A 112731-nucleotide genomic window follows, 5' to 3' on the forward strand; every position below is an offset into this window, starting at 1 on the left:
CAACTCGGCATCAACTTCGGCACTGTCGGCCAGAAAAATGTTGCCGTTGGGGTCTGTGATCCGCACCTGACCCTCGATCAGAAGTGTACCGGCGGTCTGGTCATATATGATCCTGTCCGCGTTCAGGCGTGTGTCTTCGTACAGCGCTTCAACGTTGCCCTCGGCAATCAGGCGGTTGCCGTCTTCCACAAAAACCCGATCCGCCAGAAGCAAGGCGGGCGGTGCGGGCTCTTCGATGCTGGATGTATTGGTTGTTTGCGCGAAAACTGGCGACATCAGGCCAAGCAAAACAACAACTGGTAACCAGGCCCGCATCAGCCATCCTCTCGGTGTAGGATGATCCCCAATGCAAGAAACGACGATGCAATGGGGGGTATCCATGCCGCCAGGATCATGTTGATCTGGCCGTTCTCACCTAGGATTTGGGCGAAGTTCCGAATGTAGTAAAGACCAAATCCGACCAAAACCGCAGTCAGAACGGAAATGCCTGTGTTCCCCAACCGCGTGTGCCGCATTGTGAACGCCGCACCCACAAGAACGAGGGACAGAAGAAAGACCGGACGGGACAATTCCATATTCAGCCAGACAGCATAGCGGATGGCCGAAAAACCAGCAGTTTCAAGCCCCGCGATAAAGCTGGGCATGTTCCAGATCGACACCGAAGACGGTTTGCCGAACCGGTCACGAATGCCTTCGGCGGTCAGCGTCGATGGCAATTCATAAGAGATGTAGTTGGTGGCATTGGCCTCGGGGTTGCCGCCCAAACCCAGATCCCAGATTTTCACGCCAAACATTTGCCAGACACCGTCCTGCAGTTTCGCGGATCGCGCGGTGATGCGGCGGAAGGGACCGTTTTCGTTGTCATAAGCAAGGAAGCTGACATCAAACAGGGTCGTGGCCAACGGGCTACTGCGGGCGGCGTGAATAACGGTTTGTCCGTCATCGTCCCCTTGGCGCAGCCAAAGGCCCTCGGCGCCAATCGACAGAACATTGCGTCCGCCATTTTCCAGCTTCTCGGAAAGTTCGCTGTATTGCTTGCTTGTCGCGGCAACGATCGGGTTGAAGGCGGCGACGGACACAACGCCGATCAACAGCGCCACCACAGCAGGGCCTGCGATGCAGAGCAAGCCGGAACGCCCGGCAGCCCGCGCCACAACCAGTTCCGAACTGCGCGCCAATGTCAGGAACACGCCGATAGAGGAAAGGATCACGATCAGCGGCATCATTTCATATAGCGATGACGGGATGTTCAGCAGCGTCAGTTGCAGAACCGATCCAAAAGCTGCATCGCCTTCAAATCGCCGCAACTGTTCGATCAGGTCTAACAGGGCGAGGAAAAGAAAAAAGACTGTCAGAATGCCCAAGAAGACGAAAAGAAACCGTTTCGCAAAATAGAGATGCAGGGTCATGCAGGCACCTCGTCATGGTCCTTGCGGCGACGGACAGGCCGGAAGGGCTTGCTCGCACTATGAAGAAGGGCTGCAACCATACCAAAGCCCACCAGACTGGGCAGGTAGATTAGGGGCCAAAGCGTCTCATCACTGCGTATTGGTGTGACGATCGAACCTTCGACCAGTTTCACGACCACCAAAAGGAAAATGGCAAAAACGATCTGCTTGCCAACGCCGAACCGCGAATAGCCGCCGATCATCAGGGATGAAAACCCGATCATCGCCGCGACCAGACCCAACAGGGGTTGCTGGAACCGCATATGCAATTCTTCGCCAACTTCCCCCAAACTCGACTTGGTTTCCTCAGCGACGGCATCCTTGTCGAACAGCAAGCGCCACGTCGATGTCGAATAAAGACGCTCCACACGCCCGACACGGCCCGAGACCATCGCGGTGATGTCATATGTCACGTCGTCAAACTGCGTCGTAGACAGACGGTTTGTTTCCTTGTTCAGCGTTTGCGCCAGACCATTCACCATGACCAGTCGTACGCTTTCTTCGACCCGTAGCAGGTAGGCGGACTGCGCGGTGTAGGTAACTGTCCGGTCGTCGGTCCGGCGGTCGTCTAGCAAAACGTCCCTTAGTTCGCCATCGTCGGTGATTTCGCGAATGAAGAATGTCACGCCAGAGGCGGGATGCAAAAACACGCCTTCACGCACGAGTTTTGCGCTGATGGAACGCGACAGCTCAACCTCACGCTGGCGCAATTGTCCAAGGCTTTGCGGCACCAGAAAATGCGTCAGAACGGACATGATCACTGCAACAAGAAGCCCGAAATACAAAGCAGGGCGTGCCAAACGCCACGGTGAAAACCCTGTCGCCTGAACGACGGTCAATTCCGATTCCGCGCTTAGGCGGTTGGTCACGTAAACCGTGCCCGCGAACGCAGCAATTGGCAGGACGAGTTTCACCACGTTCGGCAGGCTAAGGGCGGTAAATTCCAGAACCACCGCCGCCGAATGACCGTCTGCAATCAGGCGGTCAAACAGGATCACGGCACGGTTCAGCCAGTACACTGAGACAAGCACCAGCGCGAAAAAGCTGAACAGCATTATAAAGCGCGACAGCACGTATCTGTCGAATCTTGCCAAGTGACCCCCCAAGACCACGGTGTTTTGTTGCGCGACCCTAGCTGATTGCGTGACAAGGTAAAAGGTCGGTCTGGTCATCGGCGGTGAAGCGCCTTACCTCTGTTGGAAACAATTCGAACCGGGAGAGTTCCATGACCGAACTGCGCGATATTTCTTTTGCCGAAGTTGATCTTGATCTGTTGGCTGAAACCGAAGGCTCTGTATCCGTCTTCATTCCAGCAGATGGCAAAATGAGCCCCGGCGCGCGGCGTCTGAACCGGCTGACAAAGGGGGCGATTGCGCGTGTGGTCGGGTCTGATCGTTTTGAAAAACTGTCGGTGGGCGATGCCATTTCTCTGGGCTTTCCGACGGGGATGGCCGCTGAAACCCTTATGGTGATCAAATTGCCGCGCCGGCCCGCGCAGGAAGAAGCCCGCAAGGCAGGCGCGACTATCGCGAAATTGGCAGCCGGCAGCCCTGTTACTGTCTTGGCCGAATCTACAGCGCGGATCGAAGACGTCGCTTTGGGTGTTGCTCTGAAAGGTTACAAGTTCACCGATCACAAATCTGAAAAGGCCGATCCTCTGGCGGCGGCCGTCATTTACTGTTCGAAACCCGATGAGGTCGCGCCGAAAGCCGAAACAGCCTTGGCGATTGCGCAAGGCGTTACCTTTACACGTGATTTGGTCAATGAACCGGCCAACGTTTTGACCACCACCGAATTTGCCAATCGTCTGGTGGCGCTCAAGTCTTTGGGCGTCAAGGTAACCGTGTTGGAAGAGGCCGACATGGAAAAGCTGGGCATGGGATCCTTCCTGTCGGTCAGCATCGGGTCCGAAAGCCCTGCCAAACTGGTCGTCATGGAATGGAACGGTGGCGGTGACGAAGCGCCTTTGGCCTTGGTCGGTAAAGGTGTTGTCTTTGATACCGGCGGTATTTCGATCAAGCCCTCGGCCGGTATGGAAACCATGACCATGGACATGGGCGGCGCGGGCGTTGTGGCTGGCGTGATGAAAACGCTGGCTTTGCGCAAAGCCAAGGCCAATGTCGTCGGTCTGGTCGGCATCGTTGAAAATATGCCGGACGGTAAGGCGACGCGCCCGGGCGATATCGTGAAGTCCATGAAGGGCGACACGATCGAGATCGTGAACACGGATGCCGAGGGCCGTTTGGTTCTGGCCGATGTGCTCTGGTACGCTCAGGAAACCTTCAAACCTGCAGGCATGATTGACCTGGCGACACTGACAGGCGCTTGCATCATCGCGCTTGGGCACGACAACGCGGCTTATTTCGCCAATGATGAAGAGTTCGCCAAATCCTACGAAAAATCTGCTGCTGCAGAGGGCGAGGGCACATGGCGTCTGCCTTTGGGCAACGGCTATGCCGAACTGATCAAGACACCCTTGGCGGATGTAAAGAACTCGGGCGGTCGTCCGGCGGGCACGATCACGGCGGCGGAATTCCTGAAACGGTTCGTCAAAGACGAAACTCCGTGGATCCACATCGACATCGCTGGCGTGGCCCACGTACCATCTGAGCGTTTGCTTTCTGGTAAGGGCGCCACAGGTTGGGGCGTTATGGCGCTGAACCGTCTGGTCGCGGACCATTACGAGCAGGACTGATGGGCGCGGCCTATTTCTATCATCTCACGCGCAATCCGTTGGAACACACCTTGCCCATTCTTTTGGGCAAGGCATTGGGCGCAGGGTGGCGTGTGACCGTGCGCGGGGCATCTCTGGATGGCATCGCGCGGCTGGACGACAGCCTGTGGAAACATCCCGAGGAGGGGTTTCTTCCTCATGGTTTGGACACATCGGAAAACGCAGCCGATCAGCCTGTTTTGCTGACCTGCGGGATGAACAACCTGAATAACTCGGCCTGTTTGATGACGGTCCACGGCGCGGACATCACCGCGGATGAGGTAAACGCACTAGAGCGCGTCTGCGTCCTGTTTGATGGGGCTGATGGTGCCGCGGTTCAGCATGCGCGCGTTCAATGGAAGGCGCTGACCGATGCAGGCTGTTCGGCGCAATATTGGTCTGAGGAATCCGGTGTCTGGGAAAAGAAGGCCGAACGCTGATCAGCGTTCAAGCACCATGCGCCCGTTGCTGATTTCAAGGCGGTCAAACCGGTTGAGATAGCTCATTCCTAGCAAGGAATCCCGCATTTCAGAATCGTTCACATATGCGTTGACGCCTTGGTCGGAAAACGGCCCGAAGTCGACATTGGCCAGAACGACAGGCGCGGTTCGCACCGTTCCATTTGCCGTGATGGCTGTAGAAAAGAACGCCATGTCGTCGGGACTGATGCCGACACGGGTCGCATCATCACGGCTAAGCACGGTTCCGGTCGCACCCGTGTCGATCATAAAGCGCACGGGTTGTCCGTTGATGTTCAAGGTCGCGTAGTAATGTCCGTCGCTGGATAGCGGGATTTCAATGCGCCCTTGTTCGGCAAAAACAGTCTGACGTGGTGCAACTGTCTGGCGGATATCATCCCACAACCCGACAACAGCAATCGCGCCAAGAAAGATCAGCGCCCAGATCGCGGCGTGTTGTAGCACTTTGCCCAGTGACCGCCGGTTCTGAACCAGAAACCAGAAGATCAGCACGCTGCCCAATAGCGATAGATATAACAGGTTGGCCGTGTCGTCCGCGCTCATGTTCAGTCCTTATTCCTTGTTATCCAAATAGGAACGCAGGGGCTGAAATGTAAGGCTACCCCGTGCCCAGCCCGAAGGCGCGCAGGCCATCCAGAACGAACTGAACCGACAAAGCGGCCAGAAGCATCCCCAGAAGTCGCGTCACAACAGTGATCCCGACGCGGCCCAAAGCCTTTTCAATAAAGCCCGAGATCAGAAAAAAGGCCAGAACCATGAAAATCACAAGCAGCATCACGCCGAGCACCGCAAAGGTATTCAGCAGCGAATCCGACTGACCTGTCAGCAGGATCATCGACGCAATTGCGCCGGGTCCGGCAATCAGCGGAATGGCGATGGGGAACACAGACGGATCAGGCATGTCTTCGGGATGATCGGCCTTGTCCTCGCGCCGTTTGGTGCGCCGTTCGAACAGCATGTCCAAAGCGGTCAGGAACAGCAGAATTCCACCGGCGATCCGGAAGGCAGGCATTGAAATCCCGATAAAGCCCAGCACCTGCTCACCCAGAAACGTAAACAGGCAGAGGATGCCAAAAGCGATCACACAGGCGCGGATCGCAATTGCGCGGCGCTGTTTGGCGCTGCTGCCTTGGGTCAGGGCAATAAAGATCGGCGTCAGGCCAATAGGGTCAATGACCACAAAAAGCGTGGCAAAGGCGCTGATCAGAAAGGCGGTGTCCATGATGCCTCGTTCTTGGTTTTCGCGGTCAGGTTAACCCTGTTCCAACGCTTCCAGTTTTTCAATCGAAGTCATCCAGAGCGTTTCTGCGCGGTCCAGACCTTCCATGATCTCGGCGTATTTTTTGTTCCAGACTTCCAACTCGCCGGCTTTGGCGCTGTCGTAAAGGTCAGGATCAGCCAGCTTGGCGGCCAGCTTTTCACGCATTTCCTCGATCTTCTTGACGCGCTCTTCGCATTTGCGGGCTTCCGAACGGGCAGCAAGAATGGCGTCGCGGCTGGGTTTTACCGTTTTGGCCGTTTTCGGTTTTTCGGACTTGTCCGATTTGTCCTGCGACAACAGCATCCGGCGGTAAGCTTCAAGATCATCCTCGTACGGTTTGACTGTGCCGTCTTTGACCAACCAAAGGCGGTCGGCCACAAGGCTAAGCAAATGCATATCGTGGCTGACCAGAATGACCGCGCCGGAATAGGCGGTCAGCGCCTCGACCAACGCTTCGCGGCTTTCGATATCAAGGTGGTTGGTCGGTTCGTCGAGGATCAGCATATGCGGCGCATCAAGCGTGGCCAGAAGCAGTGACAGACGGGCCTTTTGCCCGCCCGACAGGCGCGCGACCTCGGTATCGGCCTGATCCGCGCCAAGACCGAAACCGGCCAGTTGCGCACGTAGTTTCGACTGATGCACTTCGGGGCGTTCGCGTTGCAGGTGCTGCAGCGGTGTTTCGTCGATAAACAACTCATCAACCTGATGCTGGGCGAAATAGCCGATGCGCAGCTTCGATGATGCCGTCTTGCGACCAGCCATGAGCGGCAGGCGGTCCGACAGCAGTTTGGACAGCGTGGATTTCCCTTCGCCGTTCTTACCCAGCAACGCAATGCGGTCGTCCTGGTCGATCCGCAGGTTCAGGTTTTTCAGAACAACGGTATCGCCATAACCTGTCACGCCGTTTTCCAGATGAATGATCGGCGGCGAAAGCTCATCCGGCTGTGGGAATGTGAAGACACGCTTTTCGGCTTCTTCCGGCAGAGCGATTGTGTCCATCTTCTCGATCATCTTCAAACGTGCTTGCGCCTGTTTGGCCTTGGATGCCTTGGCGCGGAAGCGGTCCACAAAGCTTTGCAGGTGGTCCTTACGCGCCTGTTGTTTGCGCGCCTGAGCGGCCAGAACGGCATGACGTTCAGCACGCTGGCGGGCGAACTGGTCGTACGGGCCTTGCCAGAACGTCAGCTTTTTCTCGGACAGATGCAGAATACCGCCAACAGCTCGGTTCAGGAGCCCACGGTCGTGGGAAATGATCAGGACGGTGTGCGGATATTTCGCCAGATAGGCCTCAAGCCAGAGCGCACCTTCAAGGTCCAGATAGTTGGTCGGTTCGTCGAGCAGCAGCAGATCGGGCTGCGCAAGCAGAACACCCGCCAACGCGACGCGCATACGCCATCCACCGGAAAAGGCCGAACATGGCATGCGCTGTTGTTCGTCGTCAAAACCCAGACCTTTCAGGATCGCACTGGCGCGAGCTTCAGCCGACCATGCATCAATATCGCTGAGCCGTGTCTGGATCTCTGCGATCCGGTCAGGATCACTAGCGGTTTCTGCCTCGGCCATAAGCGACGCGCGTTCGGTATCGGCTGATAGAACGGTATCGATCAACGACGTCTCGGACGATGGCACCTCTTGCGCGACGCCGCCCACTTTGGAGCGTTCGGGCAGTTCAATGGTTCCGCCATCCAGCGTCAATTCCCCCCTGATCAGGCGGAAAAGCGTTGTTTTACCGGTGCCATTGGCTCCGACGACGCCGACCTTATGACCGGCAGGAATGGTGGCAGAAGCTTCGACCAGCAAAGGGCGGCCTTCGACCGAATATGAGATGTCTTTGATCCGTAGCATGACCCGCGCTTAGCAGAGCCTTTCGGCCACCGAAAGACGGATCATCCGCCAGATCACGGCAGTTGTGACGACTTTCGCGCAAAATCTGTGTTTTCAAGACGCGTGGGCCATGGTACGGGGGCCGCAATTGTCCGGTAGGGCCGGACGTGTCCCTAACTATTGAGGTTTCCAATGGCGCTTGAACGCACATTCTCGATCATCAAACCCGACGCAACCAAGCGTAACCTGACTGGCAAAATCAACGCCAAGTTCGAAGAAGCTGGTCTGCGCATCGTTGCACAGAAACGCATCCACCTGACAAAAGCACAGGCTGGCAAGTTCTACGAAGTACACGCCGAGCGTCCCTTCTACGACGAACTGTGCGAATTCATGGCATCCGCACCTGTTGTTGTTCAGGTTCTGGAAGGTGAAGGCGCAATCGCGAAAAACCGCGAAGTTATGGGCGCAACAAACCCTGCCGACGCGGCACCGGGCACCATCCGCGCTGAGTTCGCGGAATCCGTAGGCGAGAACTCGGTTCACGGTTCGGACGCGCCGGAAACAGCGGCTGTTGAAATCGCGTACTTCTTCTCGGGTCTGGAACTGGTCGGCTAAGCCACCGTTTCAATCCGGAACGAATTGGGGCTGTCCAAATGGGCAGCCCTTTTACGTTCAGGCAGGGTTTGCAGGCAGGACGCCGATTTCGTTCAATACCTTTTCAAACTCTGATTTATGGCTGGCCTTGCTGCCTTTGAATTCGGCGCAGATGGCATCAAAGGTGATCCTCAGATCGTCCTTTTCTTTACCTTTGCAATCATTCCATGGCCGCCCCTGCAACGCCATGTGCATCACGTAATACCCGATGAAATGCGGCTTGGTGCCAGATTGCAAAAGTCTGCGATAGGCCTCATCCGCCCCAAGATCGCGCAATTCCTCGGCGCTGTTGATGCCCGCGCGGGCGCAGGCTTGTTCAACGGCAGGCCCAAGATTTTTGATCGAAGATACCGGGCTGCTCATGTCAGAAGCTTGTCGACTTCGCTGCCGGAAATCACATTGCCCAGAGCAGAGAAATCGTCGTCTTGGAACATGGCAGTGGCCGCATCAAAAATGACCTTGTGCGTTGCCCTTGCGACAGCCGATCCAAGTGACAGCCGTGCGATGCCTGCATTGGCGAACTCATCGCGTTTATGCTTGGTCATCTGGCCGACGACCAACGCGTTCACGGGAACCGAGACCGAGGAGCAGATGGTTTTCAAATCTTCAAACGAAGGCGGGCAGGGGATGTAGACGCAATCCGCGCCTGCGGCTTCAAAACCTTGAATGCGCCGGATGCCTTCCGCCAGATCATAGACGCCATTCATCACGCCGTCTGCGCGGGCACAGAGGATAAAGTCATTCGGCAACGCACGCGCCGCACTGGCGGCCGCACGGATGCGGTCGACGGCAAGATCGTAATCGTAGACGCCAGTGTCTGGCAAAGCGGTGTCTTCGATCGAGATGCCAGCCAAGCCGACCTCGGCTGACAGGCGCACCGTTTCGGCGCATTCCTCGGGCGCTTCGCCAAAGCCGTTTTCAAAATCGCCCGACACCGGAAGGGTCACCGCGGAAATAAGCTCTTGTGCATGTGCTAACGCCTCGTCCCGTGTGACATTGCCCATATCCGGACGGCCAAGCGTAAATGCGTGCGCGGCAGATGATGTTCCGATCGCGTCGGCACCCAATGCGGCCAGCATTTTGGCTGATCCCGCATCCCATGCGTTTGCTAGGATAAAGGGGTTTCCTTTCTGGTGGAGCGCACGAAATATCGCGCCGACATCTTTCGTCATTTCAAAGGCTTTCTGCAAATTCTCGTAGGGTCGAGATTGCCTGTTCAAACGTCTGATCGTCAACCGTCATCGCCACGCGAATATGACCGGCAGCGGCCTGACCAAAGCTTTCGCCCGGCATGACGGCGATGTCGCGTTCATCCAGCAAACGATGGGCAAACTCTTCGCCGCTCAAGCCCGTCGAGCGAATATCCAGCATCATGTACATCGCGCCCATCGGAGGGATCACTTGGATCACTTTTGATCCGCTCAGCAAACGCATCGCGATATTCTTGCGGCGTTCGAACGGTTTGGCGTGTTTATCCTCAAGTCCTTTGCCTTGGGCCAATGCAAAGACTGCTGCGTCCTGAATGTAGCCTGGCACACCGTAGGTCGTGACAATGGCCAGATCGGCCAAGTGGGCAATGGCCTCTTCTGGGCCGATTAGCCAGCCTACGCGACTGCCTGTCATGGCATGGCTTTTCGACATGGACCCGATCTGCAGCGTTCGGTTCGCCATGTCGGGCAGTGCCCGGGGGCTTATGTGCGCGCCTTCCCAGACCTGCGTGCTGTAAACTTCGTCGGAAATCAGCCACATGTCCCGATCGCGCACAAAACCGCAGATCGCTTCTAATGTGTTCGCGTCATAGACCGTGCCGGTGGGGTTGTTCGGTGTGTTGATCAGAAGCGAGGACGCTTCGGGCGTTTCAGACAACTGGATGGCCGTTGGACAGAACCCGTTTTCAGGCGCTGTCACGATGGCATGGGGCACGGCACCCGCCCCACGGATCGACCCGGGGTAGGTTACGTAATAGGGATCAATATAAAGCGCGGTATCGCCCGCATCACATGCACAGAGATGCGCTGCAAACAGCGCGGCCTGAGCGCCGGGGGTGATCAAAACGTTATCCGAAGTCGTCGGTACGCCGCTTTGTGCGGCAACGCGTTTCGCCACGGCCTCGCGCAATTCCGGCGTCCCGGGAACAGCGGCATATCCCGTGTGGCCGCCTATGGCCGATTGGTGCATTGCCTCAAGGATTTCTGGGTCAGTTTTGTCGTCCGGTTCGCCAATCGTCAGTTCGGTGATTTTTTCACCTGCAGCCACGCGACGGCGCGCTTTGTAAAACACGTCCCAGCCGTCGGTCCCACCGTTGTTGAGTGTTGTAATGCGATTGGACAATTCCGGCATACATGGCCCCCTGAAATTCACCGCGCTTTTCTGCGCCAGAATTCGAACAGCGTCCATGTCGAAGTTTCTTGTCGGATGATCACCTCGGTGTTACCGTCCGCCTATGAGCACACTGGCAATCATTCGCTGCTGTATTATTCCCTGCTAAGTTATCTTGCGGGCCGCTCTCCTATTTCCTCTTTGATCCGAAGTTGCTAAGCCCGCCGCGACCAGAAGGCCGTAAGGACCCGAGACTATGACGATCAGGCTGACCAACTCGAAGACCCGCGAAAAAGAGGTCTTTGCCCCAATCGATCCGGAAAACGTGCGGATGTATGTCTGTGGGCCGACGGTGTATGACCGCGCGCATCTTGGAAATGCGCGTCCGGTGTTGGTGTTTGATGTGCTCTACCGTCTGCTGCGCGAAACCTACGGCGCGGATCACGTGACCTATGTGCGCAACTTTACCGATGTGGATGATCGCATCAACGAAACCGCCCGCAAACGCAAAGAGGCAGGCGCAGAAGGTACACTTGAACAGCTGATCGCGGAACGGTCGGAAGAAACCATCGCGTGGTACCATGAAGACATGGATGCACTGGGGGCCATGCGCCCTGACCATGAACCGCGCGCAACGGCCTATATCGGTGAAATGATCGCGATGATCGAAAAGCTGATTGAACAGGGCCATGCTTATGCTGCCGAGGGCCATGCGCTGTTTTCTGTCGATAGCTTCAACGAATACGGCGCGCTGTCGGGCCGGTCTGTCGATGACATGATCGCCGGTGCGCGGGTCGAAGTTGCGCCTTACAAAAAGAACCCGATGGATTTTGTCCTTTGGAAACCGTCCAGCGATGATCTGCCCGGTTGGGACAGCCCATGGGGCCGTGGCCGTCCGGGTTGGCATATTGAATGCTCGGCAATGTCCGAGGCGCTTTTGGGTGTTGAGTTCGACATTCACGGAGGCGGCAACGATCTGATGTTCCCGCACCATGAAAACGAAATCGCGCAAAGCTGCTGCGTGAATCCGGGAACAGATTTTGCGAAAACCTGGCTGCATAACGAAATGCTTCAGGTCGAGGGCAAGAAGATGTCCAAGTCCTTGGGCAACTTCTTTACCGTGCATGATCTGCTGGAACAGGGCGTTCCGGGCGAAGTGATCCGCTTTGTCATGCTGTCCACGCATTACCGCAAACCCATGGACTGGACCGAAAAGAAACGGGCCGAGGCCGAGGCTACATTGCGTAAATGGCGCGCGATGACGGCGGATGTGGCTGCGGGCGCGATTCCTGAGGATGTGATCGCAGCAGTCTCCGACGATCTGAACACCGCTGGCGCGCTCACTGTCCTTCACCGTCTTGCCTCACACGGCGATGCGGCTGGCCTGAAAGCAGGCGCGCAGTTCATCGGGCTTTTGACCGACGAATTGGGCGGCTGGATTGCCCCGGCGGCGGATCTGTCTGCGTGGGAAAACAAGCTGGCGACGGCGCGCGAAACAGCGATGCAGACCAAGGATTTCTCGCAAGTCGATGCATTGAAAACCATGCTGCTCGATGCAGGGGTCGAGGTGCGCATGTCCAAGGCTGGTGTCGAGCTAATCGCAGGCGCGGGCTTTGATGCGGCCAAACTGGTGGATGTGGACTAATGAGCAAAGAACGCCTGTACCTCTACGACACCACGCTGCGCGACGGCCAGCAAACGCAAGGCGTACAGTTTTCGACATCTGATAAGCTTCGGATCACGGCGGAACTGGATGCTTTGGGGGTCGACTACATCGAGGGCGGTTGGCCTGGCGCAAACCCGACGGACAGCGCGTTCTTTGATCAGGTTGACCACACCAAGGCGCGTATGACGGCCTTTGGTATGACCAAACGGGCAGGGCGTTCGGCTGAAAATGACGACGTGCTGGCAGCGGTTCTGAATGCTGGTACGCCTTGCGTGTGTCTGGTGGGCAAAAGCCACGACTTTCACGTGCGTGAAGCGCTTGGCATCTCGCTGGACGAAAACGTTGAAAACATCCGAGCGTCGATTGCCCACTGTATCGCGCAAGGCCGCGAGGCGTTGTTTGACGCTGAACACTTCTTTGATGGCTACAAAGCCAATCCTGACTATGCGCTCGAATGTCTGCGCGCCGCGCAGGATGCAGGGGCCCGTTGGATCGTTTTGTGCGACACCAACGGAGGCACGTTGCCCAGCGAAGTGCATCAGATTGTGACCGAGGTTATCGCCGCGGGCATTCCGGGCGATCATCTGGGCATTCACACCCATAATGACACAGAAACCGCCGTGGCCTGTTCCTTGGCCGCCGTCGATGCAGGTGTCCGCCAAATTCAGGGCACGCTGAACGGGCTTGGCGAGCGCTGTGGCAACGCGAACCTGTTGTCGATCATTCCGACGCTTGTTCTGAAAGAACCGTACCGCAGTCAGCTGGAAACAGGCATCAGCGATGAAGCGCTGGAAGGCGTAACGCGCATCAGCCGTATGCTGGACGAAATCCTGAACCGCGTGCCGCAGAAACAGTTGGCCTACGTGGGGTCTTCGGCGTTCGCCCACAAGGCGGGCCTGCATGCCAGTGCAATCCTGAAAAACCCGTCGACCTACGAACACATCGAACCGGCGCTGGTCGGCAACCGCCGTGTGATCCCGATGTCCAATCAGGCGGGTCAGTCCAATTTGCGTAAACGCCTGTCCGAGGCGGGAATTCAGATCGAAGCAGGCGATCCCGCTTTGGCCCGCATCCTCGAGGTGGTCAAAAACCGCGAGGCCGAGGGCTATTCCTACGACACGGCTCAGGCGTCGTTCGAATTGCTGGCGCGTGAAGAAATCGGTCAACTGCCGCATTTCTTTGAGGTCAAACGCTACCGTGTGACGGTCGAGCGCCGGAAAAACAAACACAACAAGATGGTGTCGTTGTCCGAGGCCGTTGTCGTTCTGAAAGTCGATGGAGAAAAGAAGCTGTCGGTCAGCGAAAGCATGGATGAAACCGGATCGGACCGTGGCCCTGTGAACGCGTTGTCCAAAGCCTTGGCCAAAGACCTTGGGCAGTATCAGGAATTGATTGAAGACATGCGTCTGGTCGACTTCAAGGTTCGCATCACCCAAGGCGGGACCGAGGCCGTCACGCGCGTCATCATCGACAGCGAAGACGGGCAAGGGCGCCGTTGGTCCACCGTTGGCGTGAGCGCGAACATAGTAGATGCAAGTTTCGAGGCGCTGCTGGATGCAGTGCGCTGGAAATTGGTGCGCGACACCGCCTGAACGCGACCGCAGGACCCGCTAGCATGAGCAAGCCCGAATTCTCAGACGATCTGAACGCCTGCGCCGCCTTGGTGCAAAAGGGCGATCCGCATCGGTTCCGTTATGCCATGGCGGCACCGGTGTCTGCACGCGCGGTTCTGTTTCCGATCTATGCGTTCAACGTCGAAGTGGCCCGCGCGCCGTGGCTTACGAAAGAACCGATGATCGCGGAAATGCGTCTTCAGTGGTGGCGCGATGCTTTGGGCGAAATCGCGGATCGCGGCATTGTGCGGCGGCACGAGGTGGTGACACCCTTGGCGCAAGTGCTGACGCCCGAGTTGGCGAAAGATCTGGAGCGTCTGGTCGCCGCCCGTCGTTGGGACATCTATCGCGACCCGTTCGAGGATGCGGCGCACTTCACCCAGTATCTGGAAGAAACCGCTGGGCATCTGACCTATGCAGCAGCTTGCGCGTTGGGCGGCGCTCCGCGCGATGTGGCAATTGATGCGGGTTATGCCATGGGATTGGCCAGCTATTTCGCTGCTATTCCAGAGCTTGAAAATCAAGGGCGCAAACCCTTGGTCGATGGACGGCCCGACGCGATTGGGGCTTTGGCAGCGGACGGTCTGGCACGGTTGAAACGTGCACGTGCGCAAAACTCGGCTGTTTCAGCCAAGGCACGTGCTGCGTTTCTGGGCGCGCGTAAAGCCGAGAAGGTGCTGAAACAGGTGGTCAAAACGCCGTCGTTGGTGGCTGAGGGCGCACTTGGTCTGTCCGGTCTTTCCGAGACGGCAATGCTTAGTTGGTCGTCGCTCAGCGGGCGTTGGTAAGGCTTACGCCTTAGCCACCGCACGCTGGTTCAGCACCAGCCAGATCAACGCACCGCCAGCCATAGTCAGGAACGGCACCATCGCAAGGTTAACCGCAGTCCACCCCTCAACCGCCGACCCGCCGGAACAGTTCATCAATCCGCCGGACGCCAGGGACGCAAAGGTCACGCCGCCAAACACGATCAGGTCGTTCATACCCTGCATCCGGCCACGTTCATGCGGTTCATGCGCACTGGCCAGAAGGGTTGTCGATCCGATGAAGCCAAAGTTCCAGCCAAGGCCCAGAAGAACCAAAGCAACGTAGAAGTTTTCAAGCTCAACACCGGCAAGACCGACCACACCGGCGGCGGCCAGGATAGCCAGACCCAGACCCATGATCTTTTCAACGCCAAAGCGCGCGATCAGGTGGCCGGTAAAGAACGACGGCACAAACATCGCCAGAACGTGCAGCGTGACGACATCTGCCGCATCGGCCTTGTCAAAGCCGCAGCCAACCACAGCCAAAGGCGTGGATGTCATCACAAGGTTCATCAAAGCGTATGACACCATCGCACAGATGACAGCGACAGCGATGGTTGGCGTTTTCAAAAGCTCCATCCGCGACCGGCCCTTAGGGGCGTCCTCGGACGGCACCGGCGGTTTCGGGATGTCGAGGAAGAAGAACAGCAGCGAACCTATCAGGTTGACCGCAATCACCGCGACATAGGTGCCGAGGAAAGGGACCACATAGGCATCGGCGGTGAACTTGACCAACTGCGGGCCAAGGATGGCAGACACCAGACCGCCCGCCATAACGTAGGAAATCGCTTTGGGGCGGAACGCGTCTGATGCTGTGTCCGCCGCAGCAAATCGGTAGAAGCCCTGTGCCGACATGTAGACGCCGGTCAGAAGGCTTCCCAGCAGGAAGACGGGGAAAGAGTTCAGATAAAGGCCATAGGCCCCGACCACACCGCCCAAGGCACCGCCAAGCGCGCCCACGACAAAGCCTGCGCGGCGGCCGTATTTCTGCATAAAGCTGGAAATCGGCGTGGCGGTCAGCATGGACCCCAGAACGATCATCGAAATGGGCAGCGTCGCAAAGCACACGTTGGACGCGAGGCTTTGCCCCGCCAACCCGCCAATGGTGAAAATCATGGGCATCTGAGCGCCCAGAATTGCCTGCGCTGCGACCAGTACGGCTACGTTGCGCTTGGCGGTGCTATGCGATGAATCTGTCATGCGTAATCGGTAGGACCGTTCCTGCAAAGTTACAAGCGTCGCGAATTCAATCTGGCGCGACGGGACATGGTCGGGATATGTCAGGTGCATGAGCAATCCGAGCGGCGCAAATGTGGTGATCCAAGGCGGCACAGCCGAAGCCAAACGATTGGCTGATATGCTGCCCCACGCGCAGTTTATCCGCGCCATCGACACACGCGGTGGCCCGGAAAATGCCGGTGCTTTAACGGCCGATGCACTGCGGCAGAAAGGCGCCTCTCTTTTGGTGGATGCATGTCATCCATTTGATATCGCGTCACATTATCGGGCAGTGCGGGCGGCTGGTTCTATCGGAGTGTCCTACGTGCGTTTGCTGCGTCCGGCTTGGTCCCAATCACCCCGCGATCATTGGGTGCAAATCGATCGGGGCTGTTCGTTGCGTCGTGTTGTTCCGAACGGAGCGCGGCTGTTTGCAGCCACTGGCCGCGAAGAACTGAATGCGTTCAAGCCTCTGCATGCACATGTTTTCTGGCGCAGTGTGGGCGATGAAAGGGTAAGCCTGCCGTTGCGAAATTCGCATGTCTTACCGGCAGAAGGCCCGTTCACCGTCGAAGGCGAAATGGCGCTTTTCCGCAAGCTTCGGATTGACTGGCTGGTGGTGCGCAATGCAGGCGGGCAGGGTGCTTGGCCCAAGATCGAAGCGGCACGGCGGTTGGGTATTCAGGTCGCCATGATCGATCGCCCCAAGCCGCTTAAAGGGCCGGTGCTTGGATCGGTGGATGAGGTGATGGAATGGATCGAAAAGACGCTGTGATCGGCCGGATCATCGAAACGGACAACTGCGTCGCTGAAGGCGCGTCTTATCTGTGTGGGATCGAACCGCGTTTTGCGACCGCTTTGAAAGAAACAGGTCCGCCGCCTCTCCGTCGTAGTCCGGACGGTTTCGACGAATTGCTACGGGCGATCATCAGCCAGCAGGTTAGCGTCGCGTCGGCCCGTGCCATTCGCCAGCGTCTGACAGACGCAGGTATGACCACACCAGATGCGATCCTGTCGGTGGATGACGATCATCTCAGATCGCTGGGTCTTAGCCGCCAAAAGGCCCGCTATGCGCGTTCCTTGGCAGAGGCGCAGATTGATTATGATGCCCTACGCAACGCCGAGACCAGCCAAGTCATCAAAACCCTGACGCAAGTCACCGGTATCGGTGTCTGGACGGCGGAAATCTATGCAATGTTCAGCCTTGGCCGCGCTGATGTCTTCGCGCCCGGCGATCTGGCGCTTCAGGAAGCTGCCCGTATTTTGTTCGAACTGCCCGAACGCCCCAAAGAAAAAGAGCTGCGACAACTGGCCGAGGCCTGGTCCCCATGGAGAGCGGTTGCAGCGCGGCTGTTGTGGGCCTACTACCATGTAGCCAAAGATCGGGAGGGTATCGCATGACACGTGTTTTGCAGGCAGGACGGAAAGAACCTTTGTCGGGGGAAACGCGCTCTGCGGTCATCTTCCTGCACGGCTATGGCGCGAATGGTGCCGATCTTCTGGGTCTGGCTGATCCTTTGGCCGAACACCTGCCTGATACGTTGTTCATTGCGCCCGACGCCCCCGAGGCCTGCGCCGGTTCGCCGATGGGGTTCCAGTGGTTTCCCATTCCGTGGATCGACGGCTCCAGCGAAGAAGAGGCCGAAGCTGGCCTGCGTGCCGCAGCCGAAGATCTGAACGCCTTTCTGGATGCGGTCATGGTGGATGAAGACCTGCTGCCCGAACAGGTCGTGCTGGTCGGCTTCAGCCAAGGTACGATGATGAGCCTGCACGTCGCACCCCGTCGTGAAGACCCCGTTGCGGGTATCGTCGCTTTCTCGGGCCGTCTGCTGCAGCCGGAACTGCTGGAAGACGAGGTCATTAGCCGCCCGCCGGTTATCCTGATCCATGGCGACATGGATGATGTCGTGCCGCCGCAATCTCTGCCTGATGCTGCGGATGCGTTGCAAAAGGCCGGCTGGAAAGAGGTCTACGCCCACGTCATGAAAGGCACCGCACACGGCATCGCACCAGATGGCCTTTCGGTTGCACTGGCCTTCATGCGGGACAAGTGCGGGCTGTAATCTGCCCGTCTGCCTGTTCATTAGGCTGTCACATTCGCCAGCTACGTCTGTTCGCATACATCATATAGTTGGGCTTGCCAGATGGTTTGCCCGATATATAGTGTTAAGTATGCTGGAGCGGGGCTCCCGCTCTGGTGCTTTGAAGTGAGCAGACAGGGCGAAGGACGATTCCCCGAATGGACGGTAATTTCAGAACGAACTTTGTACGCGAACCCAGCGCATTGCGTCAGCATCCGGCTTTGGTGCTGAACGCGGACTATCGACCGCTGTCATACTACCCACTTAGCCTCTGGCCATGGCAGGATGCTGTGAAGGCGGCGTTCCTTGATCGCGTGGATATCGTTGCGGAATACGACGAGGTGGTTCGCAGCCCGAACATGGTCATCCGAATACCCAGTGTTGTCGTCCTCAAAGATTTCGTCCAACCCCAAAAGCGCGTGGCCTTCACGCGCTTTAATTTATTTCTGAGGGATGAATTCCGGTGCCAGTATTGCGGATCTAAGGGGGATCTGACCTTTGATCACGTTGTGCCGCGTGCGTCTGGCGGGATCACCAGTTGGCAGAACGTGGTGGCAGCCTGTGCGCCCTGCAACCTGCGCAAAGGATCGAAAAGCCTGCGCCAGTGCGGCATGTCGCTGCGCAAACCGCCGCGTCCCCCCAGTGCGCAAGAACTTTTGAACATGGGCCGGAAATTCCCGCCAAACCATCTGCACGAAAGCTGGATGGACTTCCTGTATTGGGACGCCGAATTGCAGGCCTAACGCCCGAATAAAATGGGGTGTCCGTAGGTCGTGTTGGTCGGCGATGCGGGACAAAGCGGACAACTTAACGGCGACTTTGAATATCCACGGTTGAAAATTGTGGTATTCAGGGCTACAAAAGTGCCTTGTCTCAACCCCGAACCCCACGGAAGTCCGATGTAATCGCAGCGCACATACTTAAAACACCACCCCGGTTAATCCTGCCGGGTGTTTTAGTGCGACGAATTGATACATCGTGAGACAGTTATGATTATCCAGAAATACCCGCGCACGCGGCACATTGAAGGTTCGCGCCTTCAGGCTGGCGATTTGGCGGATGACAAACCAATAAAAGAGCTTTCAGGCCAGCCTCTGGTCGTTGAAGAAAAGCTCGACGGGGCCAATTCCGCGGTGTCCTTTGATGCGGATGGCAACCTGCTTCTGCAAAGCCGGGGGCATTTTCTGACCGGTGGTGGCCGCGAACGCCACTTTGCCTTGTTCAAGACATGGGCGGCGGCCCATGCACATGTCCTGCACCCAGTGCTGGGACACCGCTTCGTTATGTATGGCGAATGGATGTTTGCAAAGCATACGGTGTTCTACGACCGGCTGCCGCATTACTTCATGGAGTTCGACGTGCTGGACCGGGACACAGGTCTGTTCCTAAGCACGGCGGCACGTCGGGATTTGCTGACAGGATTGCCGATCATGCCGGTGCCGGTCGTGTATACGGGCGAAATCAAGTCCGTTGACCAACTGATCCGTCTGACCCGGCCATCGCCATACAAGTCGGACGATTGGCGTGACGCATTGTTGATAGCCGCAGAACGATCTGGCAGCCGTCCCGATATGGTGGACCAGCAGACAGAGGACAGTGATCTGGCCGAGGGGCTGTACCTGAAAAAGGAAAGTGCGGACAGCGTGGATGACCGGTTCAAGTTCGTCCGCGCGGATTTCTTGCAGGCGATTGAAGCGGCCGAGGGGCATTGGCACGACCGTCCAATCCTGCAGAATGGTCTGGCCGATGGCATCGATATCTTCGCACCGACGCTGGGCGTAGAGGGGGCCTATGATGCCTAAGCCCAATACCCACACCGTGACACATGACAACCTTTTGGACTTGGTTCCAACCGGTCCAGCCTGGACCGTGGACTGGGGCGAGATTTGGTCGCTATGGCCAGCGCTTGCCACACTCGACACGTGTCCACAGGACCCGATCCATCATGCGGAGGGTGATGTCGGGGCGCACACGCGATTGGTGGTCGAGGCTTTGGTCGCGGACCCCGACTGGCAAGGTCTTCCCGATGTGGAGCGGGCCAACCTGTTTTGGGCCGCCGTCTTGCATGATGTTGGCAAGCCCGCCGTGACAAAGCATGAAGATGACGGACGCATATCTTCCCGCGGTCATTCCCGTGTCGGTGCATCCATAGCACGGGAACTGTTGTGGAATGCAGGGTCTCCGTTTGCTTGGCGTGAAGCCTTGTGCGGAATCATTGCCCACCATCAATTGCCGTTTTGGCTGATCGAGCGACCTGATCCCGGACGCTTGGCCATTGAAACATCGTGGCGGTGCAGGCCGGATCATCTATGCCTACATGCCAAAGCTGATGCGTTGGGTCGGATATGTCAGGATCAGAAAGCTATCTTGGAAAGTGTAAGTCTTGCCGCGCTGACGTTCCAAGAGGGCGACTGTTGGGAGCATCCGTTCGCCTTCGCAAACGATGAAAGTCGCGTCGCCTTTTTCGAGTTGGAGGACCGTGATCCTCACTACGCGGCGCATGAGGCATTCCCCTGCACTGTAACAGTGATGTCTGGCCTGCCGGGAGCGGGGAAAGATACCTGGATCGCCAAGAACCGAACGGAACATCCCGTTGTCAGCCTTGATGCTATACGCGACGAACTGAGCGTTTCGCCAACCGACAATCAGGGTCAGGTCATCCAGGGGGCACATGAACGAGCAAGAGAACACCTGCGTGCCGGGCGCGATTTTGTGTGGAACGCAACCAATGTGACACGACAGAACCGGTCACGCGTTATACGGCTTTTGCGTGACTACGGTGCACGCGTTGAGATTGTCTATCTTGAACCAGGCCCAGACCAACTGCGCCGTCAGAACCGGGATCGACCAGATGCCGTGCCCGATGCTGTGATTACGCATCTGTCAAAAAAGCTGGAGCCGCCGCAGCTCTGGGAAGCGCATGAGGTCAGGCTGGCATAGCAACACCGCGCGAATGCGGGCATTCAAGCGTAACGCGGCATTCGGTAGGTACCGGCTCAAAGCAGACCAACACGTCTTGTGAACAACCCCAAACAAAAAAAGCCGCCTCAATAGGCGGCTTTTTCAAATCAGATTAGACCAAATTACTTGGCTGCATCTTTCGCTGCTGCGGCAGGTGCTTTCTTGGCGCCGCCTGTCAGCGGATCGTCCTGACGCTGCACGGAACCTTCAAAGTGGGCGCCGCTTTCGATCGCGATTGTCTTGTGGATGATGTCGCCTTCGACGCGGGCTGTCGCGGTCAGACGTACTTTCAGGCCACGGACGCGGCCGATGATACGACCATTGATGACGACGTCGTCCGCGGTCACTTCACCTTTGATTGTGGCGCTTTCACCGATGGTCAGCAGGTGGGCACGAATGTCGCCTTCGACGGTGCCTTCGACCTGAATGTCACCGGTTGTCTTCAGGTTACCTACAACATGCAGGTCAGAGGACAGAACCGATGCCGGCGGTTTTGCTTTGGGTGCAGACGGCTTGAATTCAGGCGCTGCAGGCGTGCGCGGCGCTTCAGGAGCAGACGTCTTTGTTTCGTCGGCCTTGGGTGCCGGATCGTTGATTTTGCTTTTAGAAAACATTGTTTGCAGCCTTGATAAACGTCATTGGGTTCACGGCTTCTCCTCCGACACGGACTTCGTAGTGAAGGTGTGTGCCAGTTGACCGTCCGGTGTTCCCCATATCACCGATGCGTTCCCCGCGCGAGACCCTTTGGCCAACGTTCACGCGGATTTTCGACAAATGCGCGTAGCGCGTTTCAATTCCGAACTCGTGCTGGATTTTGACCAGACGACCATAGCCCGACTGCCAGCCGGCGTGGACAACCACACCATCAGCAGTTGAATAGATCGGTGTGCCGTGCGGTGCGGCAAAGTCTGTACCTGCGTGTAGGCGGCCCCAACGACGACCAAAGCCAGATGTAAAGCGGAACGGATCCTTCAGCGGGGATGCAAAGGGCGCTTTCTGGGCGGCAATACGGTAGAGGTTCAGGCGATCCATCTGCGTCAGGATCGAATTGGCACGTTCTGCATCGGCGCTGGGTTCTTCACCACGGGTCGAGAACGACAGCGGCGTCAGCGGGCCACCTTGGCCGGAATAGCCGCGACGCACCTGATCAAGCAGGCGGTCCGGGCTCATGCCAGCGGCCTGGAACATTTTGTCGAGCGGTTTGACCGAAACGGTCATCGCTTCTTCAAGCTGGCGGAAGATCTGGTCGTTCTTTTCTTCCATCAGGCGGATTTCGGTGGCCATTTCGTCGGCGCGGATCAGCGCGTCTTGCGCGTTCGCAATGACCTGATCGCGTTCTTCGGCGGTTTTGGCCAGTGCATCGCTCAGGAAGGCGACGGTGGTGTCAGAGGCTGCGTCGCCCGCGACAACGGTTCCATCATTTTCCAGCTGGTTGCGCAGATCGGCGTACAGCTCTTTGGCCGCTTCGCGATCTTTCATGGTCTTGGCAAGCGTCGATTGAACGATGTCCAGACCGGTTTCCAATTCACGGCGACGGTTTTCAGATTCCAGCAGTTGCGACTGCATCAGCGAAACCTGTTCCAGAGCGACGTTGAAACGTTCCTGCGCGGCAATCGCTTCGGATGCGCGTTGATCCCGTTCATGGGACAGATCGTTCAGTCGTTGCTGGTATGTAATCTGGTCGCGACGCGCCTGTTCACGGAAGTTGCCCGATCCGATCGAGTCCATGAACAAAATAGCTGTTGCGATAATCGTCCACGCTACAACCGCAGAACCGCCCAAGAGGGCGATCAACTGGGTTTCCGACCGAAGGCGGATAAAGCGTGTATCGTTGTCTGATCGAAGAAATAGCCGACGTTCCGGCAGGTAGCGCTCTAACAGCGCATGTGTTTTGATCGCTAGTCGCGTTCTCACCCTGTCTTTCCCTTAATTACCCGTCCCAATGTGGTACTCGGTTCCCCATCCGGCACCTTGCCCAACGGGGTAGCCGCGTTTTTGCCGTTTCGCAACAATTTCAGGCGGGTGATTCGCGATTGCAGGCCAGATTGTGCTGAAATGGCAAAAAACCGCCGATTTTAAGGACTTTCCAGTCAGGTAGACTGCTCGACCAGGGGCCAATAGAAGTCAGGTGCCATGCCCGCATCGGCGCGCTTTTCTTCGTTGAATGGCGGCTTCAAGGGGCCATGGAAATATTTCCGGACCAATTCATGAAAGCGTGGCACGGGGTCCACATCATCGCGACCGCACAGGAAATGGAACCATTTCGATCCATAGGCGACATGGCTGACTTCTTCGGCGTAGATGGTTTCAAGCGCCTTAACCGCGCTGGTGGCTTTGGCGTTTTTGAAAAGCTGGATCATGTTGGGCGTCACATCCAGCCCACGGGCCTCAAGAACCATTGGGACGACAGCCAATCGGCCCATGATGTCATCGCGCGTATCTTCCGCTGCTTGCCACATGCCAGCGTGTGCCGGTAGGGCGCCATAGTGGCTGCCTTCTTCTTCAAGGCAGTCGCACATCAATTTGAAATGTTTGGATTCTTCGTCTGCGGCTTTCACCCAATCATCATAGAAGCCAACGGGCATTCTGGTGTCGGTAAAGCGCGGGATGATATCCCAATGCAGGTCAACTGCGTTCAGTTCGATATGCGCAACAGCGTGCAGAAGAGCGATGCGGCCCTGTGGGCTGCCGGGCTTGCGTTTGGGCACGTCGCGCGGATCCAAAAGTCCGGGCTGTTCCGGTCGCGATGGGCGCAAGGGGGGCTGGGCCTGACCGATGGGCAATGATCCACCGTCTTTGCGTGCCGCAAACCATTCTGCCGCATAGGCCCGCGACTTGCGGGTCTTTTCCCGCCCGTCCGCAGTTGTCAAAACGTCTACGGCCATTTCGGCAAGTGTCTGCGGCATCGTCTGTCCTTCGGTCGTCGTTGGTCGCGGCGGTTTTACCAATAAAATCCGCCGCTTCCAGTGGTGTTCCGGATTCAAAGGGCTTTCACGGCCTCAAGCACGGCAGCCGCGTGATCAGGCACTTTTACCTTGTTCCAGACCTGCGCAATGGTGCCGTCTTTGCCGATCAGGAACGTGCTACGTTCAATGCCCATGAACGTCTTGCCGTACATCTTCTTTTCCTTCCAGACGCCGTAGCGTTCGCAAACGTCACCCTCTGCATCGGACAGCAGGGGAATGGTCAGCGATTTCTTGGCCATGAATTTGTCGTGGCTTGCAATCGTGTCCTTGGAAATCCCGAAAACTTTACATCCCAATGCTTCGAACTGGTCCTTCAGCGCGGTGAAATCTTCGTTTTCGCGTGTGCACCCCGAGGTGTCGTCGCGGGGATAAAAGAACAAAACGACGCTGTGTCCTTTCATCTCGGACAGGGTAACAGGGTCACCGCCCGTGACGGGGAGTGTAAAATCCGGTGCGTTTTCGCCAATTTCCGGCATTGTTGCTTCCTTTATGTTCACGATCAGGTCAGATGGTTTTAGATGCAGGGCAATGTGATTTACCATCGCTCTCGCAAGAATAATCTTTTCCGTTAAGGCTTCCAGTGACCGAAGGCTCTGAACCGACCAAAACCCGAAGAAAAGGCAGGCCATTGGCTTGGGTGACGGGCATTCTGGTTTTGCTGGTCGTCGCCGTTGCAGGATTGGGGTGGCATTTCTCCGGAAAGACCATCGTCGCGCCCGACTGGTTGCGCGACAGGATTGCGGCTCAGGTGGCACGGGCCACGCCGGACATTCCGCTTAGCTTTGATGATGTGATCTTCCGCATTTCGCCAAAAGATGCCGCCCGTGTGACCCTAACCAATGTCGAAGTCGGTGAACCGGCCTCGGGCGCCTCTGTCATTCTAAGCGAAGTGTCAGTTGCAGTTGCGCCATTGCCCTTGCTCCGTCGTGAAATCGCGCTGGTCGACGCATCGGTCACCGGAGTGTTCCTGACGCTTGAGCGTGGCGCGGATGGCAAATTTGCGTTTGCGGGCAATTCCGGAGTGGTCAACAGCCCCGATTTGCCGACGCTGATCGGACAGATCGACACGTGGCTCTCCGATCCACGGTTCGCACAACTGGATCAGGTCGAAGCCAACGCTGTGACCCTGCGATATGAAGACCGTCGCGCGCGGCGCGGGTGGACAGCTGACGGGGGGCGGATTTCGATTTCTCGGCGCGACGGCACCCTCCGCCTGAACAGCGATCTGGCGCTTTTGACCGGCGGCACGGGCGTTGCGACTGTTGCGCTTAGTGCAGAAAGCGAGATCGGCCAGAGCGATCTGAGCTTTGGCGTCACGGTGACCGATCTTCCGTCCGAGGATATCGCATCGCAAAGTCCGGCCTTGGCATGGCTGAATACCATCCGCGCGCCGATTTCGGGCGCATTGCGAGGATATCTGGATGTCGAGGGTGCATTGGGCGGACTCGATGCCACGCTGAACATCTCTGAAGGTGTCTTGCAGCCCAGCGATAGCGCGACGCCGGTCGCGTTTAAAACGGCCCGGACTTATTTTTCATATGCGCCCGCAAGCCAGAGCCTGAATTTCACAGAAATCTATGTCGACTCCGAACGTGGGTCGGGCCGTGCCGAAGGGCGGGTTTCTGTCTCGTTGACAGACGATAATCTGCTTGATGCCTTTGTAGGTCAGTTCTCGATCTCGGACGTGAACGCCGACGCGGAAGGGGTGTTTGATATTCCTCTGGTCGTGTCGCGCGTCGATGTGGACGCCCAGTTGCGTCTTCAACCTTTCAAGCTTGAACTGGGGCGCATTCGCGTCGCGGACCCTGATTTGCCTTTGACAGCGAAGGGGTCGCTTAGTGTCGGTGAAGCAGGATGGGAAGGGCGGATTGACGGACGTGTGCGCCGTGCCAAAGCACCCGAAGTTCTGAATTACTGGCCGGTCAAGGTGTCACCCAAGACGCGCAACTGGGCCATGACCAATGTCCAATCCGGCAATGTCTCCAACGGCGTTCTGGCGCTACGTTTCCGGCAGGGTGAAAAGCCCAAATTCTACCTAGATTTCGCGTTTCAGGACGCACAGGTGCGCTTTGCCAGAACCTTGCCGCCTGTGACCGAAGCGAAAGGGCAGTTTACCCTATTCGACCGCCGATTGGGCGTCGTGGTGGACGAGGGCGTGGTGAAGCCCAAAGACGGCGGGGCGATCAACGTAGCAGGATCCAAATTTGTGATCCCGGACGGTCGTATCAAACCTGCGCAGGGGCAGCTTTCTCTGGTTGCGAATGGTCAGGCCAAGGCGCTGTTTTCATTTCTTGATTCAGAGCCGATCAATCTGCTTACCAAAATTCGCCAGCCCTTGGATTTCGTAGATGCACAACTGCAGGCCAAAGGAACGCTGTCGTTGCCATTGGTCAAGGGCGTAAGGCTGCCGGATATGCAGATGAACCTGTCCGCCAAGGCCACGAATGCCAGCAGTAGCACACTGGTAAAAGGGCGCGATCTGCGAGCGAAGGCGCTGGATATCGATATCACCCAGAAACAGATCACAGTTTCGGGCAAGGCGACGTTGGACGGCGTGCCGTTCGATGGGAAATGGTCGCAAGAGATTGGGCCGAACGCGGGGGGCGGTCAGATTGACGGGCAGGTCGTATTGTCGGCGTCAAATGCCGCCAAGTTCGGTGTGTCCCTTCCAAACGGGCTGTTGTCCGGCGAAGGTCGCGGCGCTTTAAGTGTGACCCTACCGAAAAATGCGCGCCCGAGCTTTTCCTTAGGCTCAAATCTGGCGGGTATTGGGGTGTCCATTCCGGCCATAGGATATGGTCTTTCAAAATCGGCGACTGGTGATTTCCGTATCTCGGGGACGCTTGGCCAGCCTGTCGATATAGATGGTTTTAGTTTCTCGGCAGGCGGATTGGAAACCACGGCTGATATCGTCCTCAACGATGATGGGTCCGCGTCACGCATCGATTTTGAACGTGTACGGTTGGGGGGCTGGCTGGACGCGAAGGTATCGCTTGAGCCACGAAAAGGGACGACGCCGCGGATCACGGTTAACGGAGGAACGCTTGATATGCGCCGCGCCCAGTTCGGGGGGGACGGCGGCAGTGGAGGCGGGCAGAAAACGCCGGTTACTCTGCGGTTGGATCGTCTGGACGTAGCAAACGGCATCAGCCTGACCGACGTCACCAGCAACCTGACCATCGGCGCGGGCGTCAGCGGTGAATTTCAGGCGCGCATGGGAAAGGCAAAGCTGACCGGCGCTCTCGAGCCGCGAAAAGGTGGGACGGCCGTTCAGGTGAAATCCAAAAGTCTAGGCGATGTGCTGCGTGCGACGGGTATTCTGAAAACCGTTGTTGGCGGAGACATGACATTGTCGCTGGTTCCGGTGCGGGGCCAGAAAGGCAGCTATAACGGTCAGCTTGATGTCACCGATACGCGGCTGCAGGACGCGCCTGCTATCGGGTCCTTGCTGGATGCCATCAGCGTTGTGGGCATCATTGACCAGCTTGAAGGGCCGGGCATCTATTTCCAGAACGTTGAGGCGCGTTTCAGGCTAACACCGGACGAACTTATTCTAAGTCAGTCCAGTGCAACGGGGCCTTCCATGGGGATCAGTATGGATGGCTATTACAATTTGGGTACGAAACAGCTTGATATGCAGGGCGTGCTTTCGCCGATCTATATTCTGAATGGCATCGGCAGCCTGTTCACACGTCGCGGCGAAGGATTGATCGGATTCAATTTCAATCTGACCGGACCGGCATCCAATCCGACGGTTGCAGTCAACCCGCTTTCGGTGTTCACACCGGGGATGTTCCGCGAAATCTTTCGCAGGCCACCACCACAGCCGTCGCAATAGGGTTACAATGAAACTTGACGATTTCGACTTTCACCTGCCTGACGATTTGATCGCCACGCGGCCCGCAAATCCGCGGTCTTCGGCGCGTTTGCTTGTCTCTGATCCTGACGGGATCACGGATGCAGTGGTGACTGATATTTGCAAGTGGCTGCGCCCCGGTGACAGGCTGGTTCTGAACGATACAAAAGTGCTGCCCGCGCGGCTTTTCGGGGCTCGGCACCGTGAAGGGCCAGAGGGTGCGACGCAGGCCAAGATGGAAGTGACCCTTCTTGAGCCGCAGGCCGATGGCACGTGGATGGCGCTTGTGAAACCGCTGAAAAAGGTGCGGGATGGCGAAGACATCGTGTTTTCCGACGATTTGGCGGCAACAGTCGTATCGCGCGCAGATGGGCAGGCGGCCTTGAAGTTTAACCTGTCTGGGGATGACTTTGACGCTGCCTTGGGAAAGGCGGGCGCCATGCCGTTGCCACCTTACATCGCGCAAAAACGCCCCGCAGATGAGCAGGACAAGAAAGACTACCAAACGGTCTGGGCCCGTGTGCCGGGTGCCGTGGCTGCTCCGACAGCGTCGCTTCATTTCGATGATGCCTTGTTGGCCCGCCTGAAAGAACACGGCGTAAGCTTTACACATGTTACGCTGCACGTGGGGGCAGGGACGTTCCTGCCGGTCAAAGTTGACGATGTAACGAAACACAAAATGCACGCCGAGTGGGGCGAGGTAACAGAACAGGCCGCCGCAGAGATCGCCGAGACCAAGGCCAAGGGAGGTCGTGTCATTCCGGTTGGCACAACGGCGCTGCGTCTGATCGAAACGGCAGCGCGGGATACGGGCGCTATTGTGCCGTGGTGTGGCGAGACTGATATCTTCATCTACCCCGGTTTTACGTTTCATGTAGCCGATGGTCTGATGACAAACTTCCACCTGCCGAAATCAACGCTGATGATGCTTGTCTCTGCTTTTGCCGGAACACAGCGGATCCGCGACATCTATGATCATGCGGTTGCCGAAAAGTACCGGTTCTTCTCCTATGGTGATGCATCGTTGTTGTTGCCTAACGGCTGAGCGATCGGCTCAAAACTTTCCGCTGTCTGAGGCTTCTTTTCTTTTTTGACCGAAAAGGGGTCGTTTTTTAGCAAGTTACGTGTTTGTTTCTCAGGCAGGTGCGGAACTCGGCCTGAAGAACCGCGTTTTTAGCCAAGGCTGTCCCTTCCAACTTCGAGACTGAAAAGCGAGCAAACATGATCACGGTTTTGCGCAACTCATGGCCACTTCTGCTGGGCGTTATGCTTCTTATGCTGGGCAACGGCCTTCAGAGTTCGCTGCTGGGTGTTCGCGGTGAAACCGCCGGATTTTCCGCGGTCGAGATGTCGTTCATCATGTCTGCCTATTTCGTCGGTTTTATGATTTCGTCCCGTGTGACGCCGATCATGATCCGCCGTGTGGGCCATGTCCGCGTGTTCGCCGCACTGGCGTCGTTTATTTCCGCTGTGATCATCCTTTATCCTGCTGTGCCGCACCCGCTGGCTTGGATTCTGGGGCGCGTGTGGATCGGGTTCTGCTTTTGCGGTGTGTATGTGACGGCGGAAAGCTGGCTGAACAATGCCGCCACCAATGAAACCCGTGGTCAGTCGTTGTCGCTGTATATGATCGTCCAGATGGTGGGCATTATCGCGGCGCAGGGGCTTTTGAACATTCCCGATCCGTCCGGCTTCTTGCTGTTCGTTATTCCGTCGGTTCTGGTTTCGGTGTCTTTCGCGCCGATCCTGCTGGCCGTGTCACCGACGCCCGCGTTCGATGCGACCAAGCCGATGAAGTTGAGCGATCTGTTCCGCAAATCGCCACTGGGCTGTGTGGGCATGTTGCTGTCGGGAAGTGTGTTCGCGGCCCAGTTCGGCATGAGCGCCGTATTCGGCGCGCAGGCTGGCTTGAACGTTCAGCAAATCTCGATCTTTGTGGCCGCGTTTTATGTCGGCGCACTGGTGTTCCAGTTTCCAATCGGCTGGCTGTCGGACCGGTCGGATCGCCGTGTCCTGATCGGGGCCGTTTCCGGTATCGGTGCCATGGCGGCCTTTATCGCGACGTTCTTCAGTACCGAATTCTATCTGATCGTGCTTGCAGCCTTCTTTATGGGGGGCATGGGCAACCCGCTTTATGCCTTGCTGATTGCGCACACGAATGACTTTCTTGAGCCCGAAGATATGGCCAGCGCGTCCGGTGGCTTGTTGTTTATCAACGGTCTAGGTGCTGTGGCGGGTCCGGTTGTCACGGGTGTCGCGATGGAACGTTTCGGACCGCAGGCGTTTTTCCTGCTGTTTGCCATTCCTCTGTTCATGCTGGCAGCTTACGCGATCTGGCGTATGACGCGCCGTCCGGCCATCTCTTCGGACGACACGGGCGTGTTCGCACCCATGTCGCCCACAGGTACGGTCGTTGCGATGGAATTTGCACAGGAATACGCAACCGAGGCTGCTGAAATTGCGGCCGAGGAAGAGGCGCAAAACACCGGAACGTAACATTTTCACGACACTGAAAAATCACGACATGATTTTTGATTGTGATTTCATCCCAGGGTGATGCACCATTTTCATTGAGCGGTGGCACATGTGTGGAGGAAAGCTTGTGTTGGTGGGGCCTGATGAAATTTTGAAGTTCTGGTTGGACGATGTCGACCAGAAACAGTGGTACATCCAGGATGATGATCTGGATCGGAAAATCGTCGAAAAGTTCGAGGCAACCTGGAACGAAGCGATGGAGGGCAGCTGGGGTCTTTGGCTGACGTATCCATCGGGCGCTTTGGCCTACATCATTTTGACGGATCAGTTCCCGCGCAACATGTTCCGTGACAGTGCCAAGGCCTTTTCTTCCGACAAGATGGCGCTGGCGGTGGCCAAGCAGGCCATCCATCGCGGCTGGGATTTGAAGATCGACGAACCGGCGCGGCAGTTCTTTTATCTTCCGCTGATGCATTCGGAAAACCTGTGCGATCAGGAACGCTGCATTCGTTTGATGAAAGAACGGATGCCGGAAACCGGCGAAAGCAACCTGATCCACGCCAAAGCGCATCGTGAAGTCATTCGCCTGTTCGGTCGGTTCCCGTACCGGAACGAAGCCTTGGACCGCCAGATGACGGAAAGCGAACAAGCCTACGTCGATGAAGGCGGCTACGGCAGCACCTTGCGGGCGCTTCAGAGCGCCTAACGCACAGGTTTGGCATTGCGCCTCGCGACCAAAGTATTAGCCTGATCCGAAAGGGTCAGGAGGCAGCAATGGCAGAAAAGTTCGACATGATCGTGATCGGCGCGGGACCGGGTGGCTATGTGTGCGCCATCCGCGGCGCGCAGCTTGGTTTGAAGGTTGCCGTTGTCGAGCGTGAACACCTTGGCGGGATCTGTCTGAACTGGGGCTGTATCCCGACCAAAGCCATGCTGCGGTCTTCTGAAGTGTTCCATTTGATGAAGACGGCCAAAGATTTCGGTCTTAGTGCGTCCGGTGTTGATTATGACATGGACGCCATTGTCAAACGCAGCCGCAAAATCGCGAAACAGCTGAATTCGGGCGTCGGGCACCTTCTGAAAAAGAACAAGGTCACGACGATCATGGGCGAAGCGCGTCTGGCGGGCCCGGGCCAAGTGGCCGTGAAGGGCGCGGACAGCGAGCAAGTGCTGGAGGCCGCAAATATCGTTCTGGCCACCGGGGCGCGGGCGCGGGACCTTCCGGGGCTTGAGGCCGATGGCGATCGTGTCTGGTCCTACAAACACGCCCTTACACCGCCCCATATGCCCAAAAAGCTTTTGGTTCTGGGATCAGGCGCGATTGGTGTGGAATTCGCCAGTTTCTACAACACGCTTGGTGCCGACGTGACTGTTGTTGAGGTGCAGGATCGTATTCTGCCCGTCGAAGATGCCGAGGTCTCGGCCTTTGCCAAAAAGGCGTTCCAATCCCAAGGCATGCGTATTCTGGAAAAGACCTTGGTCGAGAAGGTTGATCGTTCCAAAGACGGCATCGTAGCGACGCTGACGCAGGATGGCGCATCCACAACAGAAGAGTTCGATACCATGATCTCGGCTGTGGGGATTGTCGGGAATGTTGAAGGTTTGGGGCTGGAAGAGGCCGGTATCAATGTTGATCGCACCCATGTTGTGACCGACCCGTATTGTCGGACGGGTGTTGAAGGCGTTTTTGCCATCGGCGATCTCGCTGGCGCACCGTGGTTGGCGCATAAGGCCAGCCACGAAGGTGTTATGGTTGCCGAACTCATCGCCGGACAATCGCCGCATCCTGTTGATCCCAAGTCGATTGCGGGCTGCACCTACTGCCATCCCCAAGTGGCAAGCGTGGGGCTGACCGAGGCACAGGCCAAAGAAGAAGGCTATGACATCCGTGTGGGGCGCTTCCCCTATGTTGGAAACGGCAAGGCCATTGCATTAGGAGCCGGTGACGGATTCATCAAAACGGTTTTTGACGCCAAAACGGGTGCATTGCTCGGTGCGCATATGGTCGGGGCCGAAGTGACTGAGCTGATCCAAGGCTATGTAATCGGACAAAAGCTTGAGACGACCGAACAGGATCTGATGGAAACCATTTTCCCGCATCCGACCTTGTCCGAGATGATGCATGAAAGTGTTCTGGACGCTTGGGGCCGCGCGCTTCACTTTTAGGGATGTGTGAAGGGAGAAGGGATTGTTCAGCTCTGGTGCCATCAAGGGGGGGCTGCGTGACACCAGAGCTTGTTAGAACAATACTGAGTACCTTACTTATGCTAACAAGCATGAAGCGAAGGGCGTCCTGAATAAATATCACATAAGGATAGTCAGCTTGCGCAAACGGCGTGTTGCTAAGTATTTGTTTGGTAAATCTATTTTTCGGATGACGCTACGTTAACGACAAACCATTCCTCAACCTTTGGGGATAACCACCTCCAAAGAGTAGGTGCGCCAGACGCGATTTTCGGGGCGACTCGAGCGTGGAAGACATCCAGTGTCACGTTGAAATCCCGCCATGACACGCCGTCAGACATCAGGTTCTGCATGGGCGGCTGCAATCGGTCCAGAGATTTGGCAAATCGCGCTTCGGGCGTTTCAATGGCTTCGAATTCATTCCAAATGTCAAAGAAACGTTGGCCGATAGGCTCTGGCAGCAGCCCGAAGATACGCTCGGCAGCCCGGATTTCGTCTTGTGCCTGCTGATCGGCGTTTCCATCGCCGAAAACCGGCACGTCGCCGGCATCGATTTCTACCAGGTCATGCAAGATCAGCATTTCGATCAGCCGAAGAAGATCAACACTGTCTTCTGCATGTTCGGCCAGAACCAAGGCGTACAGCGCCAGATGCCAGCTGTGTTCGGCGGAATTTTCATACCTCGAGGCATCACAAAGCGTGGTCGCACGGGTCACGGTTTTCAGGCGATCGGCTTCGGACAGGAACAGCTTTCGTTGAACAAAATCAGAGTGTTCCAACTCATTCCTGAGAATTCTGTTCAGGGCGTATTCAAATGCCTCTGGCCATTCATGTGCCAATCTCTTGGCGCGGCCTTCGGTCAAGGTGTGATGCGCGATTGGGATGTGTGCCGGTTCCATCACCGGCGCGTCGGAAACTTGAATTATGGGCTGTAAGTGATCAAGTTGCTTTGCAAAAATGGCGTCGGGTGTCTGGCGGTTCTCGAATTCGATCCACAGGTCGTAGAAATACTGGCCTTGGTCGTCTGGCAGTAGTCCGAAGATACGTTGTGCGGCGGCGTGTTCGGTCCGGGCGTGCTGATCGGCATCATGACTTTGCCAAACGGGCATGTCGCCTGCATCGATTTCGACCAGATCATGCAACAACAGCATTGTGATAACGCGAAGAATATCAGTGCCTTCTGGCGCGTCATTCGCGTGGGTCATGGCGTAAAGGCACAAATGCCAACTGTGTTCGCCCACATTTTCGGGGCGGCTGAGGTCCATCAGGACGTTCGATCGATCAATGGATTTCAGCTTATCCGCCTCAACCAAAAACGCCATTTGCTGGTCAAGGCGGGATAAACTCATTCCGGCAATTCGCCTCTGGCGGCCTTCTTGACGTAATCGAGCAAGAACTCGCGTCCGCGACGTTCGGCAAGCCGCACGCGAACGTTGGTCAGGTAGGCCTCTTCCAAGGTGGTCGAGGCCGCTGCGATGACTTTCCCGACTTCGACATAAAGACGGTCGTCGCCAAGTTTATCCATCGCTTTGATGGTGTCCTTGGCCAGACTGTCTGCAAGATCGTCGATGAAAGACGCCATGTGTCTGCCTTATCGTGTGGTTTCCGTCAGGCGGCGCTTCACATAGCCGGTGACCGTATCGATCATCGTGTCCATGTGCGGCTCTTCAAAGAAATGGCCCGATCCCTGAATTTCTTCGTGGGTGATCGTGATGCCTTTCTGTTCCTTCAGCTTATTCACCAAGGCGACAGTATCTGCCGGCGGCGCCACGCGGTCGCCGCTGCCGTTGATGATCAGACCCGAAGACGGGCAGGGTGCCAGGAACGAGAAGTCGTACATGTTCGCGGGCGGCGATACGGAAACGAATCCTGTGATCTCGGGGCGGCGCATCAGCAACTGCATACCGATCCACGCACCGAACGAAAAGCCTGCGACCCAGCAATGCTTGGAGCTGTTGTTCATCGACTGAAGGTAGTCCAGCGCCGCTGCCGCATCAGACAGCTCGCCAACACCCTGATCGTATTCGCCCTGGCTGCGACCGACACCGCGGAAGTTAAAGCGAAGAACCGTGAAGCCCATGTTATAAAAGGCATAATGCAGGTTGTAGACAACCTTGTTGTTCATCGTGCCGCCGAACTGCGGGTGCGGATGAAGAACGATTGCAATCGGCGCATCGCGATCTTTTTGCGGGTGGTAACGGCCTTCTAGGCGGCCTTCGGGTCCTGGAAAAATGACCTCGGGCATAGGGCGGTTCGCTCCTTCAAGGACGATATGCACGGGAATTGTTGACGAAATTCCTCAAGCACTTTAGAACGTTTCTAAATCCGGCCAAGCCGGAAATCACGTAACGCAGATAGGCGGTTGAACGTTCAAGGTCAATCAGCCAGTGCATCAAGGCTAAGGGGGTGTTGCTATGAAGCTGAGCACAAAAGGCCGATACGCCATGGTGGCGCTGGTCGATATCGCCATGCAGCCCGAAGGTGATCTGGTGACGCTGTCAGACATTTCCAAGCGTCAGAGCGTGTCCTTGCCTTATCTTGAGCAGCTGTTCGTTAAACTGCGCCGCGCTGATCTGGTGCAATCTGTGCGCGGTCCGGGTGGCGGGTACAAACTGGCCCGCCCGACGACAGAAATCCGCGTGGTCGATATTTTGGCTGCGGTCGATGAGACCGTTGATGCAATGCACACCGGTGCCGGTGCGTCTGGTGGTCTGTCCGGCAGTAAAGCGCAGTCGTTGTCGAACCGCCTGTGGCAGGGCCTGTCGGCGCATGTCTATGTGTTCCTGCACCAGACTCGCCTTTCGGATGTTGTTGGTAACGCGATGGTGCCTTGTCCTGCGGTGCCGTCCTTGTTCGATATCGTCGATGAAGAGTAATCGCGCCTACCTTGATTGGAATGCGACCGCACCGCTGCGTCCCGCGGCGCGCGAGGCGATGATTTCGGCTATGGATGTGGTGGGAAACCCGTCGTCGGTCCATTCTGAAGGGCGCGAGGCCAAGCGTGTTATCGAAACCGCGCGTCGCCAGATTGCGACCGCTTTTGGCGCGGATGGGGCGGATGTTGTTTTCGTATCCGGCGCGACCGAGGCTGCGGCTTTGGCGTGCGCAGGACGCGGGCTGAAAGGCGCGGATGTCGAACATGACGCGGTCGCTGCGTGGATCGATCCTGTTTTAAGCGTGTCCGAGCAGGGAATCGTCACGGTTGAAGCGCCCGATCAAACCGCGCTTCAGGCGGCTAATTCGGAAACCGGTGTGTTGCAGGATCTTCCCCAAGGTTTGGCGGTGGTCGATGCCACACAGGCCTTTGGTAAGATCCCGTTCGCCTTCAATTGGTGCGGGGCCACTATGGCGCTGATCTCGGCGCACAAACTGGGTGGGCCAAAGGGTATTGGCGCTTTGGTGATGAAGCGCGGCACCGATATCGCATCGCAAATCAAAGGTGGCGGTCAGGAGATGGGGCGTCGATCCGGCACCGAAAACCTGATTGGGATTGCCGGTTTTGGCGCTGCTGCAGAGGCAGCACAACGCGATCTGGATGCCGGAATTTGGGGCGAAGTTGAGAAACTTAGAAACGTTCTAGAAAATCTGATTGCAGACCGCGCGAAAGAAACTATTTTTATCGGGAAATCCAGTGCACGGCTTCCGAACACGTCATGTTTCGCGATTCCGGGCTGGAAGGGGGAAACGCAAGTCATGCAGATGGATCTGGCTGGCTTCGCGATCAGTGCGGGTAGTGCGTGTTCCTCTGGGAAAGTGAAAGCAAGCCGTGTGTTGACGGCAATGGGTTACGACGTTGCGACCGCCTCAAGCGCCATTCGGGTCAGCCTTGGGCCGCAAACGACAGAAGATGAAATCACGCGCTTTGCCGATGCATGGGCGCGTCAGTACGAAAAACACAAAGCACGCGCCGCCTAAGGTGGGTTGCTGATAATAAGATGGAAGGCTCTGAAATGACCGCTATGGACACCGTTGAAGTCAAAGAAGGCGTCGATCAGGAAACCGTCGACAAGGTGCGCAACCTTGGTGGCAAGTACAAGTACGGTTGGGAAACCGAGATCGAAATGGAATACGCACCCAAGGGCCTGTCGCCCGACATCGTGCGCCTGATCTCGGAAAAGAACGAAGAGCCCGAGTGGATGACCGAATGGCGCCTGCAGGCGTTCGAACGCTGGACGAGCCTGGAAGAGCCCGATTGGGCGATGGTCAACTATCCGGAAATCGATTTTCAGGATCAGTACTACTACGCGCGCCCCAAAAGCATGGAAGAAAAGCCCAAGTCGCTGGACGAGGTCGATCCCAAGTTGCTGGCGACCTACGAAAAGCTGGGCATCCCGCTAAAAGAACAGATGATCCTTGCCGGTGTTGAGGGTGCAGAAGATGCGCCTGCCGAAGGCCGTAAGGTCGCCGTCGACGCGGTCTTTGACTCGGTTTCTGTTGGTACGACGTTCCAAGCAGAACTGAAAAAGGCGGGCGTGATCTTCTGCTCGATTTCCGAGGCGATCCGCGAGCATCCTGAACTGGTCAAAAAGTACCTTGGTTCGGTCGTGCCCGTCAGCGACAACTTCTATGCAACGCTGAACAGCGCTGTCTTCTCGGATGGCTCGTTCGTCTACATCCCGCCGGGCGTTCGCTGCCCGATGGAACTGTCCACGTATTTCCGTATCAACGCGGAAAACACAGGCCAGTTCGAACGCACACTGATCATCGCCGATAAAGGCAGCTACGTGTCCTATCTGGAAGGCTGTACAGCGCCCCAGCGTGACACAGCGCAGCTGCACGCCGCGGTCGTTGAAATCGTCGTCGAAGAAGATGCCGAAGTGAAATACTCGACCGTTCAGAACTGGTTCCCCGGTGATGAAGACGGCAAAGGCGGCATCTACAACTTCGTCACCAAGCGCGCCGATTGCCGTGGCGACCGTGCCAAGGTGATGTGGACGCAGGTTGAAACCGGCTCTGCTGTGACGTGGAAATACCCGTCCTGCATCCTGCGTGGGGATGATAGCCAAGGCGAGTTCTACTCGATCGCGATCACCAACAACCACCAGCAGGCCGACACAGGCACCAAGATGATCCATTTGGGCAAGCGCACCAAGTCGCGCATCGTGTCCAAGGGTATTTCGGCTGGTGTGGCGCAGAACACGTATCGTGGTCTGGTCACCATGCACCCGAAAGCCAAGGAAAGCCGCAACTACACCCAGTGTGACAGCTTGCTGATCGGCGATAAGTGCGGCGCGCACACTGTTCCGTACATCGAGGTCAAAAACAACTCGTCCCGTGTCGAGCACGAAGCAACCACATCCAAGGTGGATGACGATCAGATGTTCTACTGCCGCCAGCGTGGCATGGACGAAGAAGAGGCCGTAGCCCTGATCGTGAATGGTTTCGCCAAAGAGGTTCTTCAGGCGCTGCCGATGGAATTCGCGATGGAAGCCCAGCAGCTTGTCGCGATCTCGCTTGAAGGGTCGGTGGGCTAATCGCCCACCACTCAGGGAACCAAAGGCAGGGTTGGAATTATGCTGGCAGAGGCCATCAATCAAAGCGCCGGTATCGGTGTGGGCCTGTTTATCGGGTCGCTGATCGGTTTCGGTCTGCGTGCCCGTGCCGGCAAAACAAGCGGCCTGTTTCAGGGCTCGGTCTGGAAAACGGCTGTACTGGCTGGAATGCTGGGCTGGTTCGTGGCCGCCCTTATTACTTTGGTTCTTTAAGCAGCGCAGGGAATTTCCATGATGATCATCACCACAACACCCAATGTCGAAGGGCATAAAATTCTGGCTTACAAAGGCCTGGTTGTCGGCGAGGCCATCATGGGCGCGAACTTTGTACGTGATTTCTTTGCCAGCATCACAGATATCGTCGGTGGCCGGTCGGGCGCCTATGAAGCCAAGCTTCAGGATGCACGCGATACGGCGATTAACGAACTGAAATCGCGTGCTCTGCAATTGGGCGCGACAGCGGTTGTCGGTGTTGATCTGGACTATGAAGTAGTCGGAGACACCATGCTCATGGTATCTGTATCCGGAACAGCAGTTGTTCTGGAGTAAGGTGGGGCCATGGCAAGACAACCAAGAAAGACGCGCAGACGTCTCGCGTATCTAAGCAAAATTCTGGATACAGAGCGGAAGACCGAGATCGTCGACGTCGGATCAAACCCGATGAACACACCGGACTATCTCCAAATGGTCAACACGGGCATCGCGCGTGTCACAGGGTTTGAACCGCAGCCGTCGGCTTACGAGAAGCTGAAGGAACAGGAAACCGAGAACGAACGCCATCTGCCGTATGCGATTGGCGACGGAAAGGATTCGGTTCTGAACGTGTGCCATTCGCCTGGTTTGACGTCGTTGTTGGAACCAGATCCGGCATCCTTTGCCTATCTGAACCGCTGGAGCCGCGCGCGCCGCGTTCTGGAAACTTTCCCGATGTCAACACATCGCTTGGATGATCTGGATGAGATTGAGCATATGGATTTGCTCAAGATCGACATTCAGGGCGGCGAACTGACCGTTTTCAAACACGGTAAGAAAAAGCTGAAGAACGCTTTGGCAGTTATGACCGAAGTGGGCTTTATGCCGCTTTACAAGGATCAACCGCTGCTGGACGAGCAGATGGCAGAACTGCGCAAGCAGGGCTTCATGCTGCACAAGTTTGTTTTTGCTAAGCAGTTAGCACTTTGGTCTGGTTTTGAGCTTCCCCTTTCTCGTGAAGAAAGCAGCAGCCAGTTGGTCGACGGAGATGCAATCTTTATCAAGGACTTGCGCGATCCTGATCAGTGGGAGACCGAAGACCTTAAGCATCTCGCGCTGTTGGCGGATGGCTGTTTCTTTAGCCATGATCTGACTGTGCGCTGCCTTGCGATCCTGATGAAGCGCGATGTGATCCGTCGTCGTCATATTGCGACGTACATTGATCACCTGAAAGAAACGCAGCCCGCCGAATGACTTTTGCCGCCGATCATATGATTGCACGTCCCGAGTTGACGATGCCCGACGCCGAAGCGGCGTTGGTGCGCGATGCCTATGGTCGCGCGGACGTCATTTTGGAATACGGGTCAGGCGGGTCGACTGTTCTCGCCTCGGAAATGACTGGGAAGACAGTGTTTTCCGTTGAATCAGATCAGCAGTGGGCGGCGATGATGCGGGACTTTCTCCGCCAGAATCCGCCCGCGTCTGGGACCGAAGTGGATGTCATTTGGGCTGATATCGGCCCGACCAAGGAATGGGGGCATCCTGCCGACAATTCCGAATGGAAACGCTACCCCCGCTATCCGCTTGAAATCTGGTATGAAAATCATTTCAAGCAGCCGGATGTCGTCCTTGTCGATGGCCGCTTTCGTGCTGGCTGTGCGCTGGCGACGGCCTTTATGACCGAGAAGCCTGTCGAACTGCTGTTCGACGATTATATCGACAGAAAAGCCTATCACGTGGTCGAGGATTTCCTCGGCGCCCCGCAGATAACCGGCCGTATGGCCAAGTTTAATGTCACCCCGCGAAATATTGATAAGAAATCACTCATGCGGGTTGTTCAAGTTATGTCTCGCCCGCTCTGAGTGCGGCGGGAAACAAGATGAGGAAGGACAAATAATGCTGGAAATCAAAAACCTGCACGTCAAGCTTGAAGAAGAAGACAAGCAAATCCTGAAAGGTGTGAACCTGACAGTCGAAGCTGGCAAAGTGCACGCCATCATGGGCCCGAACGGTTCCGGTAAATCGACGCTGTCCTATGTTCTTTCCGGCCGCGACGGCTATGAGGTGACCGATGGTGAGGTCACGCTGGAAGGTGAAGACGTGCTTGAGCTGGAAGCCGAAGAGCGTGCCGCGGCGGGCATCTTCCTTGCGTTCCAGTACCCGGTCGAAATCCCCGGTGTTGGCAACATGACCTTCCTGCGCACAGCGGTGAACGCTCAGCGCAAAGCGCGCGGCGAAGAGGAAATGTCGGCAGCCGACTTCCTCAAGCTGATCCGCGCCAAAGCGAAGGAACTGAAGATCGACGCAGACATGCTGAAGCGTCCGGTCAACGTTGGCTTCTCGGGCGGTGAGAAGAAGCGTAACGAAATCCTGCAAATGGCGATGCTGGAACCCAAGATGTGCATCCTTGACGAAACAGACTCCGGTCTGGACGTCGATGCGATGAAACTGGTTTCCGAAGGCGTCAACGCGCTGCGTTCCGAGGATCGCGGTTTCTTGGTTATCACGCACTACCAGCGTCTTCTGGACCACATCAAACCGGACGTTGTTCACATCATGTATGATGGTCGCATCGTCAAAACCGGCGGCCCGGATCTGGCGCTGGAAGTTGAAAACAACGGTTACGCAGACATTCTGGCGGAGGTCGTGTAATGGCGCTTCCCCAACTGAAAATTGACGCGACTGAAGCCCGCATTGCGGCGCTTGAGCTGCCGCAGGGCGGTTGGGCCGATGGCGCCCGCCGCGATGCGCTGGAACGCGTTCGTGCCATGGGGCTTCCTGGTACGCGCGACGAATACTGGAAATACACCGACCCGCGTTCTCTGGTTCAGGCTGATGCGCAGACCGCGTCGCTGTTTGATGGTGGCGATGGCCCGATCTTCGCAGAGATCGACGCGCTGAAGATTGTGTTCACTGACGGCGTGTTCGACGCTTCTGAATCCGATGATCTGAGTGGAGAGAACCTGACGATTGAACGTCTGGCGGAAAGCACAGCCGATCTGCACTGGGCGCGTGATCTTTACGGTGTTCTTGAAAACAACGGTCAGGCTCCGGTTCAGCGTCCCTTGGCGGCCTTGAACACGGCCTTTGCGAACGATGGCGTGCTGATCCACGTCACCGGCAAGGTCGAAAAGCCGATCTATCTGATCTACCATCACCGCTCGGAAAATTCCGACGCGATGCTGCACCATCTGGTGAAGGTAGAGCAGGGCGCAAGCGTTACTCTGCTGGAAAGCGGTCCCGCAGCGGCACGCTTCAACACCTGCATGGAGGTCGACGTCGCTGATGATGCCGAATTCCATCACGTGCGCGCGCAGGGCCGTGACCACGAACGCCGTGCGGCAACGCATGTGTTCGGACGTCTGGGCACTGAGTCTGTGTTCAAATCTTTCACGCTGACTGTGAACGGTGTTCTGACGCGCAACGAAGTGGTTCTTGAGCTGACCGGCGACGACGCGACGGCCCATGTTGCTGGCGCCTGTGTTGGTGATGGCGAATTCCATCACGATGATACGGTGTTCATCACGCATGACGCTGTGAACTGTGAAAGCCGTCAGGTGTTCAAAAAGGTTCTGCGCAACGGTGCGACCGGCGTTTTCCAAGGCAAAATCCTTGTAAAACCGGACGCGCAAAAGACGGATGGCTACCAGATCAGCCAATCGCTGCTTCTGGACGGCGACAGCCAGTTCCTCGCCAAGCCCGAGCTTGAGATCTACGCCGATGACGTGGCCTGTTCGCACGGCTCGACCTCTGGCGCGATCGACGAAGAGGCGCTGTTCTATCTGCGTTCGCGCGGTGTGCCTGCGGATATCGCGACCAACCTGCTGACTTTGGCGTTCCTGGCCGAAGCGGTTGATGAAATCGATGACGAGGCACTGGGCGAAGCCATCGTGAACCGCATCGAAGGCTGGCTTGATCGCAGGATTGGCTGATCATGCCGGTCACCACTGATATTGTGGCATCCTATAGACGGCCTGCGCAGGTGATGCGCAGGCTGTTGTCTGCTGGCACCCGCGAAGACCGCGCTTTGGCGATGCTGATGGCAGGCTGTGTTCTGGCATTTATCTCGCAACTGCCACGGCTTTCCCGTGAAGCACATCTGACAGGGGAAGAGCTTAATCCCATGCTGGGTGGCGCTTTGTTCGCATGGCTGTTCATTGCGCCCTTGATGTTCTACCTGATCGCGGCGCTGAGCCATCTGGTGGCGCGGCTGTTCAAGGGCAAGGGCGATTGGTTTGGCGCACGCCTTGCGCTGTTCTGGGCGTTTCTGGCGGCATCCCCTTTGATGCTGCTGAATGGCCTGACAGCGGGGTTCGTTGGGCCGGGCGCTGCTTTGACGCTTGTCGGCTTTGTCTGGTTCGTCGCGTTTATGGTCATCTGGCTGGTGTCTTTGAAGGTTGCTGAAACGGACGGGCCTGCATGATCGCCGACACGATCAAAAACAGAATGGTTCAAAGCGTGACCGAACCGCGTGCCGTTGCACGGTGGTTGTTCGATCTGCGACTGGACGATGGCGTTTTGCTGACGGCTTTTGCGCTTGTTCTGGTGTTGAACGGGTTGCTGACAGCGTTCTTCAATACGCTGCTGCCGCTTAATCCTGTGGTCGCACCCTTGGCGGCCAATCCGTTTATCTATGTGGGTGGCCTTGGCGCTATTCTTGTCGGGGTTGCAGTGGCCCTGACATGGGCCGGACGCGTTCTGGGGGGGACGGCAAGTTTTCGCAATGTAGCGACATTGCTGATCTGGCTGCAATTTCTGCGGTTAATCGCACAAACGGTGGTTCTGTTTTCCGCACTGATCATGCCGATGATCGCATCTTTGCTGTCTCTTGCAGCGTCGGTTGCGGGTATTTGGATCGTGCTGAATTTCCTTGCAGAGGCACATAATTTTCCGTCACTTGCCAAAGCGGCCTTCGCGCTTTTGTTGGGCATGACGGCGGTAGCACTAGGTCTGGCTGTAGTGATATCTATGCTGGGCATCTCGACGACGGGGACGATGAGTCATGTTTGACGTTGAAAAAATCCGGGCAGATTTTCCAATTCTGTCCCGTGAGGTGAATGGTAAGCCTCTGGTTTATCTGGATAATGGCGCGTCGGCTCAAAAGCCTCAGGTGGTGATTGATGCGATCACCAAAGCCTATGCTGAAGAATATTCAAACGTGCACCGCGGGCTGCACTATCTGTCGAACCTTGCGACGGAAAACTATGAGAACGTGCGCGGCAAAATCGCCCGTTTCCTGAATGTACCCGATGAAGACGAGATCGTTTTCACATCCGGCACGACCGAGGGCATCAACCTGGTTGCCTATGGCTGGGCAATGGAAAACCTGCAGGCTGGAGACGAGATCATCCTGTCTGTGATGGAGCATCACGCGAACATCGTGCCGTGGCATTTTCTGCGCGAACGTCAGGGTGTTGTCCTGAAATGGGTGGATGTAGATTCGACGGGCGCGCTTGATCCGCAGGCGGTTCTGGATGCGATTGGATCAAACACGAAGTTGATCGCAATCACTCAGCTTTCCAATGTGTTGGGGACTGTTGTTGATGTAAAATCCATCTGCGCGGGCGCACGCGAAAAAGGCGTTCCTGTGTTGGTAGACGGATCGCAGGCAGCGGTTCACATGCCTGTCGACGTGCCGGACATCGGGTGTGATTTCTATGCGATCACGGGTCACAAACTTTATGGTCCGTCAGGTTCTGGCGCGATTTTCATCAAGAAAGAGCGGATGGCCGAAATGCGTCCGTTCCTTGGTGGCGGCGATATGATCCGCGAGGTCCACAAGGACGAAGTGACGTGGAACGATCCGCCGATGAAGTTCGAAGCGGGCACACCCGGCATTGTGCAGACCATCGGGCTTGGCGTTGCGCTGGATTACATGATGGGCATCGGGATGGAAAACATCGCGGCGCATGAAAAAGAGCTGTGCGCCTATGCGCGCACCAAACTGGATGGTTTGAACTGGCTGAACGTGCAGGGTACCGCGCCGAACAAGGCGGCGATATTTTCGTTCACGATCGATGGTGCGGCGCATGCGCATGATATCTCGACCATTCTGGACAAGAAGGGCGTGGCCGTGCGGGCAGGGCAGCATTGCACAGGTCCCTTGATGGATCACCTGGGCCTGACAGGCACATGCCGCGCGTCTTTTGCCATGTACAACACCAAGGCCGAAGTCGATGTTCTGATCGACGCGCTTGAACTGGCGCATGAGTTGTTCAGTTAATCTGCCCGTGCAAAAAGCCGTTGCGCCGCTTGGCGTGTTGGCCTAAGTCACGGGCTTAGGCACCCATAGCTCAGCTGGATAGAGCGCTGCCCTCCGAAGGCAGAGGCCAGAGGTTCGAATCCTCTTGGGTGCGCCACTTACCCCCGATTACGTCTGAGAATAGTTTACGTCCGTGCCCCATTCGGCGCATTTGTCGCTCAAACCAGTGGGCAAGGGCGCATCGGTGAAAAACGTATCGATTTCCGAAAGGGACGCGATTTTCACAGGTGCCGAGCGCTGGAATTTGGAATGATCGGCGACCAGAAACGTTTTGCGCGATTGGCTTAGAATGGTCTGGCTGACTTCGACCTCTTGCAGGTCGAAATCCAGCATGTCGCCGTCTGCATCCAGTGCAGAACAACCGACAATGGCCAAATCGAATTTGAACTGACGGATCGTCTGCGTCGCAAGGCTTCCGATCAAACCACCATCGGCCCGTCGCAGCTTGCCGCCGGTTAGCACAATCTCGCACTCGGGATTCGCCATAAGGATGTTGGCCACGTTGATGTTGTTTGTGACGACGAGCAGGTTGCGATGATGCAGCAGATTTTGCGCGACGGCTTCGGTACTGGTGCCGATGTTCAGGAAGATCGAGGCATCTTCAGGGATTTGTTCGGCGCAAGCACGCGCCATCGCGTGTTTCGCATCGCTATTCAGCGAGCGGCGTTCTTCATAGGCGATATTTACAGTGCCGGAAGGCAGGATGGCACCGCCATGGACGCGTTCCAGCCGTCCCATATCGGACAGCTCCGTCAGATCCCGACGAATGGTTTGCAGTGTCACGCCAAAATGGTCTGCCAGGCCCTCGACTGTGACGCGTCCTTCACGGCGGGCGATTTCCAGGATTTCGGGATGTCGGAATGTTTGGGACATAAGCGGGCCTGTTGTTTTTCCTGCAATCTGACATTTGAAAAGTTCTGTCACAACCTTTGCTGGGGCCGCACCCTTAAAAAAATCTCTATGGTTTCGGCCAAAATCGGCAAAAACGAAAATAAACGAACATTTTTATCTTTCCTTATCGGCTGAAATTCGGAATACCTACGCGTAAATCCGGAGGCCGGTTTCGGTTTCCAAGCTTGCTCTAAAGGACTGGCGCGATACTCTGCTGCCAGCGAACAGGGCCTGACAGGGGAGAGGACAGTCATGCGCTTTATTCTTGCGATCGATCAGGGAACGACATCCAGCCGCGCCATTGTTTTTGACGAGGTCATGAAGGTTGTCGCAACCGCGCAAGAGGAATTCGATCAACACTTTCCGGCAAGCGGATGGGTTGAACACGACTGTCACGATTTGTGGACGACTGTTGTGTCCACATGCCGTGCGGCGATGAAGGATGCAGGGATCGATGCGGGTGACATTGCGGGCATCGGCATCACCAACCAGCGTGAGACGACTGTCGTTTGGGACAAGAATACAGGCGAACCTGTTTACAACGCGATTGTCTGGCAAGATCGCCGCACATCCGAGTTCTGCTCGGGGCTGAAAGAACAGGGACATGAAAAGGTGGCGACCCAACGGACCGGTCTTTTGCTGGACCCGTATTTCTCAGGCACCAAAGTGGCTTGGGTGTTGAACAACGTTGATGGTGCACGGGCACGCGCCGAGGCGGGAGATCTGCTGTTTGGCACTGTGGACAGCTGGCTGGTCTGGAACCTGACGGGCGGTCAGAACCATGTAACGGACGCGACAAACGCCGCACGGACTTTGCTTTATGACATCCGGAAAAACCGCTGGTCGCAAACCATGTGCGATATGCTGGATATTCCGATGTCCATGCTGCCCGAGGTGAAAGACTGTGCCAGCGATTTCGGCATGGTGAAAGAAGACCTTTTCGGCGCGGAAATCCCAATTCTTGGCATCGCTGGCGATCAACAGGCGGCCACCATCGGGCAGGCCTGTTTCAAGCCGGGTATGATGAAATCCACCTACGGCACGGGATGTTTCGCGCTTCTCAACACAGGTGACGAACCCGTCACGTCGAACAACCGATTGCTGACAACGATTGCCTACCGCCTTGATGGCAAAACGACCTACGCGCTTGAAGGGTCGATATTTATCGCAGGGGCCGTGGTCCAGTGGCTGCGCGACGGACTTCAGATCATCGAAAATGCCAAGGATACTCAGGCTTTGGCAGAAACGGCAGATACAGGGCACGACGTCGTTCTGGTGCCTGCCTTCACCGGGTTGGGCGCGCCGTACTGGAACGCCGAATGTCGTGGTGCCGCCTTTGGCCTGACGCGCAATTCTGGCCCTGCCGAGTTCGCCAAAGCCGCGCTGGAGTCGGTGGGCTACCAGACGCGTGACCTGCTAGAGGCGATGCATGCGGATTGGTCGTCTTCCGGTGAAACCGCGCTGCGTGTTGATGGCGGGATGAGCGCATCTGATTGGACGATGCAGTTTCTGTCGGACATCATCGATGCCCCTGTGGATCGCCCGCATGTGCTGGAAACAACGGCTATGGGCGCCGCATGGTTGGCGGGCCAACGCGCAGGGCTTTATCCAGATATGGAGGGCTTTGCCGAAACGTGGTCGGTTGAAAAGACCTTTACCTCGGACATGTCGGCCGAGGTACGCGACGCCAAATACGCGGCGTGGAAGCGTGCAGTTGCTGCGGCGCAGGCATTCTAACCATGAAAAACGGGGTGCCGCAGCCCTAAGGCCGCGCCACCCCACACTCGTTAAGCAGACTGCTTCTCGGCCACGACCTGAGCGAAGTTGTCAAAGAATTTGGCCGACAGCTTTTTCGCTGTACCCTGGATCAGACGGCTGCCAAGCTGGGCGATCTTGCCGCCAACTTCGGCCTTCGCGTCATAGGCCAGAATGGTTTCATCGCCGTCTTCGGTCAGCGTGACATCCGCGCCGCCCTTTGCAAAACCGGCAGCACCACCTTTGCCTTCGCCTGTCAGGCTGAAATGGTCCGGGGCACCGGCAGTATCCAGCGTGACGTTGCCGCCGAACTTCGCTTTTACCGGCCCGATTTTCAGAACAACCAGTGCTTCAAGTTCTGTGGGCGAATGCTGGGTCAGCTCTTCGCATCCGGGAATGCACTGTTTCAGGATCTCGGGATCATTCAGCGCATCATAAACAACCTGCTTCGGGGCTTGAATGCGGACTTCGTCTTTTAGTTCCATGTGTTCGTACTCTTGATTAGCAACATTTAGGGAAGGATTTCAGAAGGATATCGGCCTTTTCACTGTCCGAGACCTTGTCGTTCGGGGCGGGTTTGAACCACGCAATAAGTTTATGCAGTCTGCTCATCGGATCCCTCCTGACGAATGCGGTCCGTGTTCCGCCACAGGATCACTTCGGCGATGACAGACACAGCGATTTCCTGCGGGTCGACACCTTTGATGTCCAATCCGGCAGGGGATTTCAGCCGCGCAATGCGCGATGCATCCATGCCTTCTATGAACAGCTTTTCGCACAAAGCAGCAGCCTTACGGCGTGAGGCAACCATTGACACGCGATCTGCATCCGATCCAAGCGCCGCGCGAAGTGCGGCAAGGTCCTTGGCCCCTTGGCTGGCGACGACGACAAAGTCACGGGGCGTGATGGACAGTTCGGACAAATCAGTTTCGCTGAACCGCAGGGTCGCGTGGTCGGTTTCCATCATGTCTGTTACCGCAACGCGGTAGCCCGCCATGTTTCCGTGGACTGCAATCGCACGGCTGATGGGCGAATTACCCAAGATCACCAGCATCGGGGGCAGGGTATAGGGCTCGATCAACAGATCGACGGTGCCACCTGAAGGACAGCCGCTTTTGAACACCTGCGCACCGTCGTCATCCTGAAGCGCCACGACCTTTTCGCTGGGCTTCACACGGATCACTTGGGTTTCACCTGTCTCGATGGCCTGCGCGCCTGCTTTGCGCACCGCGCCTTGCACGCAACCACCGCCTAGGTGGCCGATGACTTCACCGTCGACGGTGACAGCGGCTTTGGCGCCTGCCTTGGCCGAGGTCACATCGGCGGTGCGCACCACGGTCGCCACGCAAAACGGTCGGCCGCTTTTGCGCAAAGTGTCGATGGTGTCAAAGATGTCGAACTTTCCCATGTGTCCTCACAATCTGGCGAATTCGGGTTCAAGCGCGGCAAGCGCGTCGATGGTGTTGACCGGTAGATGCGCATCCACATGGGGCAGGGCCTCTTGTATGGCGCGGGCGACCGGTTCGTAATCTTTCCAACCAAGAAGCGGGTTCAGCCAAACGATGCGGCCGGCTTTTTGGCGGATGCGGTTCAGTGACTGACCCAGCTTTTCAGGCGTGCCGGTGCAGTAGCCGTCCGACAGGATCAGAACGACGGTGCGTTTGTTCAGGCGGGCGGAATACTGGTCGACAAAATTGGCTAATGATCCGCCGATGTCGGTGCCACCGCCGAACCCTTCGGCCATCAGGCTTAGGCGCGAGGCAGCTTTCAACGTGTCGCGTTCGCGTAATGCATCCGTGACCCGCATCAGGCGGGTGTGGAACAGGAACGCCTCGGCGGTGGTGTCGCGTGAAATTAGGCCGCGCACAAAGGCCAGAAAGACGCGCGAATAGACGGTCATAGAGCCCGATACATCAGTCAGTGCGATGATGTTCATAGGACGGTCGGGGCGTTTGCGTTTGAACAGGTCCAGCGGTTCGCCCCCGCGCGCCACCGAGGCGCGTTGAATGCGGCGCATATCCAGCTGCTCGCCGCGTTTGGCCTGTTTGCGGCGACGCGACCGGCGATCCCTTAGGGCGTGGGCCAGACGTTCGGCGGCCTTTTCAGCGGCCTGCAAATCGGCCTCATCAAACAGTTCGCGCAGATCACGACGCGTCAGGTTGCGACTTTGGGTGCCGATCAGGCGGCCATCGATACCTTCGGCATCTTCATCGGAATGCCCCGGCATTGTGTCAGCTGGCCCATCGCCATCCTCGGACGGACCATCACCCAAATGGTCTTTCCACATCATCGGACGTGCAGATTGGGTGCGCACATGGGCCGATGCCTGTCCGGCCTTTTGTGCGCCCTTATTGAACCAGTAGGCGTTGAACAGATCGTCGAACTTACCCCAGACATCGGCGTCGGGCGACAGAAGGGTTTTCAAAGCCAGACGGGTCTCATCCACATCTGTCGCCTCGACATGCGTCAAAGCCTGTAATGCGGCACCGGTTTCCGCCGGCCCAAGCGGTACGCCGTTCATGCGCAGGTGGGCGATAAAGCCCGCCATCCGTTCGGCCGGTCCGCTTGCGCGTTCTGGAAACCGTGTGACCTGCATTACGCCACCTTGCCCAACAGACGGTTCAGCACTTCGACAGGCACAGCATCCCGGTCGGTGGCCGTTTTCAGCAGGCAAACCAAGGTGGCCTGAACGGCTTCGGGGGTCTGGGTCATGTCATTGATGCCCAAACCGGACAGCGCGGCTGCCCAATCCAGCATCTCGGCTACGCCGGGTTTCTTTTCCAACTCGTCACGACGCATTGCCTGCACCACGTGAACGATTTGTTTGGACAGTGTCGCGCCGATTTCCGGCATGCGGGCGGACAGGATCGCTAGCTCTTCTTTCTGCGTCGGGTAGTCGACGTAGACATATAGACACCGACGGCGCAGCGCGTCTGATAGATCGCGCGTGCCATTGGCAGTCAGGATGACATGCGGGCGCGATTTGGCCTGAATGGTCCCGAGTTCAGGGATCGTGATCTGGAAGTCGGACAGGATTTCCAGAAGATAGGCTTCGAATTCTTCATCCGCGCGGTCGATTTCGTCCAGCAGCAGAACGGCGGGTGTCTCTTGTGAAATCGCCTGCAACAGCGGGCGTTTCAGCAGGTATTTTTCGGAAAAAAGTTGTTCTTCACTGGTGCCGTCAGCTCGGATCGCCAGCAGTTGGCGCTGGTAGTTCCATTCGTAAATCGCTTGCGAGGCATCCAGGCCTTCATAACACTGAAGGCGGATGAGGTTTGTGTCCAGCACCTGTGCCAGCGCCTTGGCGATCTCGGTCTTGCCGACGCCAGCGGGGCCTTCCAGCAGCAAAGGACGCCCCAGAACCTGCGCCAGATGCAGCGCCATGGCTGTGCTGTCATTTGCCAGATAGCCGGTTTCGGCCAATCGGGACTGTAGTTCCTGATAGGGTGTCATAGCTTTGTCTATTCTGTGGTTGGGTGAGGGGCGGCCTTGGGAACCGCCCCGTACCTAGGGTTTGGATCAGCTATGCAGACCCAGATCCTTGGCGATCTTCCAGATGCGCCAGTGATCGTGCGGCATGTGGCTTTGGACCAGACCGAACGGACGGAACGCATCGTGCACCGCGTTCGAGAAGCAGGGCACAGAACCTACGTTCGGGCTTTCGCCGACACCTTTTGCACCGATCGGGTGATGCGGGCTGGGGGTGACCGCGAAGTCCGTGGTGTAAGTCGGCGTTTCCCATGCGGTCGGCAGGAAGAAGTCCATCAAAGTGGCGGACTTGCAGTTGCCCATTTCATCATAGGCAATTTCCTGACCCATCGCGATGGCGTAGCCTTCTGTACAGCCACCATGCACCTGACCGTCGATGATCATCGGGTTGATGCGTGTGCCGCAGTCATCCAGAGCGTAGAAGCTGCGGATTTCATGCTCGCCGGTATCAACGTCGATTTCCATCACGCAGATGTACGCGCCGAAGGGGTAGGTCATGTTCGGCGGATCGTAGTAGCTGACCGCCTCAAGACCGGGCTCGAGCCCCGGAATGGCCTGGTTGTACGCAGCAAAGGCGATTTCTTTCATAGTCTTGAAGCGTTCAGGCGCACCTTTGACCGAGAAACGATCCACGTCCCATTCGACGTCGTCGTCATGGACCTCAAGCAGGTAGGCCGCGATCATCTGTGCTTTCGCGCGGATTTTGCGCGCAGCCATCGCTGTGGCAGCTCCCGCAACCGGTGTGGAACGGGACCCGTAGGTGCCCAGACCGTATGGTGCGGTGTCTGTGTCGCCTTCCTCGAGCGTGATGTCATCCGCAGGCAGACCGATTTCTGACGCGATGATCTGTGCAAAGGTCGTGGCGTGGCCCTGACCCTGACTGATCGTGCCCAGACGTGCGATGGCCGATCCGGTCGGGTGGATGCGGATTTCGCAGCTGTCGAACATGCCCAATCCAAGGATGTCACAGTTCTTGACCGGACCCGCGCCGACGATTTCGGTGAAATGCGTCAAACCGATCCCGATCAGCTTGCGTGTTTTGCCAGCTTTGAAATCCTCGATCCGCTGGGCCTGTTCTTCGCGCAGCTCTTTGTAGCCAACTGCGTTCAGTGCTTGGTCCCAAGCGCGATGGTAATCGCCCGAGTCGTATTCCCAACCCAGTGCAGACTGGTAGGGGAACTGGTCGGATTTGATAAAGTTGATCCGGCGCAGTTCAGCGGCATCCATGTTCAGCTCGATGGCTAGAACTTCGATCATGCGTTCGATGAAGTAGGCCGCCTCGGTCACACGGAACGAACAGCGATAGGAAACGCCGCCCGGTGCCTTGTTGGTATAGACACCGTCAACCGCCAGATAGGCCGTCGGGATGTCATAGGACCCTGTGCAGATGTTCATGAACCCTGCGGGGAACTTTGTCGGGTCGGCACAGGCGTCAAAGCCACCGTGGTCCGCTGTGGTGTGGCACCACAGACCGGTGATCTTGCCCTCTTTGGTCGCCGCGATTTTACCCTGCATCCAGTAATCGCGCGCAAACGCGGTGGTCATCAGGTTTTCCATACGGTCTTCGACCCACTTCACCGGCTTGCCAGTGACAATCGAAGCTACCACAGAACAGACGTAGCCGGCATATGCGCCAACCTTGTTGCCAAAACCGCCACCGATGTCGGGGCTGACCACGCGGATGTTGTGTTCCGCGATACCCGAGATCAGGGACACAACAGTCCGGATCGCGTGAGGGGCTTGGAATGTACCGTACAGCGTCAGCTTGCCGGTGACCTTATCCATCGACGCCACACAACCGCATGTTTCCAGCGGGCAGGGGTGCGTACGGTGATAGTAGACCATTTCCTCGGCAACGACGTCGGCCTCTTCCAAAACCTTTTCGGTGCCTTCCTTGTCGCCCTGTTCCCACGTGAAGATGTGGTTGTGGTGCTTACGGGGGCCGTGCGCGCCTTCGGTCTGGCCTTCAAGGTCTTCACGCAGAACCACGTTGGATTTCAGCGCCTCGAACGGGTTAACGATGACGGGCAGTTCTTCGTATTCGACCTCAACCGCCTCAACACCGTCAGCGGCTGCATAACGGTCATTGGCGATGACGTAGGCGACTTCCTGTCCTTGGAACAGCACTTTGCCGTCCGCCAGAACCATCTGCTTGTCGCCCGCAAGGGTCGGCATCCAGTGCAGACCAAGGGGTTCAAGGTCTTTGGCTGTCAGAACCGCAACAACGCCGGGAATGGCCATGGCCGCTTCGGTGTTGATCGAGGTCACACGGGCGTGCGCATAGGGCGAACGTACGAAGTCGCCGAACAGCATGCCGTCGAGTTTGATATCATCGACGTAGCGCCCCTTGCCTTGGGTAAAACGCACGTCCTCGACGCGTTTGCGCGACGAGCCCATGCCCTTTAGGTTGGCAGAGCGCTGGTCCTGTGTCAGTTCGTCCTTCATTCCGCAGCCTCCTTCTGGGCGTTCATCATGTCAGCGGATGCAAGGATCGCTTTGACGATGTTCTGATAGCCTGTGCAGCGGCACAGATTGCCTGCCATGCCGAAACGGACCTCTTCTTCGGTCGGGTTCGGGTTTTCCTGCAGCAGGCGGTGGGCGCGGGTGATCATACCGGGTGTGCAGAAACCGCACTGAAGCCCGTGATGTTCGCGGAACATTTCCTGAATGACGCCAAGGCTGCCGTCGTCGTTGGTCAGGCCTTCAACCGTAGTCACATCAGATCCATTGGCCTGGGCGACAAACACTGTGCAGGATTTGACCGACTTGCCGTTCAGATCAACAGTGCAGGCGCCGCAGTGGGACGTCTCGCAGCCGATGTGCGGGCCAGTGATATTTAGGTTTTCACGCAGGAAGTGGATCAAAAGGGTGCGCGGTTCTGCCAGCCCTTCGACTTCCTGACCGTTCACGTTCAGTTTTACATGCATCTTGCTCATGCCGCACGCTCCTGTGCTTTGGCGATGGCCCGGCGAAGGATCACTTCGGCCACGTGTTTCTTAAAGGCGATGGGTCCGCGCATGTCCTCTTGGGGATCAATCGCGTCAAGCGCCGCTGCAACGCAGCCATCCACATCACCCTTGGCAAGCGCATCGCTGGCCTCGGCCGAATAGATCGGTGTGTCGGACAGGTTTGTCATCGCAACGGATGCGTTGCCGCCGCCAACCATGACCGCAGCCGCGGCTGTCGCGTAGTCACCGATCTTGCGCTTCTGCTTTTCGTAGGCATAGCCGGACATCGACGGCACAGGGATCGTGATCTGTGTCAGGATCTCTTCGTCTTCGCGGGCTGTGAAGTACGCCGCTTCATAGAAGTCGCGGGCTGCAACCGCGCGGCTGCCATCGGGACCTTCCAGAGTATAGACCGCGCCAAGGCACTGCATCAGGCCCGGCATGTCATTGCCCGGGTCTCCGTTTGCGACATTGCCGCCAACGGTGCCAACATAGCGCACCTGCGGATCAGCAATCAGCAAAGCCGCTTCGCGCAGGATCGGAATGCGGCGCGACAGTTCGTCATTGGTGATCAGTTCGTTCTGCGTGGTCATCGCTCCGATCGAAACAATGTCCTCTGCGATTGTGATGCCCTTCAGGCCGTCGATGTCCTGAAGATCGATCAGATGGCTCAGATCGGCCATCCGCAGTTTCATCATTGGAATAAGGCTATGCCCGCCTGCAATTACACGAGCTTCGTCACCGTGCGTTTGCAGTAGCGACAGTGCCGACGCGATGTCGGCGGGCCGATGGTATTCGAACCCGGCTGGTATCATATTGTCCTCCCTTCAGCGGTAGTCTCGCTGGTAGGGAAAGACTGCGGTATGCGGTGGTGTTCACCAACGATATAGCCATGAAACGCAGGGGTCTGTGCACGAAATGCGAATTATCTGCACGAGTTGCACGAGATGCGAATTACACACCTAGGGCGAGTTTTACTTCTGACAGGCGCGACCGGCTGACGGGTACCTTGGTTAGGGACTCGACCGTCGCGAAAAAGCACGCGCCGGTGTCTTTGGTGCGCTGGAATTCAGACACGAAGGTGGGATTGATCAGATAGCTTCGGTGTGTGCGCAGCAAGCCAGCAGTCCCCATGCGGTTTTCAACCTCGGAAATGGACCACGGGCAGAACAGTTTTTCCTGATTGCTGTAAATGATCGTGTAGTGGCCCTCGGCGCGGACGGCTGCGACTTTGCCCAGATCAATAAACCATGTGCGACCTTCTTTTTCGTACGGAAGGGTCGGGGCGACTTGGGCTGTGACTTCGGGAACATCTGACGCGGGGGCGTCTTCTGCGGGTTCTGAAGGCTGGGTCGGACGCTCCGCTTTCGCGGCTTGTGCAGGCTGTTCAGCGGGCGCAGGGTTCGGATCTACAAAGGACACGCCTGCCAAAAGGAACGACCCACTGATGACGAAGGCCGCAATGGTCACACCCATCGCCAAGATTTCATTCGACAGCGCAGGTCCCACCGCCTGAGAGCTTTCGTTGGCGACAAAACCTGTGCCCCACATCGCGATGAAATGGACGGCAAAAACGGAAAGGCCGAAAAACACGGTGCCCAACAGGATGTTGCTATTGGCCCGCGCTCCATAGGCTAGCCAAATCGCCATGACCGATAGAACCATCGCTGCGACAAAGGACACCGCGATGCCACTAGCACCGAAGACAGGGCGGCAGATTTCCATGCCCAGCATCCCGATGTAATGCATGCCGGCGATCCCCATGCCCACAAGGATGCCTGCGGCAATCAAGGTCGGGCGCGTTCGCTGTCGGAAGTGCAATACAAGAAGGGCGGCACCCACAAGAAGGATCGCAAACAGGGCCGAGATCAGCGTGTAAAGCCCGTCGTAGAAGAACAAAATGGGCAGCTGCAGACCCAGCATGGCAACGAAATGCATCGACCAGATGCCGCCGCCCAACACAATGGCCGAGATCACGACGATCATCTTGCGTTCGCGAACGGCAAGGTTGGAAGCGCCACGCGTCAACGTAAGCCCGCTGAACGCAGCCATCAACGCAATGGCCAGCGAAGCGCCAACCAAGAACAAATTGTGTGAGTAGTCTAACAGCCTGACATCCTCCCAAATGCCAACGCTATTTGTGATAGCAGAGCATTGGTCCTATTCAAATGAAAGTTATTTCTGGACCATCGCATTTTCCCATTCACTGAGAAATGCCCGTCGGTTGAGTGGATCAAGGTAGACCATCAAGGCAGGGCCAAGCCTGATCTGGCTGAAGCCTGCCGCATGGTCGATGCCCACCTGGTTGAGGGGCGGCAAAGGCCAGTTTTCTGGCGTGCTGCGCAGGCCCAGATCAATCAGCATATCGATCATAAGGCCTGCGGCATCCGGGTTTGTCGCATTGGACGGGATCAAAGCCGTGCGCAGCATGACATTGCCGAAATCCTGCATGCTCAGAACCTGAACCTTACCGCCGGACGCGCGTGCAAGACGGTCAGCGGCATAACTGCCCAGTACGTTATAGGCTAAGGCAAGCTTACCTTCGGTGACGTCGTCGATCATCTGGCCGGAACAGCAATAAAGCTGTGGGTCCAGCCTTCCCATCACCTCTGATAATCGCCAATAGGCGTCTGTGGATCGCGCCTCTTGGGTGGCAAAGAGATAGCCCAAGCCGCTTTCGCGGACGTCATAGGTGCCAATCGCACCCTCGAAGACGTCTGGGTGTTGGCGCAACACGCCGACCAGTTCCTGACGGGTGGTTGGCACAGGCAGACCGGCGAATCTTTCGGTGGACAGAACCATGACCGCAGGTTCAGCCGTAAAAGCAAATATCAGATCCCGCCATTTGGCCCAGTTGGGCAGGGCCAGCGTTCGGTCGGATTGGTGGCGCTGTGCATAGCCGTCATTGGCCAGCTGAAACTGCAAGTCCATCGCGGATGACAGCGCCAGATCAAATACGGCACCGTTCCGGATGGCCCTGTGCAGTTCTGCCGACGAGGCCACCGTGTAGTCGATCGTCAAATCCGGTCGTGCGGCCTGAAACGCCAAAAGGTAAGGCTCGAACACTTCCAGATCGGCCGTCGATATGACGTGTAACTCTTCGTTACCCGTGCCGGGATATCGACGATGATCTTCGACCTCAAGCGCGCTGCTTACGCCGGCCAGAAATGTCAGGATGAGGGCAAGACAAGCGTAACGCATGCGCCTTTTCCTTTCGTGGGTTGTCCCAAGTCCAAATGCCCGCCATGGGCGCGCAAAACGTCCGATGCAATGGTAAGCCCTAATCCCGATCCAACGATGCCTTCGGTATTGCGGCCACGACGGAACCGTTCGGTCAGGTTTTCAGCCGGGCCATCGCCCAATCCCGGGCCTTCATCCACAACTGCCGCGCGGGCATAGCCGTTTTCAACAAAGACACGCACAGTGACGGTTGTGTCCTCGGGCGAATATTTGATGGCATTGTCCAACACGTTTCGGAATGCATTCTCCAGCAGCACTGCGTCGCCGGATACAGTCGCGGGCGCGGTGTCGAGTTTGATGTAGATATCTTTCATGGCGGCTGTCGGCTCTAGCCCGTCTACGGTTTTGCGGGCGATATCGGCGAGATCTGTGGGATGCCGTGACAGATCCTCGGCGCGGTAGGCGACTGTGGCGTGGTCCAGCAATTGCCCCGCAGAGCGCGAGCTTTCATCGACCGCGCGAATGATCCGGCGCAACCGTTGTTTTTCAGCGTCGTCATCTGTGGTTCGCAAAGCGACCTCAGCCTGCGCGCGGACTGTGGCCAATGGCGTGCGGACACGGTGCGCGGCTTCTGCAATGAAATCCTCGGAGCGGCGGATTGATTGCCCCAGACGGTCCATCAATCGGTTAAGCGATGTCATCAACGGCGCAAGTTCCGTTGGAGCCTCGCGGCGCAGCGGGCGCAAATCAGACGGGCCGCGCCGCGCAACGGCGGCTGCAATTTCATTCAGGGGTTTTAGGGATGTCTGGGCTGCAAAGGCTGACATCGCAACAGCAACTAGAAAGAACATCACTGACAGGAACGCGGCGAGTTGCGACAGGTCAGACGTAATCGCGCTGACCCCGTTGCGGGTCTGGGCCATGGTGACGGTTACAGGCACGGCCTGCACGCCTGCAAAAATCACGCGCGACACAGATGCCATGCGAATGGCTTCACCGCTGAATTGTGCGGTGTCAAAGACGACTTGGCCTTGGGAAGGTGGGTCGCTGGGCAGGGGCAAATCCTCGTAGCCGGTCAACATCTGCTCGCCGGCGGTCACGCGATAGAACACGCGATCCTCGCCAATCGCGCCCAGCATCGAAAACGCCGAGTAGGGCAGTTCTAGACGCACTTCGCCCTGTTCCGAGCGCAGTGTTTCCGCAATCGTCGTGGCTGATGCGGCAAGTACGTTGTCCTGCGTGCGTTCTGCCGCCTGTTTGGCAAGGCCGTTGACCATGGCCCAACTTAACAACGACAAAAGCGCCGCCACGCCCGCCAGAAGTAGCGTCAGCTTGCGCCCGATAGAGCCTGTGCCCGTCACGATTGACCTGTTTCCATTCGGTAGCCCAGGCCACGCACCGTTTCGATACGCAACCCCATGCCTTCGATCCGGCGGCGAAGGCGGCCGACATAAACCTCGATCGCGTTCTCGGTGACTTCGGCGTCATAGGAAAACAGCCGGTCCATCAACTGGGTTTTGGACAGGATATGTCCGGGGTTTCTGGCAAAAACCTCAAGCAGTCGAATCTCGCGGTTGCGCAGATCGACAGTGCTCCCGTTGTGGCTGATTGTGCCTGCCAACGGATCGAAAATCGCCTCGCCCAGAGTGATCTGATTCTTTGCCGATCCGCCACGACGGCGCAAAACGGCACGGCATCTGGCCTCGAGTTCGGAAAAATCGAAGGGCTTGGTGATATAGTCGTCGGCCCCCTGATCCAAGGCGCCGACACGGTCCGACACCTGCGCCCGCGCGGTCAGCACAATGACAGGGGTTTCAAGGTGCGCGCGGCTGCGTTCAAGGAATTCGCGGCCATCGCCATCAGGCAGCATAACATCCAACAAAATCAAATCGTAACGCGCAGCGGCGAGGCAATCTTCGGCACTTGCTAGACAGTCGGCATGGTCCACGGCGTGACCATCCAGAACCAGTCTGTTCACCACGGCTTCTGCCAGCTCAAGGTTGTCCTCAACCAAAAGATAACGCACGTCGAATTCTCCCTCGTGACGGCGTGGTTTGCCGTCAGTGAAAACTTTTTCGAACCCGTGTCAGGCTCTTGTCAGCTTCCATTTCTAGACGGGGAACATGGGCGGCACTGGACCGTCTTGTCAAATGGGAGGAACCAATATGACATTTTCCATGACCCGCCGGGTCGCGATGGCGGCTGCGGTAGCATCTGTAGCATTTGGTGGCATGGCGCAGGCCGAAGCACACAAGGTCCTTGACCAGCTTCATTTCGTAATTCCGGGCGGCGCTGGCGGCGGCTGGGATGGTACAGCGCGCGGCACAGGCGAAGCGCTGACAAACTCCGGTCTGGTTGGCTCGGCCAGCTTTGAAAACATGTCCGGTGGCGGCGGTGGTGTGGCGATTGCCTACATGATCGAAAACGCCGAAAGCCTGGACAACACGCTGATGGTCAACTCGACCCCGATCGTGATCCGTTCGCTGACAGGTGTTTTCCCGCAGTCTTTCCGTGACCTGACACTGGTTGCAGGCACCATCGGTGACTACGCCGCTCTGGTCGTTCCGGCAGATAGCCCGATCGAAAACATGGAGCAGTTGATGGGTGCGTATAAAGAGCAGGGCCCTGATTTCGCAGTAGGCGGCGGTTCTGTTCCTGGCGGTATGGACCACCTTGTTGCTGCAATGGTTATGCAGGCCGCTGGTGAAGATCCGACAGCGCTGAACTACATCCCCTATGACGCGGGTGGTGAAGCGATGGCTGGCCTTCTGTCCGGCGAGATCGACGCACTGTCCACCGGCTTCTCCGAAGCGATTGCTCTGGCAGAGCAGGGCGAAGTTCGCATCGTTGGCGTGACAGCAGACGAACGCGTTCCCGCCTATGACAGCGCCGCAACCTTCAAAGAGCAGGGCATCGACACATCGTTTGTAAACTGGCGCGGTTTCTTTGCTGCACCGGGCACATCGGACGAAAAAGTAGCCGAATACATCTCTGCTTTGGAAGCGATGTACGAAACAGAAGCATGGGAAACAGTTCGTTCGCGTAACGGCTGGGTCAACATCTTCAACCCCGGTGACGATTTCCGCACCTTCCTTGAAGGTCAGGAAAAAGAAATCGGCGACCTGATGAAAACTCTGGGCTTCCTCTAAGTCTTGATCATTTCACACCTGTTTTGGGGCGGCACAGGCTGCCCCAAAATACCTACACACCTTTCGACATTCCTGGGGAGGGATCGTCATGGCGCTTGATCGTTGGATCGCGCTGGTATTCGTCGTCTTCTGTTGCATCTACGGATATCTAGCTTTCTTCACTATGGACCACCTGTTGCCGCCGTTCATGCAGCGCAATCCGGTTTGGCCATCTACGTTTCCAAAGCTGCTGGCAATCGGCGGCTGTATCGTCGGCTTGGTCGTGCTTTTGGGTTTGGAAAAACCCGAAAATGAAAGTGAACCTTCCGCAAGCGACATCAACTATCGTCGTCTGCACGAATACAACTTGGGTCAGGCGCTTTTGCTGATTGGCTTGATGGTATGTTACGCTCTGGCGCTGCGTCCTGCTGGGTTCCTGATTTCCACCACAGTCTTCCTCGTCGCGGGAAGCTTTGTTCTGGGCGAACGCAAATGGCATGTGATGGTGCCCGTCGCGCTGATCGCTGCCGGTTCGATCTGGTATCTCGTGCAAGAAGTGCTGGGCATCTTCCTGCGTCCGTTTCCGTACTTCATGGGGGTCTGAGGCATGCTTGAAGGTATTATGATTGGCCTGTCGGCCGCATTCTCGATCCAGAACCTGTTGATGGTTATCGCGGGCTGTCTGATCGGCACATTCATCGGTATGTTGCCGGGTCTTGGCCCGATGTCCATCATCGCGATTATGATCCCTGTGGCGATCACCTTGGGTGACCCGACAGCGGCGCTGATCCTTCTGGCTGGTGTATATTATGGCGCGATTTTTGGTGGCTCGACATCGTCGATCCTGTTGAACGCACCGGGGGTGGCTGGAACGGTTGCTACCAGTTTCGATGGTTATCCAATGGCGCTGAAAGGCGAGGCTGGCAAAGCGCTGACGATTGCCGCTGTGGCAAGCTTTGCGGGCGGCACCATCGGTGCGATCCTGCTGATGATCTTTGCGCCAATGCTGTCCACCGTGGCGCTGCTGTTCCATTCCGCTGAATACTTTGCGCTGATGGTTGTGGGTCTGTCCGCCATTGCAGCATTCGCTGGCACAGGGCAGGTGGCCAAGGCGCTGATGATGACCATCCTTGGTCTGATCCTTGCTACCGTTGGCGAAGGCGCGCTGTTCAACATGCCTCGCTTTACGCTGGGCCTGATGGATCTGCAGTCCGGTATTTCGTTTATCACGCTGGCGATGGCGATGTTTGCCTTGCCCGAAGCGATGTTCCTTGTTCTGAACCCTGCGCGCGGAGCGACAGGCAAAAGCAGCGAGATTTCGAACCTGCGCTTTACCAAGGACGAAGCCAAGATCATGGCGCCCGTCATTGGACGTCAGTCTGTTCAGGGCTTCTTTATTGGCGTTCTTCCCGGTGCGGGTGCAACCATTGCGTCGTTCCTTGGCTACGCGGTCGAACGGAACATCGCCAAAGGCGAAGCGCAGGCTGAGTTCGGCAAAGGATCGGTTCGTGGCTTGGCCGCGCCGGAATCTGCCAACAACGCCGCTTGTACCGGTTCGTTTGTACCGCTGCTGACGTTGGGTATTCCGGGCTCCGGGACTACAGCGATCCTGTTGGGTGCTTTGATCGCGCTGAACGTGACACCGGGTCCGCGTTTGATGACAGACACACCGGAAATCTTCTGGGCTGTGATCATCTCGATGTTCATCGGCAACCTTGTTCTGCTAATCCTGAACCTGCCGTTGATCCCGTACATCGCAAAGATCCTTGCTGTTCCGCGTAACTTCCTGATCCCGTTCATTTTGTTCTTCACCCTGATGGGGGCCTATATTGGCCAGAACAATGCGACAGAACTGCTGATCCTTGTTGGTCTGGGAGTGGTGGCAACGATCCTGCGGTTTGCGGATTACCCGCTGGCACCGCTGCTGATCGGATTCATTCTTGGCACGATGCTGGAAGACAACTTTGCCCGCTCGATGCAGCTCTACCGTGGTCTGGACTTCATCCTTGAACGTCCGATGACAATGGGTCTGCTGGTGCTTGCTGCGGTCTTGGTTCTTTTGCCCAGTTACCGTGCAAGACGTGCCCGTCGCCGCGCCGAAGGTGTTGCAGATGGGGATTGATGAAAACAAAAGCGGGTCGCCAGTTGGCGGCCCGTTGTCCGATGTGGTGGTGCTTGATCTGACGAACGTTCTGGCGGGCCCGTTTGCCTGCCACCAGTTGGCGCATATGGGCGCGGACGTGATCAAGGTCGAGGCCGTGAAAAGCGGCGATTTGGCGCGCAATCTGGGTTCTGATCCGGAACTAAGCGCGGCGGGTATGGGTATCAGCTTTCTGGCCCAGAACCCCGGTAAACGGTCGATCACACTGAACCTGAAAGACCCGCGTGGCAAAGAGGCGCTAAGGCGTCTTGTCGCCAAAGCCGATGTGCTGGTCGAAAATTTCCGCCCCGGCGTGATGACGCGTTTGGGTTTGGATTACGACGTTTTAAAAGAGGCCAATCCCGCGCTGATCTACTGCGCGATTTCCGGTTTTGGTCAGGATGGCCCGTGGTCGAAACATCCCGCATATGACCAGATCATTCAGGGTGTGTCCGGCGTGATGTCGGTTACCGGCGATGCGAAAAGCGCGCCCACGCGTGTGGGTTATCCGATTGGGGATACGATCGGTGGGCTGACCGCCGCGATGATGATTTGCGGCGCTTTGAATGCCAAGGATCGTGGCTGCTTTATCGACGTGTCGATGTTGGATTCCGTTCTGGCGACAATGGGCTGGGTCGTGTCGAACTACATGATCGGTGGCGTCGTTCCACAGGCGAATGGCAATGAAAATCCGACCTCGGCCCCCTCTGGTGCGTTTCAATGCGCCGATGGTCTGGTGAACATCGCGGCCAATAAGGATGAACAATGGGTCGCTCTTGCGCGGCACCTTGGGCGCGACGATCTTCTGGATAGGCCCGAATACGCAACGCGCGAAGATCGCAAAGCGAACCGCCTGCGTTTGAAAGCCGAGCTTGAAACAGTTTTGACGACCGCACCGGCGCAAAAGTGGGCTGAAGATTTCTCCTCAATCGGGGTCCCCGCCGGTGCGGTCATGTCGGTGCCGGATATCCTTGCCCATCCGCAGGTCGCAGATCGTGATTTCTTTGCGCGGTTCACCAATGTGCCCGGTTTGGGGCGTGACGTGGATATTGTGAAGGTCGGTGCGATGGTGGATGGCAAACGCCCGTCGGTCGCAACGCCGCCGCCTGTTTTGGGGCAGGACAACAATACAATCCTGACCGATCTGGGCTATTCAAACGACGAGATCGCGGAATTCAAAGCAGAGGGCGTAATATGACCGACAGGAATGATGTCTCGGACTGGTGGCGCACCAGTATCATCGACATGGAGCCGGGCCGTATTGCGATGCGCGGGCATCCTATTCAGGACCTGATCGGCAATCGCAGTTTTGCGCAGATGATCTGGCTTCTGGTCATAGGCGAAGACATTGAGGGCCCGCGCGCAGCGCTGTTCGAGGCCGCTTTGGTCGCCGCCGTTGATCATGGACCGCAAGCGCCGTCGATCGCGGCGGCCCGTATGGCGGCGACTTGTGGCATCGGGCTGCAAAGCGCGATGGCCACCGGTCTGAACATGTTGGGCAATGTGCACGGTGGTGCGGGCGAACAAGCCGTTGAGCTTTATGCCAGAATTGCCGATGCAGGGCAGGGTGCCTTGCCGCAGGTTCTGGACGACTGGCGCGCGGAACATGGCAAGTTCATTCCCGGTTTCGGTCACCGGTTCCACAAACCCGTGGACCCTCGCGCGCCGCGTCTGCTGGGCCTAATAGACGACGCCGCGAAGGAAGGTATTGTCGATGGCAAATTCGCCGATATCGGGCGCGGGATCGAGGCGCATCTGGCGGCTGAACGCGGTAAGTCCGTACCGATGAACATCGATGGTGCAACGGCAGTGGTTTATGCCGAACTCGGATGTCCTCCGCCCTTGGCGCGCGGTTTCTTTGGCCTGTCCCGTTCTGTCGGCATTCTGGCCCATTCATGGGAACAGATGCAGCAAGGCGGGCGGAATAAGGGGCCGACCCCGCCGTCGTATCGCTGGACCTATGAGGGCGAATGATCCTCAAGCCCTGAACTTTGTTCAGCCAGCCAATCGGTAAATGATGCAAGGGGCGCGCTGATGTCGCGCCCTTCCGGCCAGACCAGCCAATAGGCACCCTGCATCGGGACGGCCTGTTTCAGGACCGGTACCAATCGTCCGGCCTCAATCTCGATCTGCGCCAGATAATCGGGCAGGATCGCGACACCAAGACCGGATATTGCGGCTTGGATCATCATTGAAAATTGATCCACCAACATACCCGTCCGTGCCGTGACGCTGTCCGCGCCTTGGGCGGCAAACCAATCGTCCCAAGCAGTCGGGCGAGCCTCAAGATGCAGAAGCGGCAGGTTGGCAAGGTCTTCTGGTTTCTCCAAGGCATTCTGTGCCGCAAAATCAGGCGACGCGCAGGCAGTCAGGCGTTCGTCAAACAGCTTGATGTGCTGCCCGCCGACCCAATCCCCGTTTCCGAAATAGATAGCTGCATCAAACGGTTGCGTGGTAAAGTCAAACCATCCGATCCGTGTGGACATATTGATCGCAACACCCGGATGGTTGCCCATGAAATCGCCCAAACGCGGGCCCAACCAGCGTGTGGCAAAGGTGGGCAGCACCGCCAATGACAGCGTGCCGCCTTGGGGGTTGGCGACGACGCGCATGCTGGCCCGTTCTACCAGATCGAGGGCGCGGGACACCTCTTGGTGATAGGTGTGCGCGGTGTCGTTGGGCACCAATCGCCGCCTGATACGGGTGAAAAGCTCTTTTCCCAACTGCTCTTCCAGCGACAGGATCAACCGGCTGACCGCGCTTTGCGTCAGGTTCAGTTCCTCGGCGGCAGCCGTTACCGATCCCTGCCGCATCACTGCGTCAAAGGCCAGCATCAGGCGGGTCGAGGGTATAAAGCGTCGTTGTCTCATATCATTCCGTATTGGAATGGGTTCATTCGGAAATACTGTTGTTATCTGCCGAGAACAACACATAACTTGCACGAAAGTCATGAAAGCTAGGGGACTCCGATGTCAGATGCGTCGCACAAAGGTCAATCGTTCAACTGGGATGATCCGTTTCTGATAGATGACCAGCTGACAGAAGACGAACGCATGATCCGCGATGCGGCTCAGGCCTTTGCCACGGATAAGCTGCTGCCACGGGTCGAAAGCGCCTATCTGAACGAAGAAACAGACCCCGAGATCTTCCGTGAAATGGGCGCGAATGGCCTGTTGGGCGTCACTGTGCCCGAAAAATACGGCTGCGCAGGCGCGAACTATGTGTCTTACGGCCTTGTCGCGCGCGAGGTTGAGCGCATCGACAGCGGCTACCGGTCGATGATGTCTGTGCAAAGTTCGCTCGTCATGTATCCGATCTACGCCTACGGGTCCGAAGAACAGCGGGAGAAATATCTGCCTAAACTTGGGTCCGGTGAATGGATCGGTTGTTTCGGTCTGACCGAACCCGACGCCGGTTCAGACCCCGCGGGCATGAAAACCCGCGCGGTGAAAACCGAAGGTGGCTATGTTCTGAACGGGTCCAAGATGTGGATTTCGAACAGCCCGATCGCGGATGTCTTTGTGGTCTGGGCCAAGTCCGAAGCGCATGGCGGCAAGGTGCGGGGCTTTATCCTTGAAAAGGGCATGAAAGGCCTGTCCGCGCCGAAAATCGGCGGAAAGCTGTCGCTGCGTGCGTCCATCACCGGCGAAATCGTCATGGAAAATGTCGAGGTGGGCGAAGATGCGCTGCTGCCCAACGTCGAAGGCATCTCTGGTCCGTTCGGCTGTTTGAACCGCGCGCGCTACGGCATTTCCTGGGGCGTGATGGGGGCAGCAGAAGACTGTTTCTTCCGTGCACGTCAGTATGGTCTGGACCGTCATCAATTCAAACGTCCGCTGGCGGCGACACAGTTATATCAAAAGAAGCTGGCCGACATGCAGACCGAAATCGCGCTTGGCCTCCAGGTCAGCCTGCGGTTGGGGCGCTTGTTTGATGAGGGCCGCTTTGCGCCCGAGATGATCTCGATCGCCAAGCGCAATAACTGTGGCAAGGCCTTGGACATCGCCCGTCAGGCGCGGGACATGCACGGCGGTAACGGTATTCAGGTGGCCTATCACGTGATGCGCCATGCGCAGAACCTTGAAACCGTGAACACCTATGAGGGCACGCACGACGTCCATGCGCTGATCCTAGGACGGGCGATCACCGGCATTCAGGCTTTTGCCTAATCAGGTGCACTCGTCGACCGTATAGAAACCTGTCGCTAACGGGACATTTGCTTTGTCCCGTTGCTGTTACATATTCCCAAGCGAATAATGAAAATGACAGGGAACAGTATGGAAAAAACAGTTGTTAACAGCTGGAATGAATGGGATCCGTTGAAACACGTGATCGTCGGGCGAGCCGACGATTGCCATATCCCGCCCGAGGAGCCCGCGCTTGATGCGAAGGTTCCGGAAGACAGCGATATGCGCGGACAGTGGGGGCGGCGCCCACAGGAAACCATCGACCGCGCGAATGAGCTCTTGGATAACTTTGCTGCCCAGCTACAGGCGCGCGGCATTCGTGTGGATCGCCCGACGCCGATTGATCATTCCCAGCCTGTGACAACGCCAGACTTTCACACGGACAGCCAGTTCGGCTGTATGCCGCCCCGCGATGTGCTGCTGACGGTTGGCAGTGAGATGCTTGAGGCGACGATGTCTTATCGCTGTCGCTGGTTCGAGTATCTGAATTATCGCCCCCTGATGCAGCAATACTTTAACGAAGACCCGAACTTCCGCCACGCCAGCGCGCCCAAGCCGCGTTTGACCGATGCGGATTATCGTACGGACTATCTGTCGGAAAAGATCGGCATCGAAAAACGTCTGGAATGGACGGCTGACAAGTTCTTTGTCACGACCGAGGAAGAGCCGCTGTTCGACGCCGCTGACGTTCTGAGGTTCGGCAAGGATCTGGTCGTTCAGCACGGTTTCACGACGAACCTGAAAGGCATCGAATGGCTGCGGCGTCATTACCGCGATCACCGCGTGCATGCGGTCAACTTCCCTGGTGACCCGTATCCGATCCACATCGACGCGACCTTTACGCCGCTGCGCCCAGGCCTGATCCTGAATAACCCGCGCCGGCGTCTGCCCGATGATCAGCGCGAGATTTTTGAAAACAACGGTTGGGAAATCGTGGATGCGGCCCAGCCTGCGCACAACGGGCCGCCGCCGCTTTGCTATTCTTCTGTCTGGTTGTCGATGAACGTGCTGGTGCTGGATCCGAAAACTGTCTGCGTCGAAAAATCCGAGGTCTATCAGGCCGAACAGATGGACAAGCTGGGCATGGAAGTGGTCGAGGTCGAATTGCGCGATGCCTATGCGTTCGGTGGCGGCCTGCATTGCTGTACGGCCGATGTTTATCGCGAAGGCACCTGCGAAGATTACTTCCCGAACTTGTCCTGAACGCGCTTAGTCGTAGCGCATATAGCCACCGAACCCCGCGATCCGCTGTTCGAACGCCTCAATGCGTTCGGCGGCGGGTTCGCTGCGGGCGGCCATGGCGGCTAGGATCATTTCGACCGTCAAAAACGCGCTGACCAAGGAGGGCATCAATTGCGGGCCAGCCATCGGCATAACGATGGTTTTGACTGCGTCTTGAGTAATCGGCGCTTCGTTCGAGTCCGTCAGGGCGATGATCTGCGCATTTTTTTCGCGGGCAATCTGGCAGGCGCGCACGACTTCTGCCGAGTAGTGTTCATAGGTTACGGCAACCAGCACATCATCAGGTCCGGCGCGGGACACCTGATCAAGGATGGCACCCGGCATTGAAGGCACATCGACGAAACTGTCGAAGGCCATAGACCCTACGTATGAAAAATAATGCGCGACGGAAAAACAGCTTCTAACACCGATGGAGTAGATCTTGTTGGCACCCAGCAGCAGTTCAACACAGTCGTCGATGTCGGCGATATTGAGTGGTGCTGTGATGTTGTCGAAGTTGCGCTGATTGGCTTCGATGACTTCGCCATAGATGCCAGAGCTTTGACGCGACCGTAGGGCCCGGGCGCGTTTGCCATAACTCTTGCCACGGTTCTGGACGATGTTCCGAATGTCCGCGCGGAAATCGTTGAACCCTTCATAGCCAAGGGTTTGCGCAAGCCGCGGCGCAAGGTTGGCATCTACACCCGCAGCTTCGGCCAGACCTCGAATCGACAAGAAGGCCACTTCGTCGAGATGGTCCAGAATCCACAGAGAAAAAGCAGCAAGTTTCCGCGGTCCACTGCGGCCGAGTTCGGCAAGATTATTCCGAACGCTTTCCTCGTTTGATGTCATAGCTTTGAATCCGCAGTGTTTTCCTATGTGGATAAAAGATATGCGTTCAAAAAGAAATAAAACAATTGCATCTTCGTTTCTTATGGATAAAGCATTTGCATTATTGGGGGCCTAACCCCGCTTTACCTAGGGAGAAAGAAAGTGAAATTCGCAAAAATCATCGCAGCGGCTGGTATGACAGCGGTTGCAGCTCCGGCTATGGCGGCAGATACGTTCATTTCCATCGGCACTGGCGGTGTGACGGGCGTTTACTATCCGACAGGCGGCGCGATCTGCCGGATGATGGCAAAAACCCGCAAGGAAACCGGCATCCGCTGTGCCGTCGAGTCCACGGGCGGTTCCGTCTACAACATCAACGCGATCCGCTCGGGCGAGCTGGAATTCGGTGTGGCCCAGTCCGACTGGCAGTTCCACGCGTTCAACGGTTCCTCGAAATTTGAAGAGCAGGGCAAATTCGAAGGTCTGCGCGCTGTCTTCTCGATCCACCCTGAACCGTTCACCGTTGTTGCACGTGCAGATGCGGGCATTTCGAACTTTGAAGACCTGAAGGGCAAGCGCGTCAACGTCGGTAACCCCGGTTCCGGTCAGCGCGGCACGATGGAAGTTCTGATGGAAGCATCGGGCTGGACCATGGATGACTTTGCAGTCGCATCCGAACTGCAGGCGGCTGAACAGTCGCAGGCGCTGTGCGACAACAACATCGACGCGATGGTTTACACCGTTGGTCACCCGTCGGGTTCCATTCAGGAAGCAACAACAGCCTGCGATGCGGTTCTGGTCAACGTGACCGGCGATGCGGTTGATCAGCTGGTTGCGGACAACCCGTTCTACCGCACAGCGACGATCCCCGGCGGCATGTACCGCGGCAACGATGGTGACACCGCAACATTCGGTGTTGGCGCGACGCTGGTTACGTCTGCTGATGTCCCTGAGGACGTGGTCTACAACCTTGTTAAGTCCGTCTTCACAGACATCGACGCGTTCCGTGGCCTGCACCCTGCATTCGCCAACCTCGATCCCAAGCAAATGGCAAACGACGGTCTGTCCGCGCCCCTGCATCCGGGTGCCGAGAAGTTCTACCGTGAAGCAGGTCTGATCGAATAAGATTTTGTTCCTGTGATGAAAACGGACCGTCCCGATGGGGCGGTCCATGGCGCCATTGCCGCAAACGGGGGATTTCCAGAATGAGTGATGTTTCAAAGGCCGATCAGGCCCAAGGGTATTCAGACGAAGACCTTCAGGATCTGGTTAGCAGCACAGATACCGGCGGGCGTGCGCCGACAAACCGGACGGTGGCGCTGTTTCTTGCTGGTGTTGCCTTGTGCTGGTCCTTGTTTCAACTTTGGATTGCTCAGCCGCAGCTTTGGTTCGGCGCTTGGGTTCCTGTTCTGAACTCGTCCCAGACGCGTCCTGTGCACCTTGGATTTGCCATTCTACTGGCGTTTTTGGCGTATCCCGCTTTGAAGTCATCGCCTCGCAACCGCATTCCTTTGCTTGATTGGGCGTTGGCAATCGTTGGCGCTGGATGTGCTTTCTACGTCTTCTTATTTTCGCGCGAACTGGCGGAAACGGCCCGTTCCGGTCTGCCCACAACACCGCAGATTGTTATCGGCAGCATCGGCATCGTTTTGTTGCTTGAGGCGTCGCGCCGCGCGCTTGGTCCGGCTCTGACTATCGTTGGGTCGATCTTTCTAGCCTATGCTTATATGGGCACTGGCTGGCTGATCCCTGACATTATCGAACATTCGGGCCTGTCATTCACCGCTATCGTTAACGCTCAGTGGCTCGATACGACCGGTGTCTTCGGCATCCCGCTGGGTGTATCAACAGCCTTTGTTTTCCTCTTCGTTTTGTTCGGCGCGCTGTTGGATAAGGCCGGCGCGGGCAACTACTTTATCCAGATCGCTTTTGCCGGTCTGGGCGCGCTGCGCGGTGGTCCGGCGAAAGCGGCTGTTGTGGGCTCTGCCATGACAGGCCTGATTTCCGGTTCATCCATCGCGAACGTTGTAACGACAGGTACTTTCACGATCCCGCTGATGAAGCGCGTGGGGTTCTCCGCTGAGAAATCTGGCGCGGTTGAGGTTGCGTCTTCGGTCAACGGTCAGATCATGCCGCCGGTCATGGGGGCTGCTGCGTTCCTGATGGTGGAATTCGTCGGCATTTCCTACGTCGAGGTCATCAAACACGCCTTTATTCCGGCGGTGATTTCCTACATCGCGCTGGTCTACATCGTGCACCTTGAGGCACTGAAACGCGACATGCCTGCCTTGGGTGAGGCGGCGAACCTCGGCAAGATGTTCCTGAAGATTTTCGTGGGCTTCGTGGTTGCTGCGGTTGGTTTCACCGCGCTGGTCTACGGTGTGAACGGCCTGCGAGCGATGGCACCTGCCGTGTCCGGTCCGATCATCATGATCGCCATTCTGGTGGCTTATGTCGCGATGGTGCGCACTGCGGCGCGTCGTCCTGATCTGACGCTGGATGATCCGAACGATCCGAATTTTAAACTGCCGACCGTGGCACAGGTGTTCCCGACGGGTCTGCATTACATCCTGCCCATTCTGGTTCTTGTCTGGTTCCTGATGATCGAGATGCAGTCGCCGGGTAAGTCCGCATTCTACGCGGTGGCGATCATGCTGTTCATCATCCTGACCCAGCGCCCGTTGAAGGCATTCTTCCGTGGCGAAGATGCAGGTGAGGCACTTAAGGCTGGTATCAACGATCTGATCGAGGGCCTGATCGCCGGCGCGCGTAACATGATCGGTATCGGTGTGGCGACCGCCGCTGCTGGTATCATCGTGGCGACTGTGACCAAAACGCCGATCGGCACGGAACTGGCTGGTCTGGTGGAAATCCTGTCCGGCGGTCATCTGATGCTGATGCTGCTGTTGGTTGGCGTCTTCTCGTTGATCCTTGGTATGGGGCTTCCGACAACGGCGAACTACATCGTTGTGTCGTCTTTGATGGCTTCTGTGGTTGTGTCCTTGGGCGCGCAAGAGGGGCTGATCGTTCCACTGATCGCTGCGCATTTGTTCGTGTTTTACTTCGGCATCATGGCCGATGTGACACCACCCGTGGGTCTGGCCAGCTTTGCGGCCGCCGCGGTATCAGGTGGTGATCCGATCAAGACAGGTTTCACCGCGTTCTTCTATTCGATGCGGACCGTGGCATTGCCGTTCCTGTTCATCTACAACCCGACGCTGATCTTGTACGGCGTCGATCTGGGAACCACCGCAGGCATCCTGCAGGCGATCCTTGTGTTCTTTGTGGCGACCATCGCAATGCTGCTGTTCGCGGCCGCGACGCAGGGCTACTTCCTTGCACGTTCGAAGTACTGGGAGAGCGCTGCACTTCTGCTGGTGGCCTTCACACTGTTCGTGCCGGGCTTCTGGCTGGACCGTATCCAGCCTCGGTTTGAGGAAATGCCACCGACCCAACTGGCCGAGGCATTCGACAATACTGCTGTGGGCGACACCGTTCGTTTCGTGGTTGAGGGGCCGGACTTCACCGATGGTGAGCCGACATCTTTGACCATCGTGCACACTGTCACGGCAGAAGATCCGGCATCGGGTCGTGCGGATGCGGCGGGCCTGTTCCTGATGGCTGAGGGTGAAGAGATGTTCATGGACGAACCCATGTTCGGAACACCGTATCAGACCAAGCTTCAGGGCTTTGATTTCTACGGGGATGACCGCGTTCAGGTGACCAGCCTTCTGCAACCGGCTGACCGTATGCCCAAACAGATTTTCTGGATACCTGCACTGCTGTTGCTGGGGCTCGTCATTGTGATGCAGCGCCGCCGTCAGACCAAGCCGGCCTTTTAAGGGAGAATTGAGACATGTCGAAGACCATCCTGCTTCCCGTAGATATCAATCACCCGAAGGCTGAACAGAAATCCCTGAAAGAGGCTCTGCCGCTGTTGGGTGACGGTGGCGTCCTGCACGTCGTCTCGGTCGCTCCCAGCTTTGGCATGGCGCAGGTATCGGGGTTTTTCCCGGCCCAGTATGAAAAAGAACATCTGGCAGAGTTTGGTAAACAGCTGTCTGCCTGGGTGAAAGAACACGTGCCCGATGGGGTCACTGTAAAACCGCATGTTTTGCACGGCACGATCTATGACGAAATCCTGCGCGCAGCGGACGAGCTGAATGTGGATTTGATCGTCATGGGGGCCCACCGTCCAGAATTGTCTGACTACCTGTTGGGGCCGAACGCCGCGCGGGTGGTCCGACATGCCAACCAATCGGTATATGTCGTCAGGAGCTGACAATGCCCAACCATATCTTCGGCCGTTCCACTAAGGGACAGCTGCCAACAGCCGTTGCGGGCGACGGCTGTTATCTGATCGATTCATCAGGAAAACGCTATTTCGACGGGTCAGGGGGCGCGGCTGTGTCGTGCCTTGGGCATTCGAACGCGCATGTTCGGGCGGCGTTGCATGATCAGTTGGATCAATTGGCCTTTGCGCACACAGGGTTCTTTACCTCGGACGCCGCTGAAAAACTGGCGGATCGTCTGGTGGCGGCGGCACCTGAGGGCATTGATCGTGTGTATCTGGTGTCCGGTGGATCAGAGGCGGTTGAAGCGGCGCTGAAACTGGCGCGTCAGTACTTCATGGAAATTGGTCAGCCAGAACGCCATCGCGTGATTGCGCGGCGTCAGAGCTATCACGGCAATACGCTGGGCGCTTTGGCGGCAGGTGGCAACGAATGGCGGCGCGCGCAGTTTGCTCCGTTGTTGGTTGAGACCTCGCATATTTCGCCATGCTATGAATACCGCGAGCGTCGTGATGGGGAGAGCCTTGAAGACTACGGTCTGCGTTCTGCAAACGAACTCGAGGCGGAAATTCTGCGTCTCGGACCGGAAAGCGTCATGGCCTTTGTGGCCGAACCGGTTGTAGGAGCGACGGCGGGCGCTGTTCCCGCTGTGGCCGGTTATCTAAAGCGTATTCGCGACATCTGTGATCAGTATGGCATCTTGCTGCTCTTGGATGAGGTTATGTGCGGCATGGGCCGGACAGGGCATTTGTTTGCCTGTCTGGAAGATGGCGTTGCGCCAGACATGATCACCATCGCCAAGGGGCTGGGCGCTGGGTACCAGCCGATCGGCGCGCTTCTGGTTCAAGGCAAAATCTATGATGCGGTGGCATCTGGCTCCGGCTTCTTCCAGCACGGTCATACATATATGGGGCACGCCATGGCGGCAGCGGCGGCCAACGCGGTTCTGGATGAAATCGAAGGAAACAACCTTCTGTCGCGTGTGCGCGAACAAGGTGACAAGCTGGACGCAGCATTGCGCGCTGAATTCGGCCAGCACCCGCACGTGGGTGACATCCGTGGTCGCGGCCTGTTCCGCGGGGTCGAATTGGTGGAAGACCGGGAAACCAAGAAACCTTTTGATCCTGCACGAAAGCTACATGCCAAGATCAAGGCGAATGCCTTTGAGGCTGGTCTGATTTGTTACCCGATGGGGGGCACGATTGACGGTGTTAACGGCGACCACATTCTGTTGGCGCCGCCCTTCATCATCGAAGACGCGCAGATCGACGAAGTGGTGACCAAGCTTTCGGGCGCGATCACGGGGGCGTTGGCTGCATGACACCGCTGCCAAGGATTATGGTCGCGCCAAACGGCGCGCGCCTGACCAAGAAAGACCATACAGCCGTGCCTGTCACGATTGCCCAGATTGTGGAAACGGCACAGGAGTGTGCGCAGGCTGGCGCTGACGGCCTTCATGCCCATGTGCGTGACGAAGGTCAGCAACACGTGCTGGACGCTGGGCTATACAAAGAACTGATTGCCGAAATGGCGCAAAGCCTGCCGGGCTTTTATACGCAGATCACGACCGAGGCATTGGGACGATACACGACTGCCGAGCAAATGGCGCTGGTCAAAGATGTGCAGCCCAAGGCGGTCTCGATCGCGCTGCGCGAGATTATGGCGGACGCGACCGACGCCGATATGCATCGCTTTTATCACGAATGCGTGGATGCCGGTATCGGTGTTCAGCACATACTTTACGACACCGAAGACGTCATGCATCTGGCCCGTCTGGTGCGCGACGATGTGGTGCCACAGCCTGATCTTAAAGGTCTGTTGGTACTTGGCCGCTATACAACCGGCCAATTGGCCCATCCGGATAACTTGATGGCACCCGTTTCGATGATGAACCGCGAATTGCCCGAAATCGACTGGGCTGTGTGCGCCTTTGGCCGGTGGGAAACGGATTGCTTGCTGGCAGCCCATGGTATGGGGGCTAAAATGCGTATCGGTTTTGAAAACAACCGTTTAAGCAAGGATATGAACTGCGCGGCGTCTAATGCTGAACGAGTGCGTGAATTGGTACAATATCTGACGTCATCGCCTGAAGATGACGCAAATTACAGGGTGGCCTGATGAATTTTCCCGCACTTCGCTATTGGCCCCTGTTGTTGGTGACAGCAGGGTTCTTTGTGTCGTGGATTGCCTACTTTGCCGATATCTGGCCGCTTTGGCCGATGCTGGTTTTCGCTGCGATTATGCTGTTGGGGATATGGGATATTTATCAGACCCGACACGCGGTGTTGCGCAACTATCCGATCCTGGGGCACGTGCGGTATTTCTTTGAAATGATCCGGCCAGAAATCCGCCAATACCTGATTGAGGCGGATAACGAAGAGGTACCTTTTTCGCGCGACTCCCGGGCGATTGTGTATCAACGCGCAAAGAACGTCGAAGACAAACGCCCCTTTGGTACCAAGATGAAGGTTTACGAAAGCGGCTATCAATGGCTGACGCATTCGATTCAGCCGAAGAAAATCAAGGATACCGATTTTCGCGTTCTGATTGGCGGGCCGGATTGTAAAAAGCCCTACAATGCTTCGGTTTACAACATTTCCGCCATGAGCTTTGGCTCACTGTCGGCAAATGCCATTTCGGCGTTGAACAAAGGTGCCAAGATCGGCGGCTTTGCCCATGACACCGGTGAAGGTGGGATCAGTCGCTATCACCGTGAAGGCGGTGGTGATCTGATATTCGAGGTCGGGACCGGATACTTTGGATGCCGCGACGAAAACGGAAATTTTGATCCCAAAAAATTCGCGGAAACCGCAGCGTCTGACCAGGTCAAGATGATCGAAATCAAGCTGAGCCAAGGTGCGAAACCGGGGCAGGGCGGCATGTTGCCTGCGGCCAAGATCACGCCGGAAATTGCAGAGGCGCGTGGCATTCCGATGGGCAAGGATTGCATGTCGCCGGCCTCTCATTCGGCCTTCAATACGCCGCTTGAGATGATGGAGTTCATTGCCAAGTTACGTTATTTGTCCGGCGGAAAACCTGTCGGATTTAAGCTGTGCATCGGCCATCGACGCGAATTCATGTGCATCGTGCGCGCCATGCTGGAAACGGGGATTACACCGGATTTTATCGTGGTGGACGGTAAGGAAGGCGGCACGGGCGCTGCGCCACTTGAGTTCGCAAACCACATGGGGATGCCCTTGGTTGAAGGGCTGACATTCGTGCACAACACCCTGCGCGGTGTCGGTCTGCGTGACCAGATCCGTATCGGGGCGTCGGGCAAGCTTATCCACGCCTTTGATATTGCCCGCACGCTGGCGCTTGGGGCGGATTGGTGCAACTCGGCGCGCGGATTTATGTTTGCCGTGGGCTGCATTCAAGCGCAGGCCTGTCACACCAACCATTGCCCGACAGGTGTCGCAACACAGGACAAAACCCGCCAAAAGGCGCTGGTCGTTCCAGATAAGGCACAGCGTGTGGCCAACTTCCACCGCAACACGCTGAAAGCACTTGGCGATATGACAGGCTCGGCTGGGCTATCGCATCCCAGCGGGTTCCTTCCGCGCCATTTGTTGGTCCGCGTGACGCACCGCGACATGCAAACAGGGGACGAGGTGTATCCCTACATGCCGGAAGGATTTTTGCTGCGCGAGGATGACGAGCGCTTAGGCTATCTGATGCGCTGGCGCCGCTCGAGTTCGGCCAGCTTCCAGCCCTTTGACGACGGGATTTAATCCTGGCTTACAAGGTCACGATATGGTTGTCCCACGCGCAGTTTTCGCGGGCGAGTGCGTGGGGTTTGCCATCGCTGACAGCGATCAAACCGCCCAATCCGTCGCTGGCCAGAAAGCCACCTGTCATCGGTGCCAACCCACAGACATCTGTGCGCGACACCGAACCCAGAAAGACGCCTTTGTCGTCGAACCGATGAATGCGGCCGCCGAGGGGCGAGGTGATCGCGATTTCGGATTGGTTCGCGCCGGAAAAGGCAACGCTTCCTGCGTAGCCTTGCATGACCAATTCGTCGGCCAGCGGGGCCGATGCCAAAACCGGTGCCGCACCCATGCGATGAAGCCCCAACAGGGGAAGCGCCATATCCCTTTCACCCTGCCATTGCATCGCAAAACCGACCAGCCCGTCGGCGCGTAAGGCCAAATGGCGGATTGAGTTCTTTGATAGGTCCGGTTCCAGTTCAAGTTGATCCCGGATACTTCCGTCCAGGGCCAGATACGTCAGGTTCGGTCGCATGGTCGGAATGTTCAGTTTCGTCCGGTTCGATGGGTCCGTCGCGATCCCGCCATTGGCAATAACCAGCGTTTGTCTATCCGGCATCAAATGCACGTCGTGCGGTCCGATGCCGAACGTCGGCATTTCATGCATACGTTTGTAGCCGGCGGCCACATCCCAAACACCGATAATGCCCTGACTGTCGGAACTGGTCTGTTCGCTGGTCAGCAAAACGGCACCGTCGTCGATAAACACGCCATGCCCGTTGAACTGGCGCCCCTCTGGTGGCGTCAGTTCGTGCAGGACCTGACCGGTGAAGCAATCGATGACCAAGGCAAAGCTGCCGGGACGACGGGCAAAGGCGACGGCTTCGGCGCGATGGGGATGGCCTGCACCGGCATGGCCCCGCGCAGGCAGAGGCACTTGGAATCTTGTGGTGCCATCGCCCGCAATACCGAACAACGCAAACGTCCCATCCGGAACACGCGCGGCCGCAATGTAGCTGGGGTTGCCAACGTCAGCCCAGCCAATCGTTGGCGTAGCGCTGGCTGCCAACAGAGATGCAATGAACCCGCGTCTGGTGGTCATGCCTTAGTCCCCGTCTTGCGAATTGAAACCTGCACCGATCCCCAGATGCCCTCCGATTTCGCCCTCGATCGCAGTTTTCAGGTCCTGAACAGCGATTTGCAGCGCTTCAAGCCGGAAGCGGGCGGACGGATCAGTGATGTCCTGAAATGCGGGGTCTTCGATACGGGTCGCGGCGTCGCGCAGTCGTGACATGGCGGCGTCTGTATGTGGGATGTCCCAATCTGCCAGATGTCCGGCCATGGCGTATGCGCTCTCTGAAGCGAGCAATACGTTCTTTAGGCTCCGCTCGGACCGGCGCGCTTCGGCACGGGCAGGGCGGGGTCGGTCGAACGTTCCCAATGGTTGGCCGAGGCGCTGAACACTTGTGAATTCCAACGAGGACAGGATTTGCGTGTAGACGGCGCGCAGGGCTTCATCCTCGGACAGATAGGTGGTGTTGCCTGGCTGGCCTGCCGTGCGGATTGTCACTACGAATTCTTTGGCCCATGCATCAGCCAGCGTTTTGGCCTGCGCGGCCAAATCTGCTGTGATCGCCGCCGTCAGGGCGCAGCTATAGCTGTCGGCTCCGTAGTCGGCGAACGCCGGATCGTACAGCATCTGTTCAAGCGCAAAGAACCCACGCGCGGCAATTGATACCTCGGAATAGGCTGTGGCGTCCTGAACAACGGGGTCTTTTTCGTCGATCAGTCGCGTCAGGGTGCGTGGCGTGAAGCCGCGTTTGTCTGGCCAGAAATAGATCGACAGCGCACCGGACTCTGACGGGCCGATACGCAAATCGCCGATTGCCATCCACGCATTGAACGCGTCGGTATAGGCCGGTTTCAAAAGCGCGGGGTCGCAGGTCTCTGACGCTTGGTCGGCCAAAGTGTCGGTCGCCACGGCGAAGCCGTGAAAATACGGCAGGATGTGCTGATCCAGAACGTCGTTCACATCCGCAACTGCGGGCAGGGCCAGAGCGCAGAACGCCAGAGTGGCAAAGGGGGTTTTCATAGGCTCTCCAGATAGGTGATCAGAGCATGTCTGTCGGGCGGGTCCATATTGACCACGCTGTCACGGGAGGCTTGTGCCTCGCCACCGTGCCAAAGGATCGCTTCCAGCAAGGAACGTGCACGGCCATCGTGTAGGAACTGTGTATGACCTGACACTGTTTCCGTCATCCCGATCCCCCAAAGCGGCGCTGTTCGCCACTCCCGACCATTCGCACGGCCTTCGGGGCGATTGTCTGCCAAACCTTCGCCCATGTCATGAAGCAAAAGATCGGTGTAGGGCCAAATCAGCTGGAAACTGGCAGCATTGCCGTCCTCCAACCGATGGGTCACGTAATTGGGGCGGTGGCACGCTGCGCATCCACTGTCGAAAAACACCTTTCGGCCTTGCAAAACAATGGGGTCGTCCACGTTGCGGCGTGCAGGGACGCCCAGCGACCGGCTGTAAAAGGTCACGAGATCCAGCCCGGTCTGGTCAATTTCAAAGCCGTCCTGTTCGGCATTCTCGCCGTGAACCGCAGACAGGCAATCGACCTGAGACGCGGTGCATTCGCCAAACGCATTAGGGAACAGAGGGCTGGAAATGCCGATGTCACCGGCAAAGGCGCTGGCGGTTTGTTCCACCATATTGGCGTTACCCGCCTTGAACCCGAAACGGCCCAGCATCGGCTGATCGTAAAGGCGAGACCAAACAATCTGCGGGTTGCCCGAAATCCCGTCGCCATTCAGGTCGTCCGGATCGGCCCAGCTTAGGATGTCTTCGGCAGGGATTGCTTCTAACAAACCCATGCCGATCATCTGGGGTGCAACGCGGGGCGACAGCATCGCATCGGGATGGAGCGGCCCATAGCCAAGATCGGCGGCTTTATACGTCGGGCTTCGAAGTTCAGCGGTTTCTCCGCCAGATAAGGGGACCTCGATCGTCTCGTATGTGATGTCCATTCTTGCTTCGGGCGCATGGCCGGGCAGGCTGAGGTCTTGCAACTGGGTGCCATAGAACGGATCGGGGGCGGTTGGATGCGTGCCTGCGATATAGCGGGTGATCTCATCCGTGCTGGGGGCAGGGATCGAGATACGAAGGAACATGGAAACTGCGCTGTCTTCCGGCCCCTCGGGCGTGTGGCCGCGACCGTCTTTCAGGTGGCAACGCTGACAGGATCGCGCGTTATACAAGGGGCCCAATCCATCAGACGCAATGGTGGATGCTGGCGGCGATACCCAAAGCCGTTTGAACATCCCATTACCGACCTTGAAATCAAGCTCTTGCTGAAAGCTCAGGTTAGCGGCGGGTTGGGAAAATGCGTCGGCGATGCCACGGGCGCGCACCGTCTGGGCACCGCCGCTGTTTTCCTCGAAAGGCCAGGGTTTGCTGAAATCTGTAGGCAGGGCTGTGACGGCAGCGATGCGGGCCTTTTCGGCATCCGTGCGCGGCGTCACGTTCAGGTGGATGTCGCGCAGATCGGCCCATGGCGTCGAAGCGCCTTCTTGGGCGAAGGCAAACGGGCTCAGGGTCAGAAGTGTGACTGCGGACAAAAGGGATTGGCGAAGAAAAGTCATGGCTACCCTATGAGTAAAGGGGACGCCCGAAAGCGCCCCCCGATGTTCGGCTTATTGAAAAACAGCCGACGGATCGTCGAGGCTGTCAGAGCCTTCGAATTCGATCTGGTCAAGTTCCAGCGTCGCAACGACGCGTTCAATGGATTGTGTCTGGTCGATCAGGCCGTTCACACCGCCCATCACCAGCGCCTCGCCAGCGGCGTTGCCGCGTTCCAGCATCTGGTCATACGAGAACCCAGCCTCGGCTGCGGATTTGATGCGTCCCAGCGCTAGCATGGTGTTGGACAGCTTGGTCTTCATTTCGGCGTCAAGCGCGCTGTCTTTGGCCGCGACCAGATCGCTCAGCGACGGGCCGGATACCAGCGTGCCGTCGATGCGGACGTATTCGCCAAGATAGACGTTCTGGATGCCAAGGCCATCGTAGTAGTGGCTGTTGTGCGTGTTGTCCGAGAAGCAATCATGCTCTTCTTCGGGGTCGTTCAGCATCAGACCAAGGCGCATACGTTCGCCAGCCTGTTCACCGTAAGACAGCGATCCCATGCCTGTCAGCATCGCGGCAAGACCGGCCTGTTCGTTTTCAAGCAGAGCGGCGCGCGCGTCGCCTTCGGCTGTCCACTGACCTGCGATCCATTCCAGATCGGACACCAGCAGATCGGTTGCAGCGGCCAGATATTGGGCGCGGCGGTCGCAGTTGCCGTTGGTGCAGTCGTCGCCTTGGGCGTAGTCGGTCCACGAACGGTTACCAGCACCGTCGCCATGGCCGTTCAGGTCTTGGCCCCAGAGCAGGAATTCAATTGCGTGATAGCCGGTCGCAACGTTCGCTTCGACACCATCAGCCTCGTGCAGTTGCTCTTCCAGCAGGGCTGGCGTGATGTTGGTTGCGTCGATCTCGGTGCCGGACAGGGTAAATGTCGGGTTGGCGACGACGTTCAGGGCGGCCAGTTGGTTTTCGTCTGTCGGACCACCATAGCCGGTGTCGACGTAATCGATCAGGCCTTCGTCCAGCGGCCACGCGTTTACCTTGCCTTCCCAATCATCAACAATTGCGTTGCCGAAACGGAAAACCTCGGTCTGTTGGTAAGGAACGCGGGCGGCAAGCCAGGCGGATTTGGCAGCTTGCAGATTTTCAGCCGAGGGCGCAGCGATCAGCGCGTCTAAGGCGGCATCCAATGTGCGCGCGGCGATCAGGCTGTCTTCGTATTTTGCGGCTGCAATATCGGCATATGTGTTTAAAACGTCGGTCGCAGATTGCGCCTGCACGGCACCAGAGAGGCCCAAGGCAATCGCGGTTGTGGTCATAAATAGGCGTGTCATCTGGAAGTCCCTTTTCGTCCGGCTTATTGGCTGGGATGCGTACGAAAACACGTATTACCCAGCGGTCGATGGGCTTTGTCTGATTTATTTACTCAGGAATTACAATACCCAATTAAAACAATCGGAATTATTTCAGATACCCTTGATCACGATGGTGAATGACTGGCGCGCTCCGGCTGGCGGTTTGGGAAACGGTGCCGCCCTTTGGATTTGTTTGACGGCTGCGCGATCCAGTGCGTTTGAGCCTGATTTTTTGACAATTGCCACTGAAGACAGCCCGCCTTTGTTATTGATTTTAAATGAAACCGTCACAGATCCGGGCGCATCGACCTCTTTGCGTTTGGCGCGCGCAATCCTGTTCATGACAAGGCCGTCATAGTTACTTTGGGCTGCATTTCCGGCTGCGGATTTCTGTGTGCCGGGGCCGCTTTTTTTGGCCTTCCCTTTGTCCGAACCTGACGCCTTACCAGCGACCGCATCCTTCTGCGCGTTGCCTACCGGCATGTGAATCGCCTTGGTCTTAGACGTGTTCGTGGGGTTTTTGCGCACCGGCTTTGCGGCTTTGGCTGTCTGGATTTCGCGCTGTTTCGGGCGAACGGATTTGACCGGCGGGTTCACGGATTCATCCGTTGCGGTCAGCGTTTGTTTCGAAGCGGGCGCAGCAAGTACGGCGTCCGGCGATGGTGCGGCCGTCAATGGTATGTTGTGTGCGGTTCTGGTTTGTTGTGCGGCACTCAGTGGTATCGGTTCCACAGACGCAGCTTCGGTGCGGTCCGGCTCAACTGATTGGGCTTGCGTCGGGGTGTCGGCGGTTAGCGTACCTGTGACCAAATCCTCAAACGATGTCCCAAGCTTGACTTCGGCCATCCCGCCAGAGCCTTCGGTCGACGCATGTTCCTTGGGCAGTGTCACCAACGCCAAGGCACTGTGCGCGGCAAGCGCGGTGGTCAATGCTGTGATTTTGGCCAGTTTGGTTGCTTTGCCCATCAAAGCCCCCTTTCTGTGACGATCAGAACGCGACCAGCACCAGCTGCGCGCAGTTCGCGCCCGATCCGGACGAGCGTTTCAGCTGGCAGGTTGCGGTCAGGAATAATGCGCACCGTTGCGCGGGCCTCGTCCTTGAGGGGGGCGATATAGTTGTCCGCAGACGTGACAGCTTTGCCTTTGTGCGTCATGTCGCCGTTTTCGTGCACGACCAACGCGTCGGACAGCGCGCTGGTGTCTATGTCGGCTGTGCGCACCAGTTTCAGATCCGTATCTAACGGCGGCGCGATGGTGCCAGCGACCAGAAAGAAGATCAGCATCAGGAACACAATGTTGATCAGCGCGATGGTCGGTTCACGTTCTTTTCGGGCATCCCTGCGTCTCATGAAGCCCCCAAGACCATGACACGCAGGGATGGCAACGGGCGCAGGGTGGCCAAGACGTCAGTAAGCCGCTGCGCCGTTACGCCAGTTTTCAGTGAAATTACGAGGGTGAGTTCCTCTTCGTTGGTTCGAAGCGCGACCAGCGCGGGGCCGATGCCTTGGAAATCGGTCACCACACCGTTCAAGCTTAGGCTTTCCGGTTTCAAGGAAAGAAACGCCGGTGTGGTCGGGTGCGATGCCTGTCCGCTGCCCGCTGCGGCCAGCTCAACCTCGGCAAAACGGCTGAAGGTTGAGGACAGCATGAAAAACAGCAGCAACAGAAAGATCACGTCGATCAAGGACGTCATGGACAGACGACGTCTAAGCCGTCGCTTACGCATGCGCGTGGGCCAATTCGACGTTTGGGGCAGGGGCCGCGCCTTCGGGTGATAGGATGGTTTGCAGCGCCTTTTGTGCAAAGACCCGTTCGCGATCCATTCTGGATTCAAGCCAGCTTAGGATCAGCGCAGTTGGCATGGCGACGGCCAAGCCGACAGCGGTGGTCAACAGCGCCACCCAGATGCCGCCGGCCAGAATGGAAGGGTCGACCTGAGAACCGGCTTCTTGCAGCGCCTGAAAGGCCGAAATCATGCCAAGCACGGTGCCGAACAGCCCCAAAAGCGGAGCAAGCTGCGCGACGGAATCCAGCAGCCGGAAACCGCTTTCCAGTTTCGCAAACCGTGTTTCGCTTTCCGCCTCAAGCCGCTGGGTATCTTTCTGACCTTCAATGGCCATACGCACGACCGGCGCCAGATAGCTTTTCGAGGCGGACAAAGCGGCCTGCGCTGTACTTCGGTCGCCAACATCCCATGCCTCGACGGCGGATTTCAGATGCGCGTGCCGTCCAACCCCACTGGCGGCGTATTGCCAGAATTTATAAAGACTGACGGTCGTGACCAGAACGGACAGGCCGATCATCAGGAGAACAACAGGCCCGCCCAGATCCAGAATATTTTGCAGGCTTTCAAATAGAAGGTTGATCATCCCGCGACCTCAACCGTCGTTCTGCTGGTCAGATGCAATGACCGTGCGCAGGCGTCTTCCGGCAAAGCCGACGCTTCGCAGGTTTCGGTGCCGTTGATCAAAAGTCTGGCGACCGACGTGCACGTCAGGCCAGGAACAGCGAATTGCCGAACGCGCGGGCGGGCCGCGGGCAGGGCGCCGAAATCAAACAGAGTCATCTGAGCGACGCGTCCGTCAGTGTCGAATAAAACGGCCTCGTACACCGCTTTGTCGATATCGCTTTCAAACCCGTTCTCGATGACAAAGCTCATGCGGCACGTGCCATCCACGGGATCAAGCGCGTTCAATTCGATCGAGATTTTTGGGGGCTGCGTTTCCTGAGCGACACCGGGTGTCGCGATTGAAAACAGCGCAAAGGTAAGGGCGGTGCGCCCGAATTGTACGAACATCGGTTAAGCCTGTGAATTCCCTGACGGTCTTCTGGCTGAACGCGAGTCGCTTAGCTGGATGGCAAAGATTTACCATCCAGCGCAGCAGGATTCAATACCTGATAAAAATACTCTGTATTTTATCGGGCTGTGCAGCGGGTTTTCGTGACCGGTGCCTTAACGAAGGTGCGACCGGAGGAACCACGCGAATTTTTCGTGGGTCTGGCCGCGCGCGATGCACAGGTCTTCTGTCAGGGTATCGCCGTGTTCAGCCGCAAGCTCACCGGCGCCTGCCAGTGTTTCGGCCAGCGTTTCCTGTGCCTCTTTCATCAGGCGGATCATTTCTTTGTCTTCGGGAACACCGTCGACTTCGGCCACTTTTGACCGCTTCAGCATGCCCGCAAGGGTGCCTTCCGCGTGCGCGTCCAGCGCTTTGATACGTTCTGCCAGATCGTCCTGAGCAACGAAGTGGTCTTCGTAGATTTTCTGGAACAGGTCGTGCAGCGGTCCAAACGCCATGCCTGTGACATTCCAATGGAAGTTCTGCGCGAGCATGGTTGTGACGGCTGTTTCCGCAACACACTGGTTCAGCGCTTCTGCGATCTGGGTGGTTGCGTCTGTGGAAAGGGATTGTGCTGTTTGGGTCATCCTGGCCTCCTGCAAAGTTTGGTTAGCTGGCTGGCGAATGGCTTGCTTGCACGACTAATCTAGGAGCTTTGTCAGAGGGCGACAAGGTAGTTTAGAATCTTTCTAATTCCGATAAAAACCGTCAACGACATTGTTCAGTAGGAACACCACATTTCTGCGCGCGTGGATCGGCACGCGGGAGTGAAGTAGAAACGTGGCACTTGCCTGATCCTTGTTGCGCAAGGCATCAGCCAAAGCGACAAGCCATTTCTCGTCAAACGACATTTCACTTTCGCCGCGACGGTACAGAACCGGACGGCGGCCCAGAGCTTGTGAAAGGCAGCGCATCAAAACATCGGCCGCTGCAGCCGAGGCGATGTTGTGATTGCCCGATAGCGCGGCACAGGCCCCGAACAGATCGACATAACTTTTGCACCGAACATCCCGTGCCGCATGACGCAGGTGGTCCAGCAACGGGCTGACAGGGGCCAGATTGGTCTGGTCCAGTTGTACCGATTGCTGAGTGCTGCGCAGTGTTCGGGGCATGGGGGCGATCCTTGTCAGGGGGCTTTGCTTTAGGCGGCTTTATTGCCTTCGATCAGCGAGAGTTTGAATTTCTTCTTGGCTGCGCGTTTTGCAAAAGCGGCGGTCCAGTGTTTGTAGCGGCCCATGACTTCCTGCTGGGCGATCACAAGTTCAAGAAAGGCAAGGCGTTGTTTGTTTTTCTTAAGCTTTTTCGAAATCGCCTTTTGGTCCTTGGTCATGGAACATCCAATACAATGACCGTCGCGCTTGAACTTGCAGACGCTGATGCAGGGGCTGGGAACTTTGGACATTGAAACCTCGCTAAGGGCAAAACAGCCCGGCTGGGATTAGTGCAGAACGCGTTCGTTGGTTGCGGGGGTGATGGTTTTCGCGGCCTTGTAGTGGCGCGACATTTCCTTCATCGCTTGGCCGACCTGTGCCGCATAGATTGCAACCATTTCGGCGTGGCTCGCAGGCACCAGAAGGCTTGCGATCATCGATGCCTCGGCAAGATCACCACGGGCCGCTTCGCGAACAAGTGTTTGCAGAACGGCTTCGTCTGAACCGATGCAGTCACAGCCAAGTCCGTGGCGCACCAGCGGACGGCGCGCATGTGAACACAGGCAGGTCAGAAGGGTTTCGAACTGTTGCATCTTGGCGTGGCCTTCGGCCGAACCGTAGCAGCGGGCATAGCTGTTCCACACATCGCGTTGCCCGTCCGCGTTTTCCATCCAAAGCCGCATCGACATGATCAGATCGGCTTCCCACGGTGCGACTTCGGTCAGACGACCGACAACTGCGTTTCCAGGAATTGCAGACATCTGGGTCATTTTGTCAGGATCAGCTTGCCAGCGCGCGTGATGCGCAGAGTGTAGGATTGGCCGTCCAGCAGGATTTCTGCCTTGATGCCGTCTGTGATCAGGTCGCGCGCATCATACACAGCGGTGCTGGTCGACTGCTGGTTTTCCTGAGGTTTGATCATGGTAGCCATCATGATTTCTTCTCCTGACCGAATGCGCCTTTGGATGCGCGTTGGAAATCGATCAGCTGTTCAAGTGCCAAGCCTTCGATGGCAGAGGCGTCTGCGTTTGACTGGATCAAATCGCGCCAACTGTTCGGGCTGTTTGAGGGGCCTTCGGACGTGTGTTCGACCACGGGTGTCATTCGGTGATCTCCTTAGGTTGCGACATCCGGGCTTCCAATGGTGGCTAGGACTGGTTGTTTTTATTTCCGACTATGTTTGTCGGGTATTGTCTTTGAGTAAATGTTTCCGATGAAAATAGTCAAGTTAATTTGTCGGGAAATTATGGAATTGCAGCATGAAAAAGAAAAAGGGCCAAAGATTTGATCTCTGGCCCCATGATGATTGGTGTTTTCGGCTGTTTACGCTGGTTGCAAAGCTGCGATCGACTGGATGGATTTGAAACCTTCAAACCGCGGCGCACCTTCGTGCAGTTTGCGTGTTTGGCCCGCACGGGCATGGGATGCGCGGAAAGCATCGCTTTTGGTCCAAGCACGGAAGTGGTCTTCGGTTTCCCAGACGGTGTGCGAGGCATAAAGCAGCTTACCGTCCTCTTCAGGGCCTTTCAGCATATGAAAGGCGACAAAGCCGTCGAGTTCGTTCAGGCGGCTTTCGCGCGACAGCCAAAGATCTTCGAAATCGGCCGCGTTTTCCAGAGGAACGGTAAATCGGTTCATGGCAAGATACATCGGTAACTCCTTGAAATGATGTGTTTATGCGGTTGCCGTATGGGGCAGGATGAAAGGTGCCTTGGTTGATGGAAGCGCCGACACACGCAGCGTGCAACCATAGGCGCGTGACAGGGTTTCGTCGTTCAGAACGTCTGTCGTGGGGCCTTCGGCAATGTTCTGGCCACCAGACAGGACGGCCACGCGATCAGCGAAAAGCGCGGTTAGGTTCAGGTCATGCATGACGGCAATGACACCGCCGCCCGCATTTGCGAAATCCCGCGCGATTTCCATGACTTGTAATTGATGCGCAATGTCCAGACTAGAGACGGGTTCGTCCAGCAAGAGCCAGCGTGGCTGGCCGTTCAGAACGGGCGCCCAGACCTGAGCCAGCACACGGGCCAGCATGACACGCTGCGCCTCGCCACCAGAGAGTTCCTGAAAGGTGCGATTGGCGTAATGCGCCATCCCGACACGCGCGAGCGCCTTCATCGGGACGTCTGGATCATCCCCCGAGCTGCCCGCCTGATGCCCGATCCGTACCACTTCGATCACGGTAAAGGGAAAGGCCAGTCGCGACGCCTGAGGAAGAACAGCACGTTGCGACGCCAGTTCCCAGGGTTTCAGCGCCTTGATGTTGGTGCTGTTGATAGACACCCGTCCAGTATAGGGAAGCGAAGCTGTCATTGCGCCCAAAAGTGTGGATTTGCCTGATCCATTGGGGCCGACAATGGCCGTGACTTGACCAGCATCAGCCGTCAGGCTGACGTCCCTTAACACTTGGGTTTTCCCGTATGAAACGCGGATGTTTTCGGCTTGGAATGTCATAGCTCAACCAGACCCCGCCGTTTCAAAAGGATCCACAAGAACACCGGCGCGCCAAGGACTGCGGTGACGATCCCGATTGGCAGTTCCGCGGGCGCGATGATGACGCGGGCAATCACATCGGCCAAGATCAGAAGCGTTGCCCCCAAAAGCGCCGAGTTCAACAGCAGCGTTCTGTGATCGGGACCTGACGCAAGGCGCAGCACGTGGGGCACGACAATGCCGATAAAACCGATCCCGCCGGAAACGGCAACGGCTGCACCGGTTGCGCCGGCAACCGCGAGGATCGTGATGGATTTCATTTTCTGCACATCGATCCCGATGTGCGCCGCCGTCGCTTCGCCCAGCGCAAGGCCGTTCAATCCGCGCCCGAGGTATAAGGCTGTCCCGACTGAGAGAAGGATCAATGGGGCCGCGGCAAAAACCTTGGTCCAACTGGCGCCAGCCAATGAACCCATCCCCCAGAATGTCAGGTCGCGCAGTTGCTGGTCGTCGGCCATATACACCAGAATACCTGACACGGCCCCCGCCAAAGACCCCAGCGCAATACCCGCCAGAAGCATTGTCGCAACCGACGTCCTGCCGTGGCGTGTCGAGACGCGATAAAGGATCAGCGTTGATCCCCAGCCGCCCAGAAAGGCGGCAAGAGAGGTCAAATGATTACCCGCTACTGCCAAGATCGAAGCAGGCAGCACGGCGCCCAGCACGATCGACAAAATCGCACCAAGCCCAGCGCCAGCACCGACACCAACGATGCCAGGGTCTGCCAAGGGATTTCTGAATAGCCCCTGCATGGTTGCCCCAGAGACCGCCAGCGCCGATCCGACGACGATACCCATCGCCAGACGGGGCAGGCGGATATCGTAGAGAACGATTTGCTCGATATGGCTCAGCTCTTGCCCTTGGACGAGTTTAAGCAACAGCGCAGACAGGGAAACGTCAGTGGCCCCGACCTCAAGACTGGCCAGCGCGGCCAGACCCAATAGCAACGCAAGCACCCAATGAAGTGACCGCGCGCGGTGCACGCGATCTTTGGGGGCGGCAATGACGTCGGACAAAGCGGTCATGCCTTATGCCCCGTCATTGCTGGCATATAGCGCTGCGTTCAACGCGCGGATTGCCTCGGCCGTGCGCGGGCCGAAGCCGAGCATCAGCAGGCCGTTCAACCGGACCACCGATTGTGTGCGCGCGGCTGGAGTCAGCTGGATCGACGACATCGCGAACAATTCGCCATTGGCCACACCGTGATCACCGCGATCCATCATCAGGATGACATCCGGCGCAGCAAGGCCAACGGCTTCGTCTGTGATCTGCTTGTAACCTTCGTATTCGGTCACAGCATTCACGCCGCCCGCCATGCGGATAATGGCATCCGCAGCTGTGCCTGTCCCGGACGCGTTGATTTTGCCACCTTGCGTGGACAACACAAACATCACGCGTTTCTTGCTGGCCTCAGGGCGGTTGGCGTCTGAAATGGCAGCAGTCATCTTTGCCCGCACATTTTCGGCAAGGACATTCGCGACGTGCGGAACGCCCAGCGCGTCGCCAACAATGGTGATCTTGTCCAAGATGCCCTCTGTCGTCAGCGCATCCGGCACCTGAACAAAGGTCACATCGGCCTCTTTGATGATCTCGACGGTTTCGGGCGGACCAGCATCATCTTCGGAAATAATCAGACTTGGTCCAACAGACAGTACGCCTTCGGGCGAAAGCGCGCGGATGTAACCCACATCGGGCAGGCCGGTGATTTCGGGCGGATAGGTCGAGGTTGTGTCGCGGGCCAGAAGACGATGCTGTTGGCCTAGTGCAACCACGATTTCTGTCACCGACCCGCCAAGGGCTAGAACATCTGCTTTGGCGTCAGTGGCATTGGCTTCAAACGCGGTCAGTGACCCGAAAAGAAGGGTGGCAGCCGCCAGAAGCCGTCTGTTTTTTCGCGCGATCATGATCATGCCGGCACCTCTTCTGCAGAAGGCAGGTTCGAGACGATTTCATCCCACGCGGCACGTGAATCGCGGCCTTCTTTGCCGACGCCGAACACTTGGAAGATCAAACGGCCCTCGGCGTCGAAGGCTTCGACAGAAACGGCTGGTCCCCGTTGCGTCGGTTTTTCAACGGCCCAAACCTCGGCCACTTTGTCCAACCGCAAATGCAGGTTAAAGCCGGGGTCCATCACGTTCTGCCAAGGCCCCATGGGGCGCAGGGTTTTGACGGGGCCCGTATGAATCTGGATGCAGCCGCGGTTTCCGACAAAAATCATCACTTCGATCCCCGCGGCTTGAACGGCGTGAAGCATGGCGTCAGCGGCAGACGGGGTCAGTTGACGCACAAAAGGCGCGCCAACGATCCGGTAGGCGCCAAGGCGGTTCATTTTCAGTTTCGCGCACAGACGCAAAAACTGATGCGTGTCCGTCATCTTCGACCATTCGTCACGCAGAACATCCAGCTTGTCCAAGCGCGATTTCGCGGGCTCTGTTGGTTTGCGTACGTCCAGCGCAATCGTGTCCGTCTGATCGTCGGATTTCAGGTCTGCGACGATCTTTTCCCACTGATCGTGGTTCGATGCGGCGCGAAGGTGGATTTTGTGAACCGCGTCTCCGGCGGCATCAAAAATCTGCAATGAACGACGCGGTCCGTTTTCTGACGGTGTTTCTACCGCAAAGGCATGCACCCAATGCAACGGGAAAATCCGCAGATCGATGTTTTCGGTCAGCGTCATCGAGGCATGGTCGCCACTGTGGTAATTCCCGTAGGTGCCGACCTTTTCGTGCACGCAGGCTTCGACCCGCGTGAGTGCCATCACATCGCCCAGTGTTTCGGCAGCGGGGATGATGAAGTCGGGATGCGCTGTGATTCTGGTGGCCGTTTGGCCCACGGATGAAGCGACCAGCTGCGCCTCTGTGATGCCAAGTTTGTCGGCGGCATCGCGGGCGCGCAGTTTCGTATTCTCGGCAGTAAATGCACGGATTTCGGAAGGAGAGAAGGTGGTTGGCTTGTTCATAAAGCGTCCTCGGAAGTCGAATGAGATCCGATAGCTGCGTCTGAACAATCAGGATGCGTGGCTGTCGTAAGTTACTTGACTAAATTACTAGGGTAATATTAACGCTGCAACCCGTCACGGCAAAGATTGTCGTTGTATCACTCACTCACTGCCGCGCCAGCCTGTGCAAGCTACGGCTTACGACGCAAAAGGATGGCGTTTATGCTTACTCATTTTTTGCGCGGAACGACCGCGCTTGTTTGCTTGTCTTTGGCGACCCCGGTCGCAGCACAGGAAGAACCCGGTTTTCTGGGCACGCTGATTTTGACGGTCGGCAAGCGCGACCTCAGCTTTGGCACCGCTTTGTCGCGTACCGTTGTGGATGAAGAGGAAATTCAGGACAGGCAGGCCAGCACAGTGGCCCAGTTGATCGACGTCGTTCCCGGTGTAACGCTGGTGAATGGCACCACACCGCAAGGGTCCGGTATCAACATCCGTGGCTTCGGCGCGAACACGACATTCGGAACTGACCAGAAGATCGCCGTTCAGATTGATGGTGCAAGTGTCGGGTCCGAAGAACTGTACCGGATCGGAACGCAGCTGTTCACCGACCCGATGCTGTACCGCGAGGTCGAGGTGTTGCGCGGCACGATCGGTAGCTTTGCTTATGGCTCTGGTATTGTTGGTGGTGTTGTAAAGCTTGAAACCAAGGATGCGTCTGATTTCACCAACGGTGAACTGGGCTTCGCCGGTTCGCAGACCTTTGAATACGGCTCGAACGGCAATTCCAAGGTTAGCTCGACCAACCTTGCGTGGATGCCGACGGAAAAGGCCGAGTTTCTGTTGAACTACACCATCCGTGATCAAGACAACCTGACCGCTGGTGACGGGTCCGAGATCGGAAATAGCGCGTTTAACACACCGTCCTATCTGGCGAAGGGTAAGTTCACATTCGGTCAGGATGACGCCCATTCGATCGCGCTTAGCCATTCGCGCACCGTCGCGGATGACAAAGATGTGCCATATGACCAGTTTGGGACCGACGGCGGTATGTTCGGGAATGTGGACCGCGTGACGGACACGTCCCAGACGACGTTGGAGTACCGCTATAACCCCGGCAATGACCTGATCGACCTGCGCGCGAACCTGTCCTATTCGGACCAGCTGATCGATCAATCCTATGTCGCAGGATCTTCGCCGTTTGAAGGCACGGGGACGTTTGCATTCCTTGAACCTCTGGTGAATTCGGAGCTGCGCTATGAAACGACTAAACTGAATGTTTCGAACCGGTCGTTGTTCCATACAGGTCAAATCGATCATGATCTGCTGGCTGGTGTCGAAGTGCAGCGCCGTGTGCGCGCCGAAAACACAGCAGCAAGCGCGCCAGGTGGTACCGATGATCGCGTGGCACTTTATGTGATCGACGAAATGGAGATGGGCAACTTCACGATCACTCCGGCCATTCGATATGAAAAGTCGACAATCAAGGCCGCTGCCGACCTTGGCGCATATCCTGACACCTATACCGATGATGCTGTGATGGGTGGTCTGGCGTTGTCCTATGACTTCAACAACGGGCTGTCTGTGTTCGGCAGCGCGGCCTACACTGTTGGCCTGCCGATCATTGACGATCTCGGGACAAGCACAACGGCCCAGCGTCGTATCGATCTGTCCGAAAAGTCGCGGACACTGGAACTGGGCGCCGAATACACGCGTAACGATCTGGTGGCACAAGGCGATAATCTGACGGTTCGCGGCAACGTCTATCAGACAACCCTGTGGGACATCACAAGCTACAGCGTGTCAGGCTCTTCTGCGACCGAACTTGAACGGGTCGAGACCAAAGGGCTTGAGCTTGAGGCGTCTTATGGAATGCAGAGCGGGCTGTATTTCGATCTGGCCGGCCATCTTGGTGAAGGCAAAGAATACAATCCTGACGGCACATCTGCCACATGGCGCAACACGGCCGCTGATCGGGTCAATCTGACCATTGGCAAAAAGTGGAACGACAAGGTTGATCTGAGCTGGGAAATCGTGCACGCGGACGACCGTCGTGACTCCTCCGGAAACGATCTGTCCGACATCACGCTTCATAACCTGCGCACCACATGGCGCCCTGAAATCGCGTTGCTGGATGGCACCGAAGTTCGTCTGGGCATCGAGAACGTGGCAGATCTGGACTATGTCGGTCACCTGTCTTCTTCGTCCCGCAAAGCTCCGGGGCGGACGTTCAAGGTGTCTCTGACCAAATCCTTCTAAGCGGAAAAAGGAAAGCCGGGGCGGTGTGCCCCGGCTTTTTGACTTATTCGATCAGGCCGATTTGTTTGTAAAACGCGTTGTTGTCCCAGAAAAGATATTCCTCATCCATAACGCCGTCTTCGGTCCAATGGCCAATGGTGGCCATCGTCAGCTTGTATGCCTTGCCAGTGGGTTCAATGAAGTTGCCGTCACCCAAAGGCATTGGTTCCGAAAACGTGCCTTCAATCACACCAACAACACCTGTCCACTCACCCTGACCGATGCGGATCGGGTGCGTTTCAATGCGGGTGTCAGGGGCAAAGGTGAAGAAAGCTTTCAGGTCATCGATATGAACATCGATACCATCGGTCGTCCGACCATCCGGCCAGTGCACTTTGATATCCTGTGCGTGGCTTTCATGCAGGCGGTCCCATTGCTGGTTTGAAAAGACTTCGAAGTCCAGTGTGTCGAATGTTTTTAGGTTCTTTTCGATGCGGGCTTCTGCCGCTTGGTATTGCGCCAGTTCTGCCAGTGCTGCCGCTACGGCTGCGTTGTCTTCAGCCAAAGCGGGGAAGGCGGAAATTGTTGCGACGACGGCCCCAGAGAGGAGTGTGGAAAAACGTGTCATTGTCTGTTGTCCTTATGTTGTTCGTCTGTGTTCAGAGACGATGAGGACAACCTAGGTTTTGATTTTTGCCGCGAAAATGTTGAAGTTATTGTATCAATTTCAATAATTCATTCCTAATTGGCGTGTATGGTCAGGAAATAGGCAACCAGAGGAAACCGTTCATAATCCACCGGTATTGCGGTTTTTCTGATGGGCGATTTGCCACAAGTGCCAGTAATCATTTGTATTTTAAAAGTGTGATGTGTGGCGATGCGAAGTGGCGCGGTCTAGGTTGAAGTTGACGCGAGGGAAGCTTGGTGTCGCTTTGATCACAATGAATGGATTTTCTTGCTTTCTGATTTAACCGCGATTGGTGTTTTTTCGACCGGCTTAGTATGATGGTTTCATAAATTAACGATTTTATGTCGCGCGTTCAGAGTTCCACGCATTTCAATCGAAACAGATCGCGCGCAAAGGGATAGTCAAAAAGGCTAAGGATGCGCATGTTTGTAGTGTCGATTTTTGTCCTTTTAGTTCTTGTCATCGTCGGCCTTTTTACATGGCGACAGGCTGATCGACGTGCCGATGCGACTGAGATAGAAAGGTTGCTCGAATTCCAGCCTGACCGGCCTGAGTATTTCTCGGCTGATATGGTCGAAGGCCTTCCGGAACCGGCCCAACGTTTTCTGACGTTCGCCATTCGCGAAGGAACTCCGCTTTATACGGTGGCCTATCTAGAAATGAGCGGGCAGTTCGGCTTGGGCGATAAAACCACACCGAAATACATCCCGATGTTCGCCAAGCAGGTTCTGGCTGCGCCGGAAGGTTTTGTTTGGGAAATGGACAGCACCGAAGGATCCCCTTCGATCAGCGGATCGGACAGTGGAACATGGACACGGTTTTGGTTGGCAGGCCTCATCCCTGTGGCACGGGCAGGGGGCACGCTAGATCACCGGCGATCCGCATTCGGGCGTTATGTTGCCGAAGCGATCTTTTGGACACCGGCCGCCGTCTTGCCAGGTGAAGGCATCACATGGGACGCCCCATCGCCAAACGTGGCCCGTTTGACCATGCGCAAGGGCGATCTGGAACAGGCCGTTGATATCACAGTTGATCCCGACGGGCGGCCGCGCAAGGTGGAAATGGAACGCTGGACCAACGCCAATAAGCGCAAAAAATATCAGCTGCAGCCTTTTGGTGGGTACCTATCAAACTTCCAAGAATTCGAAGGGTTCGTTCTGCCGTTGCATGTCGAGGCAGGCAATCACTTCGGCACGGAGGAATATTTTCCGTTTTTCTTTGCCGACGTAAGCCAGATTACATTCCCGAGATAAGCTATGCTTCAAGCCAGTCTATGTGCATTTCGACCTGTAATTGCCTGATTTCCCAGCACTGAAGGCTTTGTGAACTCTTTGATCATCTTCTCATTTGCGTTGCACTAACCGCTTTGGCTGACTGAAACGGTGATTGTGATCTGGGGGTCTTTATGCGCCTGAAAAACCGAGTTTGCCTTGCGGTTTCGTGCCTTCTATCGGCGGCTATGCCCGCTGTCGCCAGCGAACCCGACGATTTCGAAGATCGCGTGCGCGCCTTTCTGCTGTCCAACCCCGAGATCATCGTAGAAGCCTTGGACGTCTTGATGCAACGCGAGGCACAACAGGCCGTGGTTCAAACGCTATCGAACTATCCCGAACTGTTCACGGATGCGCCGAGCTTGGGTTTGGGGGCCGAGGATGCGCCAATCCGTGTGGTCGAGTTTTTCGACTATAAATGTGTGCCCTGCAAAGCGATGCACGACCCGCTGAAATCGTTGGTTCAGAAAAATCCAAACATACGCATCGAAATGCGCCATCTTCCCATCCTGTCGCCCGGATCAGAGCGCGCAGCGCGGTTTGCGTTGGCCGTTTCTGCTGTGGCCGGGAAAAAAGCCTATGCGGGCGTTCACGATGATCTCTGGGCAATTCGCGGGCCTTTGAATGTTGCCGCGTTCGAACGGATTGCAGCGGATCATGATCTGGATTTTCAGGCAATCACTGACATGATGGACAGCGCTGAAATCAGTCAGCGCATTTCGCTGAACCGTGATGTGGCGATTGCCTTGGAAATCCTTGGGACGCCCGCATTCATCACGCCCAAAACGGTGAACGTCGGCCAGTCCGATGTCGACGAACTGGCCAAGGTCTGGCTTAGTCAATAAAGGCCTTTTCGACCACAAAGTGCTTGGGGTCCGAATTTGCGCCTTCTAGCAAGCCATGGGCTTCGCAAAGCGCCATGATGTCTTTGTTCAGAGCGAGATTGCCGCAAACCATGACACGATCGGTTTCAGGTGCCCATGCAGGGACATCCAGTGCTTTGAAAACGCGGCCATCGCGGATGTGGTCGCTGATGCGTCCCTCGATCCCGGACGGCTCGCGCGTTGTGGTGGGATAGTACTTCAGCTTGTCACCAACCAGTTCGCCGATCAGCGGGTCTTCTGGCAAGGCGTCGACAATTTCTGCCCCATAGGCCAGTTCGCCCTTGGTCCGGCAGGTGTGTGCCAGAATGACCTGATCATAACATTCCCATGTCTCCGGATCGCGCAAAAGCGACGCGAAAGGCGCGACGCCCGTGCCTGTGCAAATCATCCAGAGCCTTTTTCCCGGAAGAAGCGCATCAAGAACCAAGGTGCCGACCGGTTTGGGGCGCAGGATGATCTGATCGCCTTCTTCAATTTTTTGCAGGCGGGATGTCAGGGGGCCGTCGGGCACCTTGATCGAATAAAACTCAAGTTCGTCATCCCAAGACGGGGATGCTATAGAATAGGCCCGCAAAAGGGGTTTCCCATCGTCCTTTAAAAGCCCGATCATGACAAATTCACCGGACCTGAAGCGCAGCGATTGCGGGCGTGTCACCCGAAAGGAAAACAGCGTGTCGGTCCAGTGGTGCACTGAGGTCACCGTCTGCGCATCCGGCATGATTTTCTGCGCCTTGGTGGCAAGTGTTGCGGATTGTGGTGCTGCGTCCATATCAAGCGGCCTCGGCTGGTTTTTCGGAGAAATGTGTATCGAGTTTGCCTGGCGTTCCGTCGAGGTCTTCGGCGGATGGCAACGGCTCTTTCGCCTCAACAATGACCGGCCACAGTTCGGAATATTTGCGGTTAAAATCGATCCACTTTTCCATATCCGGTTCGGTGTCGGCCCGAATGGCATCGGCGGGGCATTCCGGTTCGCAGACACCGCAATCAATGCATTCGTCCGGATGGATAACCAGCATATTCTCGCCTTCGTAAAAGCAGTCAACGGGGCAGACCGAAACGCAATCGGTGTACTTGCAGGCTATACAGTTGTCGGTGACGACAAAGGTCATGGCAGGGTCCTTTTTTCAGTTTTCTTTTGTCTGCCGCAGTGCAGCGGGACCTGTCCGTCAACTAATTGCTATTTCCGATTCTGATGCTGTCGCAGGCTGGTCTCATCAACAAAGCGAGACACGTGATGATCAACACAATGGATGCCACCCCCGACGCGCAGAACCTTGCTGTGTCATGGGAAGACGGAACCTCATCAACCCTGCCTGCCCATTTTTTGCGCGCCGAGGCCATGGATGCTTTCACGCGCCGTGAACGGATCGACACTGGATCTGTCAAGGTTTCCAAAGGTATTGAAATTACGGGTGTTTTTCCTGTCGGAGGTTATGGCGTGAATATCCATTTCTCGGACGGACACGACAAAGCGATCTATCCGTTTTCCCTTCTTCGCGATCTTTCCGACCGCTTTGACAAGTAATTGACATTGGGTCGCTGCGCTGCGGCGCAAACTCAAAACCAGCCAGATGGAGAGTCGAGCAATGGATGAAATACAAGACGGCCTGACACAGATCGACTGCGATATTCTAGTGATCGGTGGCGGCACTGCCGGACCGATGGCCGCGCTGAAAGCAAAGCGCAAAAACCCCAACGCAAACGTGGTTCTTTTGGATAAGGCGAACGTCAAGCGGTCGGGCGCGATTTCGATGGGTATGGACGGGCTGAACAACTCGGTCATTCCGGGCTATGCCACGCCGGAACAGTACACCAAGGAAATCACCATCGCGAACGACGGTATCTGCGATCAGGCAGCGGTCTATCGCTATGCGCAGGAATGCTACGGGATCATTCAGGAACTGGATGAATTCGGGATCCGCTTTCAAAAGGATCAGAACGGCGAATACGATGTGAAAAAGGTGCACCACATCGGCACCTATGTTCTGCCGATGCCCAACGGTGATACCGTCAAAAAGGCGCTGTATCGCCAACTGCGAAAGGCCCGTATCCAGATTGTAAACCGTTACATGGCGACACGTCTGCTGACAGGCGAAGGCCGTATTGCTGGTGCGATCTGCGTCAATACGCGTACGGCAGAGTTTCTGGTGGTGCGCGCCAAGGCCGTCATCATGGGGCTGGGCGCCGCTGGCCGATTGGGCCTGCCGACGTCGGGGTACCTATACGGCACCTACGAGAACGCGTCGAATTCGGGTGAAGGCTATGCCATGGCGTATCATGCCGGGGCAGGGCTCGCGAACCTTGAATGCTATCAGATCAACCCGCTGATCAAGGACTACAACGGTCCGGCCTGTGCCTATGTGGCGGGGCCGATGGGGGGCTACACCGCGAATGCCAAGGGTGAGCGGTTTATCGAATGCGATTACTGGTCCGGCCAGATGATGCAGGAATTCTTTGATGAACTGCAGGGGGGCAAAGGGCCGGTGTATCTGAAGCTGAACCACTTGGCCGAAGAGACAATCAGCGAGATCGAGCGCGTTCTTCACATCGTTGAGCGTCCGACGCGTGGACATTTCCATGCGGGTCGGGGCACCGATTATCGCAAGCAGATGATCGAAATGCACATTTCAGAAATCGGGTTCTGTTCGGGTCACTCGGCAAGTGGTGTGTTTGTCGATGAACATGCGCGCACTACGATCCCAGGTCTGTACGCTGCGGGCGACATGGCAAATGTGCCGCATAACTACATGCTGGGCGCATTCACCAACGGTGCCTTTGCTGGGCTGGATGCGGCTGACTTTATCGCAGACGTCGATTTCGCAACCTTCGATGAAGGCGAAGTTGTCGCCGAACAAGCGCGTGTTCTAGCACCCACCAAACGCGATGACGGCATTCCGCCGAACCAGATCGAATACAAAACACGCCGTCTGGTGAATGACTACCTTCAGCCGCCCAAAGTAACCGCCAAAATGGAGCTGGCACAGCAGCGGTTCGAAGAGGTCCGCGAGGACATGGAGCAGGGCATGTATGTCCGTGACGCCCATGAACTGATGCGTTCGCTCGAAGCGTCGTCGATCCTTGACTGCGCGGATATGGCGGCGGCCGCGTCACTCTATCGGACAGAAAGCCGCTGGGGCCTTTATCACAACCGCGTCGAGTACGAACGCGATGATGAAAACTGGTTCTGCCACACCATCCTGACAAAGGGTGACGATGGAAAGCCCGCGCACAGCAAGAAAGCTGTTCAGCCTTACGTTGTCGAAATCGCTGATGACGAGAAAGACGCTTACTACAACCAGCGCGTCGACGCGACGGTTGCTGCAGAATAAGAAGGAAAATCAATGCCTCTCGCTCAAACCGCCACCACTGTTCCGGTCGTCGTCAACGATGATCTTTGCATCGCTGACAAAGGCTGTACCGTTTGCGTCGATGTCTGTCCTCTGGATGTTCTGCGCATCGCTGAAAAGGCTGACGGCAGCAAGACCGCATACATGAAATACGATGAATGCTGGTACTGCATGCCTTGCGAGGCCGACTGTCCCACTGGGGCTGTCACCGTAAACCTTCCCTATCTGCTGAAGTGAGCACCGACATGAGCGCGCTTTTTGAAGAATTCGACGACATTGCCGATCTGGCCGAAGGTCTGGACGATCCGTCTGCCGGCGCCCGCATCATGGCCGTAATGGAGCTGGCCGACAGCGCCGATCCGGCCGCGATCCCCTATCTTGCGCGGGCCATTTCAGACAGCGATGCAGGTGTCCGCAAACAGGCGGCGCAGGCGTTGACCGATTTTGACGGTCCGGAAACGGCAGCCGCGCTCGTCACCGCTTTGTCCGACAGTGAAGCTGACGTGATCGCCGCGGCTGCGGTCAGCCTGACCGAGTTGAAAGACCCCGCAGCAGGGGATGCGATCCTTCCTCATCTTGATGATCAGGATGAAGTCCGCCTGACAGCCTTGCTGGCCGGTATCAAGGAATTGCGCCGTCCCGAAGCATTGGCACCGGCAATCGCAGCGCTTGCGCATGCATCGCCCAGTGTCCGGATGCAGGCGGTGGGTGTAATCGGTTGGTTGCAGCAGGAAACATCCTTGCCGGGCTTGCGCAGTGCAACGCAGGATAAAGATGTAAATGTGCGCCGTACAGCGTTGTCAGCGTTGGGTTTTTCTAAATCGGCATCTGCGCAGGAAACGCTTGTTGATGGTCTGAAAGATCCCGAATGGCTGGCGCGCGAAGCTGCGGCGGAAACGCTGGCGAAATCCGGTGACGACAGCTGCATCGCGGCGTTGCGTGCAGTTTTGGATGACGAATACTGGCAGGTGCGTCTGAAGGCCGTTCGGTCTTTGGGTAAACTGGGGGCATCCGAAGCCGCGCTTCAGATTGCGCCGATGATGGATATTCCTGTCCCGAACCTGCGCAAGGAATGTGCCGCAGTTCTAGGGGAACTGGCGGTCGCGGAAACGGCACCGTTCCTTGAAAAATATGCGGACGACAGTGATCCGGATGTACGCAAGAACGTACGCTGGGCGCTTGAGAAAATTGCCGCCTAAACCGGCCTGAAACGGCTGAAAAATCAAACAGATTGAACGTCTCTCGGAGTAGTGTCCGGGAGGCGTATTTTTGCCCCAAGAAATTTCCTTAAAACATTGATTCTAAACGATATTAAAGTTTGTGCGATTCTGGATTCGGGCATCTTTTCTGCGGTGATAAAGCACCCAAAACCAACTTTTTACGCTCATTTTATTTGCATATCATGTTTTCGCTCTTTTTTCGTATAGAGCGGCTTTTACACAGGCCAGTTTCACGCCGGATACTGTCGTTGGGTTTGTAAGCCATTTGCCCGATACGACAGGAGAGAAGCTATGAAACATATCCTCAAAAGCGCGTTTCTCGCTACCGCGCTCGTTCCCCTTGCTTCGGCCGCCATGGCCGAAAAAATCAGCATCGCTATTGGGCACCAGTCCATGTGCACCGACACATACACTGCTGGTATCATCATTAAAGAACTTGGACTGCTGGAGAAATATCTGCCGACAGACGGCAAGTATGCCGATGCCGACTATGATGTCAGCTGGGCTGACTACAGTTCGGGTGGACCCATCACCAACCAGATGATGGCGAATAAGCTGAACATCGGCGTGATGGGGGACTACCCTCTGATCGTGAACGGCGCGAAGTTCCAGGAAACCGAGAGCCTGCGGTCTATCTATGTGGCCGGCACAGGCTATAATCTGAAGGGATCCGGCAACGCGATTGTCGTTCCGGTGGACAGCGACATCTATTCGATCGACCAGTTGAAGGGCAAAGACGTGTCCACGCCGGTTGGCTCTGCCGCTTGGGGCATGTTGCTGAAAGCGATGCAGGACAACGGCATTCCCACAGGCGAATACGGGTTGAAAAACCAAAGCCCGGCAGTGGGTGCGGCCAATATCGCCGCTGGCAAGATCGACGCGCACTCTGATTTCTGTCCATGGTCCGAAATCATGGAATTCCGTGGAACAGGCCGCAAAATCTATGACGGCTCCGAAACAGGCGTTCCTTACCTTCACGGCGTTGTTGTCCGCGAAGACTTTGCCAAGGAATATCCCGAAGTCATCGAAGCCTTCCTGAAGGCCGTCATCGAAGCCGGTGATTGGATCCGCGAAGATCCGATGCGTGCTGTGACCGAGATGGAAGGTTGGACAGGCGTCGAGAAGGAAGTTCTGTACCTCTATTTCTCGGAAGGTGGTCACCTGACGCTTGAACCGACGATCAAACAGGCGTGGGTTGATGCGCTGAAGTTCAACCATGGCGTTCTGGTCAAGGAAAAGGCGATCCCGCCGCTCGATTTCGATGCGTGGATCACGGAAGACTACATCAAAGCGGCTTATGCCGATATGGGCTTGGATTACGAGGCGGACAAAGCCGTCGTGGTTGATCCGGCAGAAGCCAATATGGGCCTTCCTATGGAAATCTGGCATGCGCGCGATGGTGTGTCGACATATCCGACAATGCCCGACTTCCTGACGGCGGTTGCAGCGATGAACGGCACCGGTGCCAAGCTGAACGCCACCTATGTCTATGACATCGAAACCGGCCTTAAGCTGTTCGGCAAAACCGCGTTCTGGGTCAAGGCGGGCGATGAATACGCAACCTTCCTGCGCAAAGGCGAAGCAGAGGCCTATGCCGCTGCGAACAGCGGTGCAGTCATCACCTTTGACGAAGCCATCGCGGATTTCGTGACCGAAGGCTGATCCAACCTTTGTTTGAAAAAGGGTCGGGGCGCACATTTTGTGGTGTGCCCCGGCGAACTGAAAGCCAGACGGAGGCACGCTCATGGCGACTGCACTCAAAACTCAAGCTGCCACTGAAGAAACGCTCGAAAAACCGGCGGAGGTCCGTTCCGATATGGGCGCGCAACCTCCCAAAGCCGGGCCGAGGATGTTGGAAAAAGTGTCAATGTCGCCCGCGCAAATGACCAATCTTGGGATCATGGCGGCATCTTTGATGTTTGGCGTTTTGATGTGGCACATCGTGACGGCGATTGATCTGAATTTCTTCATCAATTTCGAAAACGTCCCGTCTCCAGCGCGTGTGTTCACAGCCTTCTTTGCCCATATTCAGACCGAGATTTTCTGGACCCACATAGTTGTTTCCATGCGCCGGATCTTGATCAGTTTTTCACTCGCCACCGTTCTCGGGATCGCCATCGGACTGGTGATGGGCCGTTCCAAAATCGCCCGTGCGTTTATCATGCCGTATATCGAGGTCATCCGCCCGATCCCGGCCGTGGCCTGGATCCCCTTGGCCATTCTGATGTGGCCGACGGAAGAAAGCTCGATCATCTACATCACGTTTCTTGGGGCCTTGTTTCCAATCGTTCTGAACACGCTTCACGGGGTGGAACAAACGCCCGAGGTGCTGGTGCGTGCGTCGCAGTCCCTTGGCGCATCCCGCGCAGCGGTCTTTCGGCATGTGGTCATTCCCGCCGCGTTACCCTCGATTGCGGCGGGTCTGGCCATTGGGATGGGCGTCAGCTGGTTCTCGCTTCTGGCGGGTGAGATCATCTCGGGTCAATACGGCATCGGCTATTTCACGTGGGATGCCTACAGCCTGATCAACTATCAGGACATCGTGGTCGGCATGCTGGTGATCGGGTTCTTGGGTACCGGATCAACGGCGGCTGTCCGCCTGATGACACGCCCTATGTTGGCTTGGCAGAAAAGGACGCGCTGATGAAAACGCTGTCTGTCCTAGGTTCTGAAATCCGCAAGAACTGGCGGTTCATGCTGCTCAACGGCGTGCTGTTTGCGCTGCTGTTCCAGGTTGCCATGCTGATCGCTTTGATGGTGCGTTTTCAGGCCTTTCCCAACTACACGACAATCTACAACTGGGCCGAGGCGGTTTCCGTCATCATCCAGTCGACGCCGTCCATTCGCGATATGGCACCTATCATTTGGGAAGAATGGCTGATCGAGATCGGGCGCATGAACTATGACTATGGCACGGGCATTTCTGAATGGAGTCTGAATGTCATCCCGTCACGTTTGCTGGTTCTGTTTTTCGTCGGTGCGATGTTGTCGCTATGTCTGGCGATGGTCCGTCGGGATACCTGTCAGTCCGGCATGTCAAACACTCTGCGCGCCACAACAGGTGTCGGCACGCTTTTGATCGCAATGACCAACGCCACAATGAGCTGGGTCGTCTGCTGCGCGACGCCCACTTGGGTTGTGGGGCTCGCAATGTTGGGGGTGGGTGTGTCCAGCTCTCTCGCTCTTGAACAACTCGGGCCGGTTCTATCCGGCGCTGGGTTCGTTTTGTTGACTGCAATGATCATCGGCCTCGCGTGGCGCCGCGCCCGTAATGACCGTGATCCAGAAGGAGTTCTTGCCCATGCTTGACGTTCTGAAATTCAAATCGCCCAACGTCGGTTCCACCAAAGACAAGGGCCGGATCGAGGTGAAGGATGTTTCGATCACCTTCGGCAAAGGCAGCAGCGCCCATCGCGCCGTCGATACGACCGAAATCACCATCGAAGCCGGCCAGTTCGTTTGCATTCTTGGGCCGTCCGGTTGCGGTAAATCCACGCTTCTGAATGCGATTGCGGGCTATGTGAAGCCGACGGAAGGCACGTTGCTGGTCGATGGTACCGAGGTTGATAAACCCGGCCCCGATCGTGGCATGGTGTTTCAACAATATTCGTTGCTTCCGTGGAAAACCGTTTATGAAAATGTGGCCTTTGGTCCGAAAATGGCGGGCCACAGCAGGGTCGAGGCCGGATCGACGGCGAACACCTTTCTTGAACTGGTCGGGCTTAAGAAATTCGGCGATCGCTATCCGGCGGAACTGTCGGGCGGCATGCAGCAACGTGTGGGGATCGCCCGTGCGCTGGCCAATTATCCGTCGGTCCTTCTGATGGATGAACCCTTTGGTGCGTTGGATGCCCAGACGCGTTTGATGATGCAGGAAAGCCTGCTGGATATCTGGCGCAAATTCGGGACGACCGTTGTGTTCGTCACTCATGATGTAGACGAGGCCGTTTTTCTGGCCGACCGCGTTCTGATCATGTCCACAGCGCCGGGGCGGATCATCGAAGACGTCAAGATTGATCTGCCACGACCGCGATCAACCGACATGGCGTCTAGTCCCGAATACGTACAGGCACGGCAATTCTGTCTTGACACGATCAAGGCAGAAAGCCGCAAAGCTTTCGAGAACCAGAACTCATGATCCGCGCTCTGGTTCTTGCACTCGGCCTTATCGCTGGTCCTGCCAGCGCCCAGATGCAGGGCGTTCGGCTCGAGGATCCGGTTGCCATTCCGCCGTTCGAATTGTCCAACAATGTGGGCGACACCTTTGCTGCGGATGATCTGAAAGGGCAGTGGACCCTGATTATGTTCGGCTTTCTGTCCTGTCCCGATGTGTGCCCTTTCACCTTGGGCAACCTTGAGGCTGCGGTCAGCGAGATGGGCATGCGCATGCGGCCCGACAGCGTGCCCAAAGTGGTATTTGTTTCGGTCGATCCGGACCGCGATCAGGATGCGGTGGATGGCTACGCCAAATTCTTCCATCCGGATTTCAAGGGTGTCACCGGTGATCGTGAAAACATCGACGCACTGATCGACGCGACAGACAGTTTCTATCGCCTGATGCCACCGGACCAGACCGGCTATTACGAGGTTCAGCACAGTTCGTCGGTGTCGATCATCGCACCCGACGGAACCTTGCGTGCGAAACTTCAGCCGCCGTTTGATCCGCGTCTGAGCGCCGAGTTCATGATGCAAAGCCAGATCCAGTACCGACGGGATCAGACGCAATGATTTCGGACCGTATCAAGATAAGTGTTCTTGCCGCTATGGGCGGAATTATCGCGGTGCCCGCATCTGCGGATTTCGACGCCGAAGCGTTCCCTCCATATGAACGTTGCGCCTTGTGTCACGGGCTGTTTGGTGAATCCGCCAATGCAAAGTTTCCGCATTTGGGCGGGCAGAAGGCGGGATACATCTCGGCCCAGATCAACGCGTTTCTGAATGGAAGGCGCCATAACGACGGTGGACAGATGGTGAATATCGTTTCCGAGTTGAAGCCCGACGAAATCCCGGAAGTTGTGGAGTGGTTTTCATCGCAGGACGCGCCAAAACCTAGCGGTGAGGGAAGCGCGACAGGCGCCGCGCTTTATGAACAGTCGGGGTGTGATAGTTGTCATGGAAGAACCGCGACGTTCCCTGACGCGCCCCACCTGACGGCACAGCATGCAGGCTATCTGACCAAACAGATGCGTGACTTCAGGGATGGGCGACGTGTATCCGGCATGGCGGACATCCCCCACGGACGCCTTATGCCAGAAGTGGACGACGCTATTGCAGACATCGCCGCATACCTGTCATCGGTGGCGCGCCAATGACCATGCAAGACGACATTCACGTAGATGGCCCCGGCGCGATTTACCTTTCGGAATACTTCCTTGAACTGAACGAAGGGGCAGGGTTCCTGAACACCCTGTCCGATGATGATCGGAAAACGGTTCGGCGACACGGTACGAGATGTAGTTTTTCCAAAGGTGAAGGCATCTTCCACCAAGGCACCGCGCACACAGGCGTTTGGATCATCGAAAAAGGACGGGTCCGGACCTTTTACACTGGCCCGTCCGGGCGAGAGATCACGCTGGCCTATTGGAGCGCGGGGCACTTTGTTGGCGGTCCCGAAGTATTCGGACGCGGGCGACATGTCTGGTCAGGCGATGCGTTGGATGACTGCCAGTTGTTATTCTTGTCAGGCACCAGTCTGAAAACACTTGTACGCGAAATTCCCGAGGTGGCCATCGCTGTCATCGACGGGCTTGTGGCCAAAGGCAAAAGCTATTCGGCTCTGATCCAGATGCTGGGGACGCGAACGGTTTCTGAAAGATTGCGGCAACTGCTAGTTATTCTGGCCGATGCCCATGGGCGGGATGAAGGCGACTGCATCATCGTCGACAGGTCACTGACCTATGAACAGATCGCCGCCATCGTGGGCGCCACGCGACAATGGGTGACACAGTCGCTGGACAAACTGAAATCCGCAGGTGTGCTTGAGATCACGAGAACCGAAATCATAATCCGCAACCTTGAAAGCCTAGAAGAATGAGCTGGTCTGGCGCGGTTCAGTCGCTGCCATGGCGGGTGTCTTTTGTTCAGACGCTCTTTCCGGGGGCCGCTGTTGCTGTGGTGGTCAGCCTTGCGGCGTCTGCCATTGCGTTTCGATACGGCGCGCCCGTTATGCTGTTTGCCTTGTTGTTGGGGATGGCCATGTCGTTTCTGGCCGAAGACCCCAAGTTAACCGCTGGTATACGTTTTGCCGCCTCTAACGGGCTCAAATTTGGCGTGGCGCTGATGGGGTTGCGGGTTTCTCTTGATCTGGTGATGGATTTGGGCGTGGGCGTTTTTGCGCTGATCGCCTTTGGTAGTGCCACGACGATTGGCGTGGGTCTTTTGATCGGTCGATTTCTGGGATGGAATCGAGAGCAAACGATCATCGCATCGGGGGCCGTCGCGATTTGCGGGGCCTCTGCCGCGCTGGCATTGTCGTCGGTTACGCGCAGTTTTCGGGACAAGGACGATCACACGCTGGTTGTCATTCTGGCCGCGACAACACTGTCGACGGCTGCGATGATTTTCTATCCGGTCCTGTTGGAAATTCTGGGTTTTTCCGACGTGGCCGAGGGCATTATTCTGGGGGCCTCGATCCATGATGTTGCGCAGGTGGTCGGGGCTGGGTTTTCGGTGTCCGACAGCGCAGGTGAATCCGCGACTTTGTCCAAGATGACCCGCGTGGCGCTTTTGCCTGTGGTTTTGCTGGCCGTTCAGCTGTTTTCCCAAGGCCGGACGAACGAAGCCGACCGCCGTAAATTTGGATTGCCGTGGTTTGTCACTGCGTTCTTGGCGCTTATGGTTCTAAACCAGATAGCGCCCATTCCTGCTGTTTTGGTCGATACCAGTCGTTGGCTATCGTCCACGCTGCTTATCATTGCGGTTGCGGCCTTGGGCCTGAGCAGCGCCCCGAAGCGGCTTTTAAAGGTCGGGGGGACGACGCTGGCGTTTATGGGCGTCCTGTCTCTCTGGCTATTGTTATGCGCTTCACTCGGGATTTGGCTGTTGGGGTAAAACTTCGGCTGTCTGATGACCGCTTGGCCACAACAAGCGCTGGAAGTCCGCAGGTAAAAAATGTTACTCGGCCTCGGTGGCGCCGAATGCCTTTGGCGCTAGCTTTGCAGACTGAGTGACAAAGAGCGCGCGACATGGCCTTGCCTGACGACAGCAAACAGATCGGACAAACAGACGTGCGCCGCGCCGCACGCCTGAGTGTTGCGCCGATGATGGATTGGACCGACCGGCATTGCCGCTATTTCCACCGCTTGTTGTCGCAGAAAACGCTGCTTTACACGGAAATGGTGACGGCACCTGCCTTGGTCAAAGGGGGGGCACTTCATCTTTTGGACTACGCACCAGAAGAACATCCGGTCGCGCTGCAACTGGGTGGGTCCGATCCGCGGGAACTGGCGCAGGCCGCGCGTCTGGGGGCGCAGGCAGGCTATGACGAGATCAACCTGAACGTCGGCTGTCCGTCTGATCGCGTACAATCCGGTGCATTCGGTGCGGTTTTGATGAAAGACCCTGGACTGGTCGCCGACTGTATCAAGGCGATGCAGGACAGCGTGGACGTCGCCGTGACGGTGAAGTGCCGGATCGGCGTCGACGATCAAGAGCCCAGCGAAGTGCTGCCCGATTTTCTGTCGCGCGTTGCCGCAACCGGTTGTGACCGCTTCACGATCCATGCGCGCAAAGCGTGGCTGCAAGGGCTATCCCCGAAAGAAAACCGCGACATTCCTCCGCTGGATTACGATCTGGTGACTGAAATGAAGGGACTGTTCCCTGCGCTGCACATTTCCATAAACGGGGGCATCACGGATATCGGTACAGCATGTGATCTTTTGGATCGCGGGTTGGAAGGGGTGATGATCGGGCGCGCCGCATACCATCAGCCATGGGACATTCTTGCCAAAGTCGACAGTCAGATATTTGGCATGGATACCGACGTTCCCGATCCGGTTTCAGTGGCCTTAGGAATGAAGCCCTACATCCAGAACCATCTGAAGCAGGGTGGTCGTTTGCATCAGATCACACGCCACATGTTGGGGCTATTTGCAGGTCGTCCCGGTGCACGCCACTGGCGTCGCAGGCTTTCCGAGGACGGCGTGAAAAACGGTGCCGACGAAAGCCTGATCGATCGCGCATTGGACGATATGCGCATGGCCGCGGCTGTCTAGAAATACGCTTTTCCATTTCAGGATTCGCAACTGTGCCACCACCCAAGGGCGCGCAGATCCAGAGAATTCTGGTGTGGCGACGTGGTTAATTCTAACTTTAGATGCGCTTAATTGTGTCGAAGGAAAGGCATTGTTTCCAGTTCATATAACAGTGAAAGAATTTGTTTGTAATTCTCCATAAATTCGTGAGGAAATGCGGCAGGATTATGAGGTTTAGTTATGATTTGGCTTTGGACGCTTTTGCCGTTTTTGTTGATTGGTGGAACCATAGGTCTTCTGAACGACGACGATGACGGCGACGACGATAACACTTCGTCAAACCCTGAAACCCCTGAAACACCTGAAGAAACGAACGACCTGGTCCGGTTGACCGATGGCGCCGATCTGTACGACTCGACTGGTGGCGACGACACGGTGCGCGGCCTTGATGGTGACGACACGCTGATCGGATCGTCCGGTGACGACGAACTGTTGGGTGGCGAAGGCAACGACATTCTCTTTGGCTTTGGCGGCAACGATCTTTTCCGTGCAGGTCCTGGTAATGACGATGCCAATGGTGGTGACGGCAATGACACCTTGTTCGGTGAAGGTGGCGACGACACGCTGGTTGGCCTTGCTGGAAATGACGATCTGATCGGCAACATCGGCAATGACTCGCTTTTGGGTGGCGATGGCGCTGATCTGATGCTGGGTGGCCTTGGTGAAGATGTCCTCGAAGGCGGTCTTGGTGGCGACTATCTGGATGGCGGTGCCAATGACGACACGCTGATCGGTGGCGCAGGCAACGACCTGATTTATGGTGTTGGCGGTCGTGATGTGATCAGCGGGGGCGACGGTGACGACACCGCTCTGGGTGGTGACGACAATGACGTCGTGTCCGGCGGTGCAGGCGATGATGAACTGTTCGGCGGTCTGGGCGATGACTTCCTGACGGGCGGCGAAGGCACAGATACGGTTCTGGGCGACGAGGGCAACGATGTGATCTCGGGCGCAGAGATTGTTGACGGTGGCTTGGGCGATGACAGCATCACAGCTGTTCTGATCGAAAACGCATCGACGATGACAGGTGGCGAAGGCAGTGACGAATTCACGCTCGATCTGACCCGTGAAAGCGGTGATGCGCTTCTGACCGGTTCGGTGATCCGCGATTTCACTGTCGCTGGTGACGAAGCAGACGTGTTGCAGGTTCTGTTAGACGATGGTGATGCGGCGGACGAATTGTCTGTTGTTCCGGTGACTGGCACCACCAACGTACAACTGGTTCTGACCCAAGGTTCCACAGCCACAGTTCTGGCGGAAATCACAGATGGCGCCACCAACGGCTTTACGTTGGATAATGTCGTGATTGTTGAAGCGCCGGTCGCGCAGTCCGAAGCTCTCTGATCTTGAAAATCTACTTGTTATCGGAACAGAGCGGGTCAGGCCCGCTCTTTTCTTTTATGGATACCGCCGCGGCGCTTCATGACCAGACCTTTACGATCAGGCAGTTCAGCCATGATGCGGTGGCGATCCACGGGGTTCATGCGTGACCATTCTGTGATCTCGGCAATCGAGCGAAAGCATCCCACGCACAACTTTGCCTCGGGATGGATCGAGCAGAGTTTCACGCAGGGACTTTCGATTTCGTCGCGTTTCCAGACGGCGTCAGAGTTAGACATGTGGTGTGCTATTCCTGATGTTCCCTGCGGATATGCGCCATTCGGTCCAGCGCACCTTGAAGGATATACGACGCAGCCACGTGATCGATGACCTCGGAACGACGCTTTCGGGACGTATCCGCCTCTAACAGGGCCCGTTCAGCGGCTACTGTCGACAGGCGTTCGTCCCAGAATGTGATGATCCCGTCCCAAAGCCGGTCGAAATTGCGGGCAAATGCGCGTGTCGATTGGCAGCGTGGCCCTTCCGAGCCATCCATGTTTCGCGGCAGGCCCAGAACAACAACGCCGATGTCGCGGTCTTTCAGGATTTTCAGAACGGCCTCGGCGTCGAGCGTGAATTTCTTCCGCTTTACCGTTTCCAGCGGCGTGGCCACCGACATCATCCGGTCAGACACCGCGACACCGATGGTTTTTGTACCAAGATCCAGACCAGCGATGGCCGTGAACTGGGGCAGGGCGCCAGCAGCTTCGTCTATGGTTTCAAAGATCACTGGCCGATCCCCGCGCCGGTCGCTGCATCACGCAAAGTGCGCAGGGCCGCGTCGTTGTCGCTGAAAACCTCTTGGCCGTCCGCATAGACCTTCATGGCCTCTTCTGCGCGGCCCAATACGGCAAGTGCCCCGATCAGACGCGCCCATTCTTCCGGCGAACCGCCTTCGGTCGATAGGCGTTCGGCCAATTGAGCAACCATTCCTTCGATCATCTGAGCACGATCTTCGGCTGACATGTTTGCAGCGGATTCCACATCCTGCTGGGTCGGGCCCCGCAGCGGCGCGTTTGCCAAAGCAGGCGGAGAGTAATCCGTGACGCCCGCTCGCACCGCGATTTCAGGGATCGCTTCTAGGATGGGGGTGACCCAAGGATCCGTGGCTTCGGAGTTGCGCAGCAGGCGGTCCCAGATGCGCAGCGCCACGTCAGGACGCCCGGTCTGCGCCATCAGCAAACCACGGTAATAAGCGACGACATCGTTGTTTTCATCCCGAACAAAGGCCGCCTGCAGAACGCGCTCTGCCTCGGGCGAAACGTACCCACCGGCAGCCAGGACCATCATGTCGGCAAGGTCTGCGTAATCTTCGGCGGTTGCGCCGTCAGCCTTCAAGGAGATGACGCGTTCTTGGGCTGCATACGCCGCCGTGAAATTACCCAAGGCCGCTTCGGAACGGGCCAGAAGCATGAAACCTTGCAGATCGTTGGGGCGTTCGGCCACCGCGCCGCGTAATTTCTGAACAAGATCAGAGTATTCAGATGTTGCCTCAAGCGAGGTTGATGGCGGAATTTGTGCTTCGGCATCGGCCTGCGATGGGCGGTTCAACCGCGCCTGCTCTGCTGCATCGATGCGCGTCTTAAGCGACAAATCCCCGTAGCCGGGTGCGCCGAGTTCGGAATAAAGCGCAAACGCGCCGCCCAACAAAACCACTGCCGAGACACCGGCCGCTACGCGACCAACGCCGCGCGGGCCGCCTTCGGATCGGCTGCTGTCAGCCATCTTGGCGTCGATCGCAAGGATCCGCCGGGAGACTTCGGTTCTCAGGCGCTCCGCTTCGTCCGCGGCGATAACGCCACGTGCCGCATCCTGTTCGATTTCGCGAAGCTGGTCTTTGTAGACATTCAGATCATATTTCTCAGGAGCGACCTCGGTCTCTCGATTACGCAGCAACGCGGATGCGAGAATTGCCGCGACTGCAAGTGCGAGAATGCCGGTGGTCAGCCAGAAAACCATGCCCGATGCCTTTCGTTTTTAGGTCACCAACACCTAGCCCGACAGGGATTGAGACAAAAGGGCAAATCTGCGTGAGGGGCGGCGTGTCGCAAGTGGTGTCTGTAATGACACCCGTGACTATGCCAAGGGCAGGCTGATTTGGACTATTAGAAGAAAAATTAGGGTTGAATTGCGTACGAAACGCTGTTCCGTCTTCGCAGTTGCCCGAGAAGCTGCACGCTATGACATTGGCTGGGGACGTGCTCGGAAGAAAGTTACTCCGCAAAAGAAGTAAGATGTCATCATCGTGGGCGCTGGCGGCCACGGTCAGGTGACGGCGTATTAACTGGGCAAGAAGTTTGGCATCACGGGCCTTTCCGGGCTCTGGCTAGGGGCATGACGGAACTGATCGCTATAAGTCATTCACCGCTAACAGATGCATTCTCGCTCGACCGTTTCAAAGAGGGCCGGCTTATCGATGAAAGTGTTGCCTCAGGGGGAGCGCGTTGATTTTCGGGAACCAAACCAAGGCTGACGGTGTTGTCTGTGTAAGAAACATTTACACAGGAGACACACCATGTCTGCACACGAAACAAATTCCAGTAATTCGAATTCCGGCCTTGCATTCATCGTTGGCGCGCTTGTCGTTGCCGTCGCCGTTCTTGGCTGGGCGTTCTTCTCGGGCGCCGAAACAGGCAGCTCGTCTGACGACGTCACAATCAGCATTGAAGGCGCGGGCGAAGCAGCCCAAGAAGCCGGCCAAGCTGTTGAAGGTGCAGTCGAAGACGCAACCAACTAATATAGTTTCTCGCCTTGCCCGTTCGGGCGTGGCGCAACCGACATTACAGAACCGCTCTCTGGGCCTTTTG

The 112731-nt window shown here is 56.9% G+C and carries 118 protein-coding genes, 1 tRNA gene and 1 pseudogene (1 of these 120 only partly in view); 63 read left to right on the forward strand and 57 right to left on the reverse strand.

Annotated features, from left to right (window positions below; genetic code table 11):
- The 3 genes in view from C4S59_RS06685 to lptF are tightly spaced (each overlapping or abutting the next) and all read right to left on the reverse strand, a layout consistent with a single transcriptional unit that may run on beyond the window.
- A protein-coding gene (locus C4S59_RS06685) for an LPS-assembly protein LptD (protein ID WP_103909704.1) crosses the window boundary here: on the reverse strand, positions 1-315 show its beginning. It extends 1860 nt beyond the left edge of the window; only the first 315 of its 2175 coding nucleotides appear in the window; it begins with the start codon at positions 313-315; the stop codon falls past the left edge of the window.
- Positions 315-1409 carry an LPS export ABC transporter permease LptG gene (lptG, locus tag C4S59_RS06690; protein WP_103909705.1) on the reverse strand — a complete coding sequence of 365 codons (1095 nt, stop codon included), beginning with the start codon at positions 1407-1409 and terminating at the stop codon, positions 315-317. The genes C4S59_RS06685 and lptG overlap by 1 nt, the downstream gene beginning before the upstream one ends.
- Positions 1406-2542, reverse strand: coding sequence for an LPS export ABC transporter permease LptF (lptF, locus tag C4S59_RS06695; RefSeq protein ID WP_234994701.1), 1137 nt, complete (start codon positions 2540-2542; stop codon positions 1406-1408). Before lptF ends, lptG begins: the two co-directional genes overlap by 4 nt.
- 131 nt (positions 2543-2673) lie before the next feature.
- On the opposite strand from lptF, the gene C4S59_RS06700 reads away from it, so the two are divergent.
- Positions 2674-4143 carry a leucyl aminopeptidase gene (locus C4S59_RS06700; protein WP_103909707.1) on the forward strand — a complete coding sequence of 490 codons (1470 nt, stop codon included), beginning with the start codon at positions 2674-2676 and terminating at the stop codon, positions 4141-4143.
- On the forward strand, positions 4143-4601 hold the full coding sequence (locus tag C4S59_RS06705; RefSeq protein ID WP_103909708.1) for a DNA polymerase III subunit chi: 459 nt from the start codon (positions 4143-4145) through the stop codon (positions 4599-4601). The genes C4S59_RS06700 and C4S59_RS06705 overlap by 1 nt, the downstream gene beginning before the upstream one ends.
- Here C4S59_RS06705 and C4S59_RS06710 read toward each other — a convergent pair whose 3' ends face one another.
- From C4S59_RS06710 to C4S59_RS06720, 3 genes are read right to left on the reverse strand one after another with little or no spacing between them, the layout of a single operon-like run.
- On the reverse strand, positions 4602-5183 hold the full coding sequence (locus C4S59_RS06710) for a retropepsin-like aspartic protease family protein (RefSeq protein ID WP_103909709.1): 582 nt from the start codon (positions 5181-5183) through the stop codon (positions 4602-4604).
- A gap of 55 nt (positions 5184-5238) precedes the next feature.
- Positions 5239-5862: a MarC family protein gene (locus C4S59_RS06715; RefSeq protein ID WP_103909710.1), complete on the reverse strand. Its 624-nt coding sequence runs from the start codon at positions 5860-5862 to the stop codon at positions 5239-5241.
- Positions 5863-5892: 30 nt separating this feature from the next.
- Positions 5893-7746 (reverse strand): ABC-F family ATP-binding cassette domain-containing protein, encoded by a 1854-nt coding sequence (locus tag C4S59_RS06720; protein ID WP_103909711.1) that lies wholly within the window; start codon positions 7744-7746, stop codon positions 5893-5895.
- A gap of 171 nt (positions 7747-7917) precedes the next feature.
- On the opposite strand from C4S59_RS06720, the gene ndk reads away from it, so the two are divergent.
- Entirely contained in the window at positions 7918-8340 is a 423-nt protein-coding gene (gene ndk / locus C4S59_RS06725; RefSeq protein ID WP_103909712.1) for a nucleoside-diphosphate kinase, read from the forward strand.
- Between the two features lie 57 nt (positions 8341-8397).
- Here ndk and C4S59_RS06730 read toward each other — a convergent pair whose 3' ends face one another.
- From C4S59_RS06730 to C4S59_RS06740, 3 genes are read right to left on the reverse strand one after another with little or no spacing between them, the layout of a single operon-like run.
- Positions 8398-8742 carry a TfoX/Sxy family protein gene (locus tag C4S59_RS06730; RefSeq protein ID WP_103909713.1) on the reverse strand — a complete coding sequence of 115 codons (345 nt, stop codon included), beginning with the start codon at positions 8740-8742 and terminating at the stop codon, positions 8398-8400.
- Positions 8739-9551 carry an isocitrate lyase/PEP mutase family protein gene (locus C4S59_RS06735; protein ID WP_103909714.1) on the reverse strand — a complete coding sequence of 271 codons (813 nt, stop codon included), beginning with the start codon at positions 9549-9551 and terminating at the stop codon, positions 8739-8741. Before C4S59_RS06735 ends, C4S59_RS06730 begins: the two co-directional genes overlap by 4 nt.
- 1 nt (position 9552) lies before the next feature.
- Positions 9553-10719 carry a pyridoxal phosphate-dependent aminotransferase gene (locus C4S59_RS06740; protein WP_103909715.1) on the reverse strand — a complete coding sequence of 389 codons (1167 nt, stop codon included), beginning with the start codon at positions 10717-10719 and terminating at the stop codon, positions 9553-9555.
- 235 nt (positions 10720-10954) lie between these two features.
- Between C4S59_RS06740 and cysS the strand changes: the two genes are divergently transcribed.
- From cysS to C4S59_RS06755, 3 genes are read left to right on the forward strand one after another with little or no spacing between them, the layout of a single operon-like run.
- Positions 10955-12343, forward strand: a complete 1389-nt coding sequence (gene cysS, locus C4S59_RS06745; RefSeq protein WP_103909716.1) for a cysteine--tRNA ligase — start codon at positions 10955-10957, stop codon at positions 12341-12343.
- On the forward strand, positions 12343-13956 hold the full coding sequence (gene cimA, locus C4S59_RS06750) for a citramalate synthase (protein WP_103909717.1): 1614 nt from the start codon (positions 12343-12345) through the stop codon (positions 13954-13956). The genes cysS and cimA overlap by 1 nt, the downstream gene beginning before the upstream one ends.
- 23 nt (positions 13957-13979) lie before the next feature.
- On the forward strand, positions 13980-14765 hold the full coding sequence (locus C4S59_RS06755) for a squalene/phytoene synthase family protein (protein WP_103909718.1): 786 nt from the start codon (positions 13980-13982) through the stop codon (positions 14763-14765).
- Between the two features lie 3 nt (positions 14766-14768).
- On the opposite strand, the gene C4S59_RS06760 is transcribed toward C4S59_RS06755, so the two are convergent.
- Positions 14769-15983 (reverse strand): MFS transporter, encoded by a 1215-nt coding sequence (locus C4S59_RS06760; protein WP_103910303.1) that lies wholly within the window; start codon positions 15981-15983, stop codon positions 14769-14771.
- 88 nt (positions 15984-16071) lie between these two features.
- Between C4S59_RS06760 and C4S59_RS06765 the strand changes: the two genes are divergently transcribed.
- From C4S59_RS06765 to C4S59_RS06790, 6 genes are all read left to right on the forward strand, one after another.
- Positions 16072-16776, forward strand: a complete 705-nt coding sequence (locus tag C4S59_RS06765; RefSeq protein WP_103909719.1) for a precorrin-6A/cobalt-precorrin-6A reductase — start codon at positions 16072-16074, stop codon at positions 16774-16776.
- Positions 16755-17402, forward strand: coding sequence for a DNA-3-methyladenine glycosylase family protein (locus tag C4S59_RS06770; protein ID WP_200813176.1), 648 nt, complete (start codon positions 16755-16757; stop codon positions 17400-17402). Before C4S59_RS06765 ends, C4S59_RS06770 begins: the two co-directional genes overlap by 22 nt.
- Positions 17399-18064 (forward strand): alpha/beta hydrolase, encoded by a 666-nt coding sequence (locus tag C4S59_RS06775; protein WP_103909720.1) that lies wholly within the window; start codon positions 17399-17401, stop codon positions 18062-18064. Before C4S59_RS06770 ends, C4S59_RS06775 begins: the two co-directional genes overlap by 4 nt.
- A 176-nt stretch (positions 18065-18240) precedes the next feature.
- Positions 18241-18825, forward strand: a complete 585-nt coding sequence (locus C4S59_RS06780; RefSeq protein WP_103909721.1) for an HNH endonuclease — start codon at positions 18241-18243, stop codon at positions 18823-18825.
- Between the two features lie 246 nt (positions 18826-19071).
- Positions 19072-19884 (forward strand): RNA ligase family protein, encoded by an 813-nt coding sequence (locus C4S59_RS06785; protein ID WP_103909722.1) that lies wholly within the window; start codon positions 19072-19074, stop codon positions 19882-19884.
- Positions 19874-21022 carry an AAA family ATPase gene (locus tag C4S59_RS06790; RefSeq protein ID WP_234994702.1) on the forward strand — a complete coding sequence of 383 codons (1149 nt, stop codon included), beginning with the start codon at positions 19874-19876 and terminating at the stop codon, positions 21020-21022. The genes C4S59_RS06785 and C4S59_RS06790 overlap by 11 nt, the downstream gene beginning before the upstream one ends.
- Positions 21023-21165: 143 nt before the next feature.
- On the opposite strand, the gene C4S59_RS06795 is transcribed toward C4S59_RS06790, so the two are convergent.
- The 4 genes from C4S59_RS06795 to C4S59_RS06810 all read right to left on the reverse strand — a co-directional run bounded on the left by C4S59_RS06795 (position 21166) and on the right by C4S59_RS06810 (position 24485).
- Positions 21166-21657 (reverse strand): bactofilin family protein, encoded by a 492-nt coding sequence (locus C4S59_RS06795; RefSeq protein ID WP_103909724.1) that lies wholly within the window; start codon positions 21655-21657, stop codon positions 21166-21168.
- Positions 21647-22957 (reverse strand): M23 family metallopeptidase, encoded by a 1311-nt coding sequence (locus tag C4S59_RS06800; RefSeq protein ID WP_103909725.1) that lies wholly within the window; start codon positions 22955-22957, stop codon positions 21647-21649. The genes C4S59_RS06795 and C4S59_RS06800 overlap by 11 nt, the downstream gene beginning before the upstream one ends.
- Before the next feature lie 176 nt (positions 22958-23133).
- Positions 23134-23949 carry a ferritin-like domain-containing protein gene (locus tag C4S59_RS06805; RefSeq protein WP_103909726.1) on the reverse strand — a complete coding sequence of 272 codons (816 nt, stop codon included), beginning with the start codon at positions 23947-23949 and terminating at the stop codon, positions 23134-23136.
- A gap of 74 nt (positions 23950-24023) precedes the next feature.
- Positions 24024-24485, reverse strand: coding sequence for a peroxiredoxin (locus C4S59_RS06810; protein ID WP_103910305.1), 462 nt, complete (start codon positions 24483-24485; stop codon positions 24024-24026).
- A gap of 161 nt (positions 24486-24646) precedes the next feature.
- Between C4S59_RS06810 and C4S59_RS06815 the strand changes: the two genes are divergently transcribed.
- From C4S59_RS06815 to lpdA, 5 genes are all read left to right on the forward strand, one after another.
- Entirely contained in the window at positions 24647-27847 is a 3201-nt protein-coding gene (locus tag C4S59_RS06815; RefSeq protein WP_234994731.1) for a YhdP family protein, read from the forward strand.
- Between the two features lie 7 nt (positions 27848-27854).
- Positions 27855-28910, forward strand: a complete 1056-nt coding sequence (gene queA, locus C4S59_RS06820) for a tRNA preQ1(34) S-adenosylmethionine ribosyltransferase-isomerase QueA (protein WP_103909728.1) — start codon at positions 27855-27857, stop codon at positions 28908-28910.
- A gap of 176 nt (positions 28911-29086) precedes the next feature.
- Complete coding sequence (locus C4S59_RS06825; protein ID WP_103909729.1) at positions 29087-30361, forward strand: MFS transporter; 1275 nt, start codon at positions 29087-29089, stop codon at positions 30359-30361.
- A 109-nt stretch (positions 30362-30470) separates the two neighbouring features.
- A complete protein-coding gene (locus C4S59_RS06830; protein WP_103910306.1) occupies positions 30471-31046 on the forward strand; it encodes a DUF924 family protein in 576 nt (191 codons plus the stop codon).
- Between the two features lie 68 nt (positions 31047-31114).
- Positions 31115-32506: a dihydrolipoyl dehydrogenase gene (gene lpdA, locus C4S59_RS06835; protein ID WP_103909730.1), complete on the forward strand. Its 1392-nt coding sequence runs from the start codon at positions 31115-31117 to the stop codon at positions 32504-32506.
- Positions 32507-32703: 197 nt separating this feature from the next.
- Here the strand turns inward: lpdA and C4S59_RS06840 are convergent, their stop codons facing one another.
- Genes C4S59_RS06840 through C4S59_RS06850 form a run of 3 tightly spaced genes read right to left on the reverse strand, consistent with a single transcriptional unit; the run spans position 32704 to position 34769 of the window.
- A complete protein-coding gene (locus C4S59_RS06840) occupies positions 32704-33873 on the reverse strand; it encodes an HD domain-containing protein (protein WP_103909731.1) in 1170 nt (389 codons plus the stop codon).
- Entirely contained in the window at positions 33870-34106 is a 237-nt protein-coding gene (locus tag C4S59_RS06845; RefSeq protein WP_103909732.1) for a hypothetical protein, read from the reverse strand. Before C4S59_RS06845 ends, C4S59_RS06840 begins: the two co-directional genes overlap by 4 nt.
- A gap of 9 nt (positions 34107-34115) precedes the next feature.
- Positions 34116-34769, reverse strand: coding sequence for an alpha/beta hydrolase (locus C4S59_RS06850; protein ID WP_103909733.1), 654 nt, complete (start codon positions 34767-34769; stop codon positions 34116-34118).
- Positions 34770-34938: 169 nt separating this feature from the next.
- Here C4S59_RS06850 and iscR point away from each other — a divergent pair, with 169 nt between their 5' ends.
- The 13 genes from iscR (at position 34939) to C4S59_RS06915 (ending at position 44567) form a co-directional block, all read left to right on the forward strand.
- Entirely contained in the window at positions 34939-35400 is a 462-nt protein-coding gene (gene iscR, locus C4S59_RS06855) for a Fe-S cluster assembly transcriptional regulator IscR (protein ID WP_103909734.1), read from the forward strand.
- Entirely contained in the window at positions 35390-36439 is a 1050-nt protein-coding gene (locus tag C4S59_RS06860; RefSeq protein WP_103909735.1) for a cysteine desulfurase family protein, read from the forward strand. The genes iscR and C4S59_RS06860 overlap by 11 nt, the downstream gene beginning before the upstream one ends.
- 35 nt (positions 36440-36474) lie before the next feature.
- Positions 36475-37998, forward strand: coding sequence for a Fe-S cluster assembly protein SufB (gene sufB / locus C4S59_RS06865; RefSeq protein ID WP_103909736.1), 1524 nt, complete (start codon positions 36475-36477; stop codon positions 37996-37998).
- A gap of 39 nt (positions 37999-38037) precedes the next feature.
- On the forward strand, positions 38038-38229 hold the full coding sequence (locus C4S59_RS06870; protein ID WP_103909737.1) for a hypothetical protein: 192 nt from the start codon (positions 38038-38040) through the stop codon (positions 38227-38229).
- A gap of 21 nt (positions 38230-38250) precedes the next feature.
- Positions 38251-38565 carry a heavy metal-binding domain-containing protein gene (locus C4S59_RS06875; protein WP_103910307.1) on the forward strand — a complete coding sequence of 105 codons (315 nt, stop codon included), beginning with the start codon at positions 38251-38253 and terminating at the stop codon, positions 38563-38565.
- A gap of 9 nt (positions 38566-38574) precedes the next feature.
- Entirely contained in the window at positions 38575-39462 is an 888-nt protein-coding gene (locus C4S59_RS06880) for an FkbM family methyltransferase (protein ID WP_103909738.1), read from the forward strand.
- 41 nt (positions 39463-39503) lie between these two features.
- Complete coding sequence (locus C4S59_RS06885; protein WP_234994703.1) at positions 39504-40070, forward strand: hypothetical protein; 567 nt, start codon at positions 39504-39506, stop codon at positions 40068-40070.
- A gap of 34 nt (positions 40071-40104) precedes the next feature.
- Positions 40105-40860: a Fe-S cluster assembly ATPase SufC gene (gene sufC, locus C4S59_RS06890; protein ID WP_103909740.1), complete on the forward strand. Its 756-nt coding sequence runs from the start codon at positions 40105-40107 to the stop codon at positions 40858-40860.
- Positions 40860-42140 carry a Fe-S cluster assembly protein SufD gene (sufD, locus tag C4S59_RS06895; protein WP_103909741.1) on the forward strand — a complete coding sequence of 427 codons (1281 nt, stop codon included), beginning with the start codon at positions 40860-40862 and terminating at the stop codon, positions 42138-42140. The genes sufC and sufD overlap by 1 nt, the downstream gene beginning before the upstream one ends.
- A gap of 2 nt (positions 42141-42142) precedes the next feature.
- Positions 42143-42631 carry a YIP1 family protein gene (locus C4S59_RS06900; RefSeq protein ID WP_103909742.1) on the forward strand — a complete coding sequence of 163 codons (489 nt, stop codon included), beginning with the start codon at positions 42143-42145 and terminating at the stop codon, positions 42629-42631.
- Positions 42628-43218, forward strand: a complete 591-nt coding sequence (locus C4S59_RS06905) for a Yip1 family protein (protein ID WP_103909743.1) — start codon at positions 42628-42630, stop codon at positions 43216-43218. The genes C4S59_RS06900 and C4S59_RS06905 overlap by 4 nt, the downstream gene beginning before the upstream one ends.
- On the forward strand, positions 43211-44431 hold the full coding sequence (locus C4S59_RS06910; protein ID WP_103909744.1) for a cysteine desulfurase: 1221 nt from the start codon (positions 43211-43213) through the stop codon (positions 44429-44431). Before C4S59_RS06905 ends, C4S59_RS06910 begins: the two co-directional genes overlap by 8 nt.
- Before the next feature lie 59 nt (positions 44432-44490).
- Positions 44491-44567 (forward strand) — tRNA-Arg (locus tag C4S59_RS06915).
- Between the two features lie 11 nt (positions 44568-44578).
- Here the strand turns inward: C4S59_RS06915 and C4S59_RS06920 are convergent.
- Positions 44579-45343 (reverse strand): DeoR/GlpR family DNA-binding transcription regulator, encoded by a 765-nt coding sequence (locus C4S59_RS06920; RefSeq protein ID WP_103910308.1) that lies wholly within the window; start codon positions 45341-45343, stop codon positions 44579-44581.
- Positions 45344-45613: 270 nt separating this feature from the next.
- Between C4S59_RS06920 and glpK the strand changes: the two genes are divergently transcribed.
- Positions 45614-47098 (forward strand): glycerol kinase GlpK, encoded by a 1485-nt coding sequence (glpK, locus tag C4S59_RS06925; RefSeq protein WP_103909745.1) that lies wholly within the window; start codon positions 45614-45616, stop codon positions 47096-47098.
- A 50-nt stretch (positions 47099-47148) separates the two neighbouring features.
- Here glpK and C4S59_RS06930 read toward each other — a convergent pair whose 3' ends face one another.
- The 11 genes from C4S59_RS06930 to C4S59_RS06980 all read right to left on the reverse strand — a co-directional run bounded on the left by C4S59_RS06930 (position 47149) and on the right by C4S59_RS06980 (position 58759).
- On the reverse strand, positions 47149-47601 hold the full coding sequence (locus tag C4S59_RS06930) for a CoxG family protein (protein WP_103909746.1): 453 nt from the start codon (positions 47599-47601) through the stop codon (positions 47149-47151).
- Positions 47602-47711: 110 nt separating this feature from the next.
- Positions 47712-48524, reverse strand: coding sequence for an XdhC family protein (locus C4S59_RS06935; RefSeq protein ID WP_103909747.1), 813 nt, complete (start codon positions 48522-48524; stop codon positions 47712-47714).
- A gap of 6 nt (positions 48525-48530) precedes the next feature.
- Positions 48531-49712, reverse strand: a complete 1182-nt coding sequence (locus C4S59_RS06940) for a vWA domain-containing protein (protein ID WP_103909748.1) — start codon at positions 49710-49712, stop codon at positions 48531-48533.
- On the reverse strand, positions 49712-50569 hold the full coding sequence (locus C4S59_RS06945) for an AAA family ATPase (protein WP_103909749.1): 858 nt from the start codon (positions 50567-50569) through the stop codon (positions 49712-49714). Before C4S59_RS06945 ends, C4S59_RS06940 begins: the two co-directional genes overlap by 1 nt.
- Positions 50570-50635: 66 nt before the next feature.
- Complete coding sequence (locus C4S59_RS06950) at positions 50636-53050, reverse strand: aerobic carbon-monoxide dehydrogenase large subunit (RefSeq protein ID WP_103909750.1); 2415 nt, start codon at positions 53048-53050, stop codon at positions 50636-50638.
- Positions 53047-53541 (reverse strand): (2Fe-2S)-binding protein, encoded by a 495-nt coding sequence (locus C4S59_RS06955; protein WP_103909751.1) that lies wholly within the window; start codon positions 53539-53541, stop codon positions 53047-53049. The genes C4S59_RS06950 and C4S59_RS06955 overlap by 4 nt, the downstream gene beginning before the upstream one ends.
- Positions 53538-54368, reverse strand: a complete 831-nt coding sequence (locus tag C4S59_RS06960; protein ID WP_103909752.1) for an FAD binding domain-containing protein — start codon at positions 54366-54368, stop codon at positions 53538-53540. Before C4S59_RS06960 ends, C4S59_RS06955 begins: the two co-directional genes overlap by 4 nt.
- A 139-nt stretch (positions 54369-54507) precedes the next feature.
- Positions 54508-55605: an MHYT domain-containing protein gene (locus C4S59_RS06965; protein WP_200813177.1), complete on the reverse strand. Its 1098-nt coding sequence runs from the start codon at positions 55603-55605 to the stop codon at positions 54508-54510.
- Positions 55606-55728: 123 nt separating this feature from the next.
- On the reverse strand, positions 55729-56754 hold the full coding sequence (locus C4S59_RS06970) for an ABC transporter substrate-binding protein (RefSeq protein WP_103909754.1): 1026 nt from the start codon (positions 56752-56754) through the stop codon (positions 55729-55731).
- Positions 56724-58094 carry a sensor histidine kinase gene (locus C4S59_RS06975; protein ID WP_103909755.1) on the reverse strand — a complete coding sequence of 457 codons (1371 nt, stop codon included), beginning with the start codon at positions 58092-58094 and terminating at the stop codon, positions 56724-56726. The genes C4S59_RS06970 and C4S59_RS06975 overlap by 31 nt, the downstream gene beginning before the upstream one ends.
- Positions 58091-58759, reverse strand: coding sequence for a response regulator transcription factor (locus C4S59_RS06980; RefSeq protein WP_103909756.1), 669 nt, complete (start codon positions 58757-58759; stop codon positions 58091-58093). The genes C4S59_RS06975 and C4S59_RS06980 overlap by 4 nt, the downstream gene beginning before the upstream one ends.
- Before the next feature lie 139 nt (positions 58760-58898).
- On the opposite strand from C4S59_RS06980, the gene C4S59_RS06985 reads away from it, so the two are divergent.
- From C4S59_RS06985 to C4S59_RS07005, 5 genes are all read left to right on the forward strand, one after another.
- Positions 58899-59882 (forward strand): tripartite tricarboxylate transporter substrate binding protein, encoded by a 984-nt coding sequence (locus tag C4S59_RS06985; protein ID WP_103909757.1) that lies wholly within the window; start codon positions 58899-58901, stop codon positions 59880-59882.
- An 88-nt stretch (positions 59883-59970) separates the two neighbouring features.
- A complete protein-coding gene (locus tag C4S59_RS06990; RefSeq protein ID WP_103909758.1) occupies positions 59971-60465 on the forward strand; it encodes a tripartite tricarboxylate transporter TctB family protein in 495 nt (164 codons plus the stop codon).
- 3 nt (positions 60466-60468) lie between these two features.
- Positions 60469-61983: a tripartite tricarboxylate transporter permease gene (locus C4S59_RS06995; protein WP_103909759.1), complete on the forward strand. Its 1515-nt coding sequence runs from the start codon at positions 60469-60471 to the stop codon at positions 61981-61983.
- Positions 61973-63199 (forward strand): CaiB/BaiF CoA transferase family protein, encoded by a 1227-nt coding sequence (locus C4S59_RS07000; RefSeq protein ID WP_103909760.1) that lies wholly within the window; start codon positions 61973-61975, stop codon positions 63197-63199. Before C4S59_RS06995 ends, C4S59_RS07000 begins: the two co-directional genes overlap by 11 nt.
- A complete protein-coding gene (locus C4S59_RS07005) occupies positions 63196-63975 on the forward strand; it encodes a citryl-CoA lyase (RefSeq protein ID WP_103909761.1) in 780 nt (259 codons plus the stop codon). Before C4S59_RS07000 ends, C4S59_RS07005 begins: the two co-directional genes overlap by 4 nt.
- On the opposite strand, the gene C4S59_RS07010 is transcribed toward C4S59_RS07005, so the two are convergent.
- On the reverse strand, positions 63960-64871 hold the full coding sequence (locus C4S59_RS07010; protein ID WP_103909762.1) for a LysR family transcriptional regulator: 912 nt from the start codon (positions 64869-64871) through the stop codon (positions 63960-63962). The two genes, C4S59_RS07005 and C4S59_RS07010, sit on opposite strands and share 16 nt — an antisense overlap.
- 99 nt (positions 64872-64970) lie before the next feature.
- Here C4S59_RS07010 and C4S59_RS07015 point away from each other — a divergent pair, with 99 nt between their 5' ends.
- Together C4S59_RS07015 and C4S59_RS07020 are read left to right on the forward strand one after the other, a co-directional pair.
- Positions 64971-66170, forward strand: coding sequence for an acyl-CoA dehydrogenase (locus tag C4S59_RS07015; RefSeq protein WP_103909763.1), 1200 nt, complete (start codon positions 64971-64973; stop codon positions 66168-66170).
- 108 nt (positions 66171-66278) lie between these two features.
- Complete coding sequence (locus C4S59_RS07020) at positions 66279-67391, forward strand: serine/threonine protein kinase (protein ID WP_103909764.1); 1113 nt, start codon at positions 66279-66281, stop codon at positions 67389-67391.
- 6 nt (positions 67392-67397) lie between these two features.
- On the opposite strand, the gene C4S59_RS07025 is transcribed toward C4S59_RS07020, so the two are convergent.
- Positions 67398-68261 (reverse strand): MurR/RpiR family transcriptional regulator, encoded by an 864-nt coding sequence (locus C4S59_RS07025; protein WP_103909765.1) that lies wholly within the window; start codon positions 68259-68261, stop codon positions 67398-67400.
- 141 nt (positions 68262-68402) lie between these two features.
- Here C4S59_RS07025 and C4S59_RS07030 point away from each other — a divergent pair, with 141 nt between their 5' ends.
- From C4S59_RS07030 to C4S59_RS07055, 6 genes are all read left to right on the forward strand, one after another.
- Positions 68403-69365 carry a TAXI family TRAP transporter solute-binding subunit gene (locus C4S59_RS07030; RefSeq protein WP_268810622.1) on the forward strand — a complete coding sequence of 321 codons (963 nt, stop codon included), beginning with the start codon at positions 68403-68405 and terminating at the stop codon, positions 69363-69365.
- An 80-nt stretch (positions 69366-69445) separates the two neighbouring features.
- Positions 69446-72082, forward strand: a complete 2637-nt coding sequence (locus tag C4S59_RS07035) for a TRAP transporter permease (protein WP_103909766.1) — start codon at positions 69446-69448, stop codon at positions 72080-72082.
- A gap of 14 nt (positions 72083-72096) precedes the next feature.
- On the forward strand, positions 72097-72522 hold the full coding sequence (locus C4S59_RS07040) for a universal stress protein (protein ID WP_103909767.1): 426 nt from the start codon (positions 72097-72099) through the stop codon (positions 72520-72522).
- A 2-nt stretch (positions 72523-72524) separates the two neighbouring features.
- Positions 72525-73853, forward strand: a complete 1329-nt coding sequence (locus C4S59_RS07045) for an aspartate aminotransferase family protein (protein ID WP_103909768.1) — start codon at positions 72525-72527, stop codon at positions 73851-73853.
- Entirely contained in the window at positions 73850-74650 is an 801-nt protein-coding gene (locus C4S59_RS07050; RefSeq protein WP_103909769.1) for a BKACE family enzyme, read from the forward strand. Before C4S59_RS07045 ends, C4S59_RS07050 begins: the two co-directional genes overlap by 4 nt.
- Entirely contained in the window at positions 74650-76263 is a 1614-nt protein-coding gene (locus C4S59_RS07055) for an FMN-binding glutamate synthase family protein (RefSeq protein WP_103909770.1), read from the forward strand. The genes C4S59_RS07050 and C4S59_RS07055 overlap by 1 nt, the downstream gene beginning before the upstream one ends.
- 7 nt (positions 76264-76270) lie before the next feature.
- Here C4S59_RS07055 and C4S59_RS07060 read toward each other — a convergent pair whose 3' ends face one another.
- The 20 genes from C4S59_RS07060 to C4S59_RS07150 all read right to left on the reverse strand — a co-directional run bounded on the left by C4S59_RS07060 (position 76271) and on the right by C4S59_RS07150 (position 90665).
- A complete protein-coding gene (locus C4S59_RS07060) occupies positions 76271-77344 on the reverse strand; it encodes a DUF1513 domain-containing protein (protein WP_103909771.1) in 1074 nt (357 codons plus the stop codon).
- A 3-nt stretch (positions 77345-77347) separates the two neighbouring features.
- Positions 77348-78334 carry an imelysin family protein gene (locus C4S59_RS07065; protein WP_103909772.1) on the reverse strand — a complete coding sequence of 329 codons (987 nt, stop codon included), beginning with the start codon at positions 78332-78334 and terminating at the stop codon, positions 77348-77350.
- Positions 78331-79887, reverse strand: coding sequence for a di-heme oxidoreductase family protein (locus tag C4S59_RS07070; RefSeq protein ID WP_103909773.1), 1557 nt, complete (start codon positions 79885-79887; stop codon positions 78331-78333). The genes C4S59_RS07065 and C4S59_RS07070 overlap by 4 nt, the downstream gene beginning before the upstream one ends.
- 51 nt (positions 79888-79938) lie before the next feature.
- The gene (locus tag C4S59_RS07075; RefSeq protein ID WP_103909774.1) at positions 79939-81201 is read right to left on the reverse strand and encodes an imelysin family protein; all 1263 of its coding nucleotides are present in this window, start codon (positions 81199-81201) and stop codon (positions 79939-79941) included.
- A gap of 132 nt (positions 81202-81333) precedes the next feature.
- On the reverse strand, positions 81334-82188 hold the full coding sequence (locus tag C4S59_RS07080; RefSeq protein WP_103909775.1) for a cell envelope integrity protein TolA: 855 nt from the start codon (positions 82186-82188) through the stop codon (positions 81334-81336).
- Positions 82188-82571 carry an ExbD/TolR family protein gene (locus C4S59_RS07085; RefSeq protein ID WP_103909776.1) on the reverse strand — a complete coding sequence of 128 codons (384 nt, stop codon included), beginning with the start codon at positions 82569-82571 and terminating at the stop codon, positions 82188-82190. The genes C4S59_RS07080 and C4S59_RS07085 overlap by 1 nt, the downstream gene beginning before the upstream one ends.
- Positions 82568-82948, reverse strand: coding sequence for an ExbD/TolR family protein (locus C4S59_RS07090; RefSeq protein WP_103909777.1), 381 nt, complete (start codon positions 82946-82948; stop codon positions 82568-82570). The genes C4S59_RS07085 and C4S59_RS07090 overlap by 4 nt, the downstream gene beginning before the upstream one ends.
- On the reverse strand, positions 82941-83591 hold the full coding sequence (locus C4S59_RS07095) for a MotA/TolQ/ExbB proton channel family protein (RefSeq protein ID WP_103909778.1): 651 nt from the start codon (positions 83589-83591) through the stop codon (positions 82941-82943). The genes C4S59_RS07090 and C4S59_RS07095 overlap by 8 nt, the downstream gene beginning before the upstream one ends.
- Positions 83588-84019 carry a hypothetical protein gene (locus C4S59_RS07100; protein WP_103909779.1) on the reverse strand — a complete coding sequence of 144 codons (432 nt, stop codon included), beginning with the start codon at positions 84017-84019 and terminating at the stop codon, positions 83588-83590. The genes C4S59_RS07095 and C4S59_RS07100 overlap by 4 nt, the downstream gene beginning before the upstream one ends.
- A gap of 156 nt (positions 84020-84175) precedes the next feature.
- Complete coding sequence (locus C4S59_RS07105; protein WP_103909780.1) at positions 84176-84646, reverse strand: Dps family protein; 471 nt, start codon at positions 84644-84646, stop codon at positions 84176-84178.
- A gap of 102 nt (positions 84647-84748) precedes the next feature.
- Entirely contained in the window at positions 84749-85171 is a 423-nt protein-coding gene (locus C4S59_RS07110) for a hypothetical protein (RefSeq protein WP_103909781.1), read from the reverse strand.
- 29 nt (positions 85172-85200) lie between these two features.
- A complete protein-coding gene (locus C4S59_RS07115; protein ID WP_103909782.1) occupies positions 85201-85461 on the reverse strand; it encodes a DUF1289 domain-containing protein in 261 nt (86 codons plus the stop codon).
- Positions 85462-85497: 36 nt separating this feature from the next.
- The gene (locus C4S59_RS07120) at positions 85498-85971 is read right to left on the reverse strand and encodes a hypothetical protein (RefSeq protein WP_146064513.1); all 474 of its coding nucleotides are present in this window, start codon (positions 85969-85971) and stop codon (positions 85498-85500) included.
- A 5-nt stretch (positions 85972-85976) separates the two neighbouring features.
- Entirely contained in the window at positions 85977-86141 is a 165-nt protein-coding gene (gene hemP / locus C4S59_RS07125; protein ID WP_103910310.1) for a hemin uptake protein HemP, read from the reverse strand.
- On the reverse strand, positions 86141-86314 hold the full coding sequence (locus C4S59_RS19580) for a hypothetical protein (RefSeq protein ID WP_160006777.1): 174 nt from the start codon (positions 86312-86314) through the stop codon (positions 86141-86143). The genes hemP and C4S59_RS19580 overlap by 1 nt, the downstream gene beginning before the upstream one ends.
- A gap of 219 nt (positions 86315-86533) precedes the next feature.
- Positions 86534-86860, reverse strand: coding sequence for an antibiotic biosynthesis monooxygenase family protein (locus C4S59_RS07130; RefSeq protein ID WP_103909784.1), 327 nt, complete (start codon positions 86858-86860; stop codon positions 86534-86536).
- A gap of 24 nt (positions 86861-86884) precedes the next feature.
- Positions 86885-87667 (reverse strand): heme ABC transporter ATP-binding protein, encoded by a 783-nt coding sequence (locus tag C4S59_RS07135; RefSeq protein WP_103909785.1) that lies wholly within the window; start codon positions 87665-87667, stop codon positions 86885-86887.
- On the reverse strand, positions 87664-88731 hold the full coding sequence (locus C4S59_RS07140) for a FecCD family ABC transporter permease (RefSeq protein ID WP_103909786.1): 1068 nt from the start codon (positions 88729-88731) through the stop codon (positions 87664-87666). The genes C4S59_RS07135 and C4S59_RS07140 overlap by 4 nt, the downstream gene beginning before the upstream one ends.
- A 3-nt stretch (positions 88732-88734) precedes the next feature.
- Positions 88735-89616, reverse strand: a complete 882-nt coding sequence (locus C4S59_RS07145; RefSeq protein WP_234994704.1) for a heme/hemin ABC transporter substrate-binding protein — start codon at positions 89614-89616, stop codon at positions 88735-88737.
- Positions 89613-90665, reverse strand: coding sequence for a hemin-degrading factor (locus tag C4S59_RS07150; RefSeq protein WP_103909787.1), 1053 nt, complete (start codon positions 90663-90665; stop codon positions 89613-89615). Before C4S59_RS07150 ends, C4S59_RS07145 begins: the two co-directional genes overlap by 4 nt.
- A gap of 201 nt (positions 90666-90866) precedes the next feature.
- Between C4S59_RS07150 and C4S59_RS07155 the strand changes: the two genes are divergently transcribed.
- Positions 90867-92903: a TonB-dependent receptor domain-containing protein gene (locus C4S59_RS07155; protein WP_103909788.1), complete on the forward strand. Its 2037-nt coding sequence runs from the start codon at positions 90867-90869 to the stop codon at positions 92901-92903.
- Positions 92904-92946: 43 nt separating this feature from the next.
- Here C4S59_RS07155 and C4S59_RS07160 read toward each other — a convergent pair whose 3' ends face one another.
- Positions 92947-93510, reverse strand: a complete 564-nt coding sequence (locus C4S59_RS07160; RefSeq protein ID WP_103909789.1) for an ester cyclase — start codon at positions 93508-93510, stop codon at positions 92947-92949.
- A gap of 584 nt (positions 93511-94094) precedes the next feature.
- Here C4S59_RS07160 and C4S59_RS07165 point away from each other — a divergent pair.
- Positions 94095-94823, forward strand: coding sequence for a DUF6544 family protein (locus C4S59_RS07165; protein ID WP_234994705.1), 729 nt, complete (start codon positions 94095-94097; stop codon positions 94821-94823).
- Positions 94824-94975: 152 nt separating this feature from the next.
- Positions 94976-95686, forward strand: a complete 711-nt coding sequence (locus C4S59_RS07170; RefSeq protein WP_103909791.1) for a DsbA family protein — start codon at positions 94976-94978, stop codon at positions 95684-95686.
- Here C4S59_RS07170 and C4S59_RS07175 read toward each other — a convergent pair.
- Entirely contained in the window at positions 95676-96494 is an 819-nt protein-coding gene (locus C4S59_RS07175) for a ferredoxin--NADP reductase (protein ID WP_103909792.1), read from the reverse strand. The genes C4S59_RS07170 and C4S59_RS07175 overlap by 11 nt on opposite strands.
- 1 nt (position 96495) lies before the next feature.
- Positions 96496-96834, reverse strand: a complete 339-nt coding sequence (gene fdxA / locus C4S59_RS07180) for a ferredoxin FdxA (protein WP_103909793.1) — start codon at positions 96832-96834, stop codon at positions 96496-96498.
- A gap of 125 nt (positions 96835-96959) precedes the next feature.
- On the opposite strand from fdxA, the gene C4S59_RS07185 reads away from it, so the two are divergent.
- The 14 genes from C4S59_RS07185 (at position 96960) to C4S59_RS07250 (ending at position 109888) form a co-directional block, all read left to right on the forward strand.
- Positions 96960-97250 (forward strand): DUF971 domain-containing protein, encoded by a 291-nt coding sequence (locus C4S59_RS07185; RefSeq protein ID WP_103910312.1) that lies wholly within the window; start codon positions 96960-96962, stop codon positions 97248-97250.
- Positions 97251-97311: 61 nt separating this feature from the next.
- Complete coding sequence (locus C4S59_RS07190) at positions 97312-99054, forward strand: fumarate reductase/succinate dehydrogenase flavoprotein subunit (RefSeq protein ID WP_103909794.1); 1743 nt, start codon at positions 97312-97314, stop codon at positions 99052-99054.
- A 12-nt stretch (positions 99055-99066) separates the two neighbouring features.
- Entirely contained in the window at positions 99067-99309 is a 243-nt protein-coding gene (locus tag C4S59_RS07195; protein WP_103909795.1) for a 4Fe-4S dicluster domain-containing protein, read from the forward strand.
- 8 nt (positions 99310-99317) lie between these two features.
- Positions 99318-100271 carry a HEAT repeat domain-containing protein gene (locus C4S59_RS07200; protein ID WP_103909796.1) on the forward strand — a complete coding sequence of 318 codons (954 nt, stop codon included), beginning with the start codon at positions 99318-99320 and terminating at the stop codon, positions 100269-100271.
- A 312-nt stretch (positions 100272-100583) separates the two neighbouring features.
- Positions 100584-101954, forward strand: coding sequence for an ABC transporter substrate-binding protein (locus C4S59_RS07205; RefSeq protein ID WP_103909797.1), 1371 nt, complete (start codon positions 100584-100586; stop codon positions 101952-101954).
- A 205-nt stretch (positions 101955-102159) separates the two neighbouring features.
- Positions 102160-102936 (forward strand): ABC transporter permease, encoded by a 777-nt coding sequence (locus tag C4S59_RS07210; RefSeq protein ID WP_234994706.1) that lies wholly within the window; start codon positions 102160-102162, stop codon positions 102934-102936.
- Positions 102936-103601: a hypothetical protein gene (locus C4S59_RS07215; RefSeq protein ID WP_103909798.1), complete on the forward strand. Its 666-nt coding sequence runs from the start codon at positions 102936-102938 to the stop codon at positions 103599-103601. The genes C4S59_RS07210 and C4S59_RS07215 overlap by 1 nt, the downstream gene beginning before the upstream one ends.
- Positions 103594-104430 (forward strand): ABC transporter ATP-binding protein, encoded by an 837-nt coding sequence (locus C4S59_RS07220; RefSeq protein ID WP_200813179.1) that lies wholly within the window; start codon positions 103594-103596, stop codon positions 104428-104430. The genes C4S59_RS07215 and C4S59_RS07220 overlap by 8 nt, the downstream gene beginning before the upstream one ends.
- Positions 104427-105020: an SCO family protein gene (locus tag C4S59_RS07225; protein ID WP_103909800.1), complete on the forward strand. Its 594-nt coding sequence runs from the start codon at positions 104427-104429 to the stop codon at positions 105018-105020. Before C4S59_RS07220 ends, C4S59_RS07225 begins: the two co-directional genes overlap by 4 nt.
- Positions 105017-105604, forward strand: coding sequence for a c-type cytochrome (locus C4S59_RS07230; RefSeq protein ID WP_103909801.1), 588 nt, complete (start codon positions 105017-105019; stop codon positions 105602-105604). The genes C4S59_RS07225 and C4S59_RS07230 overlap by 4 nt, the downstream gene beginning before the upstream one ends.
- Entirely contained in the window at positions 105601-106326 is a 726-nt protein-coding gene (locus tag C4S59_RS07235; RefSeq protein WP_103909802.1) for a Crp/Fnr family transcriptional regulator, read from the forward strand. Before C4S59_RS07230 ends, C4S59_RS07235 begins: the two co-directional genes overlap by 4 nt.
- Positions 106323-107342: a YeiH family protein gene (locus C4S59_RS07240; protein ID WP_103909803.1), complete on the forward strand. Its 1020-nt coding sequence runs from the start codon at positions 106323-106325 to the stop codon at positions 107340-107342. The genes C4S59_RS07235 and C4S59_RS07240 overlap by 4 nt, the downstream gene beginning before the upstream one ends.
- A gap of 134 nt (positions 107343-107476) precedes the next feature.
- Entirely contained in the window at positions 107477-108505 is a 1029-nt protein-coding gene (gene dusA / locus C4S59_RS07245) for a tRNA dihydrouridine(20/20a) synthase DusA (protein WP_103909804.1), read from the forward strand.
- A 219-nt stretch (positions 108506-108724) separates the two neighbouring features.
- Positions 108725-109888: a calcium-binding protein gene (locus C4S59_RS07250; protein WP_103909805.1), complete on the forward strand. Its 1164-nt coding sequence runs from the start codon at positions 108725-108727 to the stop codon at positions 109886-109888.
- Between the two features lie 35 nt (positions 109889-109923).
- Here C4S59_RS07250 and C4S59_RS07255 read toward each other — a convergent pair whose 3' ends face one another.
- From C4S59_RS07255 to ccmI, 3 genes are read right to left on the reverse strand one after another with little or no spacing between them, the layout of a single operon-like run.
- Positions 109924-110163, reverse strand: coding sequence for a DUF1289 domain-containing protein (locus tag C4S59_RS07255; RefSeq protein WP_103909806.1), 240 nt, complete (start codon positions 110161-110163; stop codon positions 109924-109926).
- 8 nt (positions 110164-110171) lie between these two features.
- Positions 110172-110654: a Holliday junction resolvase RuvX gene (gene ruvX / locus C4S59_RS07260; protein WP_103909807.1), complete on the reverse strand. Its 483-nt coding sequence runs from the start codon at positions 110652-110654 to the stop codon at positions 110172-110174.
- Entirely contained in the window at positions 110651-111883 is a 1233-nt protein-coding gene (gene ccmI / locus C4S59_RS07265) for a c-type cytochrome biogenesis protein CcmI (RefSeq protein ID WP_103909808.1), read from the reverse strand. Before ccmI ends, ruvX begins: the two co-directional genes overlap by 4 nt.
- Positions 111884-112052: 169 nt before the next feature.
- Between ccmI and C4S59_RS19775 the strand changes: the two are divergent.
- A pseudogene (locus C4S59_RS19775) lies at positions 112053-112205 on the forward strand (sarcosine oxidase subunit beta); the annotation flags it as partial.
- Between the two features lie 234 nt (positions 112206-112439).
- The gene (locus tag C4S59_RS07270; RefSeq protein ID WP_103909809.1) at positions 112440-112661 is read left to right on the forward strand and encodes a hypothetical protein; all 222 of its coding nucleotides are present in this window, start codon (positions 112440-112442) and stop codon (positions 112659-112661) included.
- The last annotated feature ends 70 nt before the right edge of the window (positions 112662-112731 follow it).

Origin of the sequence: Thalassococcus halodurans (genome assembly GCF_900108225.1) — a bacterium.
Lineage (GTDB): Bacteria > Pseudomonadota > Alphaproteobacteria > Rhodobacterales > Rhodobacteraceae > Thalassococcus > Thalassococcus halodurans.

Coding starts and splice junctions, on each gene's coding strand:
- lptG (WP_103909705.1), bottom strand. CDS start 1,409: ATGACCCTGCATCTCTATTTTGCGAAACGGTTTCTTTTCGTCTTCTTG.
- C4S59_RS06700 (WP_103909707.1), top strand. CDS start 2,674: ATGACCGAACTGCGCGATATTTCTTTTGCCGAAGTTGATCTTGATCTG.
- C4S59_RS06705 (WP_103909708.1), top strand. CDS start 4,143: ATGGGCGCGGCCTATTTCTATCATCTCACGCGCAATCCGTTGGAACAC.
- C4S59_RS06710 (WP_103909709.1), bottom strand. CDS start 5,183: ATGAGCGCGGACGACACGGCCAACCTGTTATATCTATCGCTATTGGGC.
- C4S59_RS06715 (WP_103909710.1), bottom strand. CDS start 5,862: ATGGACACCGCCTTTCTGATCAGCGCCTTTGCCACGCTTTTTGTGGTC.
- C4S59_RS06720 (WP_103909711.1), bottom strand. CDS start 7,746: ATGCTACGGATCAAAGACATCTCATATTCGGTCGAAGGCCGCCCTTTG.
- ndk (WP_103909712.1), top strand. CDS start 7,918: ATGGCGCTTGAACGCACATTCTCGATCATCAAACCCGACGCAACCAAG.
- C4S59_RS06730 (WP_103909713.1), bottom strand. CDS start 8,742: ATGAGCAGCCCGGTATCTTCGATCAAAAATCTTGGGCCTGCCGTTGAA.
- C4S59_RS06735 (WP_103909714.1), bottom strand. CDS start 9,551: ATGACGAAAGATGTCGGCGCGATATTTCGTGCGCTCCACCAGAAAGGA.
- C4S59_RS06740 (WP_103909715.1), bottom strand. CDS start 10,719: ATGCCGGAATTGTCCAATCGCATTACAACACTCAACAACGGTGGGACC.
- cysS (WP_103909716.1), top strand. CDS start 10,955: ATGACGATCAGGCTGACCAACTCGAAGACCCGCGAAAAAGAGGTCTTT.
- cimA (WP_103909717.1), top strand. CDS start 12,343: ATGAGCAAAGAACGCCTGTACCTCTACGACACCACGCTGCGCGACGGC.
- C4S59_RS06755 (WP_103909718.1), top strand. CDS start 13,980: ATGAGCAAGCCCGAATTCTCAGACGATCTGAACGCCTGCGCCGCCTTG.
- C4S59_RS06760 (WP_103910303.1), bottom strand. CDS start 15,983: ATGACAGATTCATCGCATAGCACCGCCAAGCGCAACGTAGCCGTACTG.
- C4S59_RS06765 (WP_103909719.1), top strand. CDS start 16,072: ATGAGCAATCCGAGCGGCGCAAATGTGGTGATCCAAGGCGGCACAGCC.
- C4S59_RS06770 (WP_200813176.1), top strand. CDS start 16,755: ATGGATCGAAAAGACGCTGTGATCGGCCGGATCATCGAAACGGACAAC.
- C4S59_RS06775 (WP_103909720.1), top strand. CDS start 17,399: ATGACACGTGTTTTGCAGGCAGGACGGAAAGAACCTTTGTCGGGGGAA.
- C4S59_RS06780 (WP_103909721.1), top strand. CDS start 18,241: ATGGACGGTAATTTCAGAACGAACTTTGTACGCGAACCCAGCGCATTG.
- C4S59_RS06785 (WP_103909722.1), top strand. CDS start 19,072: ATGATTATCCAGAAATACCCGCGCACGCGGCACATTGAAGGTTCGCGC.
- C4S59_RS06790 (WP_234994702.1), top strand. CDS start 19,874: ATGATGCCTAAGCCCAATACCCACACCGTGACACATGACAACCTTTTG.
- C4S59_RS06795 (WP_103909724.1), bottom strand. CDS start 21,657: ATGTTTTCTAAAAGCAAAATCAACGATCCGGCACCCAAGGCCGACGAA.
- C4S59_RS06805 (WP_103909726.1), bottom strand. CDS start 23,949: ATGCCGCAGACACTTGCCGAAATGGCCGTAGACGTTTTGACAACTGCG.
- C4S59_RS06810 (WP_103910305.1), bottom strand. CDS start 24,485: ATGCCGGAAATTGGCGAAAACGCACCGGATTTTACACTCCCCGTCACG.
- queA (WP_103909728.1), top strand. CDS start 27,855: ATGAAACTTGACGATTTCGACTTTCACCTGCCTGACGATTTGATCGCC.
- C4S59_RS06825 (WP_103909729.1), top strand. CDS start 29,087: ATGATCACGGTTTTGCGCAACTCATGGCCACTTCTGCTGGGCGTTATG.
- lpdA (WP_103909730.1), top strand. CDS start 31,115: ATGGCAGAAAAGTTCGACATGATCGTGATCGGCGCGGGACCGGGTGGC.
- C4S59_RS06840 (WP_103909731.1), bottom strand. CDS start 33,873: ATGAGTTTATCCCGCCTTGACCAGCAAATGGCGTTTTTGGTTGAGGCG.
- C4S59_RS06845 (WP_103909732.1), bottom strand. CDS start 34,106: ATGGCGTCTTTCATCGACGATCTTGCAGACAGTCTGGCCAAGGACACC.
- C4S59_RS06850 (WP_103909733.1), bottom strand. CDS start 34,769: ATGCCCGAGGTCATTTTTCCAGGACCCGAAGGCCGCCTAGAAGGCCGT.
- iscR (WP_103909734.1), top strand. CDS start 34,939: ATGAAGCTGAGCACAAAAGGCCGATACGCCATGGTGGCGCTGGTCGAT.
- C4S59_RS06860 (WP_103909735.1), top strand. CDS start 35,390: ATGAAGAGTAATCGCGCCTACCTTGATTGGAATGCGACCGCACCGCTG.
- sufB (WP_103909736.1), top strand. CDS start 36,475: ATGACCGCTATGGACACCGTTGAAGTCAAAGAAGGCGTCGATCAGGAA.
- C4S59_RS06870 (WP_103909737.1), top strand. CDS start 38,038: ATGCTGGCAGAGGCCATCAATCAAAGCGCCGGTATCGGTGTGGGCCTG.
- C4S59_RS06875 (WP_103910307.1), top strand. CDS start 38,251: ATGATCATCACCACAACACCCAATGTCGAAGGGCATAAAATTCTGGCT.
- C4S59_RS06880 (WP_103909738.1), top strand. CDS start 38,575: ATGGCAAGACAACCAAGAAAGACGCGCAGACGTCTCGCGTATCTAAGC.
- C4S59_RS06885 (WP_234994703.1), top strand. CDS start 39,504: ATGCCCGACGCCGAAGCGGCGTTGGTGCGCGATGCCTATGGTCGCGCG.
- sufC (WP_103909740.1), top strand. CDS start 40,105: ATGCTGGAAATCAAAAACCTGCACGTCAAGCTTGAAGAAGAAGACAAG.
- sufD (WP_103909741.1), top strand. CDS start 40,860: ATGGCGCTTCCCCAACTGAAAATTGACGCGACTGAAGCCCGCATTGCG.
- C4S59_RS06900 (WP_103909742.1), top strand. CDS start 42,143: ATGCCGGTCACCACTGATATTGTGGCATCCTATAGACGGCCTGCGCAG.
- C4S59_RS06905 (WP_103909743.1), top strand. CDS start 42,628: ATGATCGCCGACACGATCAAAAACAGAATGGTTCAAAGCGTGACCGAA.
- C4S59_RS06910 (WP_103909744.1), top strand. CDS start 43,211: ATGTTTGACGTTGAAAAAATCCGGGCAGATTTTCCAATTCTGTCCCGT.
- C4S59_RS06920 (WP_103910308.1), bottom strand. CDS start 45,343: ATGTCCCAAACATTCCGACATCCCGAAATCCTGGAAATCGCCCGCCGT.
- glpK (WP_103909745.1), top strand. CDS start 45,614: ATGCGCTTTATTCTTGCGATCGATCAGGGAACGACATCCAGCCGCGCC.
- C4S59_RS06930 (WP_103909746.1), bottom strand. CDS start 47,601: ATGGAACTAAAAGACGAAGTCCGCATTCAAGCCCCGAAGCAGGTTGTT.
- C4S59_RS06935 (WP_103909747.1), bottom strand. CDS start 48,524: ATGGGAAAGTTCGACATCTTTGACACCATCGACACTTTGCGCAAAAGC.
- C4S59_RS06940 (WP_103909748.1), bottom strand. CDS start 49,712: ATGCAGGTCACACGGTTTCCAGAACGCGCAAGCGGACCGGCCGAACGG.
- C4S59_RS06945 (WP_103909749.1), bottom strand. CDS start 50,569: ATGACACCCTATCAGGAACTACAGTCCCGATTGGCCGAAACCGGCTAT.
- C4S59_RS06950 (WP_103909750.1), bottom strand. CDS start 53,050: ATGAAGGACGAACTGACACAGGACCAGCGCTCTGCCAACCTAAAGGGC.
- C4S59_RS06955 (WP_103909751.1), bottom strand. CDS start 53,541: ATGAGCAAGATGCATGTAAAACTGAACGTGAACGGTCAGGAAGTCGAA.
- C4S59_RS06960 (WP_103909752.1), bottom strand. CDS start 54,368: ATGATACCAGCCGGGTTCGAATACCATCGGCCCGCCGACATCGCGTCG.
- C4S59_RS06965 (WP_200813177.1), bottom strand. CDS start 55,605: ATGGCTGCGTTCAGCGGGCTTACGTTGACGCGTGGCGCTTCCAACCTT.
- C4S59_RS06970 (WP_103909754.1), bottom strand. CDS start 56,754: ATGCGTTACGCTTGTCTTGCCCTCATCCTGACATTTCTGGCCGGCGTA.
- C4S59_RS06985 (WP_103909757.1), top strand. CDS start 58,899: ATGACATTTTCCATGACCCGCCGGGTCGCGATGGCGGCTGCGGTAGCA.
- C4S59_RS06990 (WP_103909758.1), top strand. CDS start 59,971: ATGGCGCTTGATCGTTGGATCGCGCTGGTATTCGTCGTCTTCTGTTGC.
- C4S59_RS06995 (WP_103909759.1), top strand. CDS start 60,469: ATGCTTGAAGGTATTATGATTGGCCTGTCGGCCGCATTCTCGATCCAG.
- C4S59_RS07000 (WP_103909760.1), top strand. CDS start 61,973: ATGGGGATTGATGAAAACAAAAGCGGGTCGCCAGTTGGCGGCCCGTTG.
- C4S59_RS07005 (WP_103909761.1), top strand. CDS start 63,196: ATGACCGACAGGAATGATGTCTCGGACTGGTGGCGCACCAGTATCATC.
- C4S59_RS07010 (WP_103909762.1), bottom strand. CDS start 64,871: ATGAGACAACGACGCTTTATACCCTCGACCCGCCTGATGCTGGCCTTT.
- C4S59_RS07015 (WP_103909763.1), top strand. CDS start 64,971: ATGTCAGATGCGTCGCACAAAGGTCAATCGTTCAACTGGGATGATCCG.
- C4S59_RS07020 (WP_103909764.1), top strand. CDS start 66,279: ATGGAAAAAACAGTTGTTAACAGCTGGAATGAATGGGATCCGTTGAAA.
- C4S59_RS07025 (WP_103909765.1), bottom strand. CDS start 68,261: ATGACATCAAACGAGGAAAGCGTTCGGAATAATCTTGCCGAACTCGGC.
- C4S59_RS07035 (WP_103909766.1), top strand. CDS start 69,446: ATGAGTGATGTTTCAAAGGCCGATCAGGCCCAAGGGTATTCAGACGAA.
- C4S59_RS07040 (WP_103909767.1), top strand. CDS start 72,097: ATGTCGAAGACCATCCTGCTTCCCGTAGATATCAATCACCCGAAGGCT.
- C4S59_RS07045 (WP_103909768.1), top strand. CDS start 72,525: ATGCCCAACCATATCTTCGGCCGTTCCACTAAGGGACAGCTGCCAACA.
- C4S59_RS07050 (WP_103909769.1), top strand. CDS start 73,850: ATGACACCGCTGCCAAGGATTATGGTCGCGCCAAACGGCGCGCGCCTG.
- C4S59_RS07055 (WP_103909770.1), top strand. CDS start 74,650: ATGAATTTTCCCGCACTTCGCTATTGGCCCCTGTTGTTGGTGACAGCA.
- C4S59_RS07060 (WP_103909771.1), bottom strand. CDS start 77,344: ATGACCACCAGACGCGGGTTCATTGCATCTCTGTTGGCAGCCAGCGCT.
- C4S59_RS07065 (WP_103909772.1), bottom strand. CDS start 78,334: ATGAAAACCCCCTTTGCCACTCTGGCGTTCTGCGCTCTGGCCCTGCCC.
- C4S59_RS07070 (WP_103909773.1), bottom strand. CDS start 79,887: ATGACTTTTCTTCGCCAATCCCTTTTGTCCGCAGTCACACTTCTGACC.
- C4S59_RS07075 (WP_103909774.1), bottom strand. CDS start 81,201: ATGACACGCCTATTTATGACCACAACCGCGATTGCCTTGGGCCTCTCT.
- C4S59_RS07080 (WP_103909775.1), bottom strand. CDS start 82,188: ATGGGCAAAGCAACCAAACTGGCCAAAATCACAGCATTGACCACCGCG.
- C4S59_RS07085 (WP_103909776.1), bottom strand. CDS start 82,571: ATGAGACGCAGGGATGCCCGAAAAGAACGTGAACCGACCATCGCGCTG.
- C4S59_RS07090 (WP_103909777.1), bottom strand. CDS start 82,948: ATGCGTAAGCGACGGCTTAGACGTCGTCTGTCCATGACGTCCTTGATC.
- C4S59_RS07095 (WP_103909778.1), bottom strand. CDS start 83,591: ATGATCAACCTTCTATTTGAAAGCCTGCAAAATATTCTGGATCTGGGC.
- C4S59_RS07100 (WP_103909779.1), bottom strand. CDS start 84,019: ATGTTCGTACAATTCGGGCGCACCGCCCTTACCTTTGCGCTGTTTTCA.
- C4S59_RS07105 (WP_103909780.1), bottom strand. CDS start 84,646: ATGACCCAAACAGCACAATCCCTTTCCACAGACGCAACCACCCAGATC.
- C4S59_RS07110 (WP_103909781.1), bottom strand. CDS start 85,171: ATGCCCCGAACACTGCGCAGCACTCAGCAATCGGTACAACTGGACCAG.
- C4S59_RS07115 (WP_103909782.1), bottom strand. CDS start 85,461: ATGTCCAAAGTTCCCAGCCCCTGCATCAGCGTCTGCAAGTTCAAGCGC.
- C4S59_RS07120 (WP_146064513.1), bottom strand. CDS start 85,971: ATGTCTGCAATTCCTGGAAACGCAGTTGTCGGTCGTCTGACCGAAGTC.
- hemP (WP_103910310.1), bottom strand. CDS start 86,141: ATGGCTACCATGATCAAACCTCAGGAAAACCAGCAGTCGACCAGCACC.
- C4S59_RS19580 (WP_160006777.1), bottom strand. CDS start 86,314: ATGACACCCGTGGTCGAACACACGTCCGAAGGCCCCTCAAACAGCCCG.
- C4S59_RS07130 (WP_103909784.1), bottom strand. CDS start 86,860: ATGTATCTTGCCATGAACCGATTTACCGTTCCTCTGGAAAACGCGGCC.
- C4S59_RS07135 (WP_103909785.1), bottom strand. CDS start 87,667: ATGACATTCCAAGCCGAAAACATCCGCGTTTCATACGGGAAAACCCAA.
- C4S59_RS07140 (WP_103909786.1), bottom strand. CDS start 88,731: ATGACCGCTTTGTCCGACGTCATTGCCGCCCCCAAAGATCGCGTGCAC.
- C4S59_RS07145 (WP_234994704.1), bottom strand. CDS start 89,616: ATGATCATGATCGCGCGAAAAAACAGACGGCTTCTGGCGGCTGCCACC.
- C4S59_RS07150 (WP_103909787.1), bottom strand. CDS start 90,665: ATGAACAAGCCAACCACCTTCTCTCCTTCCGAAATCCGTGCATTTACT.
- C4S59_RS07155 (WP_103909788.1), top strand. CDS start 90,867: ATGCTTACTCATTTTTTGCGCGGAACGACCGCGCTTGTTTGCTTGTCT.
- C4S59_RS07160 (WP_103909789.1), bottom strand. CDS start 93,510: ATGACACGTTTTTCCACACTCCTCTCTGGGGCCGTCGTCGCAACAATT.
- C4S59_RS07170 (WP_103909791.1), top strand. CDS start 94,976: ATGCGCCTGAAAAACCGAGTTTGCCTTGCGGTTTCGTGCCTTCTATCG.
- C4S59_RS07175 (WP_103909792.1), bottom strand. CDS start 96,494: ATGGACGCAGCACCACAATCCGCAACACTTGCCACCAAGGCGCAGAAA.
- fdxA (WP_103909793.1), bottom strand. CDS start 96,834: ATGACCTTTGTCGTCACCGACAACTGTATAGCCTGCAAGTACACCGAT.
- C4S59_RS07185 (WP_103910312.1), top strand. CDS start 96,960: ATGATCAACACAATGGATGCCACCCCCGACGCGCAGAACCTTGCTGTG.
- C4S59_RS07190 (WP_103909794.1), top strand. CDS start 97,312: ATGGATGAAATACAAGACGGCCTGACACAGATCGACTGCGATATTCTA.
- C4S59_RS07195 (WP_103909795.1), top strand. CDS start 99,067: ATGCCTCTCGCTCAAACCGCCACCACTGTTCCGGTCGTCGTCAACGAT.
- C4S59_RS07200 (WP_103909796.1), top strand. CDS start 99,318: ATGAGCGCGCTTTTTGAAGAATTCGACGACATTGCCGATCTGGCCGAA.
- C4S59_RS07205 (WP_103909797.1), top strand. CDS start 100,584: ATGAAACATATCCTCAAAAGCGCGTTTCTCGCTACCGCGCTCGTTCCC.
- C4S59_RS07210 (WP_234994706.1), top strand. CDS start 102,160: ATGTCGCCCGCGCAAATGACCAATCTTGGGATCATGGCGGCATCTTTG.
- C4S59_RS07215 (WP_103909798.1), top strand. CDS start 102,936: ATGAAAACGCTGTCTGTCCTAGGTTCTGAAATCCGCAAGAACTGGCGG.
- C4S59_RS07220 (WP_200813179.1), top strand. CDS start 103,594: ATGCTTGACGTTCTGAAATTCAAATCGCCCAACGTCGGTTCCACCAAA.
- C4S59_RS07225 (WP_103909800.1), top strand. CDS start 104,427: ATGATCCGCGCTCTGGTTCTTGCACTCGGCCTTATCGCTGGTCCTGCC.
- C4S59_RS07230 (WP_103909801.1), top strand. CDS start 105,017: ATGATTTCGGACCGTATCAAGATAAGTGTTCTTGCCGCTATGGGCGGA.
- C4S59_RS07235 (WP_103909802.1), top strand. CDS start 105,601: ATGACCATGCAAGACGACATTCACGTAGATGGCCCCGGCGCGATTTAC.
- C4S59_RS07240 (WP_103909803.1), top strand. CDS start 106,323: ATGAGCTGGTCTGGCGCGGTTCAGTCGCTGCCATGGCGGGTGTCTTTT.
- dusA (WP_103909804.1), top strand. CDS start 107,477: ATGGCCTTGCCTGACGACAGCAAACAGATCGGACAAACAGACGTGCGC.
- C4S59_RS07250 (WP_103909805.1), top strand. CDS start 108,725: ATGATTTGGCTTTGGACGCTTTTGCCGTTTTTGTTGATTGGTGGAACC.
- C4S59_RS07255 (WP_103909806.1), bottom strand. CDS start 110,163: ATGTCTAACTCTGACGCCGTCTGGAAACGCGACGAAATCGAAAGTCCC.
- ccmI (WP_103909808.1), bottom strand. CDS start 111,883: ATGGTTTTCTGGCTGACCACCGGCATTCTCGCACTTGCAGTCGCGGCA.
- C4S59_RS07270 (WP_103909809.1), top strand. CDS start 112,440: ATGTCTGCACACGAAACAAATTCCAGTAATTCGAATTCCGGCCTTGCA.